The 112,085-nt window shown below is 69.2% G+C and carries 111 protein-coding genes and 6 pseudogenes (2 of these 117 running past the window's edge); 51 read left to right on the top strand and 66 right to left on the bottom strand.

Going from position 1 to position 112,085, the window contains the following annotated elements; translation table 11 throughout:
- The 10 genes in view from Aple_RS01950 to Aple_RS01905 are tightly spaced (at most 43 nt apart) and all read right to left on the bottom strand, a layout consistent with a single transcriptional unit that may run on beyond the window.
- Positions 1-636, bottom strand: partial view of an MBL fold metallo-hydrolase gene (locus Aple_RS01950; protein ID WP_155342658.1) — the 5' portion only. It extends 15 nt beyond the left edge of the window; the window shows 636 of its 651 coding nt (coding positions 1-636); it begins with the start codon at positions 634-636; the stop codon falls past the left edge of the window.
- The gene (locus Aple_RS01945; protein ID WP_155342657.1) at positions 633-1,382 is read right to left on the bottom strand and encodes a class II aldolase/adducin family protein; all 750 of its coding nucleotides are present in this window, start codon (positions 1,380-1,382) and stop codon (positions 633-635) included. Before Aple_RS01945 ends, Aple_RS01950 begins: the two co-directional genes overlap by 4 nt.
- A 1-nt stretch (position 1,383) precedes the next feature.
- Positions 1,384-2,397 (bottom strand): PDR/VanB family oxidoreductase, encoded by a 1,014-nt coding sequence (locus Aple_RS01940; protein ID WP_155342656.1) that lies wholly within the window; start codon positions 2,395-2,397, stop codon positions 1,384-1,386.
- Positions 2,398-2,440: 43 nt separating this feature from the next.
- Complete coding sequence (locus Aple_RS01935) at positions 2,441-3,601, bottom strand: Rieske 2Fe-2S domain-containing protein (protein ID WP_170321234.1); 1,161 nt, start codon at positions 3,599-3,601, stop codon at positions 2,441-2,443.
- 18 nt (positions 3,602-3,619) lie between these two features.
- A complete protein-coding gene (locus Aple_RS01930) occupies positions 3,620-4,855 on the bottom strand; it encodes a DUF3500 domain-containing protein (protein WP_155342654.1) in 1,236 nt (411 codons plus the stop codon).
- 2 nt (positions 4,856-4,857) lie between these two features.
- Positions 4,858-5,715: a hypothetical protein gene (locus Aple_RS01925; protein ID WP_155342653.1), complete on the bottom strand. Its 858-nt coding sequence runs from the start codon at positions 5,713-5,715 to the stop codon at positions 4,858-4,860.
- Positions 5,708-6,202 carry a nuclear transport factor 2 family protein gene (locus Aple_RS01920; protein WP_155342652.1) on the bottom strand — a complete coding sequence of 165 codons (495 nt, stop codon included), beginning with the start codon at positions 6,200-6,202 and terminating at the stop codon, positions 5,708-5,710. Before Aple_RS01920 ends, Aple_RS01925 begins: the two co-directional genes overlap by 8 nt.
- The gene (locus Aple_RS01915) at positions 6,199-6,543 is read right to left on the bottom strand and encodes an aldolase/citrate lyase family protein (protein WP_155342651.1); all 345 of its coding nucleotides are present in this window, start codon (positions 6,541-6,543) and stop codon (positions 6,199-6,201) included. The genes Aple_RS01920 and Aple_RS01915 overlap by 4 nt, the downstream gene beginning before the upstream one ends.
- Positions 6,543-7,352: a 2-keto-4-pentenoate hydratase gene (locus tag Aple_RS01910; protein ID WP_155342650.1), complete on the bottom strand. Its 810-nt coding sequence runs from the start codon at positions 7,350-7,352 to the stop codon at positions 6,543-6,545. The genes Aple_RS01915 and Aple_RS01910 overlap by 1 nt, the downstream gene beginning before the upstream one ends.
- Positions 7,349-7,549, bottom strand: coding sequence for a tautomerase family protein (locus Aple_RS01905; RefSeq protein WP_246264032.1), 201 nt, complete (start codon positions 7,547-7,549; stop codon positions 7,349-7,351). Before Aple_RS01905 ends, Aple_RS01910 begins: the two co-directional genes overlap by 4 nt.
- Before the next feature lie 121 nt (positions 7,550-7,670).
- On the opposite strand from Aple_RS01905, the pseudogene Aple_RS56150 reads away from it, so the two are divergent.
- A pseudogene (locus Aple_RS56150) lies at positions 7,671-7,865 on the top strand (helix-turn-helix domain-containing protein); the annotation flags it as partial.
- Between the two features lie 234 nt (positions 7,866-8,099).
- Here the strand turns inward: Aple_RS56150 and Aple_RS01895 are convergent.
- The gene (locus tag Aple_RS01895; protein WP_155342648.1) at positions 8,100-8,879 is read right to left on the bottom strand and encodes an IclR family transcriptional regulator; all 780 of its coding nucleotides are present in this window, start codon (positions 8,877-8,879) and stop codon (positions 8,100-8,102) included.
- A 64-nt stretch (positions 8,880-8,943) separates the two neighbouring features.
- Here Aple_RS01895 and Aple_RS01890 point away from each other — a divergent pair, with 64 nt between their 5' ends.
- The 6 genes from Aple_RS01890 to Aple_RS01865 all read left to right on the top strand — a co-directional run bounded on the left by Aple_RS01890 (position 8,944) and on the right by Aple_RS01865 (position 14,959).
- Positions 8,944-10,098: a cupin domain-containing protein gene (locus tag Aple_RS01890; protein ID WP_155342647.1), complete on the top strand. Its 1,155-nt coding sequence runs from the start codon at positions 8,944-8,946 to the stop codon at positions 10,096-10,098.
- Complete coding sequence (locus tag Aple_RS01885; RefSeq protein WP_155342646.1) at positions 10,098-10,922, top strand: fumarylacetoacetate hydrolase family protein; 825 nt, start codon at positions 10,098-10,100, stop codon at positions 10,920-10,922. Before Aple_RS01890 ends, Aple_RS01885 begins: the two co-directional genes overlap by 1 nt.
- 2 nt (positions 10,923-10,924) lie before the next feature.
- Complete coding sequence (locus tag Aple_RS01880) at positions 10,925-11,569, top strand: maleylpyruvate isomerase family mycothiol-dependent enzyme (RefSeq protein WP_155342645.1); 645 nt, start codon at positions 10,925-10,927, stop codon at positions 11,567-11,569.
- A gap of 12 nt (positions 11,570-11,581) precedes the next feature.
- A complete protein-coding gene (locus tag Aple_RS01875; protein ID WP_155342644.1) occupies positions 11,582-12,829 on the top strand; it encodes an FAD-dependent oxidoreductase in 1,248 nt (415 codons plus the stop codon).
- A 77-nt stretch (positions 12,830-12,906) separates the two neighbouring features.
- Complete coding sequence (locus Aple_RS01870; RefSeq protein WP_155342643.1) at positions 12,907-13,887, top strand: alpha/beta hydrolase; 981 nt, start codon at positions 12,907-12,909, stop codon at positions 13,885-13,887.
- A 697-nt stretch (positions 13,888-14,584) separates the two neighbouring features.
- On the top strand, positions 14,585-14,959 hold the full coding sequence (locus Aple_RS01865) for a hypothetical protein (RefSeq protein ID WP_155342642.1): 375 nt from the start codon (positions 14,585-14,587) through the stop codon (positions 14,957-14,959).
- 13 nt (positions 14,960-14,972) lie between these two features.
- Here the strand turns inward: Aple_RS01865 and Aple_RS01860 are convergent, their stop codons facing one another.
- From Aple_RS01860 to Aple_RS01850, 3 genes are read right to left on the bottom strand one after another with little or no spacing between them, the layout of a single operon-like run.
- Complete coding sequence (locus Aple_RS01860; protein WP_155342641.1) at positions 14,973-16,019, bottom strand: ABC-2 membrane transporter-related protein; 1,047 nt, start codon at positions 16,017-16,019, stop codon at positions 14,973-14,975.
- Positions 16,016-16,933 (bottom strand): ABC transporter ATP-binding protein, encoded by a 918-nt coding sequence (locus Aple_RS01855; protein WP_155342640.1) that lies wholly within the window; start codon positions 16,931-16,933, stop codon positions 16,016-16,018. The genes Aple_RS01860 and Aple_RS01855 overlap by 4 nt, the downstream gene beginning before the upstream one ends.
- Positions 16,930-17,427, bottom strand: coding sequence for a GntR family transcriptional regulator (locus tag Aple_RS01850; protein WP_155342639.1), 498 nt, complete (start codon positions 17,425-17,427; stop codon positions 16,930-16,932). Before Aple_RS01850 ends, Aple_RS01855 begins: the two co-directional genes overlap by 4 nt.
- Positions 17,428-17,655: 228 nt before the next feature.
- Between Aple_RS01850 and Aple_RS01845 the strand changes: the two genes are divergently transcribed.
- Positions 17,656-18,021, top strand: coding sequence for a carbamoyltransferase C-terminal domain-containing protein (locus Aple_RS01845; RefSeq protein WP_170321233.1), 366 nt, complete (start codon positions 17,656-17,658; stop codon positions 18,019-18,021).
- Between the two features lie 56 nt (positions 18,022-18,077).
- Positions 18,078-18,542 carry an NUDIX hydrolase gene (locus tag Aple_RS01840; protein WP_218038065.1) on the top strand — a complete coding sequence of 155 codons (465 nt, stop codon included), beginning with the start codon at positions 18,078-18,080 and terminating at the stop codon, positions 18,540-18,542.
- Between the two features lie 32 nt (positions 18,543-18,574).
- On the opposite strand, the pseudogene Aple_RS01835 reads toward Aple_RS01840, so the two are convergent.
- A pseudogene (locus Aple_RS01835) lies at positions 18,575-19,723 on the bottom strand (Tn3 family transposase); the annotation flags it as partial.
- Between the two features lie 18 nt (positions 19,724-19,741).
- Complete coding sequence (locus Aple_RS01830; protein ID WP_155342860.1) at positions 19,742-20,539, bottom strand: NAD(P)H-binding protein; 798 nt, start codon at positions 20,537-20,539, stop codon at positions 19,742-19,744.
- Between the two features lie 79 nt (positions 20,540-20,618).
- Here Aple_RS01830 and Aple_RS01825 point away from each other — a divergent pair, with 79 nt between their 5' ends.
- Positions 20,619-21,128 carry a TetR/AcrR family transcriptional regulator gene (locus tag Aple_RS01825; protein WP_155342636.1) on the top strand — a complete coding sequence of 170 codons (510 nt, stop codon included), beginning with the start codon at positions 20,619-20,621 and terminating at the stop codon, positions 21,126-21,128.
- Positions 21,129-21,169: 41 nt separating this feature from the next.
- On the opposite strand, the gene Aple_RS56145 is transcribed toward Aple_RS01825, so the two are convergent.
- Entirely contained in the window at positions 21,170-21,244 is a 75-nt protein-coding gene (locus tag Aple_RS56145) for a helix-turn-helix domain-containing protein (RefSeq protein WP_218038085.1), read from the bottom strand.
- Between Aple_RS56145 and Aple_RS55400 the strand changes: the two genes are divergently transcribed.
- From Aple_RS55400 to Aple_RS53050, 3 genes and pseudogenes are all read left to right on the top strand, one after another.
- Positions 21,213-21,440: an SDR family NAD(P)-dependent oxidoreductase gene (locus Aple_RS55400; protein WP_218038064.1), complete on the top strand. Its 228-nt coding sequence runs from the start codon at positions 21,213-21,215 to the stop codon at positions 21,438-21,440. The two genes, Aple_RS56145 and Aple_RS55400, sit on opposite strands and share 32 nt — an antisense overlap.
- Positions 21,410-21,814, top strand: coding sequence for an SDR family oxidoreductase (locus Aple_RS54140; protein WP_281361519.1), 405 nt, complete (start codon positions 21,410-21,412; stop codon positions 21,812-21,814). Before Aple_RS55400 ends, Aple_RS54140 begins: the two co-directional genes overlap by 31 nt.
- 280 nt (positions 21,815-22,094) lie before the next feature.
- A pseudogene (locus Aple_RS53050) lies at positions 22,095-22,274 on the top strand (Lrp/AsnC ligand binding domain-containing protein); the annotation flags it as partial.
- A 7-nt stretch (positions 22,275-22,281) separates the two neighbouring features.
- On the opposite strand, the gene lepB reads toward Aple_RS53050, so the two are convergent.
- Positions 22,282-23,031, bottom strand: coding sequence for a signal peptidase I (lepB, locus tag Aple_RS01815; RefSeq protein WP_155342635.1), 750 nt, complete (start codon positions 23,029-23,031; stop codon positions 22,282-22,284).
- A gap of 67 nt (positions 23,032-23,098) precedes the next feature.
- Between lepB and Aple_RS01810 the strand changes: the two genes are divergently transcribed.
- The 14 genes from Aple_RS01810 to Aple_RS01745 all read left to right on the top strand — a co-directional run bounded on the left by Aple_RS01810 (position 23,099) and on the right by Aple_RS01745 (position 36,952).
- Positions 23,099-23,854 (top strand): GntR family transcriptional regulator, encoded by a 756-nt coding sequence (locus Aple_RS01810; protein ID WP_155342634.1) that lies wholly within the window; start codon positions 23,099-23,101, stop codon positions 23,852-23,854.
- 450 nt (positions 23,855-24,304) lie between these two features.
- Positions 24,305-25,348 carry a BMP family lipoprotein gene (locus Aple_RS01805; protein ID WP_170321232.1) on the top strand — a complete coding sequence of 348 codons (1,044 nt, stop codon included), beginning with the start codon at positions 24,305-24,307 and terminating at the stop codon, positions 25,346-25,348.
- 10 nt (positions 25,349-25,358) lie between these two features.
- Complete coding sequence (locus Aple_RS01800; protein WP_155342632.1) at positions 25,359-26,903, top strand: ABC transporter ATP-binding protein; 1,545 nt, start codon at positions 25,359-25,361, stop codon at positions 26,901-26,903.
- Entirely contained in the window at positions 26,894-27,994 is a 1,101-nt protein-coding gene (locus Aple_RS01795; protein WP_155342631.1) for an ABC transporter permease, read from the top strand. The genes Aple_RS01800 and Aple_RS01795 overlap by 10 nt, the downstream gene beginning before the upstream one ends.
- Before the next feature lies 1 nt (position 27,995).
- Positions 27,996-29,096, top strand: a complete 1,101-nt coding sequence (locus tag Aple_RS01790; RefSeq protein WP_155342630.1) for an ABC transporter permease — start codon at positions 27,996-27,998, stop codon at positions 29,094-29,096.
- 5 nt (positions 29,097-29,101) lie between these two features.
- Positions 29,102-30,001, top strand: a complete 900-nt coding sequence (locus tag Aple_RS01785) for an amidohydrolase family protein (RefSeq protein ID WP_155342629.1) — start codon at positions 29,102-29,104, stop codon at positions 29,999-30,001.
- Positions 29,998-30,744: a cupin domain-containing protein gene (locus Aple_RS01780; protein WP_155342628.1), complete on the top strand. Its 747-nt coding sequence runs from the start codon at positions 29,998-30,000 to the stop codon at positions 30,742-30,744. Before Aple_RS01785 ends, Aple_RS01780 begins: the two co-directional genes overlap by 4 nt.
- On the top strand, positions 30,741-31,268 hold the full coding sequence (locus Aple_RS01775; protein ID WP_155342627.1) for a YbhB/YbcL family Raf kinase inhibitor-like protein: 528 nt from the start codon (positions 30,741-30,743) through the stop codon (positions 31,266-31,268). The genes Aple_RS01780 and Aple_RS01775 overlap by 4 nt, the downstream gene beginning before the upstream one ends.
- A 28-nt stretch (positions 31,269-31,296) precedes the next feature.
- On the top strand, positions 31,297-32,457 hold the full coding sequence (locus Aple_RS01770; protein ID WP_155342626.1) for an FAD-dependent oxidoreductase: 1,161 nt from the start codon (positions 31,297-31,299) through the stop codon (positions 32,455-32,457).
- The gene (locus Aple_RS01765) at positions 32,451-33,362 is read left to right on the top strand and encodes an MBL fold metallo-hydrolase (protein ID WP_155342625.1); all 912 of its coding nucleotides are present in this window, start codon (positions 32,451-32,453) and stop codon (positions 33,360-33,362) included. Before Aple_RS01770 ends, Aple_RS01765 begins: the two co-directional genes overlap by 7 nt.
- A gap of 27 nt (positions 33,363-33,389) precedes the next feature.
- The gene (gene pcaC / locus Aple_RS01760) at positions 33,390-33,773 is read left to right on the top strand and encodes a 4-carboxymuconolactone decarboxylase (protein ID WP_155342624.1); all 384 of its coding nucleotides are present in this window, start codon (positions 33,390-33,392) and stop codon (positions 33,771-33,773) included.
- A complete protein-coding gene (locus tag Aple_RS01755) occupies positions 33,770-34,669 on the top strand; it encodes an NAD(P)-dependent oxidoreductase (protein WP_218038061.1) in 900 nt (299 codons plus the stop codon). Before pcaC ends, Aple_RS01755 begins: the two co-directional genes overlap by 4 nt.
- Positions 34,666-36,096 carry an aldehyde dehydrogenase family protein gene (locus Aple_RS01750; protein ID WP_155342623.1) on the top strand — a complete coding sequence of 477 codons (1,431 nt, stop codon included), beginning with the start codon at positions 34,666-34,668 and terminating at the stop codon, positions 36,094-36,096. The genes Aple_RS01755 and Aple_RS01750 overlap by 4 nt, the downstream gene beginning before the upstream one ends.
- 46 nt (positions 36,097-36,142) lie before the next feature.
- Complete coding sequence (locus tag Aple_RS01745) at positions 36,143-36,952, top strand: GMC family oxidoreductase (RefSeq protein WP_155342622.1); 810 nt, start codon at positions 36,143-36,145, stop codon at positions 36,950-36,952.
- Between the two features lie 78 nt (positions 36,953-37,030).
- Here the strand turns inward: Aple_RS01745 and Aple_RS01740 are convergent, their stop codons facing one another.
- Genes Aple_RS01740 through Aple_RS01715 form a run of 6 tightly spaced genes read right to left on the bottom strand, consistent with a single transcriptional unit; the run spans position 37,031 to position 43,334 of the window.
- Positions 37,031-38,113: a Gfo/Idh/MocA family protein gene (locus tag Aple_RS01740; RefSeq protein ID WP_155342621.1), complete on the bottom strand. Its 1,083-nt coding sequence runs from the start codon at positions 38,111-38,113 to the stop codon at positions 37,031-37,033.
- A 39-nt stretch (positions 38,114-38,152) separates the two neighbouring features.
- Positions 38,153-39,118: an aldo/keto reductase gene (locus Aple_RS01735; RefSeq protein ID WP_155342620.1), complete on the bottom strand. Its 966-nt coding sequence runs from the start codon at positions 39,116-39,118 to the stop codon at positions 38,153-38,155.
- A 5-nt stretch (positions 39,119-39,123) separates the two neighbouring features.
- Complete coding sequence (locus tag Aple_RS01730; RefSeq protein WP_155342619.1) at positions 39,124-40,329, bottom strand: mandelate racemase/muconate lactonizing enzyme family protein; 1,206 nt, start codon at positions 40,327-40,329, stop codon at positions 39,124-39,126.
- Between the two features lie 40 nt (positions 40,330-40,369).
- A complete protein-coding gene (locus tag Aple_RS01725; protein WP_155342618.1) occupies positions 40,370-41,212 on the bottom strand; it encodes a carbohydrate ABC transporter permease in 843 nt (280 codons plus the stop codon).
- Positions 41,209-42,072, bottom strand: coding sequence for a carbohydrate ABC transporter permease (locus Aple_RS01720; protein ID WP_218038060.1), 864 nt, complete (start codon positions 42,070-42,072; stop codon positions 41,209-41,211). The genes Aple_RS01725 and Aple_RS01720 overlap by 4 nt, the downstream gene beginning before the upstream one ends.
- Positions 42,073-42,086: 14 nt before the next feature.
- Complete coding sequence (locus Aple_RS01715) at positions 42,087-43,334, bottom strand: ABC transporter substrate-binding protein (RefSeq protein ID WP_170321231.1); 1,248 nt, start codon at positions 43,332-43,334, stop codon at positions 42,087-42,089.
- Positions 43,335-43,664: 330 nt separating this feature from the next.
- On the opposite strand from Aple_RS01715, the gene Aple_RS01710 reads away from it, so the two are divergent.
- From Aple_RS01710 to Aple_RS01700, 3 genes are all read left to right on the top strand, one after another.
- The gene (locus tag Aple_RS01710) at positions 43,665-44,444 is read left to right on the top strand and encodes a GntR family transcriptional regulator (protein WP_218038059.1); all 780 of its coding nucleotides are present in this window, start codon (positions 43,665-43,667) and stop codon (positions 44,442-44,444) included.
- Between the two features lie 261 nt (positions 44,445-44,705).
- Positions 44,706-45,182 carry a hypothetical protein gene (locus tag Aple_RS01705; RefSeq protein ID WP_218038058.1) on the top strand — a complete coding sequence of 159 codons (477 nt, stop codon included), beginning with the start codon at positions 44,706-44,708 and terminating at the stop codon, positions 45,180-45,182.
- Positions 45,183-45,225: 43 nt separating this feature from the next.
- Positions 45,226-45,729, top strand: a complete 504-nt coding sequence (locus Aple_RS01700) for a hypothetical protein (protein ID WP_155342615.1) — start codon at positions 45,226-45,228, stop codon at positions 45,727-45,729.
- Between the two features lie 92 nt (positions 45,730-45,821).
- On the opposite strand, the gene Aple_RS01695 is transcribed toward Aple_RS01700, so the two are convergent.
- Together Aple_RS01695 and Aple_RS01690 are read right to left on the bottom strand one after the other, a co-directional pair.
- On the bottom strand, positions 45,822-47,114 hold the full coding sequence (locus Aple_RS01695) for an SDR family NAD(P)-dependent oxidoreductase (protein ID WP_155342614.1): 1,293 nt from the start codon (positions 47,112-47,114) through the stop codon (positions 45,822-45,824).
- A 36-nt stretch (positions 47,115-47,150) separates the two neighbouring features.
- Complete coding sequence (locus Aple_RS01690; RefSeq protein WP_155342613.1) at positions 47,151-48,089, bottom strand: alpha/beta hydrolase; 939 nt, start codon at positions 48,087-48,089, stop codon at positions 47,151-47,153.
- Between the two features lie 97 nt (positions 48,090-48,186).
- On the opposite strand from Aple_RS01690, the gene Aple_RS01685 reads away from it, so the two are divergent.
- The 3 genes from Aple_RS01685 to Aple_RS01675 all read left to right on the top strand — a co-directional run bounded on the left by Aple_RS01685 (position 48,187) and on the right by Aple_RS01675 (position 50,479).
- Complete coding sequence (locus tag Aple_RS01685; RefSeq protein WP_155342612.1) at positions 48,187-48,738, top strand: TetR/AcrR family transcriptional regulator; 552 nt, start codon at positions 48,187-48,189, stop codon at positions 48,736-48,738.
- 140 nt (positions 48,739-48,878) lie between these two features.
- Positions 48,879-49,265, top strand: a complete 387-nt coding sequence (locus Aple_RS01680) for a YciI family protein (protein WP_155342611.1) — start codon at positions 48,879-48,881, stop codon at positions 49,263-49,265.
- Positions 49,265-50,479, top strand: coding sequence for an RNA polymerase sigma factor (locus Aple_RS01675; RefSeq protein ID WP_155342610.1), 1,215 nt, complete (start codon positions 49,265-49,267; stop codon positions 50,477-50,479). Before Aple_RS01680 ends, Aple_RS01675 begins: the two co-directional genes overlap by 1 nt.
- On the opposite strand, the gene Aple_RS01670 is transcribed toward Aple_RS01675, so the two are convergent.
- A complete protein-coding gene (locus tag Aple_RS01670) occupies positions 50,444-51,373 on the bottom strand; it encodes an AraC family transcriptional regulator (RefSeq protein ID WP_155342609.1) in 930 nt (309 codons plus the stop codon). The genes Aple_RS01675 and Aple_RS01670 overlap by 36 nt on opposite strands.
- Positions 51,374-51,446: 73 nt before the next feature.
- Here Aple_RS01670 and Aple_RS01665 point away from each other — a divergent pair, with 73 nt between their 5' ends.
- Positions 51,447-52,436 carry an alpha/beta hydrolase family protein gene (locus Aple_RS01665; protein ID WP_155342608.1) on the top strand — a complete coding sequence of 330 codons (990 nt, stop codon included), beginning with the start codon at positions 51,447-51,449 and terminating at the stop codon, positions 52,434-52,436.
- A gap of 16 nt (positions 52,437-52,452) precedes the next feature.
- Here Aple_RS01665 and Aple_RS01660 read toward each other — a convergent pair whose 3' ends face one another.
- The gene (locus Aple_RS01660; RefSeq protein ID WP_373869567.1) at positions 52,453-52,965 is read right to left on the bottom strand and encodes an oligopeptide/dipeptide ABC transporter ATP-binding protein; all 513 of its coding nucleotides are present in this window, start codon (positions 52,963-52,965) and stop codon (positions 52,453-52,455) included.
- A 15-nt stretch (positions 52,966-52,980) separates the two neighbouring features.
- Positions 52,981-53,139, bottom strand: a pseudogene (locus tag Aple_RS56140) (dipeptide/oligopeptide/nickel ABC transporter ATP-binding protein); the annotation flags it as partial.
- Here Aple_RS56140 and Aple_RS56135 point away from each other — a divergent pair.
- Together Aple_RS56135 and Aple_RS01650 are read left to right on the top strand one after the other, a co-directional pair.
- Positions 53,082-53,231 (top strand): annotated as a pseudogene (locus Aple_RS56135) (DUF4158 domain-containing protein); the annotation flags it as partial. The pseudogenes Aple_RS56140 and Aple_RS56135 sit on opposite strands and share 58 nt — an antisense overlap.
- A gap of 263 nt (positions 53,232-53,494) precedes the next feature.
- Positions 53,495-54,271, top strand: a complete 777-nt coding sequence (locus Aple_RS01650; protein ID WP_155342606.1) for a Tn3 family transposase — start codon at positions 53,495-53,497, stop codon at positions 54,269-54,271.
- Positions 54,272-54,488: 217 nt separating this feature from the next.
- Here Aple_RS01650 and Aple_RS01645 read toward each other — a convergent pair whose 3' ends face one another.
- Both Aple_RS01645 and Aple_RS55395 read right to left on the bottom strand, forming a co-directional pair.
- Positions 54,489-55,781: a glycosyltransferase gene (locus Aple_RS01645; protein WP_155342605.1), complete on the bottom strand. Its 1,293-nt coding sequence runs from the start codon at positions 55,779-55,781 to the stop codon at positions 54,489-54,491.
- 37 nt (positions 55,782-55,818) lie between these two features.
- Positions 55,819-56,487 carry a TetR/AcrR family transcriptional regulator gene (locus Aple_RS55395; protein ID WP_155342604.1) on the bottom strand — a complete coding sequence of 223 codons (669 nt, stop codon included), beginning with the start codon at positions 56,485-56,487 and terminating at the stop codon, positions 55,819-55,821.
- Between the two features lie 257 nt (positions 56,488-56,744).
- Between Aple_RS55395 and fadD11 the strand changes: the two genes are divergently transcribed.
- Positions 56,745-58,667 carry a fatty acid--CoA ligase FadD11 gene (gene fadD11 / locus Aple_RS01635; protein WP_218038056.1) on the top strand — a complete coding sequence of 641 codons (1,923 nt, stop codon included), beginning with the start codon at positions 56,745-56,747 and terminating at the stop codon, positions 58,665-58,667.
- Between the two features lie 40 nt (positions 58,668-58,707).
- Positions 58,708-60,072: an FAD-dependent oxidoreductase gene (locus Aple_RS01630; RefSeq protein WP_155342603.1), complete on the top strand. Its 1,365-nt coding sequence runs from the start codon at positions 58,708-58,710 to the stop codon at positions 60,070-60,072.
- A gap of 6 nt (positions 60,073-60,078) precedes the next feature.
- Here Aple_RS01630 and Aple_RS01625 read toward each other — a convergent pair whose 3' ends face one another.
- Together Aple_RS01625 and Aple_RS01620 are read right to left on the bottom strand one after the other, a co-directional pair.
- On the bottom strand, positions 60,079-61,311 hold the full coding sequence (locus Aple_RS01625; protein WP_155342602.1) for an alpha/beta hydrolase: 1,233 nt from the start codon (positions 61,309-61,311) through the stop codon (positions 60,079-60,081).
- 208 nt (positions 61,312-61,519) lie between these two features.
- Positions 61,520-62,767, bottom strand: coding sequence for an alpha/beta hydrolase (locus tag Aple_RS01620; RefSeq protein WP_155342601.1), 1,248 nt, complete (start codon positions 62,765-62,767; stop codon positions 61,520-61,522).
- Between the two features lie 612 nt (positions 62,768-63,379).
- On the opposite strand from Aple_RS01620, the gene Aple_RS01615 reads away from it, so the two are divergent.
- A complete protein-coding gene (locus tag Aple_RS01615) occupies positions 63,380-64,876 on the top strand; it encodes a hypothetical protein (protein WP_155342600.1) in 1,497 nt (498 codons plus the stop codon).
- Positions 64,877-65,134: 258 nt separating this feature from the next.
- Here the strand turns inward: Aple_RS01615 and Aple_RS01610 are convergent, their stop codons facing one another.
- The 10 genes and pseudogenes from Aple_RS01610 to Aple_RS52725 form a co-directional block, all read right to left on the bottom strand.
- Positions 65,135-66,508, bottom strand: a complete 1,374-nt coding sequence (locus tag Aple_RS01610; protein WP_246264029.1) for a TrkH family potassium uptake protein — start codon at positions 66,506-66,508, stop codon at positions 65,135-65,137.
- 556 nt (positions 66,509-67,064) lie between these two features.
- A complete protein-coding gene (locus Aple_RS01605; RefSeq protein WP_155342599.1) occupies positions 67,065-67,844 on the bottom strand; it encodes an ABC transporter permease in 780 nt (259 codons plus the stop codon).
- Positions 67,837-68,735, bottom strand: a pseudogene (locus Aple_RS01600) (ABC transporter ATP-binding protein). Before Aple_RS01600 ends, Aple_RS01605 begins: the two are co-directional and overlap by 8 nt.
- Positions 68,736-68,848: 113 nt before the next feature.
- Positions 68,849-69,691: an alpha/beta fold hydrolase gene (locus Aple_RS01595; protein ID WP_155342598.1), complete on the bottom strand. Its 843-nt coding sequence runs from the start codon at positions 69,689-69,691 to the stop codon at positions 68,849-68,851.
- 424 nt (positions 69,692-70,115) lie between these two features.
- On the bottom strand, positions 70,116-71,405 hold the full coding sequence (locus Aple_RS01590) for an ArsB/NhaD family transporter (protein ID WP_155342597.1): 1,290 nt from the start codon (positions 71,403-71,405) through the stop codon (positions 70,116-70,118).
- A complete protein-coding gene (locus tag Aple_RS01585; protein ID WP_155342596.1) occupies positions 71,402-71,767 on the bottom strand; it encodes a CBS domain-containing protein in 366 nt (121 codons plus the stop codon). The genes Aple_RS01590 and Aple_RS01585 overlap by 4 nt, the downstream gene beginning before the upstream one ends.
- 221 nt (positions 71,768-71,988) lie before the next feature.
- Positions 71,989-72,159: a PmrA gene (locus Aple_RS01580; protein WP_155342595.1), complete on the bottom strand. Its 171-nt coding sequence runs from the start codon at positions 72,157-72,159 to the stop codon at positions 71,989-71,991.
- An 84-nt stretch (positions 72,160-72,243) separates the two neighbouring features.
- A complete protein-coding gene (locus Aple_RS01575) occupies positions 72,244-72,546 on the bottom strand; it encodes a DUF2961 domain-containing protein (protein ID WP_281361517.1) in 303 nt (100 codons plus the stop codon).
- 27 nt (positions 72,547-72,573) lie between these two features.
- Positions 72,574-73,470, bottom strand: a complete 897-nt coding sequence (locus Aple_RS01570) for a hypothetical protein (protein ID WP_155342593.1) — start codon at positions 73,468-73,470, stop codon at positions 72,574-72,576.
- Positions 73,471-73,944: 474 nt separating this feature from the next.
- Complete coding sequence (locus Aple_RS52725) at positions 73,945-75,306, bottom strand: hypothetical protein (protein ID WP_174889773.1); 1,362 nt, start codon at positions 75,304-75,306, stop codon at positions 73,945-73,947.
- A 94-nt stretch (positions 75,307-75,400) separates the two neighbouring features.
- Here Aple_RS52725 and Aple_RS51740 point away from each other — a divergent pair, with 94 nt between their 5' ends.
- Positions 75,401-75,547, top strand: a complete 147-nt coding sequence (locus tag Aple_RS51740; protein WP_170321201.1) for a hypothetical protein — start codon at positions 75,401-75,403, stop codon at positions 75,545-75,547.
- 35 nt (positions 75,548-75,582) lie between these two features.
- On the opposite strand, the gene Aple_RS01560 is transcribed toward Aple_RS51740, so the two are convergent.
- Both Aple_RS01560 and Aple_RS01555 read right to left on the bottom strand, forming a co-directional pair.
- The gene (locus Aple_RS01560; RefSeq protein ID WP_155342592.1) at positions 75,583-76,641 is read right to left on the bottom strand and encodes a zinc-dependent alcohol dehydrogenase; all 1,059 of its coding nucleotides are present in this window, start codon (positions 76,639-76,641) and stop codon (positions 75,583-75,585) included.
- Positions 76,642-76,670: 29 nt separating this feature from the next.
- Positions 76,671-77,063, bottom strand: a complete 393-nt coding sequence (locus Aple_RS01555; RefSeq protein ID WP_170321227.1) for a transketolase C-terminal domain-containing protein — start codon at positions 77,061-77,063, stop codon at positions 76,671-76,673.
- 9 nt (positions 77,064-77,072) lie between these two features.
- Here Aple_RS01555 and Aple_RS51735 point away from each other — a divergent pair, with 9 nt between their 5' ends.
- From Aple_RS51735 to Aple_RS01545, 3 genes are read left to right on the top strand one after another with little or no spacing between them, the layout of a single operon-like run.
- Positions 77,073-77,219, top strand: a complete 147-nt coding sequence (locus tag Aple_RS51735) for a hypothetical protein (RefSeq protein ID WP_170321226.1) — start codon at positions 77,073-77,075, stop codon at positions 77,217-77,219.
- A complete protein-coding gene (locus Aple_RS01550) occupies positions 77,216-78,976 on the top strand; it encodes an ABC transporter transmembrane domain-containing protein (protein ID WP_218038054.1) in 1,761 nt (586 codons plus the stop codon). Before Aple_RS51735 ends, Aple_RS01550 begins: the two co-directional genes overlap by 4 nt.
- Positions 78,973-80,715, top strand: a complete 1,743-nt coding sequence (locus Aple_RS01545) for an ABC transporter ATP-binding protein (RefSeq protein WP_218038053.1) — start codon at positions 78,973-78,975, stop codon at positions 80,713-80,715. The genes Aple_RS01550 and Aple_RS01545 overlap by 4 nt, the downstream gene beginning before the upstream one ends.
- Here the strand turns inward: Aple_RS01545 and Aple_RS01540 are convergent.
- The 5 genes from Aple_RS01540 to Aple_RS01520 form a co-directional block, all read right to left on the bottom strand.
- Entirely contained in the window at positions 80,709-81,185 is a 477-nt protein-coding gene (locus tag Aple_RS01540; protein WP_155342590.1) for a hypothetical protein, read from the bottom strand. The genes Aple_RS01545 and Aple_RS01540 overlap by 7 nt on opposite strands.
- 106 nt (positions 81,186-81,291) lie before the next feature.
- A complete protein-coding gene (locus Aple_RS01535) occupies positions 81,292-81,429 on the bottom strand; it encodes a hypothetical protein (protein ID WP_155342589.1) in 138 nt (45 codons plus the stop codon).
- Between the two features lie 268 nt (positions 81,430-81,697).
- Positions 81,698-81,871, bottom strand: coding sequence for a hypothetical protein (locus Aple_RS01530; protein WP_155342588.1), 174 nt, complete (start codon positions 81,869-81,871; stop codon positions 81,698-81,700).
- Between the two features lie 51 nt (positions 81,872-81,922).
- A complete protein-coding gene (locus tag Aple_RS01525; RefSeq protein WP_155342587.1) occupies positions 81,923-82,954 on the bottom strand; it encodes an aldo/keto reductase in 1,032 nt (343 codons plus the stop codon).
- 79 nt (positions 82,955-83,033) lie between these two features.
- On the bottom strand, positions 83,034-83,456 hold the full coding sequence (locus tag Aple_RS01520; protein WP_155342586.1) for a VOC family protein: 423 nt from the start codon (positions 83,454-83,456) through the stop codon (positions 83,034-83,036).
- 223 nt (positions 83,457-83,679) lie between these two features.
- Between Aple_RS01520 and vanY-N the strand changes: the two genes are divergently transcribed.
- The gene (gene vanY-N, locus Aple_RS01515) at positions 83,680-84,237 is read left to right on the top strand and encodes a D,D-peptidase/D,D-carboxypeptidase VanY-N (protein WP_155342585.1); all 558 of its coding nucleotides are present in this window, start codon (positions 83,680-83,682) and stop codon (positions 84,235-84,237) included.
- 4 nt (positions 84,238-84,241) lie between these two features.
- Positions 84,242-86,260 (top strand): ATP-binding protein, encoded by a 2,019-nt coding sequence (locus Aple_RS01510; RefSeq protein ID WP_155342584.1) that lies wholly within the window; start codon positions 84,242-84,244, stop codon positions 86,258-86,260.
- Between the two features lie 21 nt (positions 86,261-86,281).
- Here the strand turns inward: Aple_RS01510 and Aple_RS01505 are convergent, their stop codons facing one another.
- The 3 genes from Aple_RS01505 to Aple_RS01495 are packed head-to-tail and all read right to left on the bottom strand — an operon-like array spanning position 86,282 to position 89,327.
- A complete protein-coding gene (locus Aple_RS01505; RefSeq protein ID WP_155342583.1) occupies positions 86,282-86,974 on the bottom strand; it encodes an aspartate/glutamate racemase family protein in 693 nt (230 codons plus the stop codon).
- Positions 86,975-86,997: 23 nt separating this feature from the next.
- Positions 86,998-88,374 (bottom strand): UDP-N-acetylmuramoyl-tripeptide--D-alanyl-D-alanine ligase, encoded by a 1,377-nt coding sequence (locus tag Aple_RS01500; protein ID WP_155342582.1) that lies wholly within the window; start codon positions 88,372-88,374, stop codon positions 86,998-87,000.
- On the bottom strand, positions 88,371-89,327 hold the full coding sequence (locus Aple_RS01495) for a D-alanine--D-alanine ligase family protein (protein ID WP_155342581.1): 957 nt from the start codon (positions 89,325-89,327) through the stop codon (positions 88,371-88,373). Before Aple_RS01495 ends, Aple_RS01500 begins: the two co-directional genes overlap by 4 nt.
- A gap of 238 nt (positions 89,328-89,565) precedes the next feature.
- On the opposite strand from Aple_RS01495, the gene trpB reads away from it, so the two are divergent.
- From trpB to Aple_RS01480, 3 genes are read left to right on the top strand one after another with little or no spacing between them, the layout of a single operon-like run.
- Positions 89,566-90,771: a tryptophan synthase subunit beta gene (gene trpB / locus Aple_RS01490; protein ID WP_155342580.1), complete on the top strand. Its 1,206-nt coding sequence runs from the start codon at positions 89,566-89,568 to the stop codon at positions 90,769-90,771.
- Positions 90,768-91,565: a tryptophan synthase subunit alpha gene (gene trpA / locus Aple_RS01485; protein WP_155342579.1), complete on the top strand. Its 798-nt coding sequence runs from the start codon at positions 90,768-90,770 to the stop codon at positions 91,563-91,565. The genes trpB and trpA overlap by 4 nt, the downstream gene beginning before the upstream one ends.
- Positions 91,566-91,574: 9 nt before the next feature.
- A complete protein-coding gene (locus tag Aple_RS01480; RefSeq protein WP_155342578.1) occupies positions 91,575-92,330 on the top strand; it encodes a GntR family transcriptional regulator in 756 nt (251 codons plus the stop codon).
- 7 nt (positions 92,331-92,337) lie between these two features.
- On the opposite strand, the gene Aple_RS01475 is transcribed toward Aple_RS01480, so the two are convergent.
- Positions 92,338-93,348: an NAD(P)H-dependent flavin oxidoreductase gene (locus tag Aple_RS01475; RefSeq protein WP_246264026.1), complete on the bottom strand. Its 1,011-nt coding sequence runs from the start codon at positions 93,346-93,348 to the stop codon at positions 92,338-92,340.
- A gap of 159 nt (positions 93,349-93,507) precedes the next feature.
- Here Aple_RS01475 and Aple_RS01470 point away from each other — a divergent pair, with 159 nt between their 5' ends.
- On the top strand, positions 93,508-94,107 hold the full coding sequence (locus Aple_RS01470) for a hypothetical protein (protein ID WP_155342576.1): 600 nt from the start codon (positions 93,508-93,510) through the stop codon (positions 94,105-94,107).
- A 40-nt stretch (positions 94,108-94,147) separates the two neighbouring features.
- On the opposite strand, the gene Aple_RS01465 is transcribed toward Aple_RS01470, so the two are convergent.
- The 3 genes from Aple_RS01465 to Aple_RS01455 all read right to left on the bottom strand — a co-directional run bounded on the left by Aple_RS01465 (position 94,148) and on the right by Aple_RS01455 (position 97,924).
- Complete coding sequence (locus tag Aple_RS01465; protein ID WP_170321225.1) at positions 94,148-94,867, bottom strand: HAD family hydrolase; 720 nt, start codon at positions 94,865-94,867, stop codon at positions 94,148-94,150.
- Positions 94,868-95,088: 221 nt separating this feature from the next.
- Entirely contained in the window at positions 95,089-96,450 is a 1,362-nt protein-coding gene (locus tag Aple_RS01460; RefSeq protein ID WP_155342574.1) for a hypothetical protein, read from the bottom strand.
- A gap of 79 nt (positions 96,451-96,529) precedes the next feature.
- On the bottom strand, positions 96,530-97,924 hold the full coding sequence (locus Aple_RS01455; RefSeq protein WP_218038052.1) for a CHAP domain-containing protein: 1,395 nt from the start codon (positions 97,922-97,924) through the stop codon (positions 96,530-96,532).
- A 214-nt stretch (positions 97,925-98,138) separates the two neighbouring features.
- On the opposite strand from Aple_RS01455, the gene Aple_RS01450 reads away from it, so the two are divergent.
- Positions 98,139-98,795 carry a M15 family metallopeptidase gene (locus tag Aple_RS01450; RefSeq protein WP_155342573.1) on the top strand — a complete coding sequence of 219 codons (657 nt, stop codon included), beginning with the start codon at positions 98,139-98,141 and terminating at the stop codon, positions 98,793-98,795.
- 8 nt (positions 98,796-98,803) lie between these two features.
- Here Aple_RS01450 and Aple_RS01445 read toward each other — a convergent pair whose 3' ends face one another.
- Genes Aple_RS01445 through Aple_RS01425 form a run of 5 tightly spaced genes read right to left on the bottom strand, consistent with a single transcriptional unit; the run spans position 98,804 to position 105,368 of the window.
- Positions 98,804-99,808: a HEAT repeat domain-containing protein gene (locus Aple_RS01445; RefSeq protein WP_155342572.1), complete on the bottom strand. Its 1,005-nt coding sequence runs from the start codon at positions 99,806-99,808 to the stop codon at positions 98,804-98,806.
- Between the two features lie 3 nt (positions 99,809-99,811).
- Complete coding sequence (locus Aple_RS01440; RefSeq protein ID WP_155342571.1) at positions 99,812-100,483, bottom strand: HEAT repeat domain-containing protein; 672 nt, start codon at positions 100,481-100,483, stop codon at positions 99,812-99,814.
- Between the two features lie 57 nt (positions 100,484-100,540).
- Complete coding sequence (locus Aple_RS01435; RefSeq protein ID WP_218038051.1) at positions 100,541-102,064, bottom strand: glutamine synthetase family protein; 1,524 nt, start codon at positions 102,062-102,064, stop codon at positions 100,541-100,543.
- A complete protein-coding gene (locus Aple_RS01430) occupies positions 102,057-103,382 on the bottom strand; it encodes a Rieske 2Fe-2S domain-containing protein (RefSeq protein ID WP_155342570.1) in 1,326 nt (441 codons plus the stop codon). The genes Aple_RS01435 and Aple_RS01430 overlap by 8 nt, the downstream gene beginning before the upstream one ends.
- A 12-nt stretch (positions 103,383-103,394) precedes the next feature.
- Positions 103,395-105,368 carry a primary-amine oxidase gene (locus Aple_RS01425; protein ID WP_218038050.1) on the bottom strand — a complete coding sequence of 658 codons (1,974 nt, stop codon included), beginning with the start codon at positions 105,366-105,368 and terminating at the stop codon, positions 103,395-103,397.
- 200 nt (positions 105,369-105,568) lie between these two features.
- Here Aple_RS01425 and Aple_RS01420 point away from each other — a divergent pair, with 200 nt between their 5' ends.
- Positions 105,569-106,282, top strand: coding sequence for a GntR family transcriptional regulator (locus Aple_RS01420; RefSeq protein WP_218038049.1), 714 nt, complete (start codon positions 105,569-105,571; stop codon positions 106,280-106,282).
- Positions 106,283-106,288: 6 nt separating this feature from the next.
- On the opposite strand, the gene Aple_RS01415 is transcribed toward Aple_RS01420, so the two are convergent.
- The 4 genes from Aple_RS01415 to Aple_RS01400 form a co-directional block, all read right to left on the bottom strand.
- Positions 106,289-108,658, bottom strand: coding sequence for an FAD-dependent oxidoreductase (locus Aple_RS01415; protein WP_155342568.1), 2,370 nt, complete (start codon positions 108,656-108,658; stop codon positions 106,289-106,291).
- Positions 108,655-110,121: an aldehyde dehydrogenase family protein gene (locus tag Aple_RS01410; RefSeq protein WP_155342567.1), complete on the bottom strand. Its 1,467-nt coding sequence runs from the start codon at positions 110,119-110,121 to the stop codon at positions 108,655-108,657. The genes Aple_RS01415 and Aple_RS01410 overlap by 4 nt, the downstream gene beginning before the upstream one ends.
- Before the next feature lie 103 nt (positions 110,122-110,224).
- Positions 110,225-111,244 carry a phosphotriesterase family protein gene (locus tag Aple_RS01405; protein WP_155342566.1) on the bottom strand — a complete coding sequence of 340 codons (1,020 nt, stop codon included), beginning with the start codon at positions 111,242-111,244 and terminating at the stop codon, positions 110,225-110,227.
- A gap of 13 nt (positions 111,245-111,257) precedes the next feature.
- On the bottom strand, positions 111,258-112,085 hold the 3' portion of the coding sequence (locus tag Aple_RS01400; protein WP_155342565.1) for an amidohydrolase. The gene runs 798 nt beyond the window's last position; the window shows 828 of its 1,626 coding nt (coding positions 799-1,626); its start codon lies off the right edge, out of view; the stop codon is at positions 111,258-111,260.

The raw sequence follows: 112,085 nt of genomic DNA, 5'->3' as shown, positions 1-112,085 counted from the left end.
CTCGAGCACGTCGAGCGTGGTGACTGTGGTGCCTTCAGGGGCGAAGTTGGCGAGCAGCATGCGATGCAGTGCCCGGTGCACCGGAGCGAGACCGGCGTCATGGATCGGGATCACAGTGCGCGCCGCCATGCGACGCACGTAGTCGATGCCCTCCGACAACTTCATCCACGGCGCCCCCAGCGGCGCCAGCAGCACGTCGGCGTCCACGGGCACCGCGCTGAGCGAGTCGCCCGGCGCGAAGACGCGCCCGCCGAACACGAAGCCGTAGTTGATCGGCAGAGGCACTCCCGGATAGAGCTGCTCATGGGTGGTGAGCACCGCCGTGACGTCGACGCTCCCGATCGAGAAGCCACCTGCCTCCACGGCGTGGAACTCGACCTCGGCCTCGCGGACCAGCTCGGCGACGTCAGGAGCGCCGAAGAGCGGGACGATGCCCGACGTCGCCGTGACCTGGGCGAGGTGATCGAGATCGAGATGATCCGGATGGGCATGGGTGACCACGACCGCGTCCACCGCCGCGATGTCGCTCAGGGAGGGACCGTAGGCACCGGGATCGACGAGGACCCGAGTGCCGGTGGCGAACTCCAGGAGGACGCACGAGTGGCCGAGATGGGTGAGGGTCAACGCCGAGGTCATCGGGTCTCCTGTGGTTGCACCGGGAAGGACGCCGTACGGGCCGAGGCGCCGCTGCGCGCTTGCCGGACGAGATAGTCGTAGCCGGCCTGGTACTGCTCGGGGTTCCACACGGTGTGGCGCTTGCTCTCGAGCTCCGCCTCGTCCGACCACCGCCTGGGGCCACCGGCGGCCAAGGCGCTCAGCTGAACGCGGCAGGCCGTCTCCAGGAGGGCTGCGCGCATGACTGCGATGGCGATCGTGGGCCCGGCCACGACGAACCCGTGTCCGGGGATGAGCACTCCCGCGGCGTCACCCAGTGCCCGAGCCAGCCCGTCGCCGAGGTCGTCGGTCCGGATCAGGTCGCCCGAGTCGGTGTAGCGAGGGATGTCGGTCTGCTCGAGGAACGGAGCGGCGGCGTGGTTCAGCGCCCTCAAGGGAACATCCAGCGACGCGAAGGTGGCTGCGGCCTCGCCATGGGAATGAACGACCGCGCCGATGTCGAGCCGCGCCGCCATCGTTCGCGTGTGGATCGGATACTCGATGTGCCGACGCCCGGTGCCGGCAAGCACCTCGCCGCCGGGCGACACGAGAACCACCCGCTCGGGCGTGACCTCCTCGAACCCCCAGCCGGCAGCCTTCATCCACACTCCACGACCGTCCGGATCGCGAGAGCTGACGTGGCCCCACACCATGTCGCCGAGCCCCGCTACCGCCAACGCTCCATGGGCTTCCGCCAGGCCTGTCCCGATGTCTTCGATGTCGCTCATGTCAGATGTCCAGGACCAATCGCCGTGTGAGTGCCCTGCTGACACAGGGGAACATGGTGTCTCCGGCGGCTCGCTCGGCCTCGGTCAGGATCTCGTCGCGGTGGTCGGGCGTCCCTTCGAGGACCCGCGCCTCGCAGCTTCCGCAGTAGCCCTCCGTACACGAGAACGGCACCGCCGGCACCACGTCCCGGATCGCGTCGAGCAAGGACCGCTCCGGCCCCGCCTCGAGGGTCACCCCGGTACGGGCGAGCACCACCTCCACGGTCTGGTCGTCTCCGAGATCGGCGGCGGCCGGCCTGGTGGCCGAGGCGGCGAACCGCTCGAAGTGGAACGCCGCGGCCGGCGCGAGCCGGGCCCGCGCGTCCTGAACGGCGTCGAGCAGCGGCCCAGGTCCGCAACAGTAGATGGCCGTGTCGGCGTCGGCCGCAGCGACGATGGCGTCGATGGGCAGTAACCCCTCGGCGTCTTGGGGAACGACGTGGACCCGGTCGCTGGAGATGCTGCGGAGCTCCTCGACGAAGGCCATGCTGCGCGCGGTCCGACCGCCGTAGTGAAGCTCCCAGTCCGCACCCTCCGGCAACGCCTGGATCATGGCGAAGATCGGGGTGATCCCGATGCCGCCCGCAATGAACAGATACCGCCGCGAGGGCGCCAGCGCGAAGTGGTTCCTCGGCCCGTCGACGGGAAGGATCTTGCCGACCAGGCCGGTGTCATGGATCTCCACGGAGCCGCCACGCCCCTCGGTCTCCTTCAGGACCGCGACTTGGTACCGATGACGGTCCGACGCAGAGCCGCACAGCGAGTACTGGCGGCGCAGCCCACTGGGAAGGAGGATCTCCAGGTGGGCGCCGGGCTCCCATGCGGGCAGCTGCTCGCCATCGGGGTCGACGAAGGTGATCGTGACGACCCCTTCCGCGGCCAGTCGGACGTCGGTCACGACCAGAAGCAGCGACGTACCCAACGGCGACGCCTCCGACGCCGCAGAAGCCTCGCGCGTGTCGATCGCTGAAGTCATGAATGATCTGCTTTCTGAGATTGCATGAGTGGTCCGTCCGGTCTCACCAGTCGCTGTCCCCCACCGGTGTGCCGGCCACGAAGTCGCCGAGCCTGCTGACGAACATGCGGCGGAGCTGAAGGACCGCCTTGTCGGACTGCGCCAGGTTCTCCTTGCCGGGCTCGTCGATCCACTGCATGCCCATCTGGGCCACGTGATCCTCGATGTTGACCAGGTCGGGGTGGTCGGCGAAGTCGAACAGGGTCTTCTCACCTCGCAAAATCGCGGTGGCGCACTCGTCGGTGGAGGGGTACTTGGCGATCAGATCCGCCTTGCGGGCCTGGTACGCCTCGAACCTCTCCTTGCCGGCCTCGTCGGTGTGCATCGCCGTGATCTGGATGCTGTAGTGCGACTCGTCGTCGACCGGCACGCGCCACGCCACCTGCTCCAGCCAGCCGTCGCGCTGCGGGACGAGGAGATGCATGGCGTTGGGGAGCATGACCGTGGAGATCACGGGATCCGACTCGTGCTCGACCTCCACGGCGCGGATCCCGAAGTCCATCCGCTCGACGGTGACGTCGCGGACGCGGATCACCCCCGGGTCGAAGCCGACCTCGGTGATGCTCGGGTCGGAGGAGAGCTTGTGGGTGTAGGCCACGTGAGCCAGGTCGAGCGCGTTCTCGACGTTGATGTAGTAGTTGCAGCCCCGCTTGTAGGTGCCGGTGTCCCGCACCAGGGCCGAGGTCATGTCACGGCCGTGCTTCTTGGAGAAGCCGGCGATGTCGTGGAACCTCGGCGGCTCGCCCTCCCCGAAGTAGGCGAAGATCACGCCGTACGTCTCGTGCGTCGGGTACACCCTGACTCGTTGCCGCTTCAGCAGCGTCGGGCCCTGACCCGGAGCCTCCTCGCAACGACCGTCCTCGCCGAACCTCCAGCCGTGGAACATGCAGCGCAGCGAGTCGCCCTCGACGTTGCCCAGGGAGAGCATCGTCCGGCGGTGCGGACATCCGGGCTGCGTGACGTGCGCCTTGCCGCCCGTGCCGCGATAGAGGGTGAACCGCTCACCCATCACCTTGATCGGGGTCGCGGTGCCTGCGGGCAGGTCCGTGGAGAGGCGGATGGGCTGCCAGAAGCTGCGCAGGTACCTTCCTGCTGGAGTGCCCGGTCCTGTCTCGAACGGGCTGAGAGCGGCGTTGGCCGGAGCCGGAGGTGCGGTGATGGTCACGACGATCCCTTTCGGTGCTCAGCGAGCTGAGTGGTGGAGCGCGTAGTGCTGGGCCAGGAGGTCCTTGCCGTAGTCATTGCCGTTGGGCTCGCGCACGATGGTGTGGATGTGGAAGCGTTCCGGCTCCTCGTTGTCGAGGAAGATGCCGGGGTGGTTGTCGTACTCCACCCACAGCACCGGCGAGTGGACGCGGTAGTAGAAGGCGGCGACGTCGTCGTGCCCGCCGCGCCAGCAGAACCGGGTCTCGTCGAGGTGGTCCTCCACCTGACGTCGCTTGGCCTTCGCGTGCACGCCCGGCAGCCGGCTGAGGTAGACGTCGACCAGGTCCAGCAGCAGGCCCTGCTGGTCCGCGCTCAGCTCGGAGCCCTTGATGCCCTCGTACGGCTGCACCTGGTTGTCGCGTCCGGCGCCACCGACATGGCGACCGTTGAAGGGGCCGGCCAGCTCCGCGGGCAGATCCTCGGCGAGCACGGTCCGGCTGAGGAGGAACGCGTCCTCCTGCGACTCCGTCAGACTGCGGCGGAACGCCAGCCCCTTGTCGGTCTCGAGGTCTAGAGCTCGGGTTCCGGCGTAGGCGCCGTCGAGGGAGAAGTTCGGCTCGGCACCGAGGAAGACGGGCGCGAGCACGAGCTGGGAGCCGACGAAGACGCAGTTGATGTCGACGTGGTGGCCCATGATCTGCCAGCCCCACGGCTCCGTCGTGCTCGGTTCGCCGAAGACGAGGAAGTTGTAGGCGAACTCGGTGAGGGTGTCGGTGTAGAGGCCGATGAGCTCGCCGAGGGCGGCGTTGAGCCTCATGCAGTTGCGGGCCGACTCATAGCCTTCCTCGCTCAGGCTCTCGCGCATGAGATCGAGGACGAGGTCGCGCTTGGCCTGCGAGATGCGCTCGAGGCGCACGCCCTTCGCGGGCCACATCACGAAGGCGTTGGTCCACGTCCGCCACTCATCGGAGTCGAGCGGCATCTGAGTGCACATCCGCTCGCTGTCAGTGAGGGATGCGAGGAAGGCCTGGGCGGCGTCGACCGCAGCCTTGTGGTTGGCGCCGGTGTCGGCGAGCTGGTAGAGCCCGCGCATCGGGGTGCCGTCGGTGGTCAGTCCGACGTAGGGCTGTGTGACGTTGCGCAGCGCGGCGGACAGCTCGTAGGCGGGGACGGCGGGAAGCAGCGGCTCGCCGTACAGCACGCCGTCGAGGACGGGAAGGTCGGCCGGCCGGGCCCCCACTCCTCGCAGGGCGCTGAAAGTCTTGTTCGCCATCCTCACTCCTTCGTGGTGGGCTCGTAGTCGGATTGGTTGAGCACCCAGCCCTGCTCGATGAAGTCGGCGCGCGGCGGGGCGAAGACGTCGATGAGCTGGTGCGCGCCTCGGTTGACCCAGCGCGTCGTGTGGATGTCGCCCGGCGGGATGACGGTCACCGACGGGCTCGTGAGCTGCACATGCTCGTCGGGACGCCAGTCGCGCATCCGCTTGGTCCACGGCTGCCGGACGTGGTGGACGAAGTCCCCCTCGACCGTGACCGAGGCCTGCTCGAAGTCGTCGTGCACATGCGGGGAGAGCTCGTCGGTGTCACGTGGGCCGTTCACGGGAACGAACCAGTTGACCATGAGAGATCCGCTGCGGTAGATGCGGCCCAGTCGTCCGGGCACCTGGGCGACGTCAGACAGCGGGATGACGCGAAGGCCTCCCGCGCCCTCGGTCTCCGGCAGTGGGAGGAGCGATGCGACGGCCGGGTTGGGCACTGCGTACGTCGCCGCGTTGGCGGCCTTCGCCGCCACCGAGCCGCGTGTCGAGAAGACCCGGAGGAGGTCACCCGGCCTGCGCATCGTCACCTGTGCCGGGCCTGCGGGGACCACGACGATCGACGGACCCGCCGCCGAGACATGGCTGCCGGGGACCGCGACCTCGACCTCGGTGCCCTCGAGCACCAGAACCAGGTGCTCGTCGGGGGCAGGCTCCTCGCTCAGCACCTCGCCGTTGCCGGCCTTGCTGATGACGGTCACGAAGTTCTGACCGCGGACGTACCACGAGTGCTGACCCTTGATCCGGTCAGGCGGGGCGTACTCCCCCGAGCCGAGCTCGAAGAACGTCGGCGACCACGGGGCCGCTGTGTCACTCATCTGCTCGCTCCAGGGGCACTGCCAGCCGGGTCGTCGGATCGATGAAGAGGTTCTGGATCCACCGGGACCTGATCAGCCAGCGACCGCTGCGCAGCACGAACTCGTCGTGCACATCGCCGACCAGGGCCGGGGGCGTCATCGGCCGCGGAGCCTCCCCGTCTGCTCCGAAGAGAAGCAGCACGGAGGTGGCGCGCACGCGGTGCGGTTCGACCTCGTGCAGGTGGAGGTTGGCCACGATGTGGCGCGACACTCGGGGTCCGCGGGCCCTCCGGCCGGCGTACACCTCCTCGATCTCCGAGGTGCCGCGGAACACCGCGTCGGTGAAGCGGAGCTCCGCATCCGGCGTGAAGTACGTCGCCGCGGCCGCGCCCTCGTGGTGGTCGATCTCGAACCAGAGCGCGGTGACGACCGACATCAGCTCCGAGCTCAGCGCCGACCGGTCCTGCGGCTCGCCGGAGAAGGACTCGCGGGCCAGGTGCGTCGTCACGCCGCGCCCCGCTCCATCAGCGCACCGGTCGCTGCGGCGAGCAGGGAGGTGTCAGCGCCGACCATCGCGAAGGAGTAGCCCCTCACGGCGAGGTCTTCGGCAGCGGCCACGTCCGCGGCGACGCCGCCGAGGGCGATCCGTCCCGTGACCGCCTTCTCCACTCGGGTCGCCAGGTCGCCGAAGGCGGCGGAGTCAGCCGCCAGGCCACTGGAGAGGGCGAGATCGAAGGGCCCGATGAACACGCCGTCCAGACCGGCCGTCTCGACGATGTCCTCGATGGACTCGACGGCCGGGATCTTCACCCAGACGCCGCGGGCTGCCGGCGGCAACGACCAGCCCATCAGCCCTGCACCTCCGCGGCCGTGCGGCTCGTGCTCAGAGTCACCGTGCCGAGTCCTGCGACCACGACCGCGACCACCGCATCCGCCGGAAGCTGGACCGCGGCCGTCGCGGAGCCGGCCAGGATGATGCCCCCTGGGACGATCGGGTGGCCGTGGGTGCCGGCGAGGCGCTGGGCGGCCGCCAGTGCCTCGAGCGGGTCGCCCAGGATGGCCTTGGTGGAGCCGGCGGCCGCGAGGGCTCCGTCGATGCGCAGCTCGACCGCCAGGTCGCCGAGCCCGCCGTCTCGGAGCTCGTCGGTGAGCGGGAGCCACTCCCCGACCGCGAAATAGCTGGCCGAGGTGTTGTCGGCCACCACGTCTGAGAGGCTGAAGGAGAAGTTGCGGTAGCGGCTGTCGATGACCTCGACGGCGGCAGCCACGTGGGTGACGTGTGCCAGCAGATCCTCCGCAAGCGTGCTGATCGAGACGTCCTCCGCCAGGCGGAACGCGATCTCGGGCTCGACGCGCGGGTGGATCATCGCGCCGTGATCGAGATCTCCGCCGGCCGGCACCTGCATCTCGTCGGTGAGCACACCGAGGATGACGTCGGCCACGCCCATCTGCCTGGCCTTCTCCCTGCTGGTGAATCCCAGCTTCACGCCCACGACCTGCTCGCCACGCCCGCGCCTCGCCTCGACTCCGCGCAGCAGCACCCGGTAGGCGTCCGCGAGCGACAGGTCGACGCGGCCGGCGTACTGGTCGATCTCGCGGGCCCTCAGCCGCGCCGCGTCGAGCTCCTCGGCGATCTGGTCCAGGCTCGGCTCAGTCATGGCTGCCCGCCGTGGTGGGGAGCGGCCTCGGCCAGCGTCACGTCGCCGTTGGCCCAGTGCGTCGTCGGCACCTCGGTCACGATCACGCGGACGGTACGCGCCGGGGTGTCCAGCGACGTGACCACTGCCTCCGTCACCGCGCTGATCAGCCGCCGGATGCTCTCCGGATCACGACCGCTACGGACTTGGATCGCCACGTGAGGCAAAGCAGCCACCTTCCGATATCTCGTATTACGAGATCTAGTTTCGTATTGCGCACAATGTAACGTGCGTCACGTTGCGCCGCAAGGGCGTTCGGCAATCAGGAGGCGCGTCTCGATGGCAGAGGGCGACGAGGGGCTCCGTAACCGGTCAGCGGGATCACGCATCGCCGTCATCGAGAAGGCGGTCAGGGCACTGGACGCGCTGCTGCCTGTCGAAGGCGGGCTCACGCCCACGGAGGTGGCCGAGGCGATCGGCACCAACCGGAGCACCGCCTTCCGGCTCCTCACCTCACTGGAACAGACGGGGCTCGCCGCACGAGACATGTCCGGCGGGTACCACCTCGGCATGAAGCTGCTGCAGCACGGCGCGGCGATGCGCAACGGCATGAGCATCATCAGGATCGCCGAGCCGACGCTCATGGACCTGAGAGACAAGACTCGCCAAAGCGTCCTCTTCGCGATCCGCGAGGGCTGGGGCACGCGATGCCTCTACCGCTTGGCCGGACCCGAGACGGATCGCCTGGCGGGCAACGACCGAGGCTCGTCATCCGTCGAGCGGCGTGAGGTCCTGCTCGATACCGGCCGCCGCCTTCTGGAGCGCCGCCACCACGCCGGGCAGGTGGTTCCGGTCGTACCGGACAGACGGCATCGAGAGGGAGACCCCGGCCACGACGCGTCGGCCGGCACCGCGAACGGGCACGCCGATGGCCACGACTCCGCGTTCGGAACGACCGTTGTTCACGGCGAAGCCGGCCTTGCGGATCCGGGTCAGCTCCACTCGGAGCCTGCGAAGGTCGGGACGGGTCTGCGGCTCGTAGGCGTAGGTGGCCGCGGCGTAGACCTCCGTCAGCTCGTCGGCACTCAGGTCGGCCAGGAGCAGAAGGCCCGCGGTGGTGCGGTGGGCGGGGAAGACCATCCCCTCGCGGTTGCCCACGCGAAGTGCTTGGCTGCACTCCACCGAGGCGACGAAGCGAGCCGTGGTACCGGCTCGGACGGTCAGGTTGGCCGACTCGCCGATGGCGTCGACCAGGCGCTGGAGATGCGGAAGCGCCGCCGTACGCAGCCGTGAGATCTCGGAGCCGGAGTGCGCGGCGAGCTGGAGGACCGGTCCCGCGCGGTAGCTGCGGTCTTCACCCTGGGCGGCGAAGTCGCGGTAGACGAGCATCTGCAGCAGACGGTGGGCCGTCGATCGCGCGACGCCCAGGCGCTCGGCGGCGTCGGCGACGGTCAGCGAGCCCTCGAGCTGCAGCATCGACGCGATCCGCAGAGCGTGGTCGACGGAGGTGATGGCGTAGACCGGCGGCGTCTTGAGTGGCTTCTCCATGTCTCCCCGTTCCGTAGAGCAGAATTGCGCGTTCTAGAAGCGTGGGCGGGCTCACTATAGCCGCATGGCTGCGACGCAGAACCGAGCGACTCCCGTCAAGCTGACCGCCGTTGCTGCCCCCGATCAGCCCGAGGTCACCCCTGCGCTGGAGGAGCTCTACCGCGGCTTCGAGCAGGAGCTGCTCGTTCCCCTGTGGACCGAGATCGGCGACCTCATGCCCGCCCATCCGCGCAGCCGCGCGGTGCCGCACCTGTGGCGGTGGGAGAGCCTGCGCAGGCTCGCCGACCAGGCCGGGCACATCGTCCCGGTCGGACGCGGCGGAGAGCGCCGCGCGATCGCGCTCGCGAACCCCTCCCTGGGCGGTCGCCCCTTCGCCACCCCGACCCTGTGGGCGGCCATCCAGTACCTCATGCCCGGCGAGGACGCCCCCGAGCACCGCCACACCCAGCACGCCTTCCGCTTCGTCGTCGAAGGCTCGGGCGTATGGACGGTCGTCGGTGGCGACGCGGTCCCGATGAACCGCGGTGACTTCCTGCCCCAGGCTGGCTGGAACTGGCACGCCCACCACAACGCGACCTCGGAGCCGATGGCCTGGGTCGACGGCCTCGACATCCCGTTCCAGTACGTCACCGAGGCCCAGTTCTTCGAGTTCGGCCGCGACGAGATCGGTGCGGCCGAGCGGATCACACCGGAGCGCTCCCGGTCCGAGCAGCTGTGGGCCCACCCCGGCCTGCGTCCGCTCTCGGCCGGATCGACCGGCGAGCCGACGCCGGGCAGCCCGCTGCTGGCCTACAAGTGGGCCCACACCAACGCCGCGCTGAACGACCAGCTCCAGCTGGAGAGGGCGGGCTTCGGCGGCACCGTCGAACCTGGCCACGCCGCGGTTCGCTACACCAACCCACACAACGGCGCCGACGTGCTGCCGACGATCCGCGCGGAGTTCCACCGCCTCGCCCGTGGCGCCGAGACCGCGCCGGAGCGGGAAACCGGGTCCTCGGTGTTCCAGGTCTTCGACGGCTCGGGCGTCGTGACTGTCGGCGACCAGTCCTGGACGGTCACCCGCGGCGACCTGTTCGTGGTGCCGTCGTGGACGCCGTTCAGCTTCAGGTCCGAGGCCGGCGCATCCGACTCCGACGAGGGGGCGCTCGACCTGTTCCGCTTCTCCGACGCGCCCGTCTTCGAGGTACTCCGGCTCAACCGCACCCAGAAGGACGCCTGATGCCCAAGCTCGCCACCATCCGCACCGCAGGCGGCACCCGCGCGGTCCGCCTCGACGGCGACCGGCTCGTCGACCTCGGCTTCGCCGACGTGGGCGCATTCTTGGCCGCTGGCTCACCCGACGTGCCCAAGGACTCGGCGACCTACGCAGTCGAGGGCGCGGACTTCGCTCCCGTGGTGCCCAACCCGAGCAAGGTCGTCTGCGTGGGCTTGAACTACGGGAGCCACATCGAGGAGATGGGCCGCGACCTGCCGGAGTACCCGGTGCTGTTCGCGAAGTTCGCCGACACCCTTGCCGGCGCGAACGACGACATCGCGAAGCCGGCCGAGACCGACCAGCTCGACTGGGAGTGCGAGCTGACCATCGTCATCGGCCGGACCGTCCGGCGTGCCGACGAGGCCGAGGCGGCCGGCGCGATCGCCGGGTTCACCGCCGCGAACGACTACAGCGTGCGGGACTGGCAGTTCCGCACCCGGGAGTGGCTGCAGGGCAAGATCTGGGAGGCCACCACCCCTGTCGGCCCGTACGTCGTCACCCCCGACGACCTGCCCGGCGGCGTACGCCCGTCGCTCGACACCGAGCTCACCGTCGACGGCGTCGTCAAGCAGACCGCGAACACTGCCGATCTGCTCTTCGACCCGGTGCACCTGGTGCAGTACCTCTCCACCATCACCACCCTTCGCCCCGGCGACCTCATCCTGACCGGCACCAACGGCGGCGTGGGCCACGCGCGAAGTCCGCAGGAGTTCCTGGTCGGCGGTGAGACCGTGCAGATCACCGTCCAGGGCATCGGCACCATCACCAACCACATCGTCAAGCGCTGACGATGACGACATCGACGCGCACGTTCGCCGACGCTCGGCGTTGGATGGCCGAAGGGAGCGAGCTCTTCCTCGACGCGGTCACCGGCCTCGGGGAGAGCGGCTTCGGTGCCGACAGCGGTCTTCCGGGGTGGACCCGCAAGCACCTCGCCGCCCATGTCGCGGGGAACGCCGAAGCGTTGGGCCATCTCGTGCATTGGGCGGCCACTGGCGTCGAGACGCCGATGTACTCCTCGCCCGAGGAGCGCGCGCACAGCATCGAGAGAGGCGCCACCCTGCCGGCTGCGGCACTCGACTCGTGGCTGCGCCACTCCGCCGAGATCCTCGCCGAGGCGATGGACCGTCTCACCGCCGAGCAGTGGCGGCACCCGGTCGTCACCGCCCAGGGGCGGACGGTGCCGGCCACCGAGATTCCTTGGCTGCGAGCACGCGAGGTCAACGTGCACGCCGTCGACCTGGCCACCGGCATCACCTTCGCCGACCTGTCGAGCGACTTCTGCGAGGCGCTGGTCACCGACATCGTGGCTAAGCGTGGCATGACGACGTTGCCGCCCGAGGTCGTCGACGCGCCGCTCGCCGAGGTGACGGCCTGGCTGGCCGGCCGGCCGCACTCCCTCAGCGCCGCTCCGATGCTCGGGCCCTGGATCTGACGGGAGGAGGACATGAGCAGCACCCCCGACGTCGTCGTCGTCGGCGGCGGCATCGGCGGCCTCTCCGCCGCCTACGCCCTGAGCCGCGAGGGCCTGACGGTGCGCCTGCTCGAACGGGCACCGGAGTTCGGCGAGGTCGGTGCCGGTCTCCAGATCGCCCCGAACTGCACCCGCATCCTTCATGAGTACGGCCTCCTCGAGGAGGTCATCGACCTCGGAGTCGTCCCCGACGACATGATCATGTTCGACGGCCTCGACGGCAGCGAGCTGACCCGCCTGGACCTACGGGACCTGGAGAGGCGGTACGGTTTTCCGTACCTCGTCATCCACCGCTCCGACCTGCACGCCACCTTCCTGCGCGCGTGCCGGCGCGCCGGCGTCGAGCTGGTGAACAACGCGACCGCCACGTCCTACGAGCAAGGCGAGGGCGAGGCCACCGTGATCCTCGAGGACGGCTGCCGGCACACCGCGCCGCTGGTCATCGCCGCGGAAGGCATCGGCTCCCCCGCCCGCTTCCAGTACGTCGGCGACCACCCGGTGAGCTCCGGGTATGTCGCCTACCGCGGCGCGATCCCGATCGACGACGCCCGCGAGAACAACATCCACGAGAAGGCCGTCGTCGTCCACCTCGGCAACAACTGCCACTTCGTGCAGTACGCCCTGCGCGGCGGCGAGATGTTCAACCAGGTCGCCGTCTTCGAGTCACCCAAGGCGCTGGCCGGCGAGGAGGACTGGGGCACGCCGGACGAGCTCGACGCCGCCTTCGCCGATACCACCGGGGACGTCCAGAACGGCCTGAGGTTCATGTGGCGCGACCGCTGGTGGCGGATGTTCGACCGCGAACCGATACCGGACTGGATCTTCGGCCGGGTAGCCCTTCTCGGCGACGCGGCACACGCTCCCCTACAGTACATCGCCCAGGGCGCGATCATGGCCATCGAGGACGGCTGGGTGCTCGCCAAGCACGCTGCGGCACACCGGCTCGCCGACGGCTCGGTCGACTGGGAGTCGGCGCTCGCGGCGTACAACGCGGTGCGCACCCAGCACACCGCCCGCGTCCTGGCGACCTCGCGGGAGTGGGGCGTCCTGTGGCACCACGTCGGCGTCAAGCGCGAGCAGCGCAACGTGATCCTCAGAGCCCGCGACACCTACGACTACTCCTTCGTCGACTGGCTCTACGGGCCGACCACCCTCGCGCCCGAGGAGGAGGCGCCGATGTTCACCCCCATCCCGCTCGCGCCGCCCGACAGCTCGGCATGACCTTGCAGGGCGGTGTGATGTTGGTTACATTATCCGCAATCCGAAACCACATCTCGTATTACGAACGGATGTATGCGATGACCACGAGCTCCACTGCGTTCTCACACACGGTGTCCTCCGAAGGCCCCTCCCAAGGCAGGGTGTTCGCCGGATTCCACAACCTGGGGAGTGTCACGCCGACCAGCCCGGCCACGCCCCTCGTCGTCGCGATCCACGGCGGCGGCTATCACTCCACCTTCTTCGACCTGCCCGGCTACTCGCTCCTCGACCGGGCTGCGGCTTCGAACATCCCCGTCATCGCTGTCGACAGGCCGAACTACGGCAACAGCGACCAACTCGCGGTGGACGGCTCGATCTTCGATGCCAACGCACAGGCTCTCGACGACCTCATCGGCGAGCTGTGGGCGGCCCACGGCGAGGGAACCGCCGGCGTCTTCCTCATCGGCCACTCCATTGGCGCCGCGCTCTCCCTGCTCATCGCATCCAACGGGCCGACCTGGCCCTTGCTGGGTGTGGCGATGTCGGGCTGCTTGCTTCAGGAGCCGCCTGGGACTGCCGAGCGATGGGCGTCCCTTCCGATGAAGTGGCTTCCCTGCGACGGAGACATGCGCTTCCAGCTCATGTTCGGTCCCGCGGGCAGCTACGGCGACGACATGCCGGCCGCGGAGGCCGCATTCCACGGAGAGACGCCCGTCCTGGTGCAGGAGCTCATCGAGATCTCGGACGGGTGGGAGGAGCGCTTCCGCGCTGCGGCACCGTCGATCACCGTTCCCGTGCACGTGCGTCACGCACAGTACGACGCCTTGTGGATCTCCGATGAGGAGCAGGTGCAGCAGTTCGCCGACGCGCTGACGAACGCGCCCTTGGTGGACGCCGCCGTGTGGCCGGGGACCGGCCACGACATCGACTACCACACGAGCGGGGCCGCGTTCCAGGCCGAGCAGCTGGCCTTCGCCCTCCGCGCCGCCGGTCTGCCTGATGCACCGCTCAGCCAGGTCGGCGCCGTATCAGGCCCGCGTCCAGAACCAGGAGGCCAGCCAGTTGCTGGCGCGGCTTGATGCCTCGCGCCCTGGTGACCGGCCATCTGGAGGGGGATGCGACGCTGCCCACCTTGAGCACCTTGCACTTGGATGACACCGCTGCACTCTGGCTCCTGGCCCCTCCGCACAAAGCTATCGCCTGGGCCGCAACCTACGATCGCGCTTACCCTGAAGCGTTGGCCGACCTCGGCATCGCACCGGAGGTCTACGCCGACGCACACGCCTGGACCACGTGGCTGAACAGGCAGAAATAGGTCCGTCGGCACCGTGTGCCTACCACCATGCCGCCCACATGATCGGGACCCCTATCCGTTGTGGCTCGACGGTGATGGAATGATCACGGGCAAGAAGGCCAACCTGACAGACCGATACTGATCTCGCGACGTGTCCACCAAGAGGTAGTCCTGACGCAGATCCGGCTCAGTACTCGGTGCTGCCGATCGGAAAGTGATATGACCACGGAGCGCTTCGTCGGCCTTCTTAATGATCTCGCTGGGCCCTCCTTGAATGAACAAGATGAGAGCGGCTTTGGTGTCCCGCCACGCCGTGTAGCGCAGGAGTTGGCCGACCGCGTCGAGCAGTTTCTTCTGGCCATTCCACATCTTGCATTCACCGATGAAGACGTTTCGGTCTTTCCAGCTCAGGAGAATGTCCGTCTTACCGTCGCAGTTTCAGCTGCCGGTCAGCCCGACGGCCCGACTTTCGCGGGCCGGCGATGCCGACCTCGGGCTGGCAGGTCACCTTCTCCGCCGACCTGCAGCGCGTCCCCATGCCCGCCGGTCCCGCCAGAACCGCCTTCCCGAGCGGCTTCACCGGCGGCGCCTCACCCGGCCTGCTCAACGAGGTCTACCAGTGGGCCGAGGACAATCCCTCCCTGGTCCCCGGCGTCCCCGACCGCCAGCGCATCACCCTGCTGAAAGCCACCGTCGGTGGCATCCTCGGCCTGCCCATCGACTACTACGCGATGGTCGACATGAAGGACCCGCTATCCCGAGATTCTTCTCTGCGGCGAGATGCCCCCGGTCGTCTCCTTGCAGAGTATGCCGATCCAGCAGCGCCATGGTTCTGCCAGCCGCCGAGGGGCTGGTAGCGGGTGTCGGGCTTCAGGTCGTGCGGCGGCGGACCAACCAGACGGTGGTGGCGAGGAGTAGCAGGGACAGTGCGAGGAGCCAGCCTGCTTCGATCCATTGGAATGTCCAGAATCGGCTGGCTGGTTGGTAGGTGGTCACGTGTGTGAAGCCGTGTTGGACGAGGTATTGGATGGGGTCGAGGTTGGCTGGGGTGCCGGGGCCGGGTTGGAACAGTTCGGGGGTCACCGCTTGGACGTCGACGGGATGCAGAGCCCCGTCGATCATGGATAGGGTGGCTGGTTTGCCGTCCTTGGCCCATTGCTGAGTCATCACCCAGTCGGGGTTGGTGATGGTCGGGTCGGTGGTGACCACCGGTGCCTGGTAGTGGGCGCGGAGGTACGCGCCGGTCGTGAAGGCGAGAGCGGTCCAGGCGGCGAGGGTGGCGAACATCGCGGGGATGGCTCGGCGGATCAGTACACCGGTGAGGGCGCCGATCGCGAATGCGGCCAGTGCCCAGGCGGGAAACGCCAGCCCATGCATGTCGAACATGGTGGGAAACAGCGGGCTGCGGCGTCCCGGTCCGATGAGCGGCTGATAGCACCAGGAGAACAGCACGCCAAACGCCGCGGCTGCAGCGGTGACGGCGACGGCGAGGGGCACGAGCTTGGCGATGGTCCACCGTACTCGGCCGAAGCCTTGAGTGAAGGTGTAGCGGAAGGTGCCGGTCTCGAACTCCCTGGCCAGCAGCGGCGCTCCGGCGAAGGCTCCGATCAGTGGGGGCAGCACGTGCAGGAGTCCTGCGGTGATCCCGGCGCTGGTCATGTAGGTCTCGAGGAAATCCATGGTGACGCGCTGGCAGATGTCCGAGGGCACTGGCTGGCAGGAGGTCACTGCGGCGTGGGCGTGGTGCATCTGCAGACCGGTGATGAGCAGGTACATCGCCGCTGCGCCGAACAGGACGCCGACACCGGCCAGGGTGAGGCGGTGCTGTCGCCAGAAGACCCACGCCATCCGCCGCCAGGGCACGGGCCGCAGCGATGCTCCTGGTCCGGGCCGGGTGGACATGGTGAGTGTGGTCACTTCGTTACCTCCGTGGGCTTGCCGTTGTCGGTGCGGGTCGGGCCAGGCAGCGCCGCAGCGTCGGGCTCGCGCAGGTAGGCCAGGGTGAGTTCTTCCAGACCGACCAGCTGCGCTTGCCAGCCGGGCGGCACGGCGTCGGTGGTCGTGTTGGTCCGAACCAGGAGGTGGGCCTGCGCCTGGCCGCGCCGGGCATTGACGACGTTGAGCCGGTCGGCATACCGGTCGACGTCGGCGGTCGGGCCAGTCAGTACGCGGTGACCGGCGAGCAGGTCGTCGACCTTGCCGGCCACCTGGACCTGGCCGTGCGAGACCAGGACGAGGTAGTCGGCGACCCGCTCCAACTCGGTCAGCACATGCGACGACAGCACCACGGATATGCCCTCGTCGGCGACCGCGGTCATCACCGTGGCCATGAAGTCGTGCCGGGCCAGCGGATCCAGCATCGCCATCGGTTCGTCCAGCACGAGCAAGTGCGGACGCCGGGCCAGCGCCAGGGTCAGCGCGAGCTGTGCCCGCTGCCCGCCGGACAGCTTGCCGGCCTTACGCTCCAGTGGGATGCCCAGCTCGCCCAGGCGGGCTTGGGCGTATTGCTGGTCGAAGCGCCGGTTCAGGTTGCGGGTCAGGTGCAGCATGTCGGCGGCGGGCATGTTCGGGTACAGAGGCGTCTCCTGGGCGACGAACGCGATGCCGTCCAGTGCGGCCGGGGACCCGGCCGGTCGGCCACCGAGCACCGCGACGGTGCCCGCGGTCGGGTCGGCTAGGCCGACCGCGAGATTGAGCAGGGTGCTCTTGCCCGCCCCGTTCGGGCCGACCAGCGCGACGACGTGCCCGGCGGGAATCGCCAACGTGCACTCGCGCAGCGCCCAGGTGCGGCCGTAGCACTTGCCCAGCCCCCTGGTTTCAATGACGTTCACGCGACGCCCTTCCTCTTGTTGTCTGCCGCGCCGCGGCGCCTGCCAAGGCGATGGTCGGCAACAGGGCGGCCTTCACGGAAATCCCGCAACACGCTGGTGAACAGTGCCACCATGCCGTCCTCGTCCAGCCCGGCCGTGTCGGCCGTGGCCAGCCAAGCAAGCAGGGTACGGCGAAGCCCGGCCAACTCCGGCAATGTGACCTGGCTGAGCGTGGCCTCGATGAAGGTGCCTTGGCCGGGCCGGCCGGCCGCCAGACCCTTCGTCTCCAACTCCCGGTACGCCTTGAACACCGTGTTCGGGTTGATGGCCAGCGACGCGACCACGTCTCTGATCTTGGGTAGCTGGTCGCCCGTGGCGAGGTAGCCAAGCCGCAGCGCGTGCTCTACCTGCTGCACCAGTTGCAGGTAGGTTGGCACGCCAGAAGACGGGTCGAGCCGGAACTCGATCGGCGACCCGGACACCTGCGGGCCAGCCTCCGAATCTGCATCGCCCATCCGGCTGTTCCCTTTTTCTATCTCCATAGAACAAGATAACAGCAGGTGATCACGGAATTGTCAAACGCCAGGTGAAAGCATGCGGGACTCGCGACCGCCCGCTCCTGAAATGGGAACGCCGGAACAACAGCAAGGATCACCGAGGCGGAGTTGGGGCGTGATGCTGGCAGGAGTCGTTGATCAAGTGGTCTGTATTGAGGACTGCTGGCTGGATCGTGGTCACTCGGAGTGGTCGTTGGGGGCGTAGCGGTTCCAGGTTCCGCCCACGTCGGCGGCGACTCTGCGTCGCCGCCGACAAGGTGCGCCGCCTGCCCGCCCTGGCCGGGTACTTCGCCCCGCCCGCCGCCTCCGACCGCGGGCGTCGTCCACGTCGACCACACCGCCCGCGTCCAAACCGTCGACCGCGCCGCCGCGCCCGAATTCGCCGCCGTGATCGAGCACTTCCGCCAGATCACCGATGTCCCCGTCGTGCTCAACACCAGCTTCAACGACCAAGAGCCCATCGTGGAGACCTCCGCCCACGCCCTGGCCACCTTCCAAGCCTGCGATCTGGACGCCCTGTGCATCGGGGATTACCTCGTCGAAAGGGCCTGAGTGAGTCACTGATTGAGTCGCTGAGCGCGTAGGGCTGAGCTGCAACAATGAATCCCATGATGGCCCCACCGCTGCGGCCAGCGGCCCGCGTGATCGCACTGGACGACGATGACAACGTGCTGCTGCGCTACGACGAAAACGGCGGATTCTGGGCCACCCCTGGAGGGTCCCTCGACTCCGGGGAGGACTACCCGACCGCGGTCCGCCGCGAGCTACGCGAAGAACTCGGCGTCGATGACGCGCAGGTACGCCTGGGCGCGCAGATCGCCGAACGCAGCAAGATCCACCAGGTCGGCGGCCACGACGTCCGCCAGGTGGAGAAGTACTACCTCGCGCACCTCGCCGCCACCGCGATCAACCCGGCCCGAGCCACCCAGCCCGACACCACCCGCGCCCGCCGCTGGTGGACCCTCGACGAACTACGCGACACCCGCGAGACCATCTACCCCCTCGGCCTCGCCAACCTGATCGCCGAGATCCGCGCCGCCGGAGTGCCGGATACGCCGGTCGTCCTGCGCTGACGCGCGCGGCTGCGGGGTGTCGGCCACGGGCGTCAGTCCTCGTCGTCCCCGTCGTGGGACGCGTCGGGGTCGCGAAGGTCGCGGATCGCGCCCGGAGCCAGATCCGGCAGAAGGAAACTGTAGGTCCCGCGCACACCCAGGTGCTGGCGGACGAATGGCGACAACCGGGCCATGTCCTGCTCGCGAACCGGATAGCCCTGCGCCTTGAGCTGGGCAACGGCGGCGTCCAGGTACACCGTCGTCCACAGAACAACGCAATTCAAAACAAGTCCCAGAACACCGAGCTGGTTCTCCAGGCCGCGTTCATAGCGGTGATGGAGCTCGCCCTTCCTGCCGTGGCAGATCCTCCTGGCCAGGTCATGGCGGCCTTCTTGCAGGTTGCGAATGTGCTTGATGTCGCGCCGGTAGGTCTCGTCGACGTCGATGTAGGCCAGGATGTGCAGCGACTTGAAGATCCGGCCGTAGGCGGCGATCGCCTCCCCGAGTGCGGTGGGGTGGCCGTCGCGCTGCAGCATGGTGATCACGTCGTAGGCGCGGACCGTGCCGGTGTAGATGGAAGCGACCACGCGCAGGATGTCGTCCCAGTTCCTGCGGATCTTCCGCAGGTCGATCTTGCCTCGGGCGAAGGTGTTCAATGGGCCGTAGTCGGCGTCGGGGCTGATCCGCCAGCCCTTCTGGTCGGGCAGGTCTGCCAGCGCGGGCCGATAGGAGATCCCCAGCAGCTCCAGCAGACCGAAGACGATGTCGCTGTAGGAACCCGTGTCGGACACCACGATCTCCGGCAGCTCCCCGCCGTCCAACCCAAAGATCACATCGACCATGTGCAGGGAGTCGCGCACCGTCCCCGACACCACCTTCGCGCCTCGTCCCACTCCCTGATCATTTATGGCGTTGAGCCAGGTCATTCCCCGTTTGGAGCCGAAGAACTTTCGGTTGGGGCGGGCGAACACCGACGGGACCGGGACCACGAACCGCATCCCGTCGACCGCGGCCACCAAGCCGCCACCCCACGCCTGCGCGAGCCTCAGCCCGGCCTGCCGCTGCACCAGCGGCACGTTGGCCAGGCTGAGAGTCTCCGGCCGGAAGTAGTTCTGAAACACATGGGACAGCCGTGAGCGTTCCAGCGCGGGAACGCCCTTCTTGGCGATCGGCCGATACCCCACGTTCATCGAATGCGCGACAAGGCACGCCGCGCACGTCTACCCAAGGAACTCCCGCAGCGAACGCGGTTGGCGACCCAAGATGTCGGCCACGGTCGTCGTCGTGCTCGCCCAGCGCCCATCCCCGATCTGCGACATGAGTTCGGCTAGGTCACGAGCCGCATGGGCGGGCATGCCGCGTTTTTCCAAGTGCACGGCGGCTTCCTCGACCGACAGGTCCACGTAACGCACCGTCCGGCCGAGTGCTCGGGTGAGCTCGGCGGCGACCTCGTCATGCGTAGGCGCCACCGGCCCGGTGAGCTCGTAAGTGGCATCGGCCCCGACGGGACGCGTGAGCAGCACGGCCGCGACCGCCGCGATGTCACGCGCGTCGATGTAGCCGACCCTGCCCCTGCCGTACGAGCCGAGGATCCGCCCCTCCTCGTCGACGTCGCCCGCGAGATTCTGCATGAAGCCGACCGGTGCCAGGATCGACCACGGCACTCCCGAAGCCTTGAGATGGTCGTCGACCTGCCCATGCATGCCGAACCCGAGCAGGCTGCTCGACGTCACGCCGCGCACGGAGACGGTCACCACCTGCGCCACGCCTGCGGCCACCGCCCGATCGATGACCGCCTGGTGCGCTCGCACGAAACCCGGCCACTGCGCGCTGTTGAGAAAGAGCCGGTCACCCGGCTCGATCGGGATGCTCTCCGGCCGCTCCAGATTGCCGACCACATAGTCGCATCCCAGTTCCTCGCCCTGTTCCGCGCGCCGTACCACGGCTCGCGCCGCACCGCCCAGTTCCTCGATCAGCGCACGCCCGATCGTGCCTGTCGCACCCGTCACCACGATCATCACGCAACCTCCTAAGCGGAATGTCGGCTTCCTGTTCTATACTAAGCGGAAGGCTGTCGTCCACTTAAGGGAGAGTTCAATGCGCGCCGATGCCCGCCGCAATCGGGACAGAATCCTGGAGGCGGCACGCGACGCGGTGGCCGAGCGTGGCACGGACGCGCCGATGGAGCTGATCGCCCGCCGGGCCGGCGTCGGCGTCGGCACGCTCTACCGGCGATTTCCCGACCGCAGCGTGCTGCTGGCCGCCCTGGCGGAGCAGTACGTTCACGAGCTCATGGACGCCCTCGACCGTGCCGTGGCGGCCGAGCCTGACGCGTGGGTGGCCATTCGCGCCTTCGTCGTCCACAGCGTGGGGAAGAGCCGCGGCGCCATCGCGGCCGCGCTGGCTGGGACCTCCGCGCCGCAGGCGAGGCAGGCGCTGATGCGGCAACTCGACGAGCTGGTACGGCAAGCGCAGGCGGACGGTGCGATGCGTTCAGATGTCGGCACCGGCGACCTCCTGGAACTGCTCAACGTGTTCGCCTGCCACCCAGGCGTCATCCCAGAGCGCTTCCTCCCCCTCATACTCGACGGCCTGGGCCGGCGTTAGCCTTGCCGCCGTAGCAGGTGATCGGGACAAGCGCGCTCCTCCTAGGAGGAGACTGGCTTGTCGGGGTCAAGGTGGCGGTATACCGTGGCGCGGCTGACGCCAAGCCGGTCAGCGATCTGCTCAAAACCTCATCCGCGGCTGACGGGAACCGTTCACACGGCGGCGGAAGCGATCCGGAAAGCCGGCGGCAACGCCCTGCCATGGGTTGGCGACGTTCGCTCCGACGAGAGCATCGCCGCAGCCGTCCAGGCCGGTGCCGAAATGTTCGGCGGAATCGACATCTGCGTCAACAATGCAGCGTCCTGGACCTGAGCCCAACGGCGCAGCTCACGAGCAAGGCGTACGACCTCATGCAGGACGTGAACGTCCGCAGGACCTTTATGCTTTCGCGCGCGTGCCTGCCGCACCTCAAGCGGGCGCCGGACCCGCACATCCTGACGCTCAGCTCGCCGCTCAACCTGAGCAATCGGTGGCTGGGCGCGCACCCGGGCTACATGCTGGCCAAATTCGGCATGACGTTGGCGACTCTCGGCTTGGCCGCCGAATTCGCGGCTGACGGCATCGCCGCGAACTGCCTGTGGCCGCGAACGCTCATCGCCACCGATGCCGTCGCCAATATTCTCGGCGGCGACGAGAGCATGCGCCGATCTCGCTGGCCGGAGATCATGGTGCTGCCGCCTATGTGATCCTGACCGGCGGCGGGACCGGCCAGGCCCTGGTCGACGACGTCCTGGGAAGAGCCACCGGAGCGTGGCCGCCCCCGCCGTTCCGGTGCGGACGAGGCCATCCTCAAGGCAAGTCGCGAGCTGATGTTCGAGCACGGCTACGCCGGCTTCTCGATGGACGAAGTGATCGTCAGCGACATGGTTTTCGGCCCCTTCCTCTACCGGATACTCATCGGCGATTACGAACTGAACGACTCCCTCGTGAACGCGATAGTCGAGGGAGTCATCAAGGTGTTCGGAGACCCAGGCCGTGTTCACCATCGCGGGCGATTCCGACGCCCTTGTCTGGCTCCGCGTACGGGATCTCGGCCACCTCCAGAACACGATCGACGCGATCCGCAGAAACCATCGCGTCACCGGCACCAGGACGCTGATCGTCCTCGACTCATGGGCACGCGGCGAGCTGTGGTCCGACCGGTGACCACCCCCTACTTGACGGTGGTGAGGTCAGCGATTCCGACGATGTTGGACACCGGGATGGTGGGATCCTCGGCCTGGTGACTGCGCGAGTCGAGAGCAAGGTGGCGGTTGTCCCCTTGAACCCAGACGCGTCCCTTGGGAACGGTCAGCGGGCCGAACGTCACCAACGAGGCGGGAGGCTCCTTGATGTAGGGCTCCTCCAGGGGTTGCCCGTCCAGGACGATCCGCCCTTGATCGTCACAGCACTCGATAGTGACCCCTGGAACACCGATGACTCGCGAGATATAGACGCTGTCCTTGTCCCACGACTCCGGAGCTCGGAAAAGAATGACGTCACCGAGTTCGGGAGCGAAATCGTCCCTGGGCTTGGCGGCCATAACGTGACCGCCCGCCTTAATTGTGGGCTCCATGGCTCCGCTTGGGATGGTATAACCCCGGCGCCCGACGACTCTGTCGGCCAGGCCGCATCCCGCAACCAGGGAAAAGAAAACCACTACCGACAAAATATATAACCCATAACGTTTCATCATGGCATTATCGAGGGTAGGCAGGATTCCGATAGCTCGGGCCCCGTCACAATCTCGTCGCGGGCCGCGCCCTCCCGCGCGCGACGTGACCGATCTCACGACCTGCGATCCATCCGCCGGAAACCGGTAGTCGCCGGCACGATCAGCGAATTCCACCACGTCCCTCGACCGCAGCTCAGGGCGCGTAACAATATAGGACTTCACCACCGGTTGCCGCAGGTTCTCGATCACGGCAGCTCAACTGGTATGGTAGAAGTCGGTTCGTTGGTCGGCGCAATGAGGAACGGGGCTCAGTTGCATGGCGAGGTCGCAGTCGAGTGGCGGCGGCACCGGGTCGCGCCAGAAGCCGCAAAGCGCAGCCACCGCGTCAGCGAACTCGTTGTCCGTCAATGGTCTGGACGGCGGGTCGATGAAGGACGCGATCGCCCGGCAGCTTCGGCAGGACATAGCCTCTGGCACGATCGCGTACGGGGAGAAGCTCTCCGAGGCGCGCCTGGCTCAACGGTTCGGCGTGAGCCGGATGCCGGTGCGGGAGGCGTTGAAAGAGCTTGAGAGCGCCGGGTTCGTCACCATCGAGCGCCGGCGCGGCACGTTCGTCAAGCGCCTTAGCCGCCACGAGATACTCGACCTGTTCGAGGTCCGGGAGGCCGTTGAAGGCATGGCGGCCAAACTGTGCGCCAACCGCGCCAACAACGAGATCGTCGCTCTGATCGACGAGGTGATGGTGGAGATGGCGGCGGCCGCGCAGGCGGGGGACACCGATGGTTACAGCGCGACGGACGAGCGTTTACACCAACTGATCGTCAAGGGGGCGAGCAACGAACGCCTGACGGATCACTACCGTCTGCTCGTCCACCAGCTTCATCGAGGGCTGCTGTCGTCGATCGTCACCCGCCGCGAAGGGCGGATGGAGAGGTCGCTGGCGGAACACCGGGCGATAGTCCTGGCTATCCGGGCCCATGACGCCGATGCGGCGGAGAGTGCCATGAGGGCGCACGTCCAGCAGGGACGTCTCGAGCTGGCCGATGAGGTCAGCGTCAAGTTCGCCCTCTGATCTTCCGGAGGCGGCGCGGCTCGCACCTCCCAAATGGTGGGAGGCACGAGCCGCGCCGCCTCCGTTGACTTTCGCCGGTCCCGTCGGCGACCACGGGCGCGGCCGAACCCTGAGAACCGTCCCGGGCTGAGCCGACCGGCGGCTCGCGCCCGCAACCTCGCCAGTCTTGCACGTCTGGAATGTTACAAGCGTGACCTACAACTGACATGTTAGATAGGTACGAGCGCTCGGCGTACAGGCCCTTCGTGAAGTCGTGTCTCGCACGATAACCCTTGGAGAACGCGGCCAGGCCAGAGTCTTGACAACTAGTATGGTAGATGGAAATCTGGCGACACCATACAGGCCACATGGTGCTGGTAACTCCCAAACTGACATACCAGTTTCTACCAGCGTGCCCCCCGTACCTAGCTCATGTCTCGCCCGACGTACCGGGCGTTGGAAAGGGTCACCATGCGCACCAGGATCCCCCTCACCTCAGCCGCCACCGCCCTGACCCTCACACTCGCCGCCTGCGGTAATTCCACAGCGGCCGGCAACAGCGCCGACCCGGCGAGTGGGACGCTGTCGATCGGATTCATCTCCCAGGCCCCCCGCAACGACAGCGGATTCACCCAGTACGGCCTGGCCGGGGTGAACGCGGCCATCGCCGCGCAGAAGAACCTGAAGCTCTCCTCCATCGTCGACAACGTCTCCAACTCCCAAGAGCAGATCAAGGGCCTGCAGACGCTGGCCGCCGGCAACGCGATCGTCGTGGCCAACGGGGCGTCGCTCAACAAGGCCGTGCAGGTCGTCGCACCGAAATTCCCGAAAGTCAGGTTCATCCTGGTCGCGGCGCACACCGAGTCGTTCGCCGACAACGTGACCTCGGTCGACGCGGCTGTCGGCTACGACGCCATCGTCGTCGGCGCCGTCGCATCGGCACTGTCGCGGTCGAAGAAGCTCGGGATGATCGCGGGACTGCAGGTTCCGGCCTCCGCCAGCTGGTACTACGGCATGGTTCAAGGCGCCGGGCTCGACACGTCGGGCGCCAAGGTGACGCAGACCTACACAGGCGACTACAACGACGTCGGCAAGGCGAAGCAGGCCGCCGAAGCGATGATCGCGACCGGCGTCGACTCGATCCTGTCCGACCTGGACAGCGGCTCCCAGGGCGTCTACCAGGCGTCCGACGCCGCGACCTCGGCCGTGGACGTCTACCAGGTCTTCGGCCTGGACTGTAAGGCCGGCAAGAACATCGTCGGCTCCGGCGTGGTCAGCTGGTCGGCGATCCTGCAGGACGCGGTGACCGACGCGGCGGCCGGAAAACTCCCCGCCGGGGCGATCAGCTACGGCCTGGCCAAGGGCGCGGTCAAGTTCGAGTTCTGCCCGGGCAAGGCGACGCCCGCGGCGCAGGAGCTCGCCGACAAGGTGACCAAGCAGCTGATCAGCAACGAGATCACCCCGGCGACCGACGTCCTGCTGCCGAAGCCGCCCTACGCCTACGCGCAACGCTAGGCCGCCCGCGATGGCCAACCGAGCTCAAACCCCGGCTATTCGCCTCAGCGGTGTCACCAAACGCTTCGGCGCCTTCACCGCGAACGAGCGCGTCGACCTTGACATCAACCGCGGCGAGATCCATGCGCTGCTCGGCGAGAACGGCGCCGGGAAAACGACCCTGATGCGCATCGTCACCGGCCTGTACCAGCCCGACGAGGGCGAGGTGCAGATGGACGGAGAAACGATCCGGTTCAGAAAGCCCGAGCACGCCCTGCGCGCCGGAATCGGCATGGTGCACCAGCATTTCACGCTCGTGCCCACGCTCACCGAGCTGCAGAACCTGGCGATGCGCCCGGCGCGCATCCCGTGGGGCAACGCGACGGCGGACGTACGCCGGCGCTCGGAAGAGATCGCGGCCACGACGGGCCTGCGGATCAACCCCGACCGCATGGTGGCCGACGCGTCCATCGGGGAGCGTCAGCGTCTGGAGATCGTCAAGCTGCTCTGCCGAGGCGCCCGGATCCTGATCTTCGACGAGCCGAGCGCCGCGTTGAGCCCCGGCGAATGGGACGAACTGGCCGCGCTCATGCGACGCCTGGCGGCGGAGGGGCACGCCATCGTGCTCATCTCCCACAAACTCACGGAAGTGTTCGCCGTCGCCGACCGCTACACCGTCCTTCGGGCCGGAGCCGTCGTCGGCACCGGGCTCGTCACGGAGGTCACCCCGGACGAGCTCGTGACGATGATGGTGGGCGGCCCGGTCACGGAGCGGCCGGTGAGGGCGCACGTCAACCCGGGCCGGCCCGTGCTCACCGTGCGCGGGCTGGGAGTGGCGCGTGACCCACTCGACCCGAAGAGCCCGCCGGCCCTGAGCGGGATCGACCTCGAGGTCCGCGCCGGCGAGATCCTCGGCATCGCGGGCGTGGCGGGCAGCGGTCAGAACGAACTGGTCGAGGCGGTGATGGGAGTCCGGCCGGCGCTCCGCGGCCGGATCGAGCTCGACGGCAAACCGTTCGAGGATCGTACGCCCAGGCGGTTCTACCAGTCCGGCGGCGCCCTCATTCCCGAAGACCGGCACCACGTCGCGATCGTCTCCGGCATGACCCTCTGGGAGAACATCACGATGCGAGCCCTGCGGCGGCCGCCACTGAGCCGCCGGGGCATCCTGAACCCCGCCGCGGCACGCGGCGAGGCGCGGCGGCTGATGGCCGAGTTCGACATCCGGGCCGACACGGAGAAGATCCCGATCGGCCGCCTGTCCGGTGGGAACCAGCAGAAAGCCGTACTGGCGCGAGAGTTCACCGGCCACCCGGCGCTGCTCATCGCCGTGCAGCCGGTGCGCGGCCTCGACGTCCGTGCCACCGACTTCGTCTACCGGCAGCTCGGCGAGCACCGGGCCCGGGGCGGAGCGATCCTGCTCATCTCCATGGATCTCGACGAGATCCTCGCCCTGTCCGACCGGATCGCCGTCCTGGCCCACGGGCGGATCCAGGGGGTCGTGGCGGCCGAGGACGCGACGAGAACACGCATCGGCGCCCTCATGACCTCCGCGGAGGAGGCCCCATGCTCATGAGACAGCACCTGCCGCGCGTGCTGGTCACGGCGGGGGTGGTCGTCATCGCGGCCCTGATCGCCTCGTTGATCCTGCTCGCGAGCGGAGTCGCGCCGGTGGACGCCCTCGCCGCCTTCTGGGAGGGCACCTTCGGCAACGGGACGAACGCCGGGACGACGCTCACCCAGGCCGTACCGTTGCTGCTGGTCGCGCTGGGCTGGATCGTGGCCACCCGCGCCGGGCGCCTGCACGTCGGCTACCCCGGGCAGGTGATCGCCGGCGGCGCGCTGGCGACGGCGATCGGCCTGAACTGCGGTGGCCTGCCCGGACCCCTGGCCGTTCTGGTGACCGCTCTCGCCGGAATCGCCGGCGGCGCGCTGTGGGCCGGGCTGACGGCCTGGCTGTGGGCGTCGCGGGGAGTGCTGGAGATCATTTCCTCGCTGCTGCTCAACCTCGTCGCCATCCAGGTGGCCGCCTGGCTCGTCCGTGGCCCCCTGCAGGGCACGGCGAGCCAGGAGCCCCAGACGGCGAACTTCCCGCCGTCCACGATCTGGCCCAGCGTTCCCGCCCTCCCCGGTCAGACCCTGTCCTATGACGTCGTGCTGCTGCCGATCTGCGCCGTCATCGTGGTGCTGCTGCTGTCACGGACCGTCTTCGGGTTCGGGCTGCGGGCGTCCGGCGGCAACGCAGAGGCGGCTCGCTGGTCGGGCATCGACCCCAAGCGCGGCGAAGTGGTGGCGATCCTCATCTCCGGAGGCTTCGCCGGCCTGGCCGGAGCGGCCCTGCTCTTCGCCGGGACCGCTCCCTGGATGAGCGACGGCTTCGAGGCCGGGGTCGGCTTCAACGGAATCGCGGTCGCGCTGCTGGCGGGGAACTCGCCGGTCTTCGCGATCCTCACGGCCGTCGTCTTCTCGGCGTTGAACGTCGGAGGAACGGCGTTGCAGGCCACCCTGGACGTCCCGTCGTCATTGGCTGAGGTGTTGCAGGGCGCGGTGATCGTGCTCGTGCTGCTGGCCGCCGTTCTGGCCAGACGACGCAGGGAACAGGCGCCGGCGCCCCAACCGGCCGCCGCTACGAAGAGCCTCGCGCTCGTGGGCACCGAGGAGGTGTGACATGGGGATCTTCGATGTCGCGTTTCTCGTCTCCGCGGTCACGATCGCCGCGCCGATCCTGCTCGCCGCCACCGGGGAGCTCGTCTCCGAACGCGCCGGCGTGCTGAACGTGGGGCTGGAAGGCGTCATGCTGACCGGCGCGTTCGGGGGTTACCTCGTGATGTGGGAGACCGGTTCGCTCGTCCTCGGGTTCGTCGGAGGCATGATCGCCGGCCTGCTGTTCGCCGCCGTCATGGCCCTGCTCTCGATCGAGGCGAAGGTCGACCAGATCGTGTCGGGCATCGCGCTGACCCTGCTCGGCTACGGCCTCACCGCGTTCCTCAACGAACGGTTCCTCGTTCCGGCGCGGACCTTCGATCCGCTGCCCCGGCTCGCCATCCCCGTGTTGAGCGACATCCCGGTGATCGGCCCGGCCGTGTTCGACCAGGACGCGTTCATCTATGCCACCGCGATCCTGATCATCCTGGTTGCGTTCGCTCTCGGCCGTACAACCTGGGGCATCAACCTCAAGGCGGTGGGCGAAAGCCCGGTTTCGGCCGACGCGGCCGGGGTCGGCGTCCGCGGGATGCGATGGGCCGCCGTGCTCTTCTCCGGCCTCTGCGCCGGGGCGGCCGGCGCCTACCTGTCCATCGGCGACGTCGGGGTGTTCCGCGAGGGCATGACCGGCGGCCGGGGCTACCTCGCCATCGCCGCGGTGCTGTTCGGCGGCTGGCGACTGGCGGGGCTGGGGATCGCGGCGACGATCTTCGCGGTCGCCGACGCCACCCAGCTCAGGCTGCAGGCCATCGGTGTCATCCCCCGCGAGGTGTGGGTGGCCGTGCTGATCCTCGTCGTGCTCGGGATGGCGCTCGGCCGGATGCGGCGCGGCGCGGGCGCCGCGCGTCTCGCCTCCGGGCGGCTCACGGGCATCGAGGTCGCGGGGCTCGCATCAGTCGCCATCCTGCTCGCCCTCGTCATCGTTTCCCCGTCCATCACGTTGCCGGTGCCCCTGTGGCTCGCGATGCCCTACCTCCTGGCGCTGGTCGCTCTCGGCACCGAGGGGAAGCGGCGGCACAGAGCCCCCACGGCACTGGCGGTTCCATATCTGCGAAGTGAGGTCTAGCGGCCATGATCACCGATGTACACACGCACTTCTGGATCCCGGACCATCAGCGATCACCGTGGACCGACGGCCTCGGTCGCGTCTCCACCCGCCTGGCCGCGGACTCCATTGACCGTGTGACCGTCGAGTCGTACTGGCGGCAGGTTGCCCCCGCCGAGCGGACCATCGTGTTCGGCCTGCAGGCGCAGGCGTCGGGAATCATGGTTCCGAACGACGCCGTGGCCGCTTTCGTGCGCGAGGTCGGCGGCCAGACCGTGGGATTCATGTCGGTGGACCCGACGCGACACGACGCGGTGGACGAGATCGAGCGGTGCCACGCCGACCTGGGATTGTGCGGCATCAAACTCGGCCCGATCTATCAGGGCACCTCGCCGCTGAACCCGCTGACGATGCGGGTCTTCTCGGCCGCCGAGCGGCTCGGCCTGCCCGTGATGATCCACCAGGGGGCGATCTTCGCCAACGCCGGCCGGCTCGTCGACGCCAACCCGTTGCTGCTGGACGACGTCGCGATCGCGTTCCCCGAGCTGCGCATGGTCATCGCCCACATGGGTCACCCGTGGGTGCACGAGACGGCGATCGTCATGCGGCGCAATCCCAATGTGTACGCCGACACCTCCGCGATCGCGACCCGGCCGACGGTCCTGGCCACCGCGCTGTCTGCGGCCAAGGAGTACGGCGTGCTCAAGAAGGTCCTCTTCGGCAGCGACTCGCCGATGGTCTCAGCCGAGAGCGCGGCCGCCGCGCTGACGCGCATCGTCGCTCGCATGCAGCACATCGCCCACACGCCCATCACCGAGGAGGAGCTGCACGCGATCATGCACCGCCCCTCCTTCGAACTGCTCGGGATTCCCAAGCCCGCCGAACCCGAGCTCGTCCCTTCCGTCCGCAGAGGAACACAACCATGACCGTGAATCCGTCCGTCTTTCTCGATGCCGAGCAGGTGCTGGCAGGACCGCTTCCCGAAGAGGTGTCGATGGAGCCGATCATCGACGGAGTGCCCTTCGCGTACGAGAGGACGCTTTTCGACGGCGCCGACGGCTTCTTCGCGGTCTGGGCCTGCGACGCGGGGGTGTTTCCCCGGGTCAAGGACAAGCGCGGATCGTTCATGTACATCATCTCCGGCGAGGCCACGATCACCGACCAGGACGGCACGTCGCACGAGCTGACCGCGGGCAGCGTGCTGGTGCTGCCGTTCGGCTGGGTGGGCACCTGGCACATCCGGGAGACGATCCGCAAGGTCTATCTCCACACCAGCCCGGCTCCCCCGCTGCCGGAGAACGTCGTCCCGTCCGCGTTCATGCCCGCCGCCCGGGTGCTCGACGGGCCGCTGCCGGACGAGGTGCCGATGGAGCCGGTGACCACCGGCGCGCGCACGGCGCAGGAGGCCGTGGTCTTCGACGGACCGGACGGCTGCTGCGCCGTCTGGGAGTGCGAGCCCGGCGTGTATCCGCGGGTCAAGGACAAGCGCGGATCGTTCATGTACATCATCTCAGGCGAGGCCACGATCACCGACCAGGACGGCACGTCGCACGAGCTGACCGCAGGCAGTGCGCTCGCGCTTCCCCACGGCTGGGCGGGCACCTGGGACATCCGCCGCACCATTCGCAAGGTTTACGTCCACAGCACACCCCGACAGGACACCGCATGATCAACGACGACCCCTACGCCTCAGTCACTCCCGCCCCGGCGCTCGAGGTACGCAGCGACGACCTTCGCCACGGAGCGGAGATGCCGCTGATCTTCCGCGATCCGCAGATCGGCGGCGCCAACACCTCACCCCACCTGACCTGGAGCGGGTTCCCGGTGGAGACGAAGAGCTTCGCGGTCAACTGCTACGACCCTGACGCACCGACCGGAGTCGGTTTCATGCACTGGGCGGTGGCCAACATCCCCGCCGAGGTGACGTCGTTGCCGACCGGCGCCGGTGCCCTCGGCGGGTCGCTGCCCGCCGGATCGCTGACGCTTCCGAACGATCTACGAATGCGCCAGTACATTGGGCCCAACCCGCCGCCCGGGTCCGGCCGTCACCGCTACGTCTTCATCGTCCACGCGGTCGACGTACCCCAGCTGGACATCGACGCCGACCTGACTCCTGTCGTGCTCGGCTTCAACCTGCACTTTCATACTCTGGCTCGCGGCAGCCTGACCGTCTGGGCAGACGCAGTCGACTGAACATTCTCAGCCCCCGGGAGGCACTGACATGACAACACCACGGAAGCCGACCCGTCACGCCGAGGTCGCCGGGGCCGGTTTCGCCGGCCTGACCGTGAGCATCGCGCTGGCGCGGCGAGGCTGGAGCGTTCGCCTGCACGAGCAGAACGACGAGGTTCGCGACTTCGGAGCCGGCATCCTGCTGTGGCGCAACGCGATGCTCGCCCTCGAGGTCATCGGCGTCGCCGAGGCCATCCGCGACAACGGCGTGCGGCCGCAGTACTACGAGACGAACCTGGACGGTGTCTCGGTCTCGGCCGAGCTGCTCGGCTACCCGTACTGGGCGATCACTCGGCCGAAGCTGCACGCCCTGCTGGCCGACGCCGCCCGGGCCGCGGGCGTCGAAATCGTCACCGGATCGCGGGCCGTCGGCGCCGACCCGGCCGGCGTGCTGATCATGGAGGACGGCGGCGGGCTGGAAGCGGATCTCGTGATCGGTGCCGACGGCGCCGGGTCGGTGGTCCGCAACTCCCTCGGCGACCTGGCTCAGGAGCGCAAGAAGTACTCCGACGGCGTGTGCCGGGTGCTGATACCGCGCCCAGAGGAGTTCCGCGGCGAGCAGTGGGACCGCGTGGTCGACTTCTGGACACTGGGGCCGGACGCGATGCGCATCCTGTTCATCTCGACCGGGCCGGAGACGATCTACCTCGGGATGATGGCGGAGACGAGCAACGAGCGCGCCTCGCGGATCCCGATCGACGTCGAGGCGTGGTCGGAGCGCTTTCCGCAGCTGGCGCCGATCGTCGAGCTAGCCGGCAAGGCCGAGGGCGGGCGGCACGACAGTTACCAGACCACCCGGGTCACCCCGTGGTCGACCGGGCGCGCGGTGCTCGTGGGCGACTCGGCGCACTCCATGTGCCCCGCCCTGGGCCAGGGAGCCAGCGTGGGCATCGTCAACGCCGTCGACCTGGCCCACGCCCTCGACCAGTACGACGACATCGGCCAGGCCCTCGCCGAGTGGGAGCGGCGCGAACGCCCGATGACCGACGGCGCGCAGTCGCGCAGCGGCTACATGGCCGAGACTCGCACGCTGGCCAGGGGGAACGGTTTCACTCCGGAGCTGTTGGAGACGGCGAACTTCGTCTCGGCCGCCGTCTCGCCGGAGCTGGCGGCGCTCTACCCGGTGCCCGAGGCGAACCGGTCATGGTGACTTGCCCGTCCGTCGTCCTCGGCGACGTCGAGATAGCCCGCGTACAGGAGTACGCGGGTCCGAACCCGGCCACGCCGTCGTTCCTCTTCCCCGACAGCGACCCCGGCTACTGGGACGGCAACACGAGCTGGCTCGACCCCGACTTCTACGACGCGACCAGCGGCACCCTGCGCTCGGTGCTGCACACCTGGCTCATCCGCAGCCAGGGGACGGTGATCCTCGTCGATACCGGTGCCGGCAACGGCAAGGAACGTCCGTACGCGCCCGTGTACGCGCATCACGACACCGCGTACCTGGAGAATCTCCGCGCGGCCGGGGTGACGCCGGAGGACGTCGACATCGTGATCAACACGCATCTGCACGTCGACCACGTCGGATGGAACACCCGGCTGGAAGGGCGCGACTGGGTGCCCTCGTTCCCCAACGCCCGGTACCTGGTACCTGAGCCGGATTTCCTCTACTGGGATCCCGTTCGCATGCCCCGGCCGCCCGGCGACGGCAACCAGAACGTCTTCGAGGACAGCGTCCTGCCGGTGCGCCGGGCCGGACTGATCGACCTGTGGAACGGCGAGCACCGCATCAACTCGGAGCTCGTCCTGCAGGAGGCTCCGGGCCACACGCCGGGCTCCGCCGTCCTGCGGCTGGACTCGAAAGGCGCGGGCGCGCTCTTCGTGGGCGACATTCTCCACTCACCGGTGCAGATCATGTCTCCCGACGTCAACAGCTGCTTCTGCGAGGACCCGGCCATGGCGCGAACCACACGCCGCCGGCTGCTCGCCGAGGCGGCAGACCGCGACCTGCTCGTCTTCCCCGGGCACTTCGGCGGCGGCTCGGCCTGCCGGGTGGATCACAGCGGTACCGACGCCTTCGTCATCCGCGACTGGGCCGACTTCGCCCGAATCTGATCGCCAACTCTCCACCAGGAGCACAGCATGAACAAGGACCTCTACGACGCCGGGCTCGCCGTACGACGCCAGGTGCTCGGCGACGCCCACGTCGACGCCTCCCTCGCGGCGGCGACCGACTTCACCCGCGACATCCAGGAATACGTCACTCAGTATTGCTGGGGCGACCTGTGGAACCGGCCGGGACTCAGCCGGCAGGAACGCAGCCTCATCAACCTGGCCATGATCACCGCGCTCAACCGCTCCCACGAGTTCAAGGCGCACGTCCGCGGCGCCCTCAACAACGGCGTGTCCCGCGAGAAGATCAAGGAGGTGCTGATGCAGAGCGCCTTCTACTGCGGCGGACCGGCGGCGCTGGAGGCTTTCCGCCTGGCCGCGGAGGTCTTCGAGGCGATGGACGCCGAGCGGTGAGCATTGACCGCGTTGGCTTCATCGGCCTCGGGAACATGGGAGCGCCGATGGCGGCGCACCTCGCTGACGGCGGCTACCGGCTGACGGTCATGGACGCGGCATCCGGCGCGGTGGACGCCTTCGTCGCCGGACACCCGGCGGCGGAGGCGGCGGCCGGGCCCGAGGCGTTCGCGGGGGTTCAAGCCCTGATCCTCATGCTGCCGAACTCGGCGATCGTGGAGGAAGTGCTAGAGGGAGACATCGAGGGAGACGGGGTGGCCGACGCCCTTCCGCCCGGGTGTCTCGTCATCGACATGAGCTCCTCCGAACCGCTGCGTACTCGAGCACTCGCCGCACGCCTGCACGCCAGAGGGCTCTCCATGCTGGACGCGCCGGTGTCCGGCGGTGTCCGGGGCGCCAAGGCGGGGACGCTCTCCGCGCTCGTCGGCGGGCCCCAGGACGAATTGGCGCGGGCGACCCCGTTGCTGCGGGCCATGGCCCGCACCATCGTCCCTGTCGGCGACATCGGATCGGGCCACGCGGCAAAGGCGCTGAACAACCTGGTCTCGGCGGCCACCATCTCGATCACCGTCGAGGCGCTGGCCCTGGGCGAGTCCTTCGGCATCTCGCCGGAAACGATGACGCACGTGCTCAACAGCTCGTCGGGCCGAAGCAACACCAGCGAGAACAAGGTGTCCCAGTTCATGACGAACGGCAGCTTCGACTCCGGCTTCTCGCTGCGGCTGATGTCCAAGGATGTGGACATCGCGGTCGATCTGGCGCGGGCGCTGAGCCGACCCGCCGAGATCGCCGACGGGGTGGCACGCCAGTGGCGGCGCATCGCGGGCACCGCGCCACCGCAGGCCGACCACACCGAGATGTACACGCTACTGACCGAGGCGGGGTCCACACGATGAGCGCACCACTGCTGCACTGGATCGACGGCAAGGCGGTGCCGTCCGCCGGCGGCACCACGCGGGCCGGCACCAACCCGTCGACCGGCGGCCCGGGAGCCGAGGTGAGCCTGGGCACCGCCGACGACGTGGACTTCGCCGTACGAGCCGCGCACGGTGCCGCCAAAGGCTGGCGGCACACGGGTTCGCTCGACCGCGGCCGCATTCTCGCGGCCATCAGTCGCCGGCTGCTGGCCGACCTCGACGAACTCGCCGCGATGGAGAGCGCCGACACCGGCAAGCCCCTCGCCCTGTCGATGGCCGAGATCCGCGGAGCCGCCGAGTATTTCGAGTTCTACGCTGCCCTGGTCAACCTGCCGGTCGGTGAGGTCCTCGACATCCAGCCGAACCTGCACGTGTACACGCTGCGGGAGCCGCTGGGCGTGGTGGGCGTGATCACGCCCTGGAACCTGCCGCTCAACCAGGCGGCCCGCGCCTGCGCGCCCGCGCTGGCCGCCGGCAACACCATCGTGGCCAAACCCGCGGAGTCGACCTCACGCACCACCGTCGCCCTGGCGCGGATCGGCAGTGAAGAGGGGCTGCCGCCGGGAGCGTTCAACGTGGTGCTCGGCCAGGGCAGCGAGGTGGGCACCGCGATCGTGCGGCACCCGCTGGTGCGCAAGGTCGCGTTCACGGGTTCTGTGCCGGTCGGGCAGGAGATCGGCCGGATCGCCGCCGATCGCATTCTGCCGCTGACCCTGGAACTCGGCGGCAAGTCGGCGAACATCGTCTTCGCCGACGCCGACCTGGAGTTCGCCGCGTCCGAGGCGGTGCGGGCGTTCACCACCAACGCCGGTCAAGTCTGCTCCTCGGGCACGCGCCTGCTGGTCCAGCGCGAGATCCAGGAGCGGTTCACCGCGGCCGTGGTGGCCGCCACCAGGAAGCTGCGCCCGGGCCACGAGGTGGGCCCAATGATCACCCGCGGACAGTGGGAGACCGTGCGGAGGTACTTCCGGATCGCGGCCGAGGAGGGCGCCACCGCGGAGGTCGGCGGCGGGGTGCCCCTCGACTCCGAGCTCGCCGCAGGGTTCTACGTCGAGCCCACCGTCTACTCCGGCGTGACCAACGACATGCGCATCGCCCGCGAGGAGATCTTCGGCCCGGTCGTCGTCATCATCCCGTTCGAGACGGAGGACGAGGCGGTGGCCCTGGCCAACGACTCGGACTTCGGTCTCGTGGGCGGCGTGTTCACCTCGGATATGTCCCGGGCCATCCGGGTGGCGGAGTCGATCGAAGCCGGACAGGTGTACATCAACTCGTGGTCGACGCAGTCGGTGCAGATGCCTTTCGGCGGCCACAAGCACAGCGGCTACGGGCGTGAGAAGGGCATCGAAGCCCTCAACCACTACTCCCACATCAAGAGCATCAGCATGCGCCTGACGGGCCGATAGGCCCGCGGTTCCCCCCCATCCGGGGCTCCATGAGGAAGGCACAGACATGACCGACGGGCAGTTCGCCCCCACCGTTCACGACGACATCGAGCTGGCGCGGAGGATGCTCATCGGCGGCGAATGGGTCGGCGCGCTCAGCGGCAAGACATTCCCGGTGTACGGCCCGGCCGACGGGCGGGTGATCGTCGAGGTGCCGGCCGGTGACGCGGCGGACGTCGATCGCGCGGTGGCGGCGGCGCGCGGACCGCTGCCCCCGCCGTCCGGCAACCTCGGGGAGGCGACCCTGCTGCTTGACAGCGAGCCGGGACGCGCGTCGGCCGACCTGCAGATCGTGTTCATCCATGTGCCCTTCACCAACCCGTGGCAGGCGGCCCCGGAGCACGGCTACACCTTCGGTGTCGGGCACATGCGCCCGGCGAGCAGGGGGTCCCTGACCCTCGCGAGCCCAGACCCGAAAGTCCCGCCGCTGATCGACTTCCGCTACCTCCATGAGGGTCACGATCTGCGTGCCCTTGTCTCGGGCGTACGTCACGCGCTCGAGATCAGCGAGACAACGGCATTCGACGAATGGCGGGGTGGCAGGCATCCGCTCGTGGGCGCCGACGACGAGAGGATCGCCGCATTCGTACGGGATGCGGTGCAGTCTTACGGTCACGCCGCCGGCTCGTGCCGGATGGGAGTCGATTCGTTGTCGGTCGTGGATCCGGAGCTTCGCGTTCAGGGCCTTGCGGGCCTGAGGGTGGCCGACGCCTCCGTCATGCCGGAGATCGTCTCTACCAACACCAACGCGGCGGCTGTGATGATCGCGGAAAAGGCCTCCGATCTCCTGCGAGGGTTGACCTCGGCCAGCGCGTAAACGCTCTCCTGCACCTGCGGCTCAGAACTCGTGCACCGCGCGGACCGTCCGGGAGCCGTCCGCAGTGGCCCTCTCTGTCTAACCTGAGTGAGACCAGGGGATGAAGTAAGTGTCGGCCTGTCTCGATCCGCCGTGAGCCGCCTCGACGATACGCATGACCGCGATGCTGTCGCGCGGGTCGACGGGCGGTCGCGAGCCGGTGCGCAGCGCTGCGGCGAGCTGGGGGTAGTACGACTCGTACGAACCGCGCCGGGTGGGTACCTCGCGTAGGTCGGCACCGGTTCCGATCCGTCCCCAGCTGTCGCGGGGCTCGGCGCCGAAGTCGGCGTCGTCGAGCCGCTTGCCCGCCTGAAGCTGGGACTCCTGCGGATCGAGCCCGAACTTCACGTAGGCGCCGCGCGTACCGCGCAGGAGGAACCGCGGCCGTCCTTGGGCCGCGACGCTGCTCATCCAGAGCCGGCTGCGGACGCCGCTCTCGTGTTCCAGGGAGACGAGCACGTCGTCGTCGTTCACCGCGTGCGGGCGCCGCGCGTCCACCTCGGCGTGCACCGCGCGGACCGGCCCGAACAGGATGAGCGCCTGGTCGATGAGGTGCGGCGCGAGGTCGTACAGGATGCCCCCGCCGTCCGCCACGCTCGTGCGGTCCTTCCGGCCGGCTGTGACCTCGGGCTTCCACCACTCGAAGGCCGATTCGAACCCGAATACGTCGCCGAGCTCGCCCGACGCGAGTACGTCGCGCACGGTGAGGAAATCTCCGTCCCATCGCCGGTTCTGGAACACCGTGAGCGTGCGGTCGGCGGTGTCGGCCGCCTCAATGAGGCTCTCCGCCTCTTGCACTGTCAGGGCGAGCGGCTTGTCGACCACGACGTGCAGCCCTGCGTCGAGCGCGCGGCGGGCCAACTCGACGTGGGTGTCGTTCGGTGTGCACACCACGGCGAGGTCGCAGTCCCCGGCAGCCGCGAACGCCGCGTCGGCGTCGGCCACGACTCGGGCGCCGGGATGGTCGGCGCGCGCTGCCGCGGAACGGGCAGGGGCGGACGTCACGATGACGTCGATCGTGTAGTCGCCGCTGGCGGCGAGCAGCGGAGCGTGGAACACCTGGCCCGCCAGGCCGTAGCCGAAGAGCAGGACGCGCAGCGGCTGCGCGGGGGCGTTGGACATGGGAGTTTCCTCGTCGTCGGGACTGATCGTCGGAGATCGTCAGGCGGGCAGGGTGGCCGGGTCGACGCGTGCCGCGATGGCTCCCAGGTCATCCCAGAGCGTGTCCGGTACAGCCATCGACGCGAGCGCGACGGCCTGCCCGACGCGTTCGGGACGTGACGCGCCGATGATGGTGCTGGCGATGCGCGGATCGCGGGTCGAGAACTGGATTGCGGCTGCGGCGAGCGGCACCTTGTGGTCGTGGCATGCTTCTTCCATCGCGTCGATCGCCGCGAGGAGTTCGTCGGGCGCCTGTCTGTAGGCGTAGCGGGGCGAGGCGGCGGCGCCCGCCGCGAGGATCCCTCCGCCGAACACGGCGGCGTTGACGACTCCGAGCCCCATCGACGCGGCGAGTGCGATGAGCGGCCCGGCGGATCGATTGACCAGCGTCCACCGATTGTGCGTGAGCACGACGTCGAAGAACCCGGTACGGACGTACCGCTCGATCGTCGCGACCTCGCCGCCGGCGACGCCGATCGACCGGGCGACGCCACGGTCGCGCAGTTCCCGCAGCACGTCCACGGGTCCGCCGCGCGCCATGATCTGCTCGAAGTCGTTCTTCTCCGGATCGTGAAGATACAGCAGCGGCACCTGGTCGAGTCCGAGGCGTCGCAAGCTCTCCGCGATCGACCGTCGGGCCTGCGGACCGTCGAACGTGCCGGAGACGAGGTCGCGGACGATCTTCGTTGACAGCACGAACCCATCAGGCAAGCCACCGGCGCGCTGGATGGCCGCGCCGATGCGACGCTCCGATTCCCCCGCGCCGTACGCGGCCGACGTGTCGAGGGCGCGGACCGGTCCCCGCAGCGCCGCCAGCGCCGTGGCGATTCCCAGCTCCGGCGGTATCTCGCGGCCGAAGTTGCCCGGCATCGAGCCGAGCGGTGCGCCACCTATCGTCAGTGGCGTGATGTGCAGGCCGGTCGCCCCCAGCGGGCGGGTCGGGCTTTGGTGGTCGAAATCGCGCATGGGTATCAGCTCCGGGGAATCCAGTCGAAGAAGTGGCGGTCCGCCGGGTCCATGTGGGCCAGCGCCGCGTCTCGGTCGATGTCGATGCCTAGACCGGGTGCGGAGCCGACCGTGATGAACCCGTCGACGACGATCGGGTTCGGCAGGCCACCAACGATCGAGTACCACCAGTCCTGGGTCGGCACCGGGTACTCGAACGCGATGAAGTTGTCCGGGAGCGTGGCGCACACCTGCACGAGGGCCGCCAGCCCGAACAGCCCGCTGCTGACGCCGTGGGGAGCGATCTGGATCCCGTGGAGGTCGGCGTACTCCGCGACCCATTTCAGCTCCGCGATGCCGCCGACGTCGCCGGGATCCGGCCCGATGACCCGCACCGCCTGGGTCGAGATCAGCTCCTTGTAGTTGTTGCGCAGGTAGATCTGCTCGCCGGTGTGTGTCGGTATGCTCGTGGCCCGGGTGACCTCGCGGTACTGAGCGGCGTCGACCCATGGCACGCCGTCGCCGCTGAGCAGGTCCTCGGCCCAGAGGATGTGGAGCGGCTCGAGCGCGCGCAACACCGTGATGGCGTCCGGGACGGTGAATCCCGGCCCCATGTCAAGGGCCAGGCCACGGCCCTCCCCGAGCACGTCCTTCATCGCCTGGACGCAGGCGACGATGTGGGCGATGCCCTTCTCGGTCAACATGCCGCGGTTCGGGTGCTTGGTGCCCTCGCGCAGATCGCCGTAGAAGAACCCCGGCACGTTCGGCGCCATGAAGCCGTGGAAGCCGACGCCCTCCTTGAACAGGGTGAAGCCTTCTTCCGCGGCCGCCATGACGGCCATCGACTCGGCGTAGTCGTTGGGCTCGTGGCCCCGCAGGGCCGGCCGCACGCCCCCGTTGTAGACGCGGACCCGGTCGCGTACTTTGCCGCCCAGCAGCTTGTGGACAGGCAGGCCGGCCGCCTTGCCGGCCACATCCCACAGGGCCATCTCGATCGCGGAGACGAGGCTGCCCCAGGGCTTGAACCCGCCGAAGCGGCGGATCCGCAGCATGCACCGCTCGACATCGGTGGGGTCCTGTCCAAGCAGGAGATCCGAATAGAGTCCGATGAGTTTGTTGACCTGCGGCTTGGAGTGCTCGATCTCGCCGAAACCGTCGACACCCTCGTCGGTGACCACACGGACGATCGGACTATCCCCGATGACAGCGCAGCGGACGTCAAGGATCTTCATGGTGTGAGTGCTCTCTCTTCGAAGCGCGGTTGGCCGGCCGTCAGCCCTTGACCGCGCCGCTGGTCAGTCCGCCGACGAAGTACCGCTGCAGCGCGATGAAGACGATGACCACGGGAACGGTCAACACGACGGAGGCCGCCATCGTCGAGCCCCAGTCGACGTGGTACTCGGTCGCGAACTCCGTCAACGCGACGGGCGCGGTCCGCGCGGAGTCCGACGCGGCGAACACCGAAGCGAACAGGAACTCGTGCCAGGACTGGAGGAAGGCGAACATGCCCGCGGCCGCCAGCCCTGGCGCGGCGATCGGGAGCGTCACGTAGCTCACGGCGTCGAACCGCGAGCAGCCGTCGATCTCCGCCGCCTCCTCGATCTCGATCGGGATAGCCGCGATCTGGTTACGGATCATCCACGTGACCAGCGGTACCGTGATCGTGAGGTGGACCAACGCGAGCCCGATCGTGGTATCCAGCAGCTGCAGCCCGTTGACCATTTTGTACAGCGGCAGCAGCAACACCGTCAGCGGCACCAACTGCCCGATGAGGATGAACAGTGCGACAGGCCGGGCGGCCCTGAACTTGAAGCGTGCCAGCGCGTACCCGGCGCTGAAACATACGATGAGTGTGGCACCCGCGACGAGCAGACCCACGACGATCGAGTTCACCAGGGCGCGGGGCATTGACGATTCCGTGAAGACGCTCACGTAGTTGGCGAGCGTCCAGTGTTCCGGCATCAGCGTCGGCGGGATCGCGAAGATCTCGTTGCCGGGCTTGAACGACGTGAAGACCATCAAGACGATCGGCCAGAGCGTCCAGACGAGAAGGACGGTGAGAGCGACCCAGGCGAGCGCCGCGAGGAGCGGACGCCGGGCGAAGGGCCCGGTCATGACAACTCCTCCAGGTCGGATCGCATGGCTCGCGCGTAGATCGCGATGAAGACGGCGCAGATCGCCAGCTGTAGCACCGCGATCGCAGAGACCATCGACTGGTCGCCGCGCTGGAACGCTTCGTACAGCAAGATCGGGAGGATCGTCGAGGCACCGGCCGGTCCACCGCTCGTCGTGACCCAGATGATGGTGAACGAGTTGAGTGCCCACGTGACGAGCGTCAGTACCGCGATCCAGGTCGTCGAGCGGATCGCCGGCAGGACGATGTAGGACAGGGTCTGCCAGCCCGACGCGCCGTCCAACTTGGCGGCCTCGTACCGTTCCGCCGGGATGCCGGTCAGCGCCGCTGAGACCATGAGCATCACGAAGGGTGCCGTCGCCCAGATCTGGATCAGCGCGACGGCATAGAGTACGACGTCGGGGTTGGACAGCCAGGCGATCGGCTGCCGGATGATTCCGGACTGCATGAGCCAGTGGTTGACCAGACCGTAGTCGCTGGACAGGCTCCAGCGCCAGACGGTCGCGCCGACGACGCCCGGGATGATCCACGGGATCATGAACAGGCCTCGCCATGCTCCGTGGAGACGCAGGAACGGTGAGCGCAGCAGCAACGCGGCCGCGTATCCGATCAAGAGCGCCCCGGCGACGGAGACCAGCGTCCACACCAGGGTGTTGAGCATCGTGCGCCCGAAATTTGGCCCGTCGAACAGTCGGCCGAACGCTTCCGTGCCGGTGAGGGCGCGCTCCAGGACCGCGATGACCGGGACGACGGTCAGGAACGCCATCAGTCCCGCGGCCGGGAGCATGAGACCGATCCCCCGGCGGGCCGCACCCATGCCCGGCCGGCCGGTTCGGCGCATCGTGGCGGCTGTGCTCATTGGGCGGGGCCGAGATTCTTGTCGGCTTCGGTCATGATCGCGGCGGCTCCCTGCTGCGGGTTCTTGGAACCGAGCGCGACCTCCTGGATCGTGTCGTGCACAAACGGGATCATCGCGGTCCAGCGCGGGTCGTTAGGGGCGGGGATGGAGTGCTCGGAGAGCTGTTCGCCATAGGCCTTGCGGACATCCGTCCGGAACTTGGCGTCCCGCGCCGCGCTCACCCGTGCCGGGAACGTCAGAGTCAGACTCGCCATGTTCTCCGGGCGCCCGAGGAAGGACGCGAGCTTCTTCGCGCCGTCGAGGTTCTTGGCAGCCTTCGGGACGATGTAGGCCCAACCGACGCCCTCTTGGACGCCGGGGCCGCTCGGGCCAGGGGCGATCGCGGTACCGACCGGGAACTTCTGGCCCACCGCCCTGTCGGCGTCGAAGACGCCGCCCAGGTACATCGCGATGCGCCCTTGGAGGAAGAGGTCGCGGATTCCCGTGTTGTCCAGCTCGAATGAGCTCTTCGAGGCGTACCCCTCGACGACGGAGGTACCGATGAGTTCCAGCGCCTGCTCGACGGAGTCCCGCGTGAACCTCGGCGTCCCATTCTTGATCGTCGTCCCCCCTTGCAGGGCGAAGTCGAGGAACCGCAGCGTCAAGTCGCTCGGGTCACCCTGCATCGGCCACGCCGTCCCGGCGACGGTCGACGTGGTGAGCTTCTTGGCGTCATTGATGAACTCCGGCCAGGTCGTGGGCGGACCCGAAATGCCAGCCTTGGCGAACAGGTCGGTGTTGTAGATGAGCGCGTTGGTCGCCCAGCGGTACGGCACCGCGTAGGTCTTGCCGTCGACGGACAGCACGTCGGTCAGCCCGGGCGCGAAGTCCGATGCCGGCATCGCGTTGTCGTACAGGCTGGTCAGGTCTGCCAGCTGCCCCTTGTCGATGTAGGTCTTGGTACGTGCGATCGACTCGGTGATCAGGTCGGGTGTGTTGCCCGCGTCCAGCGCGACGGACACCTTGTTCGCGACCGTGCCGCCGGTGGTCTTCACCATCTCGACGTGCAACGACGGGTTCTCGCTTTCAAAGCGCCGCACGAGCGTGGTAGCGACGTCCCAGTCCCAGTCGGGTAGCCACCAGGTCACCGTGCCGGACGAGCTGGTCGAACTCCGGGTCGCGTTGTGCACGATGACACCCACAACCCCGAGCGTCACCACGAGTATCACCGCGAACAGCGCGGCAGTACGTGGACGAATGGCCATTGTCTGCTCCATTGCTCAAGAGTGGAAGCCCCCGCAGGCGGGCCGACTCCTATCGATCCCGCAGCGAGCAGTGTTATCCTGTCCGTACAGGATGTCAACACTCTCGAAACAAATGAGCAAGCAGGGTCTCGATGTCGCGTCGGTCGCGGAGGTGCGAGAGGTGCTCAGCACGCCGGGCGGTTCGGTGAGCTGTCCACGCTCGCCCGTCTCTCCATCGGAGGTGCCCATGCGGTGTCGGCCCGGCGTCCCCAAAGGCTGGGATGACCGCGAGTGCGACGGAAGACGTCGCGAAAGGACGAGTGCCTTGCGTGTAGATCAGCGACTATCGTCGTGACCGTGCAGCCTTCTCGCAGCATCGACCGCGGCTCCGCATTGCCGTTCTACCATCAGCTCAAGCAGTTGATGGTCCAGGACATCCTGGCGCGTGGGCTCGAACCGGGTGACCGGCTGCCCGGCGACTTCGAACTGTGTGAGCGATACGGCGTATCGCGCAGCGTCGTCCGCCAGGCGCTGCAACAACTCGAGGTCGAGGGCGTCATCTCGCGGATAAAGGGCCGAGGCACGTTCGTCGCCGACCGCAAGACTTCCGAGGGTTTCGGGCACGCGATGATCGGCGTCTTCGAGGAGGACGTCCGCGGCCGCAGCGGCGAGCAGACCATCGAGGTGCGGCGACTGGAGACGGTGCCGGCCAGCGCCGCGGCCGCCGCCGATCTCGGCGTGGCGCCAGGAACGACCATCGTCGAAATCGAGCGCTTGCGCATGGTCAACACGGAGCCGTGGGCACTGACAATCACGCAGCTACCGCTGTCCGTCGGCAAGCTCCTGCTCGATGAGGACCTGTCGAACGTTTCGCTCTACGGTCTGCTGGAGCGCAAGTACGGCGTCCAGTTCGCGACCGGACGGCGGTCGATCGAAGCCGACATCGCTAGCGAGTCGATAGCCGAGGCGTTGCAGACTCCTCCGGGCGCTCCTTTACTGATCCTGCGAAGCCTGGCGTTCGACGAGGCCGGCAATCCGCTCGAAAGGTTCACCGGATTCCACCGCGGCGACCTCAGCCGATTCCAGGTCAACGTCTACCGCAATCCCCCACTGAATGGCGGCCCACAATAGAGTCGGCTCGGTTCGCGCCGCAGCGAATCCATTCCCTCCGCCCTGACCCTCACCGACGCCGCCCGAAATTTCGTCAACGTGCGACTGTTTCTGCGCGCCCCGGTGCCGCAACCTGCCGCCGACCTGGTGAGCGTGCCCATGGTCGGCCGCCTCGGTATCAGTTAAGAACTCGACTGGCATAAGCCCGGCGGACCGGTCCTCCGGGTGAGTTTCGAGAGCGTTCCTGCACTTGCGACAGTTCGTCAGGCTATCCTGACGGGCGTGACGTTTACGTGCCCTGACATGCCCGACCACGAGGGCTTCGCTGCCCCAGTGCTCCCCACCGGCGAACTGGCCTCATCCGCTGCCGCCTTCACCAAGACCTTCGTCGGCTACCAGGCCGCATGTTCCTGCGGGTGGACCGATCAGCGCCGATTCCTGGCCACGCCGGAAGGAGCCAAAGAGACGGAGTACCGGTGGTGGAGCCGACACGCCGCCTCTCTGATCGCCGCCGCACCGCCCGGCGAGCTGGTGATCAAGTCGAACCTCCTGCGCGAGCGGATCGTCAAGCTCGCCGCCGAACGTCCTCTGGCCGCCCTCATTCTGCTGTCTCAGCTAGAGAGCTGGCAGCGCACCCTGCTCGACCAGGCCGTCGCCGGGGCACGGGAAACCGGCGCCTCCTGGGCGCAGATAGGTGAGGCGATGGGGATCTCCAAGCAGAGCGCTCACGAGCGGTTCAGGGCGCATGTGAGCTCATGATCAGGAGTCCCCAGCGACCGCTTACCGCCTTGGAGAAGTCGTCATGACCATGCCTGCGCACAGCACGACCTGGTACGACGCTCGCTACGACATGCCCGTCAGTCAGCAACTGGAGCGCTACAACGAGCTGGCCGCCAAGAACGCATCGGCTCGCGCCCGGATCGAGCTGGTGGCCCGGGGGATCTACGATCCCGTCCGGCACGGAGCCGATGACCGGCCTCCTCTCACCGCGGCCGAACACATCGAACTGCTGGCACTGGCGGAGAGCATCGCGCGCACCGTGCGCCACCCCTCAAACGTCCATCACGCACTACTGGCCGGGGTCACCTGGGCCGATATCGCCCGCATCACCGACTCCGACGACCTGACCGTCCGGCGGAACTATCAGCAGTGGGCTGACGATCAGTACGATCTCAACCAGCGCTTCCCTGACCGCGGTATGACCGCCGACGAGCACGTCGCCGCGACCGCCAGAGCCGCAGAGGGGATTAGAGACACCTTCTTGCGGACCGCGACGACATCCACGGATCTGCCTTGTGATCGATGAGACACGACTACATGAACGTCAACGCTCGGCGGGATATTCATCGCTTCGTCTGATCTATCTCCGACGAGCATGCCGCGCCGCCTGAGGTCAGCCTAGGCTGCGCCGGGGAGTTGGACGATGTTGAGCTGGAGGAGCATGCCGAGGATGTCCTCGCCGAACCAGGCTTCGGTGATCTTTCCGTTGATTACCGTGTAGATGCCGATGCCAAGCCATTCGGCGTGTACGCCGCTGGCGGGCGCACCCATGAACGGCCCGGTATGGGTCCCGCTGTTGGTGAAGCGGACGACGACCTTGTCACCGGTGGCGACGATGTCCTGCTCCCGGAGGCTCATTCCGGTGAAAGCGCCAGAAATGCTGGCACTCAGGTACTGCTTGTAGGCGGGCAGGCCACGGATGTCGCCCAGGCTTCCGCCGTGCCAGCGCAGGTCATCCGACCACAGGTCGTCGATCACGTTCAGGTCTCCCCCGTTGACGACCTCGCTCAGGAATCGCCGGACGACCGACACCGGGTCCGTGGCGGCCTCCCCGAGCGGGTCGCGCTGGCGGGGCGTGGCGTCGTCGCGGTCGGTCGAGCGGCTGAGTTCCTGCCAGGCCTGGTCGCGGGCGGCGAGTGTCCTGGCGGCGGCGCGGGCACCGGCGAGGGCATCGGAGCCGAGCAGCAGCCGCAGCGGCGGCTCGTCCATGTCGGCGAGCCGGGCTACCACGTCGGCGACCTTCGCCGGGTCGCCCAGGGCCGCGTCGGTGCCGTCCTTGAACAGGTCGCTGAGAAAGCCGATAGTGCCGGCGTACGGAGGTGAGGGCGGAGGGATGGTCATGGAGGATCCCGCCCAATCGGTCCGCATCCCGCCCGGCTCGATCGCCGTCACCTTGATGCCGAGCGGACCGACCTCGGCCCCCAGGACCTCGGTGAAGCCGTTCACCGCCCATTTGGCCGTCTGGTAAGCCGACAGTCCGGGGGTGGCGACGCGTCCGCCAACCGAGGTGACGGTGATGATGTGCCCATGTCCCTGCCCGCGCAGGACCGGAAGGGCGGCCTTGGTGACGTTGACGACGCCGAACAGGTTCGTCTCGATCTGTGCCCGGAAGCTGTCGAGGGTGGTGTCCTCGACCGAGGCCAGGTCGGCGTAACCGGCGTTGTTGACGATCACGTCCAGGCGGCCGAACTCCGCCACGGCCGTCTGGACGGCCGCGGCCGCCTCGTCGGCGTCGGTCACGTCCAGCGGCAGGGCCAGCAGGCGACCGGGATGGGCGGCGGACAGATCGTCCAGCCGTCGCGGGTTCCGGGCGGTGGCCGCGACCCGGTCACCGCGCTCCAGCGCGGCGGCCACGATCTCGCGGCCAAGACCACGGGCACTGCCCGTCACGAACCAGATTTTCTCGGTCATTTCCGATTTCCTTTTCTGGGTGCTTCAAACAGGGGATCAGGCGTACGCCTTGCGGAGCAGGTCACCGATCATGGTGATCGCCTCACGGGCGACCTCGACGGGCTTGACGTGGGTGAAGCCGTGGTCGACGCCGTCGAACTGGCGGTGGGTGACCTGGACGCCCTTGGCCGTCAGGTCGGCCGCCAGGTCGTTCATCTCATGCCGCAGCGTGTCGTACTCGGCGGTCATGATGAGGGTGGGCGGGAACTCCGCGAGCCGCTCGTAGAGCGCCGGGGAGGCCAGCGGCGAGGTGAGGTCGGCGCCGACGAAGTAGGTGCGGCGGACCAGGTCCATCATCTGCGGGGGGACGACCGGGTTCGGCTTGGCCGAGACGCGCGTGGAGTCTGGACGGGAGATGTCCGCGGCGCCGAACTCGGCGCTGATCGCGACCGGCACGTATCCGCCGTCGTCGATCGCCTGCTGCGCGACGCTGAGCGCGAACTTGCCGCCCGCGCTCGGGCCCCCTACTGAGACACGTTCACCGTCCCAGCCGTGGGCCTCGCCATTGCCGAGGATCCAGCGGAAGACGTCGTAGGTCTGCTCCTCCGATACCGGGAAGCGGACCTTGGGAGCGGTGTCATAGTCGGGGATGACGACGTAGCAGCCGATCTCGGAGGCGAGGTAGCGGGCTATGTTGTCCTCCTGCTGGGGCACCCGGACGATGAACGCGCCGCCGTGGATGATCAGGTGGACCGGGGGCCGGCGGCCGGAAGCGTGCCATGCGGCGATGTGCTGCGGCGTGGGGGCGTAGACCAGCGCTTTGAGCTTGCCGTGCCGGGTCGGGATCGTGATCCGCGCAGGCTTGGCGATCTTCTTCGTCGCGAACTGCAACTCCGGTGAGGAGTACCGCAGCCGGAACATCGGGCGGAACAGAAGCTGGAAGGTGCGGGCCGACAGGGCCGCCCGCCAGTGAATCTGAGGATCGTTGCCGAGCATGGGGGGTCTCCTCAATTATCTTCTAACTGGTTAGTTAGAAGCTAGGCCTGGTACGGCCGACTTGTCAACTAACCGGTTAGAAAAATATGATGAGGGCATGCAAAGGGATGCCGAAGCCACCCGTAAGCGCCTGCTGGAGGCAGCGATCAAGGAGTTCGCCGCCTACGGAATCGCGGGGGCCCGCGTGGACCGGATCGCCGCGGCGGCCGACTCGAACAAGGCGCAGATCTACCACTACTACGGCAGCAAGGATCAGCTCTTCGACGCCGCCTTCGAAGCCATCGTCACTCAGGTCGTCACCCAGACGCCGCTCGACGTGCACGACCTGCCCGGATACGCCGCGCGGCTCGCCGCCCTCTACGACGAGCACCCGGAGATCATGCGCATGTCCGACTGGCAGCGACTGGAGCGAAGCGGGGACGCTCCCGTTCCCCTCGCCGCCGCCAGTGTCCAGAGCAAAATCGACGAAATCGCCCGAGCACAGGCGGAAGGGATACTGCCCGGCCACTACCCGGCCGGGGTTCTGCTCGTTCTCATCCTGCAGCTCGCGGCCACATGGGTCTCGATCGGTCCGGAGTTCGCCGCCGCCAAAGACAGCGAACGAGGTGCGTATGTCGCCGACGCCGTCCATCGCCTGCTCGGACGCTAGCGATTCCGTCTCAGGGGGTCTGACGGTATCGGCCGCGTCGCGGCGAGAGATTTCTCCGGGGCCGTGTCGATCCGCGGGCCGCTCGTTCGACATGTGGGTGCGAGGGTCGAGAGGCGGCCCCGCCGGAAGAGGAGAACGCGATGCCGAAGTACATGCTGATCATGCGGGGCACCGATGAGACGAACGCGGCCATGATGGCTTCGATCGACGAGGCGATGGCCGCGACCGGCCGGTTCATCGAGGAGATGATCAAGGCCGATGTTCTCCTCGCGGCCGAAGGGCTGGACGATCCGGGCCGGGGCGTCGTGGTCGACTTCAGCGGCGAGGCCCCGGTGGTCACTGACGGGCCGTACGGCGAGACCAGGGAACTGTTCGGTGGCTACTTCCTGCTCGAAGTCGCCACGAAACAGGAGGCGGTCGAGTGGGCCAAGCGGGTCCCGGCGGTCCGCGGGTCCAAGATCGAGGTCCGGCGGGTGGCCGAGGCCGACGAGGTCCCGCCGGGCAGCGAGAGCAACGGCCGGATCTGATGGGCACGGCCGACGTCGAGGCCGTCTGGCGGATCGAGTCGGCCCGGATCGTCGCCGCGCTGACCCGGTTCACCGGCGATTTCGGGCTGGCCGAGGACGCGGCCCAGGAGGCGGTGGCTGAGGCGCTGGTGTCGTGGCCGCGTGCCTCTCCGGCCAATCCGGCCGGCTGGCTGATGGCCACGGCCCGGCGGCGGGCGATCGACGCGATCCGCCGCCGGGCCGCCCTCCAGGACCGATACGCCCTGCTGGCGGCCGACCCCGCGGTCGACCAGGAAATCGACCCCGACAGGATCGACGACGACGTCCTGGCGCTGATGTTCGTCAGCTGCCACCCGGTGCTCTCCCCCGAGGCCCGGGTGGCGCTGACCCTGCGCGTGGTCGGCGGCCTGTCCAGCGAGGAGATCGCCCGCGCGTTCCTGGTACCCGTGCCGACCGTGCAGGCCCGCATCACCCGGGGCAAGAAGACGATCGCGGCGGCCGGGGTGCCGTTCGAGCTGCCGCCGGCCGCCGAGCGCGGGGAACGGCTGGGCGGCGTGCTCAGCGTCCTCTACGTGATCTTCACCGAGGGGTCGACGGCCACGTCGGGCGACCGGCTGCTGCGCCCCGACGTCGCGTACGAGGCGATCCGGCTGGCCCGCACGCTGGCCGCGCTGCAGCCCGACGAGCCGGAGGCGCACGGCCTGCTCGCGTTGTGCGAGCTGACGGCCGCGCGCTTCCCGGCCCGGACCGGCCCGGACGGCACGCCGATCCTGCTCGAGGACCAGGACCGGCGGCTGTGGGACTTCTCGGCGATCCGCCGGGGGCTGGCCGCGCTGGCCAGGGCGTCGGCCCGCGGCCTCGGCCCCTACGGCCTGCAGGCCGCGATCGCCGCCGCCCACGCGTCGGCGCCCTCGGTCGAGGCGACCGACTGGGACCGGATCGTGCTGCTCTACGAGGCGCTCGGCCGGGTCGCGCCCTCGCCGGTGGTCGAGCTCAACCGGGCCGTAGCCGTGGCCATGGCCTCGGGTCCGGCGCAGGCCCTGGCCATCGTGGACGAGCTGATCGCCTCGGACCGGCTCCCCGGTTCGCATCTGGTTCCGGCCGTACGCGGAGAGCTGCTGGCCCGCCTCGGCCGGCGACCGGAGGCGCGCGCCGAGCTGGAGCTGGCCGCCCGGCTGTGCGCCAACCAGCGCGAACGCTCAGTGCTGCTGCGCAAGGCGGCCGCGCTGGACTGAACGGTTCTTGAAGCGCAGCGGCGCTTCGCCGACCTCGCGTTTGAACGCCGTGCTGAACGCGGCCTCCGACGCGTAGCCCAGCTCCGCCGCGAGCGACGCGATCCGGACGTCGCCGTCGCGCAGGGCCCGCTGGGCGAGAAGCATGCGCCACTGGGTGAGGTACGTCAGCGGAGGCACACCGGCCACCTCGCGGAAGCGCACGGCGAACGTCGTGCGCGACATGGCGGCGGCGTGGGCGAGTTCCCGCAGGCCCCATGCGCGGTCCGGGCGGTCGTGCATGAGGTCGAGGGCCGGTCTCAGGCGTTCGTCGCGTAGAGCTGCCAGCCAGCCCGGCGGCAGATCGCCGGTGCTCATGAAGGCGCGCAGGACTTCGAGCAGCAGGAGCTGACCGTGCTGACGGATCGCGAAGGCGGCGCCCGGCTTGCCGCCGGTCATCTCGTCGGCGATGCGGTGGACGCAGCCGCGCAGCGAGGACGTGGCCGGCATCGACGGCCCGATGTGCACCACCGGCGGGAGCGCGTTGAGCAGGAGCGCCCGGCCGGCCGGAGTGAGGTCGATGCGGCCGCCCACGACCACGTCGTCTCGCCCGCGGTCGACGGCGAACGAGAAGTGCTCGTCCGGCAGGACTTCGCGCGGCGGCTCGTCACCTGTGCCGCCGTCGAGCCGCAGCCACGACCGATCGTTGAGAATCGCGACGTCGCCGGGCTCGAGGATCAGCGGCGAGTCGAGGCCGTCGGTGGTCAGGCGGACTTGCCCGTACGGGACGGCGAGGAACTTGAGCGGGAGGTGCACCTCGCCGCGCGCGAACCACCGCCCCCGGGCAGCGAACCCGCCGGACAATACTCCACGAACCTCGACAAGGTCGAACACCTCGGACAGGCGGTCAACAGCCACGCCCGTACTTTCACACAAGAATTGCGAACTGACAACCATTCAACGTACGGCATTCAGCGCGCAGGCTGAAGGCATGAAACAACATCCCGCCGGGTCGGACTTCACCGCCTTCACCGAAGCCGCCGGCTTCCCGGTCAACCAGGCCAGTCCCGTCATCTCCTACAGCCCGATGGCCGTCCCCGTCCCCGGCCGTGCCATCGACCTGCAGATCAAGGTCTCGGTACCCGAGGCCGGCGAGGAACTGCCGGTCATCGTGCTGTCCCACGGGAACGGCCCCTCCAACTTCGTTTCCTCTCTGTACGGATACGGTCCGGTCGCGCACTTCTGGGCCGCACACGGCTTCGTCGTCATCCAGCCCACGCACCTGGACTCGATGACGCTCGGGCTGCGCGAGGCCGACAGTTTCGAGGCGCCGCTCTACTGGCGTACCCGGGTCGAAGACGTGCGCACGATCCTCGACCACCTCGACCGGATCGAGTCGACCGTGCCCGGTCTGCGCGGGCGTATCGACCGTAGCCGCATCGCCGCGGTCGGCCACTCGATGGGCGGGCACACCGTGGGGATGCTCTGCGGCTCGACTGTCACCGACCCGGTCAACGGCTCGCAGGTCTACCTGCCCGACCAGAGGATCAAGGCGGGCGTGCTCCTCGGCGCGCCCGGCCTGGGCGACGACCTCGCGCCGTACGCGACCGAGCACTGGCCGATCCTCAGCACCACCCGCTTCGATCGGATGACCACGCCGGCGCTGGTCGTCACCAGCGACGAAGACACGAACGAGTATTTCAGCGAGCGCAAGGACTGGCGTGCCGACGCCTACCGCCTGGGCCCGGGCCGCAAGAGCCTGCTGTGGCTGTATGAAGCCGGGCACAGCTTCGGCGGCATCAGCACCTACGACGCGGCGGAAACCACCGACGAGAACCCCGAGCGGGTTGCCGCGCTCCGCGCCCTGGTGTGGGCGTACCTGCGGAGCGAGCTCTATCCGGACGACAAGTCCTGGAATGACGCGGTGACCATACTGCAAAGCATGGACACCCCGTGGGGCCGGGCCGAAACCAAACCCTGATCTCGGCAAAAGGCCCCTATCGGCTGCTCGGCGTTGCGTCGCGGTTGGCCAGGCCGGCGAGGTTGAGTGTGTCGGCGTGGTGGCAGGCGACGTGGCGTTCGGGGGCGACCTGCCGCCACTGCGGTGTCTCCTGCGCGCACAGCGCCGTGGCGTAGCGGCAGCGCGGGTGGAAGTGGCAGCCGCGGGGTGGGTCGGAGGGGCTGGCGACCTCGCCGTGAAGGACAATCCTCTGCCGCTTCTTGAGGCCCGGGTTCGGGACAGGGGCGGCGGACAGGAGAGCCTCGGTGTAGGGGTGGCGGGGAGTGTCGAACAGCGCGTCGGTGTCCGCGAGTTCGACGATCCTGCCGAGGTACATGACGGCGACGCGGTGCGAGAGGTGCTCGACAACCGCGAGGTCGTGGGCGATGAAAAGGTAGGCCATGCCCAGTTTCGACTGCAGATCCTTGAGGAGGTTGAGGATCTGCGCCTGGATGGAGACGTCGAGCGCGGAGACCGCCTCATCACAGACGATCAGGCGGGGGTTGGACACCAGGGACCGGGCTATGCCGATGCGTTGTCGCTGGCCGCCGCTGAACGTGTGCGGGTAGCGGTGCAGGTGCCGACTGCCGAGCCGACCAGTTCCAGGGTCTGGCGGACGCGCTCGACGTGTACGAGCATGCCTGGGAGATCCGCGAGCTGCTGGGCTACCGCGACTTCGGCGCATGCGAGTCCGAGGTACGCGAGTTTGTGGCGGCACGGGTGTGGTCGACCAGCCAGGGCCCGCGAGCGTTGTTTGACCGGGCGCGGGTGCACCTGCTCAAGGAGCGGATCCTGCTGCCCGGGATCACGGTGCTGATGCGGCTGGTCGGAGAGGTGCGCCGGGCGGAGAACGAACGGCTGCACGCGCTGCTGTCCGGCCGAATCTCGGATCAGATGCGCCAGTCGCTGGTGGCTCTGCTGGCGGTACCTGACGGCAAGCGACGCTCGGAGCTGGAACGGCTGCGCACGCCCCCAACCAAGGCGTCCGGCCGGGTGATGCTCGACGAGTTACGCCGGGTCGCCGAGATCGAACGGCCCGGCTGCAGCAGGTCGACCAGGGCTACCTGCGCGCCGAGACGATCATCACTGACACCACCAGCTACAGCGATCTTGTTTTCGGGCTGTTCGCGATCTGCGGCTACCAGTTCTCCCCGCGCATTGCCGACCTGGCCGACGTGCGGCTGTGGCGGACCAACATCGCCGCCGTCTACGGGCCGCTGGAGCACATGTCCCGCCACGTCGTCCGCCTGGACCGGATCCGGGCGCACTGGGCCGACATGTTGCGGGTGGCGGGGTCGCTGACGATGGGCACGGTGCGGGCCTACGACCTGATCCGGATGCTGTCGGCCGACGGCCGCGCCACCGGCCTGGGCGAGGCGTTCATGCACTACGGCCGCATCTTCAAGACCCTGCACCTGCTGCAGTTCCTGCACGATGAGGGCTATCGGCGGATGATCGGCGCTCAGCTGAACGTGCAGGAGGCCCGGCACCGGCTCGCGCGGAAGATCGCCTTCGGTAACCGGGGCCAGCTGCGCCAGCGTTACCGGGAGGAGGGCATGGAGGACCAGCTCGGCGCGCTCGGCCTGACCTTGAACGCGGTCGTCTGGTGGAACAGTCTCTATATCGACGCCGCCGTCGCACGCCTGCGTGAGCAGGGCTTCCCGGTCACCGACGAGATGTGCGCCCGGTTGTCGCCGATCGCTTTCGACCACATCAATTTCCTGGGCCGCTACGCCTTCACCCGCGCCGACCTCGCCACAGGCCTGCAGCCCTTCCACCAGGACTCCCTCGGGGAAGCCGGGCAGGCCAACGGCTGAGCAGCCGTGGAGAACAGCAGCTGCCACAGATCATGGTTTTCGGGGCTCGTTCTGCCGACCTCCTGTGGTCCCCGCCGTAGCTTGTGGCGCGGACCAACTCGCCGCCGTCGAGGCCCAGCGGCAGCCGGCGCTTGCCTTGGCAACGCCCGGCACGCCGTGTCGGGTCTGTTCCATGGCGGGGATCGCAGAGGCACGACCTCCTCGACGGCCCGCCCGTTCAGGTCCGGCGAACGGTCAGTGATTCCAGCACGGTGACGGCGGTCGTGACTCCGGCTTCCTCGCTGACGGCGGCGGCGAGTTGCTCGGCGCGTTTGCTCATGGCCGGGTCGGTGACGGCTCGGCCGATCGCCTCGGCCAGACCGTGCGGGGTGAGGTGGCGTTGGGGCTGCGGGGCGGGGGCGATGCCGGCGGCGTGGGCGCGGGCGGCCCAGAATGGCTGGTCGGCGACGAAGGGGCAGATGACCTGGGGGCGGCCGGAGGCCAGCGCGGCGCCGGTGGTGCCGCTGCCGCCGTGGTGGACGATGGCGGCCATGCGGGGGAACAGCCAGTCGTGCGGGGCCTCCTTCAGCGCGATCACCTGATCGGGCAGCGTGTCCAGCAGGTCGTCGACGGCGATGCCGCCCCACCCCGACACCACCACGGCGTGTACGCGGGCCAGGGTGATGGCCTCGGCGACGATGCGGCCGATGCGGGCGGGGTCGGTGCCGGCCATGCTGCCGAATCCGATGTAGACCGGCGGCGGGCCCTGTTCCAGGAAGCGGGTCAGTTCGGTGGGTGGGGTCCAGGCAGGGGCGGCGGGCAGGTACCAGAATCCGGTGGTGTGCACCGAGGCGGGGTAGCCGGCTCCCGGTGGGAGCAGGTGGCGGCTGAAGCCGTGCAGGACGGTGGCCGGGCCGCCGTCGGGGCGGCGCAAGAAGTCGTGGCGGCCACGCCTGTTGGGCAGGTTCAGGCTTTTGTCGGCGATTGCGCCGAAGGGGCGCAGCATCAGCTTGAACGGCAGATAGGTGGCGCGGTTGAAGCGGTGGGGCAGCCGGATGGGCAGCATCGGGTTGGGGAAGGCGTCGGTGGGCACCCACATCGGTTGCAGCAGGGCCGGTACGGCCGGGACGCCGAGCTCTTCGGCGATGCGGTGGCCGGGAATGCTGGGGCCGTGCACCACCAGGTCGTACGGCCCGGTGCCGGAGGCTGTGTCGAAGGCGGCGGCGACCATGTCGGCGAACACCCGCGCCATGAGCGGTTTGCTGGCGCGCATGACCTGCAGGGCGGCCTTCTTGCCGGCCAGGCCGCGGTAGTTGGTCTCGATCGCCTGCCGGATCCGCGGGTCGTCGATGAGGGTGTTGGGCCCGTCGTGCACCGGTGTGAAGGCCAGGCCGTGGGACTCGGCCAGGGCGGCGGAGGCGGCGGGTGCGGCCAGCACCGCCTGGTGCCCGGCGCGTTGTAAGGCCAGGGCTAGGGCGGCGTAGGGCTGGACGTCACCGCGGGTGCCGTGGGCGAGGATGAGGACCTTCATCGGCGCGGCTCCTTCCTCCGGTTCATCGTCGGGTTGTTCATCGGGTTCTCCGGGCGGCGGTTATGGCGTCCCAGGCGGTCAGGGCGCGCTCGTCGGTGAACAGGCCGTGGGTGTAGATGTCCAGGGCGGCGCGGGAGTAGCGCAGGGTGGCGTCGAGGTCGTGCAGATCGGCCACCTCCAGGACCCGGGCCAGGTGGGCGTCGAAGGCCAGCGGCGCCAGCAGCCAGGTCACGTAGATGGCGGCACGTGCGCGGGGGTCGTCGGCCGGGCGGGCCCACCCCTCTTCGGCGCCGCGCTCCAGCCAGGCGCCGGTGGTGCGGACGATCTCGTCGAACAGGGCGGCCGCCTGGGGGGTGCCGTCCAGGAAGGCGCGGGCCAGGTAGCGCCGTACCGATCCGGCGGCCTCCAGCATGGCCCCGAGCCCGGCGGTGTTCTCCCAGTCCACTCCGGCATCGCGGGTATCAGGGGCCTCCGAATGGTCGGGTTCGCCCCTGACTCGTGAGATCACGTACTGATCGCAGGCGGCGCGTAGGCCCTGCTTGGAGCCGAAGTGATGCAGTACCAGGGCGGGCGAGACGCCGGCCTTGACCGCGATGGCCCGCACGCTCACCCGGTTGATCCCTTCGGCGCCGAACAGGTCCAGGGCCGCGTCCCTGATCCGGGCGCGGGCGGTGAGATCACCACTCGGACGGTAATCTGAACGCATGCACAGAATACTAAACAAATGTTCAGCATTCTGGGAGCGCGCGGGGGCGGGAACTGGCGATACAACGCCAGTTGGCTGCGTGACGATTGGGACCCCAGCGTAGATGTGGGCACGTTGGCCCGGAATGCCGGATCTGATTACTTCCTCAGAGAATCCTCAGACTTCCACCAAGCGGCGTGCCTAGGGACGGCTCGATGATCGAACGGTCCCGGTCCGCTACCGGTCCGAGGACCCGAATCGGAGGATGGGATCGGAACATGACCACACCCAACGGCGCCGCCATCGTCTGCGGCGCTGGTACGGCCGGGCCCGGCAATCGCCCAGATCCTGGACGGAGCCCGATGATCGATGCGGAGAGGCCCAAGACGTACTGCGAGGCTTTTCAGCGGACAGCGGCGGTGGATCCGGACGCGGTCGCCCTGCGCACGGTCGGCGGCACCTGGACCCTGACCTGGAGGGAGTACTCGAATGAGGTACGCGCGGTCGCGGCCGGGTTGAGCGCGATCGGGGTGGGCCGAGGCGACACCGTTGCGCTGATGATGGCCAACCGGCTGGAGTTCTATCCGCTGGAGGTCGGGGCGCAGCACCTCGGCGCCACCTCGTTCTCGGTGTACAACACGCTGGCCCCCGAGCAGCTGGCCCATGTGCTGGCCAGTTCCGGTACGAAGGTCGTGATGTGCGAGGGGCAGTACGTCGAGCGGATCCGGCGTTGCGGGGCCCCGGTCGAACACGTGGTGTGCGTCGATGGCACGCCGGAGGGCACCATCAGCGTCCAGGAGCTCGTCGGCCGCGGTTCACCGGGCTTCGACTTCGAGGCGGCGTGGCGGGCGGTGCGGCCGGACGACGTGTTGACACTGATCTACACCTCGGGAACGACCGGCGAGCCCAAGGGCGTGGAGATGACCCACGAGAACCTGCTGTTCGAGGTGTACGCCGTCACCGAGGTGCTCCCCATAGCGTTCGGCGACCGGACCACGTCCTTCCTGCCGAGCGCGCACATCGCCGACCGGGTGGCCGCCCTGTATTTCCAGGAGACGATGGGCACCCAGATCACCGTGGTGCCTGACGCGCGGCAGATCGCCGTGGCGCTCGCCGACTGCCGGCCCACGATCTGGGCATCCGTGCCCCGCGTGTGGGAGAAGCTCAAGGCGGGCATCCTCGCGAGCGTGGCGGCCGAGCCGGACGAGACCAGGCGTCAGGGGCTGCTGTGGGCGCTGGACGTCGCCGCGCGCAAGGCCGAGGCCGGCATGACCGGATCGGAGTTGCCCGCGGAGCTGGCCGCCGAGTACGCCAAGGCCGACGAGGTGGTCCTGTCCGCGCTGCGCGCCAAGCTGGGGTTGGACCGGCTGAGGTGGGCGGTCTCCGGCGCGGCGCCGATCCCGAAGGAGGTCCTGGCCTTCTTCAGCGGGCTGGGTGTCCCAATCGCGGAGGTCTGGGGCATGTCGGAGCTGAGCTGTGTCGCCAGCGTGGCATCGCCGGCCGAGCACCGGCTGGGCACGGTGGGCCGGCTGCTGCCCGGGATGGAGGGCAGGATCGCCGAGGACGGGGAGTTCCTGGTACGCGGGCCCCTGGTGATGAAAGGCTATCGGGGGCAACCGGCGAAAACCGCGGAGGCGATCGACGGTGACGGCTGGTTGCACACCGGCGATGTGATGACCGTGGACGGCGACGGCTACCTCACCGTCGTCGACCGTAAGAAGGAACTCATCATCAACGCGGCCGGCAAGAACATGTCACCGGCGCACATCGAGAACGTCATGAAGGCCACATGCCCCCTGCTCGGCGGCATCGCCACCATCGGGGACGGGCGGCCGTACAACACCGCGCTGGCCGTGCTGGACGCCGACGCCGCAGCCGCCTACGCCGCCCGGCACGGGCTCCCGGACACCTCCGCCGCGGCGCTCGCCGCCGATGCGGACGTGGTTCGCCAGATCACGGCGGGGATCGCCGCGGGCAACGCCAAGCTGTCCCGGGCCGAACAGATCAAGCGGTTCCAGATCCTGCCGGTCTTCTGGGAGCCGGGCGGAGACGAGCTCACCCTGACCTCGAAACTACGCCGCAGGCCGGTCGCTGAGAAGTACGCCGCCGAGATCGAAGCGCTGTACGCCGACCGACCAGGAGCGGGCGTCCTCGAACCCGAACCGGCCCTCGCACCGGCAGCTGCCTCGGCCGCCTTCTAGTCCGGAGTCGGCCCGGGTGTGAGCCGGAAAGGCGGGCACGGTGAGCAGGCGTGAGGGCAGCAGCGCGATAGTCATCGGCGCGGGTATGGCCGGTCTGGTGACCGCCCGGGTCTTGAGTGACCATGTCGACCGGGTGCGGATCTTGGAGCGGGATCACCTGCCCGAGGAGGCGATCCCGCGTAGCGGTGTCCCGCAGGGACGCCACGCCCATGTCTTGCTGGCTGCCGGTCAGTCGCTGCTGGATGGCTGGTTTCCGGGCCTGGCCGACGAACTGCGGGCAGGGGGCGCGGTTCCCCTCGACGCCGGCGGACTGGTGTGGCGCCAAGGGGGCGCCTCCTGGACAGCGTCCGATCTCGGCTTGTGCGCCTTATCCATGAGCCGGCCCCTGCTTGAGACAACAGTCCACAGGCGGTTGCTGCGGCAACGGCCCAACGTGTCGATCGCTGACGAAACAGCGGTGGACGGGCTGATTCTTGAGGATGGCAGGGTGGTCGGTGTTCAGGTCGACGGCGCGCAGCACCGGGCCGACCTGGTGGTCGCGTGCTCCGGCCGCCATACCCGTTTCCTGGACCTGCTGGCCGAAAGGGGGTTCCCAGCACCCGAGGTATCGGCTGTCCACATCGACCTGGCCTGCGGCACGCGAGTGGTGCCGCGACAGCCGGACGACCTCACCCGCGCCGTCGCCATCGAGGTCGACGACCTGGCATGCAGCCACCGCATGGGCCGTATGGTGCCGGCGGAGGGCAACCGATGGATCATCACGCTCGGCTCCTTCCACGACGAGGCACCCCCGATCGAGCCAGCCGCGTACGCGGACTTCGCCCGTTGCCTGCCGTCGCCGCTGATCGCCGACGTCCTGGCCCGGACCGAGGCACTGACACCGGTACTGACCTATCGGATGCCCACCAGCCGGCGCCGCCACGTGGAACGGCTGGACCGGACTCCGGCGGGGTTCTTGGTGCTCGGCGATGCCATCTGCAGCCTCAACCCCCTCCACGCGCAGGGGATGTTGTCGGCGGCCCTGCAGGCCCAAGCCCTGGGCCGGGCCATCGCCCGCCATGGCCTCACCTCGCCGCAACTGGCCCGTGCCTTCTACCGGCAGGCCGCCAAGGTGGTCGACGCGCCGTGGAGGCTTGCCGCTGCGGCCGACTTCGTCGACGCCTGCACCAGCGGCCCGGAATCGGTGGGCACTGGCCTGCTCAACCGCTACCTCGACATGGTGTCGCGGGCCTGCCGCACCTCGATCCCGGTGGCCCGCCAGACGCTGCGGGTGCAGAACCTGCTCGCCCGCCCCGCATCGCTGATGACCCCAGCCATGGTTGTGAGGGTCCTGCTGGCCGCCCGCCGCTCCCGGTGGCGGCGACGAAATCCAGCGGGTCGTGAAGCCGGCAGCCCGGTCGGGTAGCCGGGTTCATTCGGTCAGGAAGGCGTCGATGCGGGTCAGGAATTCGGCCCAGGCCAGTTCGGACGAGGTGAGCAGGTGGTTGCGGCTGTCGAGCAGGACCAGCCGGCTGTCGGGGATGAGGGCAGCCAACTCGTTGGCCTGTGAGGCCGGGACGCGCGCGTCGTCGCGGGAGTGCAGGATCAGCGTCGGGCAGGCGACCCGGTGGGCGATAGCGGACACATCGATCCGGGCGAACTCCTCCAGGAACCGGACTCCGTTGGCCGGTGAGGTCGTCCGCCGCTGAAACGCGATGAACTCCTCCCAGTCCTGCGGCGTGCCATCGGGCAGGAACTGGGAGGCGAAGACCTGCAGAAAGCTGGGATCCTGGGTGCTCCAGCCCACTCGGGCCAGTTCCAGGTCGAGGGCGGCCGCGGCGCGTTCGGCGTCGTCGCGCGCCCGGACCTGCCGTCCCTGGGCGTAGGCCCCGGCGAGGATCAACCGGGTGACCCGCTCGGGACGGCGCGCGGCGTACGCCATCGCTACCGCGCCGCCTTGTGAGACGCCGAGCAGCGGGAATCGGTCGAGTCCTGCCGCCTCGACGACGGTGTCCAGGTCATCGACCCAGTCCTCGAAGCTGAAGCTGGGCACCTGCCAGTCCGACAGGCCGCACCCCCGCTCGTCGTAGCGGATCAGCTGGCGGTCGCGGGCCAGGCCGGCCAGCCAATGCGACCACACCGGCGTGGTCCACTCCAGGTCGAGGTGGCTCATCCAGTTCGCCGCTTTCAGCAGCGGCGGGCCCGTGCCGACGGTGGCGTAGGCGATACGGGTGCCGTCCTCGGCCTGACAGAACCGGATCAACTGATGGTCCGCGCCGGCCGGCTCTCTCACCGCTGCCGCCCCGACGCCCTGACCCTGCCCGGGTTCGGCCGCAGGACCAGACCGAACCACCGAGGCCGGGGCCACGAACTGGTAGCCCCGCCGGTGCACGGTGCGGATCAACCGCTGCTGCTCGCCAGTGTCCCCGATCGCCAGGCGTGCGGTCCGTAACGCCGTGGTGAGCGCGGCCTCGCTGACGAAACGGTCACCCCATACCTCGTCGAGCAGCTCATTCTTCGACACCACCCGATCCCGGTAGGCCACCAGGTGACACAGCAGATCAAAAGCCCGCGGCTCCACATGGACCGGCTCACCGCCCCGGCGCAGCTGATGACCAGCGATGTCTAATTCGTACTCTTCGAAGCGGAACATCTCTCCAGCCATTGGCGCAGCTTATAAGCCGCAGCTCGGAACCCGATTTCGGTGCGGCCTGAACACTCCGGGGTCCACGGACGGTGGAGTCCCCACTGGAACAGCCGCTGGCCACGACGGCATGGGCACCGCTATAGCCAGCTTCCGGCTGAATGCCAGGTATGAGAACGATGTCGTGGGCGCGACGAGCTGGGGATCTGAACTGATGTGCGTGCGCGGCTCACCCGCGGCCGGGCTCTTCCTCTGCCAGGAAGGCGTCCAGTTCGTCCAGAAACCGGGGCCAGGCCGGTTCGTCGGCCGTGAGCAGATGGTTGCGGCCGTCGAGCAGGACCAGTCGGCTGTCGGCGATGAGTTGGGCCAGTTCCGCCGCCTGCGAGACGGGAACGCGTGGATCGTCGCGGGAATGAACGATCAGCGTCGGGCAGGAGACCCGGTGGGCGAGGTCGGAGACGTCGAGGCGGGATTGCTCCTCCAAAAAGCGGGCCCCGTTGGCCGACGAGACCGACCGTTTCTGGTAGCTGGTGAACTCATCCCATCGCTGCGGCGGACTTCCGGCGAAGAACTGGGAGCCGAAGAACCGCTGATAGCTGTGGTCCTGGGCGTGCCACCCGGCCAGGGTGAGTTTGAGGTCGAGGTCCGCCTCGTCGTGCTCGGCGGCGTCGCGCGCCCGGGCGATCCGGCCGCGGGCGTAGGCCGCGTTCAGGACCAGCCGGCTGACCCGTTCGGGCCGGCGCGCGGCGTACGCCACCGCCAGCGGGCCGCCCTGGGAGACGCCGAGCAGTGGGAAGCGATCGAGCCCCGCCGCGTCGGCCACGGCGTCCAGGTCCTCGATCCACTCCTCCAGGGTGAAGCCCGTCGTCCAGTCGGACAGGCCGTAGCCCCGCTCGTCGTAGCGGATCAGCCGCCGGCCGCGGGTCAGGCCCTCGAACCAGTGGGTGAACATGGGCATAGTGCGTTCCAGGTCCATCTGGCTCAGCCAATTGGCGGTCCTGACCAAGGGAGGCCCGGCGCCGGTGACGGCCCAGGCGACGCGCGCGCCGTCCGCCGTCCGGCAGAACCGGATGGTGTCGCGGGCCCCCGTAGTGGTTTCGACCGCGGCGACCGGTACGGCCCTCGTAGCCGCCCCTGCGGCCGAAGAGGATTCGGCCGTCGCTACCGTCGTCGCCGCTATGAACTGGTAGCCGCGCCCCTGTACGGTACGGATGAACCGCTGCTCGCGGCCGGTGTCGCCGATCGTCAGGCGGACGGCGCGCAGTGCGGTGGTGAGGGCGGCCCGGGTGACGAATTCACTGCCCCAAACCGTTTCCAGCAGTTCCCTTGGAGACACCACCCGGTCGCGGTGCTCCACGAGGTAGCAGAGCAGGGCAAAAATCTGGGGCTTGATGCGGATCGGCCGCCGGTTGCAGCAGAGTTGGCCGCGGCTTGGGTCCAGGTCGAACTGTCCGAAGTGGTACGTTTCCGAGCCCACCGTCGCAGTCTATCCGGATCATCCGTTGACCGTCTCCGGCCGGTGTGGGCCACGTTCCTCTCACGCTGCGGCGCCCTGCCGGCCGTATGGAACGCGGGCCGCACCAACCCGCTCAGAGCGCGCTCCCGACCGGTTCGCGCAAGTCTCAAGCCCGCGAACCGTGATCGAAACGGAAACTTCCGTGATGGTGACGACTGCGATCCTGAAACCGAGGTATTCCGTGCCGGGGGAAACGGAATGTTCCCGGGTTGACATGCCGAAAAACGCCCCGTCGGTCATCTGCTCAGACTTCCTCATTTCTTCCTCATACTTCCCTCAGGTGTTCCCGGTTCTGCCCGGCATAAGATTTCGGCGAGTTCACACATGTGTTGCTCGCTGCCCTCCGTAAGGCATCCGGAAAGTGCTCGCCCGCAGTTGGCGCGGCTCAGCCACGAGGGGAAGGCGGCCATCCGGCCGCCGGGACTCACCACTGTTTTTCACTCACGCCACCCGCCAGAGGGCGAGTGGCGCAGATCCCGCACGCGGGTGTGTCGGTAACAAGGGAAGGAATGTGTCGGAACAATGCCGAACAGCAATGCCGTCGAATTATCGTTAGAGACGATGCCCGGCGCGATGACGGGGAAGAGACGCCGGCGTAAGCCGCGTACCAAACTGGTGGCGGGACTCCTCGCCATGCTCATGCTGGCGCCGAGCGCGGCGCTGGCGAATGCCGGCCCCGCGAGCGCGGCCGCTCGTGCCGACTGCCAGGCGGAATCCGTATTCGGCACCATCAGTGCCGTCGCGGGCATCATCCCAGGCATCGGGCAGCTCGCGAGCCTCTTCGGTTTCTTGTCCGACATCAGCAAGAACTGGCTGTGCGGCGGCCAGAACGTGGCCCAGATGATGATGGAGATCGCCAGGCAACAGGCCGAAATCGTGTACGACGAGAACACACTGACGATCTTCGGAAATGAAATCAACGACCAGATCAACATCTTGAAGGAGCTGAAGTACTCCAGCAATCCCACGGACGCGAACCGTATGGCCCAGGTGGACGACCTCGACGACATCTGGGGCGCGCTCAGCACGACCGAGCAGACGGGGAGCACCCTGAGTTTCCGGGCGATCCCGGGCATGGCCGCCCTGGCGAGTATCAAGCTCGGCACCCTCACCCTGGCTTACGAACTCGAGACGCTCCGGGTGGAGAAGTGGCGCACCCTGGGATCGGCCCGCGTGCGAGAGGCGCAAGAAAGCCTCGACTACCTCGCCGCTCTCGAAGGCAAGCTCGAACAGTACATCCAGAATAGGTTCGTCACGCGCTCGGAGAGCCTCGGCAGCACGTGCCAGACAGTGAGCTGCGTCTCGAAGTTCAAGATCCATCTGGTCGACGACGAGACCGAGGAGCGGCTGTGGACCAGCGGCGTGCTGACCTGGAGTGGAATCCTCCCTGGCCCGGTCCAGGATCAGGCCTACAAGGACGTCCTGGCCGAGGCCGCCCGCCAGGCCCTGCCCTACCAGGCCGAGATTCGCGACATCTACATTACCGACGAGTACCGGGCCATCAAGCAGGGGCTCCAGGCGCAGGTCCGTCTGCCCATCCCGACGTTGTTCAAGACCCGGCTGTCGCCGTGCAACGACGATCAGTACGTCATCCTGCGGGCCCAGGCTCAGGACAACCTTACGGTGACCGCCATCAACGGCTCGGTCGACGGAAGCTCCCTGGTCCTGTCCGGGGACCTGAACTATGCCCAGACCCATGACAACTCGCTGTTCAAGCCGATCCGCTTCGGCGACGCGTTCATGTACAAGGTCCGCAACGCCGACCTCACGATGCACGCATGGGGAGGCTCGCTGCCCGGCAAACTTGTGAAGCTCCACGGCGGCCGGGACTACGCCGAACATCACCCGAACTCGCTGTTCCACACCTACATCACCGCGCAGGACGAACTGATCCTCCAGGTCAGCGACAGAGACCTGACCGTCGGCCTGAGCAACGGCCAGCAAACCCAGTCCACGCTCCTCCTCGGCAAGAAGCTGAGCGACGCGGAGAAGGACCCCGCCTCGCGATTCCGCTTCGCCTGCTATCCCCAGTCCACGCGGTCCGCGCCGGCACTGCTGTGGCAGAAGTGACGCGGCAGACACCGCGCCAGCCCCGCCCGGGTTCAGGCCTTAAAGATCGGCGGCATTCGGCATCACCGAGCGGACGCTGACCTAGCCAGGCTCCCTTCGGCACCGAACGGGTCCAGGGCGGCGTCCCTGATCCGGGCGCGGGCGGTGAGATCACCACTCGGACGGCCATCTGAACCCATGCGCAGCATACTGAACAATGGTCAGCGTTGTCGGAGTGTGGATTCACCGATTCCGCGTCCAGCCTTCGTCAGCCGATAGTCAGCCGACGATCATCGTTGTCTCGGGGAGTTCGTAGCGGCGCACGTGTTCCTTCAGGGCCAGCGCGGAGCCGAGGGTGAGCGGGCCGACCCGGCCGGCGAACATCAGCGCCACCAGCAGCAGATGCCCGGCCGCGGGCATGTCGGCGGTGATGCCGGTGGACAGCCCCACGGTGGCGAAGGCGGAGACGGCCTCGAACAGCACCTGGTCGAGCCGGTACGGGGTGAGCACGAGCAGCAGATAGGTCGAGACGGCGACCAGGCCGCCGCTGAGCAGGGTGAGCGCGACGGCCTGCCGCTGGGTGGCGGCGGGCAGGCGGCGGTGCCCGATGTTGACGTGCGGTTCGCCGCGCAGCTGCGCCCAGACGATGAAGGCCAGCATGCCGACGGTGGTGACCTTGATGCCTCCGGCGGTTCCGGCGCTGCCGCCGCCGATGAACATCAGCACGTCGGTGGCCAGCCAGCTGGAGTGATGCATCTGGGACAGGTCCAGGCTGTTGAACCCCGCCGTGCGGGGCATCACCGCGGCGAAGAAGGCCGCCAGCAGCCGGCCACCGGCGTCCAGCGGGCCCAGCGTGGCGGGGTTGTCCCACTCGGCCGCCAGGAATACCAGCGTTCCGCCCGCCAGCAGGATGATCGTCACGGTCACGGTGAGGCGGGTCAGCATCGTCCAGTACCGGGGCCGCCGCCAGGAACGCAGTAGTTCGAACACCACCGGGAAGCCCAGGCCACCCGCGATCACCGCGGCGGCGATGGTCAGGCAGACCCACGGATCGGTCACGAATCGCGTCAGGTTGTCGGGCCACAGTGCGAACCCGGCGTTGTTGAAGGCCGAGATCGTGTGGAAGATCCCCAGATAGATCGCCCGCCCCGGCGGCTCGCCATAGGCGATCAGGAACCGCAGGCTCAGGACGACCGCTGCGACGGCCTCACAGATCAAGCTGAAGACAACGACATCGCGGACAACGCGCGGCAGGCCGGCCATGGTCGCCGCCTTGGTCTCGGCCTGGGCCGACAGCCGTGCCCGCAGCCCGAGCCGTCCGGAGACGGTCAGGGTGAGCAGGGTGGCCAGCGTCATGATCCCCAGGCCGCCGATCTGGATCAGCGTCGCGATCAGCACCTCGCCGAACACCGACCAGTGGGCGGCGGTGTCGACCACCACCAGGCCGGTGATGCATACCGCGGAGGTCGCCGTGAACAGCGCCGTCACCCAGCCCGCCGACTCTCCGGAGGCGGTCGCGATCGGCAGCATCAGGCCCAGGCAGCCGGCGGCCACCACGAGGGCGAATCCGGTCGCGACGGCCCGCGCTGGAAGCCGGAACAGCCCGGCCAGGCCTACGGCGGCAGCCGATGCCAGACTTCCGCGTCCGTTCACCCTGGCCCCGCATAGATGATCACCGTAGAAGCGGCGCATCGGCGCGAGAGAGCGAGCCAGTCGGCGCATAACCAGGTTGGTGCCTTGCGTGGTGCCATGGCCACTCCCATCCCTGACGATCCGGACAAGCCGGACGACATGGAAAAGGGAGCTCATCCGACGCCGCAGTGGACGGTGAGAGCGCGCCCCGACGCGAGACGATATAGGGCGATTGACGTAATACGGCGTTTCTTGACGCGTTCTTGACGCCTGCTTCTGCCTCGCCGGCTGATCGCGATGGCCAGGGCTGGCACCGCGAGGCTAGGCGGGCCGGGCGACGAGCACTTGACCCGGGCCCGGGCGCAGATCACATGGCCGGCCAGCCGGCACCGCCAACGGGGCACCGCGGCGGCCGGCAGGCTCGGCCCGCCCGCTGCTCTCCTCGGCCCTCGGCCGCAATGCCGCCGAGGCCGCGTCGCCACTGATGACCGGGCGGCGAAAAGATGTGGGTGAGGGTTCGTCAGGGTGCCGATCGGTGCGTCGCGCCGCCGAGTTGGACGGGCGCCACGCGCTCCGATCAGCGGGTGTGGTCGGCTCGGCGCCACCAGGCGGCCGTGGCGAGGGCACCGGCTGCGGCGGTGGCCAGCACCAGCGAGAAGCCCAGCGGCCCAGGCTGGTCTTGGCCGGGGCCAGCGAGACCGGCATACAGGGCGGGGACCGACCAGGGAAAGTAGGCGCCGAAGCCGAGGGCGGCGATCACCTGGGCGGTGAACACGATGACGAACATGACGCCCACGGCCGGCAGGTAGCCGCGACCGAGACTGGCGGCCAGCGCAAGCGGGGTGGTCAGCAGACTGCTCAGCACACCCGTGACCAGAATCCGGACCAGGCCAAGTACGCCGGCCGACACCGTCCAGCCGGGCAGGCGGAGCGCCGCGCCGATGAGCAGCCCGAGCACGCACACCCACAGGGCCAGCAGGAATGCCCACAGGACGGCGAGGGTGAACTTGGCCGCGACGATGGCGGTGCGCGAGGTGGGCAGGGCGAGCAGGTCGGTGGCGGTGCGGTCGCTGAACTCGCGGCCGAACAGCCAGATGGCGGTGATGCCGTACAGGATCAGCCCGCCGACGCCGACGGCCTGGGCCAGCAGGGCGAGATAGCCGGGCCAGTCGGCGCTGGCTCCGCTGAGTTGGGCTTTGTCGCCGAGCAGGCCGAGCGCGCGGGCGCGGGCGAGGTCGGTGAGGATGAACATGAACAGCCCGCACACCACGGCGACGACGGTGAAGGCCAGGGTGGTGAGCCAGGGCAGGCGGCTGCGCCGGATCTTCAGCAGTTCGGTCCAGAGTGCTTCACGCATGATCGGCTCCGACGATGCGCAGGAAGTAGGCTTCCAGGTCCTCTTCCACCGTCACCAGCCGAGTGGGCGGGACGCCGGCGTGGACCAGGACGGTGGCCACCTGCTCGGGCCGGGTCAGGGCGTGCTCGTCGATGAGGTGCAGCCCGCCACCGTCGGCCGGGTGGGGACGGTAGCCGTGGGCGCGCAGCACGCGGTCGGCGGCGGTGTCGTCGCGGGTGGCCAGGTGGAGGTGGCGGTGGCGCCGGCGGTCCAGTTGGTCGGCCTGATGCTCGGCGTGCAGGCGGCCCTGGTGGAGGATGCCGATGCGGGTGGCCAGGCGGGCGACCTCGGCCAGCAGGTGGCTGGACAGCAGCACGGTGGTGCCGTGCTGGTGGGCCAGGCCGGCGAGCAGGGTGCGGATCTCCACGACGCCGGCCGGGTCCAGGCCGTTGACGGGTTCGTCGAGGATGAGCAGGTCGGGGGTGTGGATGAGGGCTTTGGCCAGGGCCAGGCGTTGCAGGTTGCCCAGGGACAGGGTGCGGGCCCGGCGGTCGGCGTAGGGGGTCAGGGCCAGCCGGTCGATGATGTCCGCGACGTCGGCGTTCCCGCCCGGCAGGCGGTGCAGCCGGCGCACGAGCTGGAGGTTCTCCCGCACGGTCAGCTCGGGGTAGGCGGCGGGCGCTTCGACGAGGTAGCCGACCCGGGCCCAGGCCGAGCGGCGCCCAGGACGTAGACCGATCCGCGGGTGGGGGCGATCATGCCGAGCAGCATGCGGATGAGCGTCGTCTTGCCGGCGCCGTTGAGGCCGAGCAGGGCGTAGATTTCTCCCCGCTGCACCCGCAGGCTGACCTCGTCGACCGCGGTCACCTCACGGTAGCGCTTGACGACCCCGTCGACCTCGATGACCGGCATCGCTCCACCGTCCCCCGATCGTGAGGTTTTCCTGAGAGGTCCCCCGGCAGGTGTGCCGAGGAGCCTGGTCGGCGATTGTCGTCGTCTGGCGGCAGCACGAACTGTTCCGCACGCTAGGCGTTCAGGTGCCCGCTAGCGGTGTCGTGATCGGTGAGCAGGAACGCGCGGATCTTTGCGGCGATGGCGGGGTAGTCGGGGCTGAACCAGATCATGTGGCTGTCGGCGCGGCTTTCCACCAGTTCGGCCCGTGAGATCGCCGCGGCCAAGGATTGGGCGTGGGCGAAGGGTACGGAGCGGTCGTTACGGGTGGCGATGATCAGGGTGGGCTGGCCGACATCGGCGGTGCAGTCGGCCACTGGGAGCATGTCGGCGACGAAGCCGCGGCCCGAGCGCATCGAGACGTACAGGTGGGTCAGCGTGGCGCGGTCGGCGGGGGTCAACCCCGCCAGCACCTGGCCGGCGGGAAGGAGGGACAGGTCGCGCGTGAGCAGCCGCAAGGCTGGCTCCGGCGCGAGCCGGATCGCCGTGCGCAGCAGGGCCCAGGTGATGGCTTCGATCCGGGGATGGAACACGATCCGTCCGCCGAGGTGGGTGCGCCGGTCGGGCCAGGGCAGGAAACCGACCGGGCTTTGCAGGATCACCCGCCGCACCAGGTCCGGATGGCGGGCCGCCATGGTCAGCGCGGTACGTCCACCGGCGGAGATGCCGACCACCGCAGCGACTTGGTCGATTCCCCGATCCCGGCACAGGCGGGCGATGGCATCGGCGAAGTCCGTCACCGTGCCGCCCGCAGCAGCCGGGCTTAATGGGGTACGCCCGTAGCCGGGGCGTGAGGGAACCAGCACCCGAAATCTCGCACCGGTGAAGACGTCCTCGCCCAAGGCCAACTGCGCCCGCATGTGACCGCCGTGGAGCACCACGACCGTGCCGGGGCCGCCGGGACTGCCGCCGTGCATCCGGTACTCCACCGTTGCCGCCCCTACGTGGGCCAGGATCAGGTCCCGCTCTCCCGCGGGGGCGAGCCCACCTGAGGATCGGCCCGTTTCTGTCGCGGTAGCGTCTGTGGTCCCGTCTGGACGGTGCTGTCGCGGGAAACCGGTCATCTGCGCCTCCGGAGCTGATCGTCGTGTCGGACCTCTTGCCGACCAGGCTTCCCGGCGCACCGCCGTTGACGTTACTCCCGGCCGGTTGGCGGCGCCAGACCTTTGCCGGGCGCGATCACGCAGCGCCGCGATGGACAGGATCGTGCGGTTGGCCAGGCTGGCGGCCAGGTCGGGGACCGGCGGCGCGGTCAGCTGCACCCCGGCGAAGAACCGGGAGAGGGAGCCCTTCTCCGCTCAGCCGCACGTTCGGGTCAGCGTCCCGAGGACACACTCCGCATCAGGTGAGGTAGCGCAGCCACAGATACGGCGTCACCAACGCCACGGTGATCACGGTGACGATCAGGCCGTACTTGGTGAACTCCCAGAAGCTGATCGGCTGCCGGTTGCGGGCGGCGATGCCCACGACGATGACGTTGGCCGCCGCGCCGACGGCGGTGGCGTTGCCGCCCAGGTCGGCGCCAAAGGCCAGGGCCCACCACAGCACCTGGGCGTTCTCCCCGCTGTTGGCGTGCACCAGGTCGGCCACGATCGGGCTCATTGTCGCCACGTACGGGATGTTGTCCACGATCGCCGACAGCCCGGCCGAGGCCCACAGCAGCACCATCGTGGTCAGACCCAGCCGTCCTTGGGTGGCCTCCACCGCCAGCTGGGAGATCTTCCCGATGACGCCGGTCTCCACCAGCGCGCCCACCATCACGAACAGGCCCATGAAGAAGACCAGGGTCTCCCACTCCACCTCTTCGACGGCCTGCTCGGTGGTGACCTTGGTGACGGCCACCAGAACCCCCGCCCCCAGGATCGCCACGATCGAGGGCTCGTAATGTAGCACCGGATGCAGCACGAACGCGGCCATGACCACGCCCAGCACGGCCAGGCTCTGCCACAGCAACCGCCGGTCGGCGATCGCCTCCCGCTCGTCCAGTTGCATGATCTCCGCCGCGCGGACCGGGTCGTAGACGAACGACTTGCGGAACATCACCCGGCACAGGCCCAAGAACACGATCATCAGCAGCACGACCAAGGGCGCCATGTGGATCAGGAAGTCGTTGAACGACAGCCCGCCCCGGCTGGCGATGATGATGTTGGGCGGGTCACCCACCAGCGTGGCCGCGCCGCCGATGTTGGAGGCCATCGCCTCGGCGATCAGGTACGGCACCGTCGGCAGCGCCAGCCGCGCGCACACCAGGAACGTCACCGGCGCGATCAGCAGCACGGTGGTCACGTTGTCCAGCAGCGCGGAAGCCACTGCGGTGATCACCACCAGCAGGACCATCAGCCGGTACGGCCGCCCGCGCGCCCGCTTGGCCGCCCAGATCGCCAGATACTCGAACACGCCGGTGCGTTTGAGCACGCCGACGATCACCATCATGCCCAGCAGCAGGAACACGACGTTCCAGTCCACGCCGCTATGCTCGGAGAAGAAGGCGGCCCCGGCGTCGGTGGCGTGGATGGCCAGCATGATCCCCGCCCCGCCGAGAGCTGCGGCCACCCGGTGGATACGTTCGGTGGCGATCAACGCGTACGCGCCGAGAAAGACCGCCACCGACAGCCATGCCAGCACGCTCACGCGGAGGTCACCCGGTCCATCAGCGCGGCGATCTCCAGCAGGGTCGCGCCCGGATCGGTGACCGGCAGTTCCCGCAGCTCCGGCGGCAGCGCGTCCTGGACCGTACGGTCCCCGATCTCCTCCAGGAAACGATCAGCGTGGGCCTCGTCGACCACGCGGGCCAGCGCCGGATCGTCCTGGCAGTAGAGGGGCACGGCCAGGCGCAGCACCTGCGTGCCCGGCAGGATGCTGTGGGGTGTCCCGTCGGTGTCCAGGACGATGAGCCCGGCCAGATCCTGCTCGGCCAGCAGCCGGGCGGCCTCGCGCACGGGGGTGCCGAGGGTGACGGTGGGAACGTCGGTGAGCAGATCACGAGCACGCATGGCGGGAACTCCACGAGATCGACGACATGACCGCCGACCAGACTTCCCGGCTCACCTGCGATGGACCCTATCAATGATCGAAACCAGGCAGAAGTCCAGGTGCCCCGTACTCCGACCTACCTTGCCTGGCTTTGCTCCTTCGCGGCGGCGGCGAACGAAGCCGTGCCCAGGGTGCGCTGTCGGCTGGAGCGACAGTCGATCGGCTGGGATGAACCCGCCGCTCATCGACGCCGCGCGGCCGGATCCCGGCCCTCCTGCCAGCGGGCCAGCGCCTCCGGGGAAACACGGGCATAGCGGGCCAGCGAGGCGACCGAGGTGTGCCCTGAATAGGCCGGCAGGGTGGAGGTGTTGGCGCCGTCCTCCGACCCCTCCCGGCAAAGCGTGTACGCCACCGCGATGGCGCCTGGCCACGGCCTCTACTTCCCGGCCTTCCCACCACGCGACGGCCGGACGCCACGATGAACGCGCCCGGCGTCCTACTGGCCGGGGTGGATCGCGGAGGCTAGGTCACGGACGCGGTCTGCTGGGGAGGGCAGCGGCGCCACGCGGGTCGGTGTGGTCTGATACCAGAAGGCGACGGCGCTGTAGTCGTCGCTGCGTTCGAACAAGCAGAGGTCGGAGTCCTCGTCGGTGCCCGCGGCGCGGTGCAACAGGGCGGGATCGCCCAGGTCGTCGAGCGCGGCGGCCCGGTCTCCCGCACCCAGTTGCTGGATGGTGACCCGCAAGCCGGACCGGAAGTAGATCGGGTCCGGTACGTGGAACCGGCAGAGCGAGTACAGGCCGGCGTCGTCGTCTATGTATCGCCGTCATAGAGCAGAACCCGCTGAGTTATCCGTCATCGCGGACTGTAGGTCCTTCTCGCGCAGGCGGCTGGTCAGGGACAGGAAGTCGCGGCGGGCTTCCGCTACGTCGGCGCCCTCGAAAAGCTCTTCGGCCAGGTCGGTCACCGGCCAGGTTACGAGTTCGCCGTACCGGGCGAAATAGAGTCCGACGTTCTTGATCCGGTAGGCGTTGGTGATATCGAGCCAGGCGCAGCAGAGGAGTCGCCAGATCCATCGCTGGGCGCGCGTCGAGTTGTTGGTCTTGCTGACCGTGTTGACGTCGATCAGGGTCGTGTCGCCTCTGTCGCCGATCACGAGGTCGTGGTCGGCCCAGCGGGAGTTGACGACGGGGCGGGCAATGCCCCACGGCCGTCCGAGCGGTGGGTTTCCTGCCAGGCGGCGCAGATCCTCCAGGCTGCCGGACATGTGGAGGAGTTTTGTCAGTTCCACCAATTCATCGACCGAGGCGTCATCGGCGGCGGCGTGTAACTTCTCGACGGTGGCCGTCCCCTCTCTGAACCACCGGTAGATTGGATCCCCGGAAGCGTCGTTATGGAATAAATATTCGAACTTCGCCAGCAGCCAGCATAATCGTGCCAGCCCTTTCTCCGCGCCCACCTGGCCGAGGGGCGCGTGCATCCCGAAATATGCGCGAAGCCGGTCGAACAGCTCGCTCAACATCGGTTCGGCGGAGAAATCCGGAAACGCCGAGTAGCGTGATGTGCCGTCATCATGGAGATATCTCTCGACGCTGCGTTCCGCAAGATCCATCCACCCGTTCAGGGTCGGCCGGAAATCGAGTGCCCGTCGGCGCCGGGATTCCTGCAGGTGGATGTGGGTTGGGTAGAGGCCGGCCTGCCGGTGGGCCCAGTCCCGCCCCACGAGCCCTATCCGTACGAATCCGTACAAAGCCGAATATGGCGGCGATGGCTGTACAAGCGTGGCCATCCTTACAGTAAACGCCCGATCCACCTGATTCCAATGGTGCCTGTCGACCTTTCCGGCCGGTCGTACCTTCTCCGTGCCCCGCGTCGCCGCAGCCAGCTGATGCGCGACCGCCTTGGAACCAGGCATGCGATCAGCACACCAATCCCCAAGCTCACCGGAGTACAAATGCGAGATCAGCGACACATTCCCGACTATAGCGATCTTCCTTCGGAAGTCGGGGCTAATGGGTATTCTGAAACGCCTACTCCGACCAGAACCTCTGCAACCTGCGGTGAAACCCCGATCCGAGCCCCCCGCAATTCCGCTACCTCGCTCGGTCGGCGGTACTCGGGCCCACTGGGAGGCCTGTTCCGGTCACCGGAACAGGCCTCCCGCATCGGGGACTCGCGGGGTTCGCCCGGTGGGTTTCTACCAGCGGCTCGGCTCCCTGTAGATGAGACCGAGTTTCCCGGCTTCGTTCTTGCCCCCGTCGATCATCTCCGCAGTCGCCTTGGGGTCGTACTCTGCTAACGACTTGACGATCTCGGCGGCCTGTACGTCCGGGGGTTGGCCGTTGGTTTCGATCATCAGCCCGAACCGCACCGACAGATCCTCGAGGGCGAGCCGGCCAGCTGGGTAGTCGAACGTCAGGCGGGCCATGTCGACATCCGCCAACCAGGCTGTGCACCAGCCGAAAGCGCAATCCCACCGCCCCAGGATCGTCGCATCAGCGCGGAGTCGCTCGGCCACCAGTCGGGCCACGGTCATGTCCGGCCACTCCCAACTGTGATCTTGCTCGGCGCGGGCGACCTCCTGGTCGTATTCGGCGGCGTCGAACCGTACTTCCTGCGGTGGATCGCCCGGCACGGAGGAATGCCAGTCCTTCCAGACCACCTCCCGCCCTTCGCGCACGATAGTGACGTAGAGCCCGCTGCAGCAGCCCTCGGTGCAGTACGCCTCCGCGATTCTGACCGTTTTCGGTTCGTCCACAGCCCTGAGCCGCCCGGTATCGAGCAGCGGTCCAGGACTCTCGGCGGGTCCTATGTCGAACAAGGCCGCGACGACAGGCATCCCGTCGATGACGATCCTGGCCTCCACGTAGGGGTAATCGGCCGGATTCGGGTCGGCCGCCACAACCCGGATGGCGAACCTCCCCTCGGGGACTCCGCTCCGGCCGGCCTCCGTAAGGACCCAAGCAGAGCGCCTGGCCACGATGGGATCGCTGGAACGAGCACTACGGGCCAGCATCTCGGTCCAGGGTTTGGCAGACAGGACGCTCTTGATCTGCTCAATCAGAGTTTCCCGCAACCCTCCGACGACCGGAGCCGCCGGGCCTGTGCCCAGGTCATCGGCGACCATGGTCAGCATGGCCGCCCGCTCCAGCGTCGCCGGTCTCCGCGCGGCGAGGGCGATCCACCGCTGATAGACGGTCAGCGCATCCCGGTAACGGCTGATCTCCGTGTGATAGTTGTGGGTGCTGGTCATCGCGAGCAGAAGGTTTCCGGCCTGATCCCACAGGGTGTCGTCAACGCCTGGTCGGCTGAGCATCTCCGCCAGCCCGTGCGTTTCGACGATCTGCCGGGCGAGATCGCTGGACAGCAGGTTCTTCGGAGTGCCCATCACCCACTCGCGGATGGCTGGATCCGAATGACGGGCCAACGCCTTGACAGCGATGACCTTGGCATAGCCGCGTGACCGATCGGCGAGCCAGGCAAGGTCGCGCGCCGCGGTCGGGATCTTCGATAGCACACTCGCGGCAGCCTGATCCGCGAAGTGCAGGAGACCGATCATCTTGATCAGCGGGACATCGTTCTGGACTGTCGGGGAGGGGACGGCCCCCGTTGGGGAGCGGCCCGCTGGGGTTCAACCGATGCAGGTGGGACGCGTGCTCGAACAGGGAGACTGGGCGGTCGAGCGCACTGCGCTCGTCAACCACGCTCACCGGCCGGAGGAAGACTCGATTCTCTTCGTCATGCGCGCAACTGTACCCACCTCCCGGAGCCATGATCTCGACGTCGCCTCCCCCGAATGATCACACGAAGTGATCAATTACCTGACGAAGTACTACTAGTCGTCACCGAGGTCGTTGCAGCGGATCACGACTTTGGGGTGTCGCCCGCCGACGTGCGCGGCGAAGGCGTCGACGGCTCGCTCGAGGGGGAAGACCGCGGTAGTGAGTTCGTCGATGTCCAGGTGAGGGAGGACCTGGAGGGCGCGCGGGAACGCGTATGGCGAGACGAACACGCCTGTGAGGGTCAGCTCCTTGAGGTAGAGGTAGTCGGAGAGGTTGAGGGGCATCTCGAACGTCTCGGGGTACATGGCGCTGTACACCACTGTGCCGCCCTTTGCCGCGAGGTCGAGCAGTCCCCGCACCGCTCGCGGCGAGCCGGATGCGTCGATGACGACGTCGTACCCTCGGCCGTCGGTGATCTCGCCGGCGCGCGTGGCCTGGTCTTCGGTCGTCGGGTCAATCACGTGCTCGGCCCCATGACGGAGAGCCATCTCACGACGTTCCGCGATCGGCTCGATCATCGTGAGCGAGGTGGCGCCGTACATCCGCATGACCTGGAGGGCGAGCTGGCCGATGGGTCCGCCGCCGCAGATCAAGACGCGCTCGCCGACCCGGATGCGGGTCTTGTCCGCGATGCGAACGGCGACGGAGGTGGGCTCCAGGAGGCATCCCCTCAGCAGGGTGACGTCGTCCGGGAGGCGGTATATCTGCGACTCGTGCCAGGTGATCGTTTCGGCCATCCCGGGGCGGTTGTAGTCCTGTATGTGCTCGCAGAACTGCTGCCTGCCGTCCTGGCAGGGCCGGCACGTGCCGCAGAAGCGGAGGAAGTTGCCCGCGACCCGGTCTCCTACTTGCAGTCCGTTGCGGTGCGCCCGCTCACCGAGGGCTTCGATGACACCGGAAATCTCGTGCCCAAGCCCGATCGGGACGTCGGTTCCGAAAAAGCCCTCCGCCAGGTGTGGGTCGGACCCGCAGATCGCAGCGTAGGCGACCCGGATCCGCACGTCCTCCGGTCCGAGCGCTTGGTCGGGGAAGTCGACGACGTCGACCCGGCCCCGTTTGGCCTCGTCCGGGTCGCGCAGGCTGCCGATCTTGGTGACGGCGACGGTTCTCATGGGATGCTCGATTCGTCCGCTCGGTCTGGTCAGAATTCGGCGATCACGCGGCGGGCGGCGGCGACCGTCGCGTCGAGGCCATACCCGTGCTTGTCGCGCAGCTGCTCGTCCTCGCCGAAGCCGGCGTACACCTGCGGGATACCGAGCCTTTCGAAGGCGGTGAGACGGATGCCGCGGTCGGTCACGACATCCGCGATCCGGGTCGCCAGCCCACCGTGGGCGAGGTGGTCCTCGACCACCACGAAGCGCCCGCCCGTCTCCTCCGCGCACTGCGCGATCAGGTCCTCGTCGATCGGCTTGAGCGTGAACAGCTGCTGCGCCGCACCCCCGTACCGACATTGATCGCCGACTACCTGGCCGCAGAAACGGCGCCGATCCGCGTCTTCCACGACGTTGGTGAGCTGGAGAGCTCGAACACCCACAGTCGCTGGTTGGACCACGTGCTCACCGGGAAGGGCTACGACACCCTCTACAGAGAGTTCGCCGGCGGACACGACTACGCATGGTGGCGAGGAATCTTCGCCGATGCCCTGCTCTGGTGCTTCCCGCTCAGGAGCAGGGACCGGAGCCAGGCGTGAGGAACTCCTCGCGCTTCTCGGGCGCCGACACCGCAGGACTGGGGCGAGGACCGCTGACCCGCTGGCTGCCAGTGCTCCTGCTTGCTCCCGCCGAGCCGCTCGGTGCTCGGCCGTTCGAGTCCGGGCCGGGGATCACCCCGGGCCGGTTCCTGCTGCGCGTGATCTTCTCGGTGAGGCGGGTCAGCGTTCCCGCGATGCTGCTGGCGATCGTGTGGCAGGTGGGCGAGTCCGCGGTCCCGGTGGTGATGGGACTCGCGATCGACCGGGCCCTGGCGACCGGGGATGAGGGACAGCTGGTCCTGTGGCTCGGCGTGCTGGTGGCCCTCTACGTCGCGCTGACGTCGGCGGCGAGGCTCTCGCTGCGGCTGACCGCCTATGCGGTGCAGGTACTGCAGCACCGAATCCGCGGCACCCTCTCCACGGGCGTGCTGCACCCGGTCGGCGGCACCGCCCGTGCGCCGGACGGCAGCGTGGTCTCGGTGATGACGAACGACGTCGCGCGCCTGTCCAACGCGGTGATCCTGGTGATCATCCCGGTCTCGAGGATCACGGCCATCGGATTCATCGCGGCATCGCTGCTGGCGACGCACTGGCTGCTTGGACTCGTGGTGCTGTTCGGGGCGCCTGTCGCGGTCTGGTCGATGGGCGTGCTCAGCGAGCGGCTCTCCCGGGACACCCGCGAGTACCAGGAGCTGCTGGCCTCCACGGTCGGACAGGCCACGGACCTGGTCGCCGGCTACCGGGTGATCAAGGGGGTGCGTGCCGAGGCCGAGGCGACCAGCCGGTACCGGCAGGCAAGCCAGGAGACCCTTGTCGGCGCCAGGCGCAACGCGGGCCTGCTGGGGAGGTTCCTTGTGGGCTCGGGCGTGGTCAGCGGCACGTTCGTCGCCGCGGTGATGGGGCTGGCGGGCTGGTTCGCCGTGGACGGACAGCTCAGCATCGGCGGGCTGATCACCGCCGTCGGCCTCACCCAGGCACTGCTGCCGCAGATCCAGGCGATCGCGAGCACGTCCATCCCCAACCTCGCCGGCGCCCGCGCCTCGTCCGCGCGTGTCCTCGACGTGCTGCGGGACAACGCCACGTCGACGGCTGGGCCCGATGACGCGACCCGGCGGGAGGTCACCGCGTTGCCGGAGCTGGACGTGGTCGTGCCGAGCATCTCCGGGCCCGGCGTGACGATCCGGGTCGAGCCCGGCGAGCTCGTGGGCGTGCGCGCCGACGACCGGACCGCCGCCCGTGTCGTCGAGGCGCTGCTGGACCCGCGGGCCGAGGGAGGGGTCGAGGCGCGGCTGGACGGGATCGCGGCGCGGGAGCTGTCCCCGGTCGAGTACCGCTCCCGGGTCACCGTCGCGCCGCACCGCGCCACGCTGTTCAGCGGCACCCTCCGCGACAACGTCGCCGTGATCGCGGGCGCGCCCGAGCGGGTGGACGCCGCGGTGCGAGCCGCCGCTTGCGACGACTTCGCGGCCGACCTCGACGTCCCGGTCGGCGAGGGCGGCAACCGGCTCTCGGGCGGCCAGCGCCAGCGGGTCGCGCTCGCCCGCGCCCTGGCGAGCGACGCGCCGGTGCTCGTGCTGCACGACCCGACCACCGCGGTCGACTCGGTCACCGAGCACACGATCGCAGGCCGGCTGTGCGGTGTCCGGGCAGGCCGCTCGACGCTGCTGATCGCCTCGACCCCGGCGCTGCTCGCTGCCTGCGACCGCGTCGTCGAGCTGCCTGACGACGTACCCGCGCCCTCAAGGACGGCGCAGTGAGCGGCACCTCCGCCGTGCCCGAGACCGCGGCTTCCGATGCCGGGCTGCCGGTCGCGAGCGGCCGCGAGACGGTCAGGGAGGTGTGGCGGCTCAGCCACGGGTACCGGCTCCGGCTCGCCGCGACCGGGGTGCTGGGGATCGTCAGCACCGGCGTCGACCTGATCGTTCCCGGGGCGATCGGATTCCTCGTCGACCGCGTGCAGGCCGGCACCGCGGACCTCGCCGCAGTGCTGACGGTCACGGTCGTCATGGCGCTCTCGGCAGTCCTCGGTGCTGCGGGCACCGCGCTGACGATCGTGCTCGCCACCCGCGTCTACCACTCCATCCTCGCCGCGCTGCGCGAGCAGCTCGTGGGCCACGCGATGACGCTCCCACAGCACCTCGTCGAGCGCGCCGGCACCGGAGACCTGATCTCGCGGTCCAGCGACGACGTCACCGCGGTCGCCGACGCCGCCCCCGCCGTGATCCCGGTGCTCACCGTCACCGCCTTCACCATCGTCGTGTCGCTGGGCGGGCTCGCGGCACTGGAATGGCCCTACGCGGCCGCCTTCGCCGTCGTGCTGCCGGTCTACGTGCTGGCCGTGCGGTGGTACCTGCGCATCGGACCAGGGGTCTACCGCGCCGAGCGCACGGCGATGAGCGCGCGTGCCCAGCAGATCCTCGAGTCCCAGCGCGGCTACTCCACCGTGCTCGGCTTCGGGCTCGCCGAGCAACGACACCGGGCTGTGATGACGGACTCCTGGCGCGTCGCGGGGCAGTCGCTACGCGCACGCACCGTGCTGAGCATGCTCAATGCCCGGCTCAACCTCGGGGAGTGCCTGAGCCTGGCCGCCGTACTCGTCGTCGGCTTCGTCCTCATCGACCACAACGCATCGACCGTCGGCGGCGCCACCACCGCCATGCTGCTCGTGCTACGCCTGCTCGGACCGGTCAACCAGCTGCTGCTGGTCATCGACACCCTCCAGTCCGCCCTCGCATCGCTGAGCCGCATGATCGGGGTCGTCACGATTCCGTTCAGCTCGTCGGATGTCCCAGCGCAGGCCGCGAGCACCGCCGTACAGCTCGACGAGGTTTCGTTCCGTTACGGCGAGGGGCCACGGGTGCTCAACGACATCACCCTCGACATCCCGTCCGGTCAGCGCGTGGCCGTCGTCGGCGTGTCCGGGGCAGGCAAGACCACGCTCGCCGGCGTGGTCGCCGGCACCCACCTACCTGAGGCCGGGAGGGTGACTCGCCCCAGCCGTACCGCGATGATCACCCAGGAGGTCCACGTCTTCGCGGGCACCCTGCGCGACAACCTCACCCTCGCCGCCCCCGGGGCCACCGACCGCGACCTCCATGCGGCGCTGGAAGCCACCGGCGCCGCATCGATCCTCGATGTTCTCCCCGACCGGTTGGACACCCTGCTAGGTGTCGGCGGACACCCGCTCACCGACGCACAGGCGCAGCAGCTCGCCCTCGCCCGCCTGCTGCTCACCGACGCTGATCTGGTGATCCTCGACGAAGCGACCGCCGAGGCCGGCTCCACCTACGCCGGACAGCTCGACCGCGCTGCTGATGCTGTCCTCGCCGGGCGCACCGCAGTCGTAGTCGCGCACCGTCTCTCCCAAGCAGCAACCTGCGACCGGATCATGGTGATGGAGCACGGCCGGATCATCGAGACCGGCACCCACGGAGAGCTGGTTGATGCCGGTGGTGTGTACGCCGGGTTGTGGACGGCCTGGGAGGCCGCTCAGTGACAACAGCACGACCAGGCCAGGATTCGCCGCAGTCCGCGGAGCTCGTCGTCCTGGGTGAGTCGGTCGGGGTGGCGGGTCAGCAAGGCGGTGACCTGACGGACGGTCGGCCGGGGCGGCTCGGTCGGGGCGGTGCTGCTGCAGGTAGTCGCGGACGCGGTGGTAGCTGCCCTGGAACCTAGTGAGGTGATCTCGCGGTGGATCTGGCGGGCGTTGGTGCAGCCCTCGTCCCATCGCTGGTGGATGTGGGGTTTGAAGGGATCGAGCTTGCCGGTCCGCACGTTTTGCCAGCGTCCGTCCACGAGTTCCTGCCAGGTCGCGGCGCGGGCATATCTTTGGACGGTGTGCCGGCCCCAGCCGAGACGGCGTCTGGAGCTCCCGTCCGGGCGCCGCGACGGGAGCCAGGGGCCGCCAGCTGGGTAGCGCCGCCAGCACGGCTCGCCATAGCCCTTCGGCCGGTTCAGGGTGGGCATGAAGCGCGCTGCTCGCCCACCCCGTGCTCGCGAAACTGATCACGCGAGAGCGTGGCCGGGAACTACTGGCGACAGCACGAGTGGCCTGATGCGAGCCGCGCACCGATCACGGCGTCGGTAGGTCTGTGAGGTCGAGCCGCCGGTCGGTGCGCAGCTGGATCTCGCCGTAGGGGGTCATGTTGGTGTGGAACAGCGGGCTCGTCGGTGCGGCGGACTTCGGTGGCGAGGGATCCTCACCGTTCACTCCCGAGACCGTCGTGAGCGAGGAAGGCGCCGGCCTCGTTCGCCGCGTCATCCTGGGGCATGCCCCAGACGGCCGGGCGTGCATCCTCGCCGACGAGAGGACGACGGTTCAGGAGAGGCTGTGAAGCTCCGACGGTCCGGTGCCCGGGAACAGGGTGCGGGGGGACCGCAGGAAGGCCGGAGCTCCGTCGGCTCCGGAAAAGCTCGGCACCCGCTTCGAGATCCGGGACGTGGACGCATTCGAAAGCCTCGTCGTCCACGGGAGGGATTCACAAACCCTGGGCGTCGTCATCGACGGCGCCGTCCATCTTCATGGGGATGAGGGATCCACCGGTCTCCCGCTCTCTCCCGGCGATACCTTCATTTCCGTGGGTGAAGATCTGCAGGTGCGGAATGCGGGTGATCGCCGTGCGCGGATCGCTTGTGTAGGGCTGCGCGGACATCGATGAATGGATGAACTGTCGAGCGCCCGGGTGTCCAGAACGGTCATCGGGTCACGCCGCAGTGCGTTCGTCGGCCGATCGCCGGCGTAGTGAGGCCTCGGTGACAGCCGGCGGAGTGTAGGACACATCGATCGGGCCGAGGTCCGTGCCGGGTGGCACGATCTGATCGATCCGGTCGAGGACCTCGTTGTCGAGGGTGACCGTGGCGCCGGTCAGGAGGTCCTCGAGGTGCTCCATGGTGCGGGGGCCGATGATGGCCGAGGTGACGGCGGGGTGGGTGATGGTGAAGGCCATCGCCAGGTGGGTCAGCGACAGGCCGGTCTCTCCGGCCAGCGGGATGAGCCGCTCCACGGCGTCGAGTTTGCGCTCGTCGGTCAGGTGCCCGGGCACCCACTTCATCCCCGGGTTCGCTGCCATGGACTGGCCTTTGCGGTAGCGGCCGGTGAGCAGGCCCATCGCCAGCGGGCTCCATACGAGCACGCCCATGCCGTAGCGCCGGCAGGTGGGCAGAACCTCGCGCTCGATGCCGCGGTTGAGGATCGAGTACGGGGGCTGCTCGGTGCGGAAGCGCTGCAGCCCGCGCCGGTCGGCGACCCACTGCGCCTCGACGATCTCCGAGGCCGGGGTGTTGGAGGAGCCGATGGCGCGCACCTTGCCGCTGCGCACCAGATCGGTCAGCGCGGACAGCGTCTCCTCGATGTCGGTCCGCGGGTCGGGGTGATGGATCTGGTAGAGGTCGATGTAGTCGGTCCGCAGGCGCCGCAGCGAGTGCTCGACCTCGGTGACGATCCAGCGCCGGGAGCTGCCACCGCGGTTGGGATCGTCTCCCATCGAGCCGTTGACCTTGGTGGCCAGCACGACGTCGTCGCGGCGTCCCCGCAGTGCTTTGCCGACGATCTCCTCGGTCTCGCTGTAGGAGTACACGTCCGCGGTGTCGATGAAGTTGATCCCCGCGTCCAGGGCCCGGTGGATGATCCGGACACAGTCGTCGTGGTCCTGGTTGCCCACGGCACCGAACCTCATGGTGCCGAGGCAGTAGGGGCTGACCCGGATTCCGGTGCGGCCGAGAGGGCGCATCCTCATGGTGGGGGTTTCCTTTCGTGGTCTGGTCATGGGCCGGGCCGGCACGGATGGGCGTCTCCCGCCCATCCGTGCCGGTGTGCTACCCGTTGAACTCGCTCACGACGTCCACAACCCAGACGACGCCGAAGCGGTCCCGCACCATCCCGTAGGCGGCCGCCCAGCCCGCCGGGCCCATCGGGATCACGACGGTCGCCCCGGCGGAGAGCTTCTCCCAGTAGCCGGTGACCTCCTCGACGGTCTCGCCGCGCAGCGAGACGAAGAAGGAGTTCTCACCCTGGTCGTAGGCCATCCGCGAGGGCACGTCATAAGCCATGACGTGGAAGCCGTTCCCGGCGAGCAGCTGGCCCCACATCACCTGGTCGGCCTCGGACTCCTCCTGGACGTTCCCGGCGTCCTTGTACGTGACGACGGCGAGGTCGCCACCGAACACGGACTGGTAGAACTCCAGCGCCGCGCGCGCGTCGCCGCGGAAATTCAGATGGGTCGTGGTCGTGAGGGACAAGATCGGCTCCTTACCTTCGAACTGATGCCTGATGCGGGGCAACAGTCGCAAAGGAAGCGGCCAGGATGAGTCCTCTTCTCCGGGCAGAGTGAGAAAACCGTGTCCGCGCCTCGTCCGCGCCGTGTCATGGTCGTGTCACGGTCGCGCCGACGGTGGCCGCCGTCGACAAACCATGACATGCGGCGCACAACGCGGGCATATTCCGCGCCGATGGTAGTTCGTCATGAACGAACCACGAACCATCCCGCCTCGGCCCCGAGATCGGCTGTTCGCCGTGGTCACGCTGGTGCTCGCCGTACTCCTGCTGCCCGCGGCGTTCGTCCGCCGTCCCGGCCGCGCCCGCGAACTGGCCTGCCGCTGGGCGTTGCGGATGCGATTCCCCGCCGAGGACCTCACCGGGCTCACCGACGGCGCCCTGGCGGCGTTCACCGCGGCGCGCACCGAGGCGCTCTGGCGTCACGGCCAGCTCATCGGCCTCACCTCGGGATACCGCGATCCCCTGGTCCAGCAACGGATCTTCGACGAGGAGGTGCGCCGCTCCGGCTCCCCGGCCTCGGCCCGAATGCTCGTGCTGCCACCGGCGGAATCCAACCACGTCAAGGGCATCGCGCTGGACGTGCGCCCCCACGAAGGCGCGCGCTGGCTCGAGGAACACGGCGCCCGCCACGACCTCTACCGCATGTACGACAACGAGTGGTGGCACTTCGAGTACCGCCCAGACAGCGGCGGCACGCCACCACGACGACGACCTCACCCCGGCTGGCGTTCGGAGAGGGGTTAGCGGTATGTCATCGGAGAGTGACAACACGTCCGGATTGCTGGGATGGCGCCTGCGAGCAGCGCGCGAGATGGCGTTCGTGGGGCGGGAGGAAGAGCTCGCGGTTTTCAACGCGGCGTTGTACGGCGGCGGCTGCAGCGTCCTGTACGTGCACGGTCCCGGCGGCATCGGGAAGTCGGCCTTGTTGCGGCGGTTCGCTCACGAGGCCGCGGTGGCGGAGCGGCCGGTGTCCATGCCGGTGTCCATGATGGACGGGCGTATGTCGGAGCCGTCGCCGGTGGCGTTCGAGGCTGAGGCCGAGCTGGTGCTTCGCGACGCGGACGCGGTGCTGCTGATAGACAACTTCGAACGGATTCAGGGCTTGGAGGGATGGCTGCGCGAGCGGTTCCTGCCGCGGGTGCCCATAGGGGCGCTGGTGGTGATCGCGGGGCGAAACCCGCCGGACATGCGGTGGCAGGCGGATCCGGGATGGGCGGGGGCGCTGGAGGTGCTGCCGCTGCGCGACCTGCGGGCCGCAGACGCGCAGGCCCTGATGGACTCCTGCGGGGTGCCGGCCGAGTCACGCGGGCCGCTGCTGGCCTTCGCCGGTGGTCATCCGCTGGCGCTGCTGCTGGGGGCGGCCGTGGCGGTGAAGGACGGCGGGGCCGGCAGGCGGTGGATGCCGAATCGGGACGTGGTGGCCACGTTGCTGGACGAGCTGGTGGGCGAGTTGCCTTCGGCGGCGCATCGGCATGCTCTGGAGATCTGCGCCCATGCGCATACGACGACGGAGGACCTGCTGAGGGCGGCCTTGCCGGAGGACGCCGGAACGTTGTTCCAGTGGTTGCGGCGGTTGCCGTTCGTGGAGTCGAGCAGCCTCGGGCTGTTTCCGCATGACGTGGTGCGGCAGGTGCTGGAGGCGGACCTACGATGGCGGGACCCCGAGGCGTACGCGGTGATGCACGACCGCATTCATGCGCATCTGGCGGACCGGGTGCGCACGGCGAGCGATGTGGACGTGCCCGGTACGGTGGCGGCACTGCTCTACCTGCATCGCGGCAACGGGGCGCCGACGAGCTACGACGAGGTCGAGTTCCAGGAAGAGGTGGTGCGGGAGGAAGACATCGGCACGTTGCTCCGGGTGGCGACGGCGGCGGAGGGTGCGGCGTCCGCGGGCTGCGCCGCCTTCTGGGCGGAACGTCAGCTGGAGGCGTTCCGGTTGTATCGGCGGACCGAAACCGGCGAGCCCGTGGCTTTCTCCGCGTGGTTGCGGTTGGCGGAACTCGATGAGGAGGAGCTGACGGCCGATCCCCTCGTGGCCATGGCGTGGGCGCATGCGCGTGCTACCACGCCGTTGCGCGCCGGTGAACATGTGGTGGTCAGCCGGCTGTGGGCGCTGCCGCCGTATCGCTCGAACTCGCCGGTGATGGATTTGATCCAGTGGCGAGTGATCGGCAATTGTGTGCGGTCCGAGCGGATGGCCTGGTCATATATCGAGACGAACAAAGCGTGGGTGGAGCGTTTACGGCATTACGGGATGCGTGACATCTCCGAGCGGCCGCTGGGGGATGACGCGTACACCCTTTTCGTTCATGACTGGCGCGCGGTGCCGGCGCAGGCGTGGCTGGAGCGGATGAACCACCTGCCCGTCGGCGGCCCGAGTGCCGCGACGGCGGTGCTGTCGCAGGCGGAGTTCGCCGAGGCGGTGCGCAAGGCGTTGCGCCAGCTGTCGCGGCTGGACGCGCTGGCCGCTTCCCCGCTGACGCGCACCAGGCTGATCGCCGAGCGGGCCGGGCAGGATCCTGCCACGGCACTGGGTGACCTGCTCCGCCAGACGATCGACGACCTGCGTGAGGATCCGCGGGCGGTCAAGTTCCACCGGGCGCTGTCCGTCACGTTCCTCCGCGGCACGCCCACCCAGGAACTGGCCGCGCAACGACTCGGCCTCCCTTTCACCACCTACCGCCGCCATCTGAAGGCCGGCATCGAACGTGTCTGCGCCGACCTGTGGCACCGGGAGCTGTACGGCGCCAACGCACCGGCCTGAACGAACGCGACCGAGAACGTGTCAGCCGGCAAGCGCGAAGCCGGCCGCCGCCTCCGCGTGCAGCCGAGCGCTCGGCAGCACCGGGATGGCGCTGTCCTTCGCACTGATCAGCAGCTCGATCTCCGTGCAGCCGAGGATGACTCCTTCGGCGCCGTCGTCCGCGAAATCATCGATGATCTGGGCGTACGCGTCCCTGGACGACTCCCGGAGCACCCCGCGCACCAGTTCGTCGAAGATCACGCGATGGACCAGTTCCCGCTGCTCACGCCGCGGGACGACCACGTCGAAGCCGTGGGCGGCCAGCCGATCCCGGTAGAAGGGCTGCTCCATGGTGAAGTGAGTGCCCAGCAGGCCGACCTTGCGCATGCCCCTGGCGCGGATCTCGGCGCCCACGGCGTCGGCGATGTGCAGCACGGGCACGCGCACGGCCCGCTCCACGTCGTCGCTCACCCGGCTGAAGGTGTTGCTGCAGACGAGCAGGAGGTCGGCGCCGAGATCCTCCAGGTTCCTGCCCGCACCGGTCAGCAACGTGCTCACCTCGTCCCAGCGGTCGGCGAAGATGAGGTCCTCGACGGTCGTGTAGTCGACCGACCAGATGAGGCTGTTGGCGGAATGACTGCCGCCGAGTCGCTCGCGTACCCGCTGGTTGATGATCTGGTAGTAGATCACCGTCGATTCCCAGCTCAACCCGCCGATGAGACCGATAGTGCGCATGGAACTCCATTTCACCTGGACAGTCAGCGTGCCAGCGCACGGGCGCAGACGCTGAGCCCGATCTCGCTGGAAGCCTTGACGAGCACCACGTCTCCCGGTTCGAGGAGCGCGGCGGCCACCCTGATGGCCCCGGCCACGTCCTCGGCGGTGTGGACGGCCACGCCCTGGTTCGAGGACTGCGCCGCTTCCGCCATCGCGAGCGGATCCCCCGCTCCGACCGCTATCAGCACGTCGAAGCGGAGGTCGGCGACGAGCCGGCCCACCTCCGCGTGCCGGGCGCGGGAGGCGTCCGCCTGCTGCCCCATCGCGCCGAGCACGGCGACGGTACGGCGGGCGCCGGCCAGGGCCTTCACCGCCCGAAGCCCGGCCCGCATGGATTCGGGGTTGGCGTTGTAGGCGTCGTCGACGATGGTGATGCCGTCAGGCCGTTCGACGATTTCCAGCCGGCCCGCGGAGCGCCGCCGTGCGGAGTGCAGCCCATCGGCGATCTCGGTGACGCCCAGGCCGAGCGCGGTGGCGACGGCGGCGGCGGCCAGGGCGTTGCTCACCTGGTGCTCGCCTATGAGGCCGAGCTCGACCTGGGCGTGGCCGGAGGGCGTCACCAGCTCGAACGCGGGTCGCGCGCGGTCGGCCATCCGCACATTTTCGGCTCGCACCTGCGCCTCCGCCGACTCGCCGTACCACAGGATCTGGGCCCTGGTGCGGCCGGCCATGCCCCTGACGTACGGGTCGTCGGCGTTGAGCAGGGCGAACCCGTCCGCCGGAAGCGCCTCGACCAGCTCGCCTTTAGCCTGGGCCACGTCGGCCGGCCCGACCCCCATACGCTCCACATGCGCGGTGCCGACATTGAGCACCAGCCCGACCTGGGGCGGTGCGAGCCCGGTCAGGTATGTCAGGTCGCCCTTCCGGCCCGCACCCATTTCCAGCACCAGGTATCGGGTGGTGGCATCGGCGCGCAGCACGGTGAGCGGCAGCCCGAGCTCGTTGTTGAACGACCTGTCGGTGGCGACCGTCGCGGCGTGCCGTTCGAGCACCTGGGCCAGCAGGTCCTTGGTCGTGGTCTTGCCCACGGAGCCGGTCAGGCCGATCACGGTCGGGCTGATGTGTTCGAGCAGGTGCCTGGCCAGCAGGCCGATCGCGAGCTGGACGTCCTCGACCACGAGGGCGGGCACGCCGACGGGCCGTGCGGCCAGCACGGCGACGGCGCCGCCCGCGATGGCGCCGGCCGCGTAGTCGTGACCGTCGACGCGGGCGCCGACCGTCGCGGCGAACAGGCCGCCGGGCACCACCTCGCGGGAGTCGACCGCCGAGGGCGCCGTCACCAGCGCCCGCGGGTCTCGCACGTCGTCCAGGCTCGCGCCGACGACCTGCGCGATCGTGTCCAGCGTCATGGGGATCATGAGCCGCTCCTGGCGAACGCGAGGTCGATGAGGCGGCGCAGCAGGTCCGGGTACGGGACACCGCTCGCGGCCCAGGCCCTGGCGTAGACGGAACGGGAGGTGAAGCCGGGCATGGTGTTGATCTCCAGCACGTACAGGCGTCCCGTGTCCTCCTCATAGAGGAAGTCGACCCGGGACAGGCCGTAGCCGCCGATCGCCCGGAAGGCGCGCAGGGCCAGCTCGCGCACGTCCTCGGCCACCCGTTCTGGCAGCACGGCGGGGATGGTGGAGATCTCGGCCTGGCTGAGGTACTTGGCCTCATAGTCGAGCCATTCGCCGGGCACGATGAGCTCGCCGGGCGCCGAGGCATCCGGAGTGTCATAGCCGCCGAGCACGCCGCAGATGATCTCGCGCGCGGTCACGCCCTGCTCGACGATGACCACCCGGTCGTGGGCCAGCGCCAGCTCCACGCCCGCGCGCAGCTCCGCCATGGAGGTGACACGTGAGATGCCGATGGAGGAGCCCATGGTGGCCGGTTTGACGTACATCGGCCAGTCGAGCGACTTCACCAGAGCCCAGTAGTCGGTGGTGGTGCGCCATTCGTGCTCGGTGAACCACACATGTGGGGTGACCGGAATGTCCTCCGCCAGGAAGGCGCGCCGCATCGCGACCTTGTTCATGGCCACGGCAGAGGCCAGGACGCCGCAGCCCACGTACGGGATGCCCAGCGTCTCCAGATGGCCCTGGACGACGCCGTCCTCGCCGAACGGCCCATGCAGCGCGGGGAAGACCACGTCCGCCGAATCGCGTCGCAGCTCCACCGGCCACCTGCCCTGCCGGTCGATGATGACGGCGACGGGCTCGTACAGATCCCTCGGCAGGGCATGGAGGACAGCCTGCGCCGACTGCAGCGACACCTCATGCTCGGCGGACGGCCCACCCGCCAGCACAGCCACGCGCATGCGTTCAGTCACGATCAGTCAGCCTTCCTCGGTGGCACGGTGTTCGCCGTCGCAGGACCCGCCTGCCGAGTGTCGGCTCTTCGCCTGACCAGTTCCCAGGCCATTCGCTGTCCAGTTTCCTGACCAAAGCGCACGGCCCTCGCCAGTTCACCGTCCCCCTCGGCGTCCGATGGTGGCGCGTCCACGCTGCCCGTGCCACACTCACTGTTATAGAACTCTTAATAGAGTTATAGAACGATCGGAGCGTGGCATGCGAGACGTGTTGCCGTGGCGTGAGCCGGTCCCGCTGGACGGGACGATGGGCGAGCCCCGAGCGCGGGGCCGATTCGGCGAGTACGGCGGGCGGTACGCGCCGGAGTCCCTGGTGGAGGTGTGCCGCGAGGTGGAAGAGGAGTTCAGGGAGGCCTGGGCGGATCCGGGGTTCCGCGGTGCCCTGGCGCGACTGCTCGCCGTGCACGCCGGGCGGCCGACTCCGCTCACACCGGTCCGCCGGCTGTCGCAGGAGCTGGGCGTGCAGCTGTACCTCAAGCGCGAGGATCTCACCCACACCGGATCCCACAAGATCAACAACGTGCTGGGCCAGGCCCTGCTGGCCACCCGGATGGGACGGCGCAGGCTGATCGCCGAGACGGGAGCGGGCCAGCACGGGGTGGCCGCCGCGACCGCCGCCGCGCTGCTCGGGCTGGAGGCCACGGTGTTCATGGGCGAGCGCGATATCGAGCGGCAGGCGCTGAACGTCTTCCGGATGCGCATGCTGGGCGCCGAGGTGGTTCCGGTGACCACGGGCAGCCGTACCCTCAAGGACGCGACCAGCGAGGCCATGCGGCACTGGGTGGGCGCGACCGGCGACTCCCATTACTGCATCGGCTCGGTCGTCGGGCCGGATCCGTACCCGTGGATGGTCAGGGAGTTCCAGCGGATCATCGGCGACGAGGCCCGCGGGCAGTGCGCCGCCGAGCTGCGGACCGGCGTCCCGGACTACGTGGTCGCGTGCGTCGGCGGCGGCTCCAACGCGGCTGGCACGTTCGCCGGATTCGCCGACACCCCGGCGCGCCTGGTCGGTGTCGAGGCGGAGGGCGGCGCCGGGGCGGCCCGCGGCCGGCTCGGCGTCCTGCACGGCTGTCGCTCGCTGTTCCTGCAGGACGATGACGGGCAGATCACCCAGGCGCACTCCATCGCCGCCGGGCTCGACTACCCGGGAGTCGGCCCGGAGCACGCCCACCTGCGCGACTTGGGCCGGGCCCGCTACGTCACGGTGACCGACGACGAGGCGATCGGCGCGGCGGTACGGCTGGCGCGTAGCGAAGGCATCGTCCCGGCGCTCGAATCGGCACACGCCCTCGCCTGGGTGATCCGCGCGGCGGGCGGCGGCGACCTGCCCGCAGGATCGACGGTGCTGATGACGCTGTCCGGCCGGGGCGACAAGGACGTCTCAACCCTGAAGGAGCTGCTGTGACGAGCCCCACCCTGGCCGCGGGCGTGGTCGAACGCCACCTGCGTGCCCGCCGGGACGCCGGCCGCGGGCTGCTCATGCCGTACGTCACCGGGGGGATCACGCCCGGCTGGACGGACTACCTGCGGGCGTTCGCCGCCGCCGGGGCGGACGCGATCGAGGTCGGTCTGCCCTTCTCCGACCCCACGCTGGACGGCGTCACCATCCAGCAGGCCAGCGAAACGGCACTGGCCCGGGGGGCGAGCACCCGCCGGATCCTCGCCGACCTGTCCGGCATGCCGGATCTGGGCGTACCGCTGGTCGCCAGCACCTACTACAACCTGGTGCTGCACGACGGCCCCGAGTCGTTCTGCGCCGCGCTGCGCCGGGCCGGCGTCGGCGGCCTGATCGTGCCCGACCTGCCGGTGCACGAGGCGGACGAGCTGACGGACGCGGCCGCCGCCGGGATCGAGCTGGTCCTGCTGGCGTCGCCGACGACGCCGCGGCCGCGGCTGGCGGAGATCTCGCGCCGCAGCCGCGGATTCGTCTACGCGGTGTCGCTGATGGGCACCACCGGTGAGCGGGCCGCTCTCGCCGCTTCGGCGGCGGAGCTCACCGAGCGGATCAGGTGCGTCACCGACCGGCCGGTCTTGCTAGGATTTGGCATCTCCACCCCGGACCAGGCACGCGAAGCCCGCCGGCACGCCGACGGCGTGGTGGTCGGCGCCGCGGTCATGCGGCGGGTGCTCGACGGGGCGGGGCCGGACGACCTGCGGGCCTTCCTCGCGACCCTGCGCCGGGCCCTCGACCAGGAGTGACGCACCACGATGATCCCCGACGCCGGGCACGAGGCGAGATACCGCGCCATCGCCGCCGACCTCGCCGCGAAGATCCGGTCGGGACACTACGCCCCCGGCGAGGCCCTGCCGCCGCAACGGGAGCTGAGCGCCTTCTACAAGGTGACCCTCATGACGCTGCGCCAGGCGTTGCGGCAGCTCAGCGACGAGAGGCTGATCGTGCAGCAGCCCGGCAGGGGCACGTTCGTCGCCCCGGCCCACCTGGCGTACCAGCTCGACTCGCTCCGCAGCCTGGTCGACGACCTGCGCAAACAGGGCCACGACGTGCGCACCGCGGTGGCCGGGCGGGCGGTGCGCCGGGCCCCCGCCCGGATCGCCGCGGAGCTGCGGCTGCGTCCCGGCGACACCGCCCTGCGGCTGGAGCGGGTCCGCGAGTTCGCGGGACGTCCCGCCGTACACCAGGTGTCCTGGGTCCGCCGGCCGGTGGCCGACCAGATCCGCGACCGCGACTTCACCGCCGTCTCCCTCTATACGGCCCTCGCCGACGCGGGAGTGACGGTCGCCCGGGCGTCCGAGGTGGTCCGGCCCGGCCTGCTCGACCCCGCCGCCGCCCGCCATCTCCACGAGCCGGAGGGCAGCCCCGTGCTCGTCAGCACCCGGATCACCTACACGTTCGACGCCACGCCCATGGTGTCCGACCATGCCACCATCCTCGGCAGCATGATGGAGATCCGCACCGAACGCGCCGCCACCGGCCTCTCTCTCACCTGGGGCGCCACCAGCTGAGAGGTGGTCAGCGCGTGTGCCCGGTCCCCAGCTCCCGGACCAGCTCTGCGGCGGGCGTGTCCCGGGCGAGCGCGAACCCCTGCCCCGCCCACAGGTTGATCATCTCGGCGTCGCCCGCCCGGCGGGCGGCGGCGCGCAGCGGCGCGGTCAGGCGGTGGATTTGCGGATAGGCGGCGGGCGCGTACGCCGAATGCTCGGCCAGGAACCGGTTCACCAAGCCCCGGGCCAGGCGCCCGGTGAAGGCCCGGGTCAGCGCGGTGGCCGACGCCGACGCCAGCGCCGCCCGGTACGGCTGGCTCGTGCCCGCCTCCGGGCAGAGCAGGAAAGCGGTGCCCAGCTGGGCGGCGACCGCGCCGGCGGCCAGGACCGCGGCCACTCCCGCGTGGTCCATGACGCCTCCCGCGCCCACCACAGGAAGCGGCGTGTGCCGCGCCACCAGCCGCAGCAGGGCCAGCAGCCCGAGATCGCCCTCGTCGGTGAACCCGCCCCGATGCCCGCCCGCCTCGACCCCCTGGGCCACCAGCGCGTCGGCACCCCCCTCCCACGCGGCGACCGCCTCGGCCGGGGTGGTGACCGTCACCAGCACGAGCGCCCCGGCCCTCCGCAACTCTTCGACGACCTCCCGGCCCGGCAACCCGAAGACGAAGGACACCACCGGCACCCGTTCTCCGGCCACCAGAGCGAGCTTCTCCGCCCAGCCGTCGTCGTCGGCCACGGGATCCCCCAAGCGCACCCCGTACCGTTCGGCGTCGGGCCGCAGCCGCTCCGCGTAGGTCTCCAGCGCGGTCTCCTCCGGACGCGGGCCAGTCCCGGGCACGAAGAGGTTGACGCCGAACGGAGCCTCCGTACGAGCCCGCACCGCCGCGATGTCGGCCCGCAACTCCGCGACGGTCCTATACCCGGCCGCCAGGAATCCCAGCCCGCCCGCCCCGGACACCGCCGCCGCCAATTCGGGCGTGGACGGACCACCCGCCATCGGGGCCTGGATGATCGGATAGCGCAGGCTCTGAAGATCCACAACCATCACCCTAACGGTCACGGCCTGACCAGCGGCTGAGCCCGCCCCCTGCCGATCTGGATGGCCGCGCCGGTACGGAGAATCTTGACCCGGCGAACCCCACTGCGATCCTTGCTCATTGGTACGCAGCCGCGAACCCAGCCAGCACAGGAGCCGACCATGCATCCCCGACTGCTCGAAGCGGTTCGTAACAATGCCGTCTGGTGTGAGGCGGTGTGCGTGTCACACGGGCTGCCCGGCAGATTCGGCGAGCGCGCGTGGACCAACCCGGCCAGGACCCCGATGCACTATCCGGACGCCATCTCGCTGACCCCGGACGCGACCGTCACGGACGTGCTCGACGGCATCGACACGGGTTCGGGCGCCTCGGTGAAGGACAGCTTCGCCACCCTCGACCTGTCGGCCGCCGGGTTCACGGTGCTCTTCGAAGCCCGATGGATTCACCGCCGGGCAGGCACACCGGGTGAGGAGTGGCAGGTGGTGACCGATCCGCGGATCCTTCCCGAGGGAGTCTTCCGCCCGGACCTGATCGCCGACGACACGATCACCCTGCTGCGCGACACCAGCGGCAACAGCGCGGCGCTCAACACAAGCGACAGTGTCGTCGGCGTCTCCAACGTCTCCGGCGATGACCCCTGGCCGGGCATCGTCGCCATGGCCGCCCGGCTCCACCCTGGCCGCGACCTCGTCGGCTACGAAGACGAAGCGCCTGAGGGCTTCACCGCGATCGGACCGCTGAGAGTCTGGCTCAAAGACTGATCGCCCCGCAGGCGGGGGGGTCGGCGGCCGTGAGAGCTGGTCAGGCGTTCGTGCGTGATAGTTGGTCGGGGAGGTCGGTCAGCCGTTCGATGCGGAGCACCGTTTCGTCTGCCGTTGGTGGTGGTCCACCGGTGATGAAGTCGATGCCGCGGTCCAGCCAGATGCCGGTGAGCCCGGCGAGGGTGGCCGCGTTCGCGTCGCCTTCCAGCATGTCGCCCACGTTGACCGCCTGCGCGGGGTCCGTCCGCATCCGCCGGCAGGCGGTGGCGAAGGCGGCGGAGTCGGGCTTGGCCGCACCGAGTTCGGTCGGGGTCAGGACGGCTTCGAAGTATTCGAGGAGACCGAAGCGGGCGAGCTTGGCGCGCTGCTGATCGGGGTCCCCGTTGGTGAGAACGGCCAGACGCGGTCCTCGGGGACGCCGTTTCAGGGTCTCCAGGCATGGCTGGACATCGGGATAGCTCCGCCAGGACTCCTCGGTAGCGCTCGGCGAACCAGGCGTCCAGAAGGCCGGGACTTTCAGGAACCGGCTCGCCGAGCATGGGCAGGAAGGACCGGAGCCTGCGTCGGCGTTGCTCAGCGAAGGAGCACTGACCAGCCAGGTATTCCCGCATGTGCCGCCCCTCCAGCGTCCACCACAACGCCACCAGCTCCTCCGGTGGAGCCGTCGCGTTCGGCGCGGCCTGGACGATCTGCCCGATCGTTTCCAAGACCGCGCCTCGATGATCGACCAGGGTGCCGTCCAGATCGAAGAAAACCACATCCGCCATAGGAGCATCATCTCGTGGTGCCTGTCCCTGACGCCCGAGGATCCGACGCGCTTGACATGTAGATGATCGGCCCCGACGCCGGCGTGGTCGGATCCAACGCCTTCGCGATGCCGAAGTCGATCAGAAAACCCCTGATGGCGTCGCGCCGGCACGCGGGAAGGCACAGCGGCCGGGATGGGCTCCCGGGCGCCATGCCTTCTCCTCGGCCGCTTCGTCAGGAGCCGTTCCAGTCGCCGGTCAGGATGACCGCGCCGGGCACGGTCTCCAGGGCGGTGCCCCAGGCGTAGTCGGACCCGCCGTCATCCAAGGTGTCACGGAGGTGGTAGGTGCCGTCGGCCGGGTTGTAGTAGCCGAGCGAGTCCTTGCCGTCGCCGTTCCAGTCACCCGTCAGCACCACCGCGTCCGGCAGCGTCTCCAGCGAGGTGCCCCAGGCGTAGTCGGAGGAGCCGTCGTTCAAGGCGTTGCGCAGGTGGAAGGTGCCGTCGGCCGGGTTGTAGTAGCCGAGCGAGTCCTTGCCGTCGCCGTTCCAGTCACCCACCAGCACCACCGCGTCCGGCACAGTCTCCAGCGCGGTCCCCCAGGCGTAGTCGGAGGAGCCGTCGTTGTGCGCGTTGCGCAGGTGGAAGGTTCCGTCCGCGGGGTTGTAGTAGCCGAAGGAGTCCTTGCCGTCGCCGTTCCAGTCACCCGTCAGCACCACCGCGTCCGGCAGCGTCTCCAGCGAGGTGTCCCAGGCGGTGTTGGACCCGCCGTCGTCCAGCGTGTTACGCAGGTGGAAGGTTCCGTCGGCCGGGTTGTAGTAACCCATCGAGTCCTTGCCGTCCCCATTCCAGTCGCCGGTCAGGACCAGCGCGTTTGGGAGAGTCTCCAGGCTGGTCCCCCAGGCATAGTTGGAAGTACCGTCGCCAAGCACGTTGCGCAGGTGGAAGGTGCCGTCGGCGGGGTTGTAATAACCCGTCGAGTCCCGGCCGTGCGTCGGCGTCGGCGCTGGCTGCCATAAGTGGTTGACGATGATCTGCGCGTCGCTGACCTCGGGCGGGTATTTCGCGGGGTATGCCGATACTTGAACGCCCTGACACACCTCGCCGATCGGGGTGGTCATCCAGGCGTTGTTCGGGTACACCCGCTTCATCTTGTTGATGAACGCGGTGGTGGCCCACACGGGGTCGAGCCGCTGCGCCCTGCTCCCCCAGGTGCCGCGCTGCTGGAACAGGCCGAGGCTGTCGTGGTCGTACTCCTGGTCGATGTTCTGGATGGCCGACTCGACGATGACGGTGGTGATGGCGATGACGGCCGCCCGCGAGTGCAGGCCCAGATTCCGTACGGTGTTGACGACCATGCGGGCGCACGAGACGCGGTAGCCGGTCATGGCTCCGCGCATTTTCTTGGTCAGTTTGCCGTTGAGCGTCGCGGCCAGGCTGTTGTCTGACGAGGTGACGCCCCTGGGGTCGCACGCGGTGGTGGAGTAGGCGGCGTCCGCCTGAATGGTCGGCTCGGGGTCGGCGTGGGCGGGAGCGGCGGAGAGTCCGGTCACCGCGGTGAGCGTCAGGGCGGTGAGGGCGGCGCGAAGGGCTTTCATCAGATGCTCCATGGGGAGTTGAAGGGGAAAGAGGGCCGGCCCGCCCGGTCGAGAGCGGGCCGGTTTACGGAGTTGTGGCTCAGGCGCCGTTCCAGTCGCCGGTCAGGATCACCGCGCCGGGCACGGTCTCCAGGTCGGTGCCCCAGGCGTAGTCGGAGGCGCCCTCGTCCAGGGCGTTGCGCAGGTGGAAGGTGCCGTCGCGGGTGTCGTAGTAGCCGACGGAGTCCTTGCCGTCGCCGTTCCAGTCGCCGGTCAGGATCACCGCGTCGGGGACGGTTTCCAGGGCGGTGCCCCAGGCGTAGTCGGAGGAGCCGTCGTTCAAGGCGTTGCGCAGGTGGAAGGTTCCGTCAGCCGGGTTGTAGTAGCCGAGCGAGTCCTTGCCGTCTCCGTTCCAGTCACCCACCAGCACCACCGCGTCCGGCACAGTCTCCAGCGCGGTCCCCCACGCGTAGTCGGAGGACCCGTCGTTGTGCGCGTTGCGCAGATGGAAGGTACCGTCCGCCGGGTTGTAGTAGCCGAAGGAGTCCTTACCATCCCCGTTCCAGTCACCCGTCAGGACCACCGCGTTCGGGAGAGTCTCCAGCGAGGTGTCCCAGGCGGTGTTGGACCCGCCGTCGTCCAGCGTGTTACGCAGGTGGAAGGTACCGTCGGCCGGGTTGTAGTAACCCGTAGAGTCCTTGCCGTCGCCGTTCCAGTCGCCGGTCAGGACCAGCGCGTTCGGAAGGGTCTCCAGGTTGGTGCCCCAGGCGTAGCTGGAAGCGCCGTCGCCGAGCACGTTGCGCAGGTGGAAGGTGCCGTCGGCCGGGTTGTAGTAGCCCGTCGAGTCCCGGCCGTCCGGGGGTGTCTCCGGGGTTGACGTGCCGTCGACCGGGGCGCTGTAGCCGACGATGTCGATGTTCGACCGGGAGTACGAGTTGGCCTGGATCCTGTCCCCGCTGTTGCCCTCGATCGTGTAGACGGTGGAGCCGTTGGCACTCGTGACGATGCCGACGTGGTCGATGTCGCCGCTCTGGTCCCAGTCGAAGACGACCGCGTCACCCGGCTGCGGGGTGTAGCCGCTGCCCCGGGTGTGCCAGGTCCCGTTTCTGGTTCCGTAGTCCCTGAACGAGTAGGCCCATCCGGTGAGGGCGCCGCTGCTCCCCTCGGGAATGTCGGCGTACTTCACGCCCGCCTTGCGCCAGACGTACTTGGAGAAGTCGGCGCACCAGTCGCTGTCGCGCCACTGCACGCCGCCCGTGCTGGGGCAGCCGGTGCCCGGCTTCCAGGGGCGGAAGAAGCCGGTGTAGTAGTTGCAGCCGCTGCCCATCGGGCTCTCGTGGTTGCGTGTGCCGTTGTTCAGCTCGGCCTGGGCGACGGAGACGATCGTGCTCCTGCTCACCGCCAAGGCCGGAGCGGTCATGACGACCGTGAGGCCCGTGACCGCGACGGTGGTGGCGGCCAGGACTGCGGCGACCCGCCTGCGAATGTCGTTCATACTGATCCCTCATCTCGGGGTCGTTCTCATTCGGACACCGAGAGAGTGGGTGACGCCGCTGCAACTTCGCTGTAGTGGGCTATTGAGCCTGGTACGCCCATGCAAATGACCTTGGGAGTACGACGAGCTGTCGCTGTAGAGCCGATTACACCGGATTTGTAGCGCGTTGATCCATGCTGCGTCGGATCCCGTCGCCTGCCCCTTGGAGAGTCCCATGGCGCAGCACGTGCTTCTGTCCGATCCGCGCGTCGCCGCGATGCCGATGAAGGAGTGCGACGAGCCTCTCGCCGACCTCCGCGACGATAACGTCATCCGAGTGGACTCGCGGCTGGCCGACCCAGCGGGCGCCTACGCGCACGTCCGGCTCAGCGTCGCCGACCGCCTGACGGGCGCGCAGACCCTGCTTCCCCGGGGGCTCCGGCTGCTGCTCGTGGAGGCGTACCGGCCCTACGCGCTCCAGGAACGCTATTTCGCCGACTGCCAGGCCAGGATGGGGCGCGTCCACCCCGAATGGACGCGGGAGCGGCTGCGCGCCGAGGCGAGCAAGTACGTCTCACCACCCGAGGTGGCGCCCCACGTGGCCGGCGGAGCGGTCGACGTCACGCTGTGCACGGTGGACGGAACCGAGCTGCCGATGGGCACGGAGGTCAACGCCACGCCTCCGGAGTACGGCGAAGAGTGCTACATGGACGCGCCGGGGATCTCGGCGGAGGCACGGGGCAACCGGCGGATCCTGACCGCCGCCATGACGGCGACGGGATTCGTGAACTATCCCACGGAGTGGTGGCACTGGTCGTACGGCGACCGGTACTGGGCATTCGTCATGGGAGCCCCCCATGCCCGCTACGGCCCGGTCGCCATGCACGTGTGAACGCTGATTTATCGTGCGTCGCGTATCCCGAGAATGTATGTCGCAGTAAGCGCAACGGCACGGTCTTCGTCCTGTGACAGATCCGCGAGGGCACGTGACGCTGTGATTCCCGGGATATCCGCGAGCGCCTGTGCCAGCCGTCGACGTGCGGAGGATTCGACGGTGCCGTGGGCGAGGCGGTCAACGAGCCTGGTAGCGATCTGATCGGCCAACGCGGGACGACTCGCCAGCGCGCTGAGCGCGTCGGCCGCATCGACGTCATTCGTCCCCTCGACGACCATGTCGATGAGCGTCGGGACCGCGTCGGCCACTTCACGTGCCCCGAGCGCCAGAGCCGCGTACCTGCGGACCACGATGTCGGGGTTGGCGAGGGCGTCCCGCAGCAGTGCGGTCGCCTCACCGCTGGGAATCTCAGCGATGGACTGGACGGCGCGTTTCCGCACCTCGGCTTCTGGTGAGCCGAGGCCCTCGGCCAGTAGCGCCAATCCGTCGTCGCCCGATTGCGCCAAAGCCCATCGAAGGGCTCCGGCGACGTTCGGGTCCGACTCGCTCAGCGCCGCCTCCACCAGTGCCTCCACCGGCACCGCAACCTCCTCAACTGAGGACAAGGCCGCGCGCTGGCGCTTCCCAGCGCTCTTCGACCCCAACGCCTGGAGGAGTGCGACGATCTGGAGGACGTCCTCCCAGCTGGCAGGTTCCGCGGCACCGATCCGACGCAGTCGCGTGAGCAGTTCCGTCTCACTTGCGATGCGTTCTCGCGTCTGGCCGATGAGGTCGTCGACGAGCTGTGAGGGCGTGAAGCCGGGATCATCGAGCGCGCGCCCGACTTCACGCAACGACAGCCCCAACGACCGAAGGATCTCGATATGGAAGATCCGCCGGATGTCCTCGCTGGAATACTCCCGATAGCCTGCGTCGGTACGACCCGTTGGCCGCACCAGGCCGAGCGAGTCGTAATGCCTGAGCATGCGGGCGCTGACCCCCGACTGTCGTGCCACATCACCGATCAACACGGCCTATCCCCCCTCCTGGCCGGTCCTGCCGAGGGCTACGACGCGCTTGGCCTCCTCGATCGCGAACTCGAATCCGGCATCCGGGTCGCGCAACAGCCGTTCCGTGGCGATCGCGTGCGCGCGCACGCGAGGGTCGAGATCCGTCATCGCAGCGCGCAGAGCCGGCACAATCACCTCGCCCAGCGCGATCAGCGCCCGGCTGAGGCTCAGCTGCATCTCACGTCCACCGCGCCCCAGCTGTGTCGACAACACCGCGGCCAACTCAGGCTCCTCACCTTCGGGCACGAGCACGACCGCCGCCCGCCAGGCACTCCGCGCCACCTCATCGTCGGCGTCGGACAGCAGCGCACGTGTGATCGCCGGCCACGCTCGCCGATCCCCGATCTTGGACAGCGTGTGCAACGCCTGGCTTCGTGCCTGCGCACGCTCCGAGCGGACTTCATTGAGAAGCACTGGGACCGTCATTGATGCTGGGTGGCGGGTGAGTGCCCACGTAAGCATGTCGCGCACGAAGAAATCGGGTTCGATCGCGCATCGCTCGATGAGCTTGTCGATGAACCGCGGGTCAGGGGCCGTACCGACCGCCAGCGCTGCTTGTAGCCGCACTGACGAGCGGCCGTCTTCCAGCCCCTGGAAAGCTTTGATCGTATCTGTGTCCTGTTTCGACATGGTCATCGGGACCACCTCCTTGACACAGTGAAGACCTTGTCACTGTGTCAAGGTCAAGCGAGATCAGAGCAGGTCGAAGTACTCGCGTTGTTCCCAGTCTGAGACCTCGTCGAGGTAGCGGTGGTATTCGGCGCGTTTGAGGTGAACGTACCAGTCGACGACCTCATCGCCGAGGACGCGGCGGAAGAGCGAGCTGGTGTCCAGGGCGTGGAGGGCGTCGCCGAGGGTGCGCGGGAGCCTGGTGGCGTCGTCGCGGTACGGAGACTCGGTGGGAGCGCCAGGAGACAGGCCTCGGTCCAGGCCGTCCAGGCCGGTGATGAGCTGGGACAGGATATATAGGTACGGGTTGGCGCCGGGTTCGCCGGAGCGGTTCTCCAGGTGAGCGTTCGGGTCGCCGGGGGCGCCGACGGCTCTGACCATGGCGCCTTTGTTGTCCAGGCCCCACAGCACGCGGTCGGGGGCCAGCGAGTACGGCTGGTACCGCTTGTAGCCGTTGACGGTGGGTGTGGTGAACGCGGCGGCGGCCGCGGCGTGGGTGAGGAGCCCGGCCAGGTAGGAGAGGCCTTGGGGGGAGAGCACGCTGCCGGGGTCGGCGGACGCGAAGAGGGGGGCGCCGGTGACGGTGTCGCGGAGGGACTGGTGGAGGTGCCAGCCGGTGGAGGCGGTGTCGGCACCGCGCGGGCGGGACATGAAGGTGGCGTGCAGGCCGAGGCGATGGCAGATCTGCTTGAGCGCCATCCGGCAGAGGACCACCTGGTCGGCGACGGCGGACGCGTCCCCGGCGTCCAGGGTCACCTCGAACTGGCTGGGGCCGAATTCCAGCTCGATCGACCGGAGCGGCAGGTCCAGCCGGGTGAGCCCGCGGTGGATCTCGGCGACCAGGTCGTCGCTCTCGTCCAGGGTGTCGACGCGGAGCAGCTGGGAGCCGGGGGTGATCGGCCGTACGGCGGGCGCGGCCCCCGGGCTGCCGGGCCGGCCGACCCGGGTGGGATGCATCGCGTCGTCCACCCGGGCGAAGACGTGAAACTCCAGCTCGGGTCCCACGGTCATCGACAGACCCCGCTCGGCGAGCCAGGCCAGGTGCCGCCGGAGCAGGCCGCGAGTGCAGTACGGCACGGCTCCCCCGTCCGGAAACCGCAGGTCGGCCAGGATCATCCCGCTCCGCGCCGACCACGGAAGCACCCGGAAGGTGGTCGGGTCGGGCACCAGGACGACGTCCCCGGCCCCGGAGAAACCCCGGTACCCGCCGAGGCTGAGCGCGTCGAAGACGGCGAACGAGGACTTGCCCGAAGTGTCCTTCAGCAGCAGCGACGAGGGCACGGTCAGCCCGGATCCGAGCACGCCGGGCAGCGCCGCCCTGGTGATCGACTTGCCGCGGAGCACGCCGTGCTGGTCCACGAAGCAGACCCGGACGAGTTCGATCCCGAGTTCGTCGATGACCCGGCGCATCTGGGCGGCGCTCGCGTACTGCTCCTCCGTCCACAGCCCGTGCCGTTCCACGAAGCCGCCCCGTTCGGCGGCCAGCATGGGCCGGGCGCCGCGCCCGCCGCCGCCTTCGGCGACCGGCCGCTCGTCGGCGTTACGCATCGGCCACGGCCTCGTTCGCCCACGGGGAGGCCGCGCGCCGCTTGGCGTCGTGTTCCGGCCAGCGTTCCTCCCAGCCGTCGGAGGGGCTGATCATGTCCACCGCGATCGGGCCGGTCAACCGCCGGGCGCTCGGCAGGTCGAGCGGCTGGGCGGACAGCGGGTTCCCGGCCTCGAACGCGTCCAGCGCGCGGAGCAGCAGGCGGCGGTTGGCGGTCACCGCGCGGTCCGACACGCCGAGCCGTTCCACCGTGCGGTCCTGGATGCGGCCCATGCTCTCCACCGCCCACTGGTCGTGGACGTTGATGTCCAGGCCCATCCCGGTGTAGGTGAGTTCGCGCTGTTCGGCGGGGTCGAAGCCCCAGTCGTTGGCGCGGTTCCTGATCGGCCGGTAGTCGGGGAGGGTGACCTCGGCGAGCCGCTGGGCGAGCAGGGTCTCCTTGTCGGTCCGTTCGGCGAAGTCGTAGAAGATCATGTACCAGTAGTGGTTCTCGTCGTCGATCGGCACGTGCCACTGGGTGAAGACCTTGCTGTTGCCGAACGGGACCACGAAGGCGTTCGGGAAGAGCAGGTTGGTGATCCGGACGTGCTTGATCTCCTCGGTGAGCTGCCGTAGGGCGAAGACCCGCAGCCCGTGTTCCGCCTGTTCGACCTCGATGTCGGGGCGGTAGTGGTCGCCGACCAGTTTGGAGAGCTTCTGCCCGGTGCCGGCCACCACCTCGCTGAACTGCTGCCCGTACACGTCGCGGGGGTCCTCCCCCACGAAGCGGTGCAGGAACGAGACGTGGCTCGGGTCGATGCCGCCTTCGACGCCCTGAAGCCAGTTGCACTCCCAGAGCCCCTTGAACGCGAAGGTGTACTCCTGCGGCGCGGTGAAGCAGTCGTAGGCGGGGAACGGGGGCGGGTCGCCGGCGCCGAGGTAGGCGAAGACGATGCCGTTCCGCTCCTCGCACGGGTAGCTCCGGATCCGGATCTTGTCGGCGAACGTGCTCTGCGGCGGCTCGGCGGGCTGTTCCAGGCAGCGGCCGTCGGGGCCGTAGAGCCAGCCGTGGTAGAGGCAGCGCAGGCCGCCGTCCTCCAGCCGGCCGTACGACAGGTCCACGCCGCGGTGCGCGCAGTACCTGCTGACCAGGGCCCAGCCGCGGTCGTCGCGGCGGAAGAGGACGAGCTCCTCCCCCATCAGCCGGACGGCCTTGACCGGCCGCTCCCCTGACATCTCCGACACCAGCGCGGCGGGTTGCCAGTAGGAGCGCATCAGCTGTCCCAGCGGCGTGCCCGGCCCGGTGCGGGTGAGCTTCTCGTTGTCCTCGCGCTTCAGCACGGCCGGTCCTCTCTAGGGTTCTGTCGGCGAGCAGCAGCTCGCGGCCTGGTCGCCCGGCGTCGCGTGGCCGGTCTTCCTGACCGGGGCCGGGATGTCCATCGCCGGGTTGCGGTCGAAGAACCCGTCGGGCTCCAGGACCATCCGCAGCGTGTCGACCGGCATCACCGGCCACTGCTCGGGGCGGGGGTAGTGGTGGCTGCCGAGGACCGGCCAGAGCACCAGCTCGACCCCGTCCAGCGAGCGGTCCTGCCGCTGCCACACGTGCACGCCGTCCTCGCCGGGCTCGGCGTGGTTCGGGTACTGGCCGCCGACGAAACGCTCGGCCGGGTCGTACGGCGTCGCCCACAGGTGCCGGTGCACGAACGGGGCCCGGCGGGCCATCACCGAGTCCGGGCGGCCGAACGGGCGGGCCGTGCCCTGCAGGGTCAGCCGGTAGGCCGTCGGCTCGCCGTACCGGTTGGTGGCGGTGGCGCTCTCGACGCGCCAGTGCCGGGCGGTGGCCGGGTCGGTGCTGCGGGCCGCCTCGGACTCGCGGCGGATGGGGGTCCTGACGTGGCGTACGGCGTTGCCGTACGGGTCCAGCGCGGGGTCGGGCTCGCCTTCCGCGTGCGCCTCCACCAGGCGGTTGAGCGGGCCGTCAATCGCGGTGTCCAGGCGGAGGCCGAAGTAGTGCTGGTGGGTGGGCACCTGGACGTGTTCGGCGACTCGCCTGCCGTACCTGACCTCCTCGTCGGCCTCGACTCCCGAGGCGGACAGCATGCCGGTCAGCTTGACCTCCAGCTCGATCCTGCCGTCCTGGTAGAGCGACCAGTAGAAGCCGTAGTCGTAGTTGGCGACCGTCTGGAAGTTGGACACGATCAGCCGGCGGCTGCGGCGGACCTGGCCCACCCCGCGCCGCAGGTCGTTGTGCTTCCAGAGGATGCTGTCGTCCTCCTCGTGCATGCAGATGGCGTTGCGGATCGTCACCGGCTCGCCGGCGCCGCCCAGGTAGGCCGCGTCGAAGTAGCGGATCAGGCCGAGGCAGTCGCAGCCGAGTTCGAGCGAGTTGGTGAGCGGCCCGGCGCCGTACTCGCCCCAGTCGAAGAAGTTCTTCCGGTACTGGGTGGAGTTGGGGTCCAGGTACGGCACGTACATCTCGTTGCAGGAGGCCCGGCGGAGCACCGAGCGGCCGAGGAACTCCAGGTCGTGCAGGACCAGGCCCTCGCGGTGGGTGAAGCCGATCCGGAACCGCCAGCCCTGCCACTCCACCAGGTGGCCGGTGACGGTGAAGCTGGGCCCTTCCGGCTGGACCACGTCAAGGGGGCGCAGACCGGGGCGGTCCGGCCCGAACCCTCCGGGCTCCAGCGGGCCCGCCTCGGGGGACATCGGGACGACCCCGTGGTCCTCGACCTCGAGGACCTCCATGGTGTGCATGTCGATGATCGGCACCACGCCCTGGACCGGGCGGACGTAGCCGTTGTCGCCCTCGTCGGTGCGGTGCCAGACGGTGCCCCAGGTCAGCCGGCGGCCGGCGTACCGCTCGGGCTCGAAGCCGCCCATCGACTCGGCGTCGATCATGACGAGGGACACGTCGTGGATGCCGCGCTTGGCCAGCGCCGCCTGGAACAGCGGGCTCTCCCGGCAGGCCCGCGCGGCCGAGCGGGCCTCGTCCGAGGTGATGCCGGGGCGGCGGTGGTCGACCGGGCGCCAATCGGCGCACCGGGGGGCGTCGTCGAGGACCACGTCGACCTCCCAGGCGGCGGGGGCGTCGTGATCGATGACGACGACGGTCAGCCGCCGCACGGTCGCGGGCACCGCACCGGCAACCGCGGCGCGGGCCGCGGCCTCGTCGAGGTAGGCGCCCCAGAATCCGACCCGCGCGCCGAGCCGGCCGTCCGCCCGGATCAGTGCCACCGCCCGCTCGATCTCCGCGGGGGTGAGCGGGTCGAAGGGATGCCGCTCGCCGTGCGACGGCCCCACAACGGACAAATGCAGCATTTCAGTCATGTTGGGATCCTATCTCCCTTATTATGGATCCAGATAGTCATCGTTGTGTCGAACAGTGGCCGGTCAATTTGCCACCACGTTCGCCATCACGGAATGATTCGATTACCGGCTCGACCCAACCTCGCAAAGTTGGATCCATCGCCGGACGCAAATCGATCGCTGTCGTTCCCGTCCCACCCGCAGGTGAAAGGTCTCCTTCCGTGGACTCCGACGCGACTTCCCTGGACCGAAGCGCACTGGTCGACGAGACGGCCAACGCGATTCGGGCCCGCATCATGTCGGGAGAGATCCCGATCGGCGCCCAGCTCAGGCAGGCGGAGCTGGCCGCGCGGCTGGGCATCAGCCGCACCCCGATCCGGGAGGCGCTCCGCCAGCTCCAGGCCGGCGGGCTCATTGAGGTGCTGCCCCGCCGGGGGGCCGTGGTCCGCGTGCCCTCCCCCTGGGAGGTGCGGGAGGCGTACGAGGTGCGCGCGGAGCTGGAGGGATTGGCCTGCGAGCGGGCGGTCCGCCGGGTGACCAGGACGCTGCTCGCCGAGCTCCGCGGGACCAACGACGTGCTCCGCGCCAACGAGCGCCCGCCGGCCCCGCCCGGTCCTGGGGCGCCGGTGTCGCCCACCACGCTCGCCAACGACCGCTTCCACACCCTGATCCACGAGATGGCCGGGAACGAGCGGCTGGCCAGGACCATCCGGGAGATCAACGAGGCCTTCCCGCGGAACGTCTCGGCCCTCGTGCTCCAGGACGACCCCCGCCACCGGGCGGACAACCTGGCCGAGCACGAGCGGATCGTCGCCGCGCTCGAAGCCGAGGACGCCAAGCTGGCCCGCCGCGAGATGCGCGACCACGTGCTGGCCGCCGGGGAGCAGCTCGCCCGCTGGTACGAGCGCAGGACGGCGACGGTGTTCCGCGGCTGAGCACCTTCACCGCTCCCGGCGCAGCATCCGCGCGGGGTCCAGGAAGTCCAGGTCGGGCCGGGGCACGCCGTACGCGAGGTCGGCCAGCGCCGCCCCGATGGCCGGGCCGAACTTGAACCCGTGCCCGGAGCAGGCCGCCGCGACCAGCACCTGCGGGGTCTCCGGCAGCGGGCCGACGGCGAACCGGTTGTTCGGCGCCATCGTGTACCGGCAGGCCAGATCCGCCACGACGCCGCCGTCGGCGGTGGGCAGGAAACGGGCGGCCAGTGCCCGCAGCGTGGCCCGCTCCGTCTCGGTCACCGGCCCGGGAACGGCGGCAGGGTCGTCGTCGGGGCCCAGGTCCAGGCCGATCTTCACCGCGCGCCCGCCGATGGCCGGGATGCCGTAGAGCAGGCCGACGTCCGGGACGTCCACGGAGAAGCTGCCCAGGGCGGGCGGCGCGAGCGTCGAGGTGACCGACGACCCCACGTGGATGTTGACGATCCGGATCACGCGCAGCACGTCCGCGAACGCCGGGATCAGCGACCCGGTCCACGGTCCGGCGCAGACCACCAGGCGGGCGGCCCGCACGGCGCCGTGCGGGGTGCGCACCACCACGCCCTCGCCGTCGGGGGCCCAGTCCAGCACGGGGGTTCCGTCGTGCCGCCGCACGCCGTACCCGCGGCCGAGCTCGGCCAGGGCGGCCAGCGCGCCCGAGGCGTCGATCACTCCGGCGGCGGGGTCGTGCACCGCGACGTACTCCTCCCCCAGCGCGAGGCCGGGGAAGATCTCGGCCGCTCGCGCGCCGTCGACCAGGGTGCAGTCCGGCCCGCGCAGCCCGCCCGCTCCCCCGTCCGCCGGCCGGGCGTAGAGCCCGCCGGTACGCGTGACCAGGGCGCGCCCGGACTCCGCCTCCAGCGCCGCCCAGGCCAGGTAGGCCCGGTCGACCAGGTCGTCCCACACAGGCGACGGGTAGGCCCGGCGGATCATCCTGGTCGGGCCGTGCGAGGAGCCCCGCTCGTGCCCGGCCGCGAACTGCTCCAGGTGCAGGACCCGATCGCCGCGCGCCGCGAGCTGCCAGGCGGCGGACGACCCGTGCACGCCCGCGCCGATCACGATCGTGTCCACATGCTCGGACAGTAAGGCGGGCGCGGACACCGGCCGCTCACCCCGCAGCGGCACTCGCGTGGCTCCGGTCCGCCCGGGGGACAGCGCGTCGACCAGGGCGGCGATGTCGTCGGAGTCGTTGTAGACGTGCACCGACGCCCGGACCACCCCCGCCAGGCCACGGCGGCCGAGGTCCCACTGGCCGTGCGCGGCAGGGACCGAGACCACGTGCAGCCCGGCGACGCGGAGCGCGCGGGCCGTCCGGGCGGGCGTCTCGCCGTCGCGTACGAAGGTCACGATGCCGCCGCCGGCCGCGGGCGGGTCGACGACCCGGACGCCGGGGACGGCGGCGAGCGCGGCGCGCATCTCCTCGCCGAGGGCGGCGATGTGCCGGTGGGTCGCGTCGGCCCCCGTCGCGTGGAGTTCTTCGAGCGCCGCCGTGAGGCCGAGGCGGAGGGCGTGCGAGTACTCCCAGGTCTCGAACCGGCGCGCGCCAGGGAGCAGTCCGTACTCGTCGTCGGCCGTCCAGCTGGCGCCCCGCACGTCGGGCGCGGGCGGCCTGAGCTCGCCGCCGAGCACCGGGTCGAGCCAGAGCAGCCCGGTGCCGCGCGGCCCGCGGAGGAACTTGCGGCCGGTGCCGACGAGCATCGCGCACCCGATCTCGGTGACGTCCACCGGCAGCTGGCCGAGCGACTGCGTGGCGTCGAGCAGGTAGGGCACGCCGGCGGCGCGGGCGATCTCGCCGATCGCCGCCGCGGGCTCGATCAGCCCGGACGACGTCGGCACGTGGGCGGCGGTGACCAGAGCGGCGGGCGTGCGCAGGGCGGCCCGCAGCGCGCCGAGATCCACCGCGCCGGTCTCGTCGGCGCCGATCACCTCGACCACGACGCCGTACCTGCGGCGCAGCTCGAACAGGTGCAGGGCCGAGCTGACGTAGGTCGACGAGGTCGCCACCACGCGGTCGCCGGGCCCGAGGCGCAGCCCGTCGACGGCGCGGTGCCAGGCCACGGTGGCGCTCTCGGTGAAGGCCACGTCCTCGGCCCGGCCGCCGATGAGCCGCGCGGCCAGGCCGTACGCCTGTTCGGCCCGCGGGCGGACCGCCTCGGCGGCCTCGTAGCCGCCGATCCGCGCCTCCAGCCGGAGATGGTCGACGACGGTCTCCAGGACCGCCGCGCTGGGCAGCGCCGCCCCGGCGGCGTTGAGATGGTGGGCGTGCCCGGCCCCCGGGGTCGCGGCCCGGGCGGCGGCAACCAGCCGGCTGGTCACCGCCCCGTCGAGTTGCGCCGTCACAGTGCCACCACGACGCTCTTGCGCTCGCAGAAGCCGTGCAGGGCCTCGTCGCCCAGGTCGCGGCCGAGCCCGGAGTCGCGCACCCCGCCGAACGGCAGGGCGGGGTCGAAGATGTTGTAGGTGTTGATCCACACCGTCCCGACGTGCAGTTCCCCGGCCATCCGGTGCGCCCGCGCGACGTCGCGGGTCCAGACCCCGGCGGCCAGGCCGTAGTCGGAGTCGTTGGCGATGGCGACCGCGTCGGCCTCGTCGGCGAACGGGATGACCCCGACCACCGGGCCGAAGATCTCCTCCCGGGCGATCCGCATGTCGTTGCGCACCCCGGTGAAGAGGGTGGGCTCCACGAAGAACCCGGGCCGGTCGGGCACGCCGCCCCCGTAGGCCAGGGTGGCGCCCTCGGCGACCCCCGCCTCGATGTAGGACAGCACCCGTTCGCGCTGCTCCGCCGACACCAGCGGGCCGACCGTGATCCCGCCCGCCAGCCCGTCGCCCACCGGCACCTTGGCGACGGCGGCGGCCAGCCGCTCGTGCATCTCGCCGAGGATCGACTCCTGCACCAGTAACCGGCTCCCGGCCGTGCACATCTGCCCCGAGTGCCCGAAGGACGCCCGCATGGCGGTGACCACCGCCGCGTCCAGGTCGGCGTCGGCGAACACGATGTTCGGGCTCTTGCCGCCGAGTTCCAGGGTCAGCCGGGTGATGGACGGCGCCGCCGCGGCCATCACCAGCCGCCCGACCTCGGTCGACCCGGTGAAGGACACCTTGGCCACGCCGGGGTGGGCGACGAGGGCGGCGCCGGTCTCGCCGTCGCCGGTGAGCACGTTGAGCACGCCGTCGGGCAGCCCCGCCTCGGCGCAGATCGCGGCGAGGCGGAGCATGGTGAGCGGCGTCTGCTCGGCGGGCTTCACCACGACCGCGCAGCCCGCGGCCAGGGCCGGGGCCAGCTTGAAGCAGGCGGTCATGATCGGGAAGTTCCACGGCAGGATCAGCGCGGCCACCCCGACCGGTTCCAGCACCGTGTACGCGTGGTGCGGGGCGCCGTTGCCGTCGATCGGGATCACCGTTCCGGTCAGCCGCCCGGGCGCGCCCGCGAAGTGCCGGAAGGTCCGCGCGCCCGCCGCGACGTCGGCCCGGGAGCGCTCGATCGGCTTGCCGTTGTCCCGGGTCTCCAGCACCGCGAGCTCCTCGGCGGCCGCCTCGATCAGCTCGGCCACCCGGTGCAGCACGCGGGTGCGCTCCAGCGGGGGCAGGCCGCGCCAGCGCGCGTCGGCGTGCGCCCGGCCCGCCGCGGTGACGGCGGCGTCGACGTCGGCGGCGGTCGCCTGGGCGACCCGGCTGAGCAGGGCGCCGGACGCGGGATCGAGGACATCGATCCGGTCCCGGCCGCCCGGGGGAACCCACACCCCGCCGATGAGGAACGGCTCCTCATCGCGGAGCGGGACCAACCTGCCGTTCGTGCTCATGTACGTCGTGCCCCCAATGCCGGAAGGGATCCTAATCTCATTGTTTTGGATCCAATAGTACGACTTGATCGTGTTCTTGTATCCAGCGGGTCCGCCACGGCGGTTATGGCCGGTTCAGCAGGCGGCGCGGGTTCTCGATGAGGATCTGTTCGACGACCTTCGTGTCCCCGCCCGCCAGCCGGGTGATCCCCGGGGCGATCCGCCGGAACAGGTGGTCGTAGCCGAATCCGCCGTTGTGCTTGAGGTTGGCCTGCGCCCACACGTCGGCCCCGATGACCAGCCGGTCCGCGAAGCCCTCGGAGAGCAGCCAGGCCACCATTTCGAAGCGTTCCGCGTCGGTGGGGTTCCGCTGGGCGGGGTCGCCGTACAGGAAGTCCGAGCCGAAGGTGTCGTAGGCGAGCATCGCCCCGGCCTGCGCGACCTCCCGGTGGTAGCCGGGGTCGAAGTACTCGTCGAGGTGGCCGATGATCACCCGCGACGGGTCCATGCCCTCCTCGAGCAGCGCCGCCAGCACCGGGATGGCCGGTTTGCCGCGGAAGGACAGGTGGACGTAGACGGTGGCGCCGGTCTCCGCGCCGGCCCGGCCGGCCGCGCGGAGCACCTTCCACTCGCCGTCGGTCACCGGCCAGCTGGTGCCGATCTCGCCGAGCAGCGCCGGGCGGATGCCGGTGCCGCCGATGCCGTGCCGCAGCTCGTCCAGGAGCAGCTCGGTGACGCCGTCCACGTCCGCGGCGCGGACCCGGCCGGGGTGGGTCTGCTCCACGTAGAACCCGCCGCCCACGCAGATGTGCACGCCGCTGCGGCGGGAGATTTCCGGCAGTTCGGCCAGCCGCCGCCCCATGCCCTCCAGGGTCAGCTCGACGACGGCGCTCGCGCCCGCCGCCCGGGCGTCCGCGAGCTCCCGCGCCGCGACGTCCGGGTCGTGCAGCACCAGGTTCTCGGGGATGGACAGGGCGTTCCAGCGCAGGTAGCCGAGGAGTTCCGGGCCGATCGGGACCCCGGGCGGGGGTTGCTCCGCGCTCGGCCTGCTCCACAACCGCAGGTCGCTGAGCAGGTGCTCGTGCATCGAGGTCGGCCCCAGCTCGGCGGGGTCGATGGGCCCGAGGACGGTGTGAATGGGCATGGCGTCCCTCCTCTCATCCGGCGTACACGGTCTGGCCGCCGACGACGGTCCTGAGCACCCGGATGTCGGCGACTTTCTCGTCCTCGGTCTCCACCGGATCGGCGTCGAGCTCCACCCAGTCGGCGAGCGCGCCCGGGGCGAGCCACCCGCGTTCCCCGTCGGCGAAGCAGTACCTGGCGGCGTCCACGGTGTACATGCGCAGCGCCTCCTCGGCGGTGATCGCCTGCTCGGGCCCGAGCGGTCCTTCGAGGCCGCGGACCCGCCGGGTCCTGGCCTGCCACATGCCGAACAGCGGTGACATCGGGAAGTCCGGGCCGTCGGAGCCGCCCGCCACCGTCACCCCGGCGTCGAGCCAGTCCCGCAGCGGCGCCGTGGCGGCGGCCGGTGCCCCGAACCGGGCGGCGATCCCGGCCGCCACCCGCCACTGCATGGCCGGCTGGGTGGAGAGCAGCACGCCGAGCCGCCCGGCCAGCGCCATGCTCTCCGCCGACGGCCAGAGGTAGCAGTGCATGATCGAGAACCGCAGGTCGCGGATGGGCCACTGCGCGTCGGCCCGCTCGAACTCCGCCAGGGCGACCCGTACCGCCTCGTCCCCGACGGCGTGAACCGCCATCGACCACCCCTCGCGGGCGCAGAACCGGACGAGTTCCTCGAAGGTCTCCGACCCGCAGGTCTGGTTGCCGTGGTATCCGTCGGTGCCGGGCCAGGGCCGGGAGAGCAGTGCCGTGCCGAAGCCGCCGGCGCCGTCCAGGTAGACCTTGAGCGGTCCCAGCTTGAACAGCTCGTCGCCGAACCCTGTCCTTACCCCGAGCCCGCCGAGTCCGCGCAGGAACCGCTCGGG

Origin of the sequence: Acrocarpospora pleiomorpha, assembly GCF_009687885.1 — a bacterium.
GTDB lineage: Bacteria > Actinomycetota > Actinomycetes > Streptosporangiales > Streptosporangiaceae > Acrocarpospora > Acrocarpospora pleiomorpha.
The sequence above is the reverse complement of the archived record's forward strand: the minus strand, read 5'-3'. Positions and strand labels throughout refer to the sequence as shown.

Excerpts from the sequence above, each read along its gene's own strand:
- trpB (WP_155342580.1), top strand. The coding sequence starts at position 89,566 with ATGCGAGACGTGTTGCCGTGGCGTGAGCCGGTCCCGCTGGACGGGACG.
- Aple_RS01510 (WP_155342584.1), top strand. The coding sequence starts at position 84,242 with ATGTCATCGGAGAGTGACAACACGTCCGGATTGCTGGGATGGCGCCTG.
- Aple_RS55395 (WP_155342604.1), bottom strand. The coding sequence starts at position 56,487 with ATGCGTTCAGATTACCGTCCGAGTGGTGATCTCACCGCCCGCGCCCGG.
- Aple_RS01585 (WP_155342596.1), bottom strand. The coding sequence starts at position 71,767 with ATGCGTGCTCGTGATCTGCTCACCGACGTTCCCACCGTCACCCTCGGC.
- Aple_RS01780 (WP_155342628.1), top strand. The coding sequence starts at position 29,998 with ATGACCGTGAATCCGTCCGTCTTTCTCGATGCCGAGCAGGTGCTGGCA.
- Aple_RS01850 (WP_155342639.1), bottom strand. The coding sequence starts at position 17,427 with ATGGGCGATGCAGATTCGGAGGCTGGCCCGCAGGTGTCCGGGTCGCCG.
- Aple_RS01470 (WP_155342576.1), top strand. The coding sequence starts at position 93,508 with ATGCATCCCCGACTGCTCGAAGCGGTTCGTAACAATGCCGTCTGGTGT.
- Aple_RS01810 (WP_155342634.1), top strand. The coding sequence starts at position 23,099 with ATGGCGAGGTCGCAGTCGAGTGGCGGCGGCACCGGGTCGCGCCAGAAG.
- Aple_RS01765 (WP_155342625.1), top strand. The coding sequence starts at position 32,451 with ATGGTGACTTGCCCGTCCGTCGTCCTCGGCGACGTCGAGATAGCCCGC.
- Aple_RS01880 (WP_155342645.1), top strand. The coding sequence starts at position 10,925 with ATGACGACATCGACGCGCACGTTCGCCGACGCTCGGCGTTGGATGGCC.
- Aple_RS01940 (WP_155342656.1), bottom strand. The coding sequence starts at position 2,397 with ATGACTTCAGCGATCGACACGCGCGAGGCTTCTGCGGCGTCGGAGGCG.
- Aple_RS01745 (WP_155342622.1), top strand. The coding sequence starts at position 36,143 with ATGACCGACGGGCAGTTCGCCCCCACCGTTCACGACGACATCGAGCTG.
- Aple_RS01945 (WP_155342657.1), bottom strand. The coding sequence starts at position 1,382 with ATGAGCGACATCGAAGACATCGGGACAGGCCTGGCGGAAGCCCATGGA.
- Aple_RS01910 (WP_155342650.1), bottom strand. The coding sequence starts at position 7,352 with ATGACTGAGCCGAGCCTGGACCAGATCGCCGAGGAGCTCGACGCGGCG.
- pcaC (WP_155342624.1), top strand. The coding sequence starts at position 33,390 with ATGAACAAGGACCTCTACGACGCCGGGCTCGCCGTACGACGCCAGGTG.
- Aple_RS52725 (WP_174889773.1), bottom strand. The coding sequence starts at position 75,306 with ATGATCGGTCTCCTGCACTTCGCGGATCAGGCTGCCGCGAGTGTGCTA.
- Aple_RS01715 (WP_170321231.1), bottom strand. The coding sequence starts at position 43,334 with ATGGCCATTCGTCCACGTACTGCCGCGCTGTTCGCGGTGATACTCGTG.
- Aple_RS01825 (WP_155342636.1), top strand. The coding sequence starts at position 20,619 with ATGCGCGCCGATGCCCGCCGCAATCGGGACAGAATCCTGGAGGCGGCA.
- Aple_RS01440 (WP_155342571.1), bottom strand. The coding sequence starts at position 100,483 with ATGACCATGTCGAAACAGGACACAGATACGATCAAAGCTTTCCAGGGG.
- Aple_RS01685 (WP_155342612.1), top strand. The coding sequence starts at position 48,187 with ATGCAAAGGGATGCCGAAGCCACCCGTAAGCGCCTGCTGGAGGCAGCG.
- Aple_RS01730 (WP_155342619.1), bottom strand. The coding sequence starts at position 40,329 with ATGAAGATCCTTGACGTCCGCTGCGCTGTCATCGGGGATAGTCCGATC.
- Aple_RS01895 (WP_155342648.1), bottom strand. The coding sequence starts at position 8,879 with ATGGAGAAGCCACTCAAGACGCCGCCGGTCTACGCCATCACCTCCGTC.
- Aple_RS01680 (WP_155342611.1), top strand. The coding sequence starts at position 48,879 with ATGCCGAAGTACATGCTGATCATGCGGGGCACCGATGAGACGAACGCG.
- Aple_RS01795 (WP_155342631.1), top strand. The coding sequence starts at position 26,894 with ATGCTCATGAGACAGCACCTGCCGCGCGTGCTGGTCACGGCGGGGGTG.
- Aple_RS01830 (WP_155342860.1), bottom strand. The coding sequence starts at position 20,539 with ATGATCGTGGTGACGGGTGCGACAGGCACGATCGGGCGTGCGCTGATC.
- vanY-N (WP_155342585.1), top strand. The coding sequence starts at position 83,680 with ATGAACGAACCACGAACCATCCCGCCTCGGCCCCGAGATCGGCTGTTC.
- Aple_RS01425 (WP_218038050.1), bottom strand. The coding sequence starts at position 105,368 with ATGACTGAAATGCTGCATTTGTCCGTTGTGGGGCCGTCGCACGGCGAG.
- Aple_RS01775 (WP_155342627.1), top strand. The coding sequence starts at position 30,741 with ATGATCAACGACGACCCCTACGCCTCAGTCACTCCCGCCCCGGCGCTC.
- Aple_RS01770 (WP_155342626.1), top strand. The coding sequence starts at position 31,297 with ATGACAACACCACGGAAGCCGACCCGTCACGCCGAGGTCGCCGGGGCC.
- Aple_RS01785 (WP_155342629.1), top strand. The coding sequence starts at position 29,102 with ATGATCACCGATGTACACACGCACTTCTGGATCCCGGACCATCAGCGA.
- Aple_RS01530 (WP_155342588.1), bottom strand. The coding sequence starts at position 81,871 with ATGTCCGCGCAGCCCTACACAAGCGATCCGCGCACGGCGATCACCCGC.
- Aple_RS01615 (WP_155342600.1), top strand. The coding sequence starts at position 63,380 with ATGACGGGGAAGAGACGCCGGCGTAAGCCGCGTACCAAACTGGTGGCG.
- Aple_RS01805 (WP_170321232.1), top strand. The coding sequence starts at position 24,305 with ATGCGCACCAGGATCCCCCTCACCTCAGCCGCCACCGCCCTGACCCTC.
- Aple_RS01560 (WP_155342592.1), bottom strand. The coding sequence starts at position 76,641 with ATGAGAACCGTCGCCGTCACCAAGATCGGCAGCCTGCGCGACCCGGAC.
- Aple_RS01840 (WP_218038065.1), top strand. The coding sequence starts at position 18,078 with ATGATGGCCCCACCGCTGCGGCCAGCGGCCCGCGTGATCGCACTGGAC.
- Aple_RS01875 (WP_155342644.1), top strand. The coding sequence starts at position 11,582 with ATGAGCAGCACCCCCGACGTCGTCGTCGTCGGCGGCGGCATCGGCGGC.
- Aple_RS01665 (WP_155342608.1), top strand. The coding sequence starts at position 51,447 with ATGAAACAACATCCCGCCGGGTCGGACTTCACCGCCTTCACCGAAGCC.
- Aple_RS01750 (WP_155342623.1), top strand. The coding sequence starts at position 34,666 with ATGAGCGCACCACTGCTGCACTGGATCGACGGCAAGGCGGTGCCGTCC.
- Aple_RS01735 (WP_155342620.1), bottom strand. The coding sequence starts at position 39,118 with ATGCGCGATTTCGACCACCAAAGCCCGACCCGCCCGCTGGGGGCGACC.
- fadD11 (WP_218038056.1), top strand. The coding sequence starts at position 56,745 with ATGACCACACCCAACGGCGCCGCCATCGTCTGCGGCGCTGGTACGGCC.
- Aple_RS01675 (WP_155342610.1), top strand. The coding sequence starts at position 49,265 with ATGGGCACGGCCGACGTCGAGGCCGTCTGGCGGATCGAGTCGGCCCGG.
- Aple_RS01890 (WP_155342647.1), top strand. The coding sequence starts at position 8,944 with ATGGCTGCGACGCAGAACCGAGCGACTCCCGTCAAGCTGACCGCCGTT.
- Aple_RS01595 (WP_155342598.1), bottom strand. The coding sequence starts at position 69,691 with ATGCACGGCGGCAGTCCCGGCGGCCCCGGCACGGTCGTGGTGCTCCAC.
- Aple_RS01915 (WP_155342651.1), bottom strand. The coding sequence starts at position 6,543 with ATGGGCTGGTCGTTGCCGCCGGCAGCCCGCGGCGTCTGGGTGAAGATC.
- Aple_RS01500 (WP_155342582.1), bottom strand. The coding sequence starts at position 88,374 with ATGATCCCCATGACGCTGGACACGATCGCGCAGGTCGTCGGCGCGAGC.
- Aple_RS01690 (WP_155342613.1), bottom strand. The coding sequence starts at position 48,089 with ATGCTCGGCAACGATCCTCAGATTCACTGGCGGGCGGCCCTGTCGGCC.
- Aple_RS01800 (WP_155342632.1), top strand. The coding sequence starts at position 25,359 with ATGGCCAACCGAGCTCAAACCCCGGCTATTCGCCTCAGCGGTGTCACC.
- Aple_RS01505 (WP_155342583.1), bottom strand. The coding sequence starts at position 86,974 with ATGCGCACTATCGGTCTCATCGGCGGGTTGAGCTGGGAATCGACGGTG.
- Aple_RS01925 (WP_155342653.1), bottom strand. The coding sequence starts at position 5,715 with ATGAGTGACACAGCGGCCCCGTGGTCGCCGACGTTCTTCGAGCTCGGC.
- Aple_RS01930 (WP_155342654.1), bottom strand. The coding sequence starts at position 4,855 with ATGGCGAACAAGACTTTCAGCGCCCTGCGAGGAGTGGGGGCCCGGCCG.
- Aple_RS01740 (WP_155342621.1), bottom strand. The coding sequence starts at position 38,113 with ATGTCCAACGCCCCCGCGCAGCCGCTGCGCGTCCTGCTCTTCGGCTAC.
- Aple_RS01725 (WP_155342618.1), bottom strand. The coding sequence starts at position 41,212 with ATGACCGGGCCCTTCGCCCGGCGTCCGCTCCTCGCGGCGCTCGCCTGG.
- Aple_RS01405 (WP_155342566.1), bottom strand. The coding sequence starts at position 111,244 with ATGCCCATTCACACCGTCCTCGGGCCCATCGACCCCGCCGAGCTGGGG.
- Aple_RS01720 (WP_218038060.1), bottom strand. The coding sequence starts at position 42,072 with ATGCGCCGAACCGGCCGGCCGGGCATGGGTGCGGCCCGCCGGGGGATC.
- Aple_RS01455 (WP_218038052.1), bottom strand. The coding sequence starts at position 97,924 with ATGAACGACATTCGCAGGCGGGTCGCCGCAGTCCTGGCCGCCACCACC.
- Aple_RS01645 (WP_155342605.1), bottom strand. The coding sequence starts at position 55,781 with ATGAAGGTCCTCATCCTCGCCCACGGCACCCGCGGTGACGTCCAGCCC.
- Aple_RS01460 (WP_155342574.1), bottom strand. The coding sequence starts at position 96,450 with ATGAAAGCCCTTCGCGCCGCCCTCACCGCCCTGACGCTCACCGCGGTG.
- Aple_RS01695 (WP_155342614.1), bottom strand. The coding sequence starts at position 47,114 with ATGACCGAGAAAATCTGGTTCGTGACGGGCAGTGCCCGTGGTCTTGGC.
- Aple_RS01465 (WP_170321225.1), bottom strand. The coding sequence starts at position 94,867 with ATGTGGTTTTCTTCGATCTGGACGGCACCCTGGTCGATCATCGAGGCG.
- Aple_RS01410 (WP_155342567.1), bottom strand. The coding sequence starts at position 110,121 with ATGAGCACGAACGGCAGGTTGGTCCCGCTCCGCGATGAGGAGCCGTTC.
- Aple_RS01540 (WP_155342590.1), bottom strand. The coding sequence starts at position 81,185 with ATGCCCACCCTGAACCGGCCGAAGGGCTATGGCGAGCCGTGCTGGCGG.
- Aple_RS01450 (WP_155342573.1), top strand. The coding sequence starts at position 98,139 with ATGGCGCAGCACGTGCTTCTGTCCGATCCGCGCGTCGCCGCGATGCCG.
- Aple_RS01605 (WP_155342599.1), bottom strand. The coding sequence starts at position 67,844 with ATGCGTGAAGCACTCTGGACCGAACTGCTGAAGATCCGGCGCAGCCGC.
- Aple_RS01865 (WP_155342642.1), top strand. The coding sequence starts at position 14,585 with ATGCCGACCTCGGGCTGGCAGGTCACCTTCTCCGCCGACCTGCAGCGC.
- Aple_RS01435 (WP_218038051.1), bottom strand. The coding sequence starts at position 102,064 with ATGCGTAACGCCGACGAGCGGCCGGTCGCCGAAGGCGGCGGCGGGCGC.
- Aple_RS01625 (WP_155342602.1), bottom strand. The coding sequence starts at position 61,311 with ATGGCTGGAGAGATGTTCCGCTTCGAAGAGTACGAATTAGACATCGCT.
- Aple_RS01885 (WP_155342646.1), top strand. The coding sequence starts at position 10,098 with ATGCCCAAGCTCGCCACCATCCGCACCGCAGGCGGCACCCGCGCGGTC.
- Aple_RS01525 (WP_155342587.1), bottom strand. The coding sequence starts at position 82,954 with ATGAGGATGCGCCCTCTCGGCCGCACCGGAATCCGGGTCAGCCCCTAC.
- Aple_RS01870 (WP_155342643.1), top strand. The coding sequence starts at position 12,907 with ATGACCACGAGCTCCACTGCGTTCTCACACACGGTGTCCTCCGAAGGC.
- Aple_RS01480 (WP_155342578.1), top strand. The coding sequence starts at position 91,575 with ATGATCCCCGACGCCGGGCACGAGGCGAGATACCGCGCCATCGCCGCC.
- Aple_RS01700 (WP_155342615.1), top strand. The coding sequence starts at position 45,226 with ATGACCATGCCTGCGCACAGCACGACCTGGTACGACGCTCGCTACGAC.
- Aple_RS01790 (WP_155342630.1), top strand. The coding sequence starts at position 27,996 with ATGGGGATCTTCGATGTCGCGTTTCTCGTCTCCGCGGTCACGATCGCC.